General features: G+C 35.8%; 97 protein-coding genes and 1 other RNA gene. 54 read left to right on the forward strand and 44 right to left on the reverse strand.

Annotated features, from left to right (window positions below; all coding sequences use genetic code 11):
- Positions 1–141: 141 nt before the first annotated feature.
- A complete protein-coding gene (locus DNG35_RS09135) occupies positions 142–1074 on the reverse strand; it encodes a hypothetical protein (protein WP_111128290.1) in 933 nt (310 codons plus the stop codon).
- Positions 1075–1184: 110 nt separating this feature from the next.
- Here DNG35_RS09135 and DNG35_RS09140 point away from each other — a divergent pair, with 110 nt between their 5' ends.
- The gene (locus DNG35_RS09140; RefSeq protein WP_111128293.1) at positions 1185–2333 is read left to right on the forward strand and encodes a cysteine desulfurase family protein; all 1149 of its coding nucleotides are present in this window, start codon (positions 1185–1187) and stop codon (positions 2331–2333) included.
- Here the strand turns inward: DNG35_RS09140 and DNG35_RS09145 are convergent.
- Positions 2330–4798, reverse strand: coding sequence for a carboxypeptidase-like regulatory domain-containing protein (locus DNG35_RS09145; RefSeq protein ID WP_233494474.1), 2469 nt, complete (start codon positions 4796–4798; stop codon positions 2330–2332). The two genes, DNG35_RS09140 and DNG35_RS09145, sit on opposite strands and share 4 nt — an antisense overlap.
- Positions 4799–4802: 4 nt before the next feature.
- A complete protein-coding gene (locus DNG35_RS09150; protein ID WP_111128296.1) occupies positions 4803–6506 on the reverse strand; it encodes a M23 family metallopeptidase in 1704 nt (567 codons plus the stop codon).
- Between the two features lie 837 nt (positions 6507–7343).
- Here DNG35_RS09150 and DNG35_RS09155 point away from each other — a divergent pair.
- From DNG35_RS09155 to DNG35_RS09195, 9 genes are all read left to right on the forward strand, one after another.
- The gene (locus DNG35_RS09155) at positions 7344–7634 is read left to right on the forward strand and encodes a hypothetical protein (RefSeq protein WP_111128300.1); all 291 of its coding nucleotides are present in this window, start codon (positions 7344–7346) and stop codon (positions 7632–7634) included.
- A 14-nt stretch (positions 7635–7648) separates the two neighbouring features.
- Positions 7649–7951 (forward strand): cell division protein ZapA, encoded by a 303-nt coding sequence (locus DNG35_RS09160; RefSeq protein ID WP_111128303.1) that lies wholly within the window; start codon positions 7649–7651, stop codon positions 7949–7951.
- A gap of 46 nt (positions 7952–7997) precedes the next feature.
- Positions 7998–8105, forward strand: a non-coding RNA gene (gene ssrS, locus DNG35_RS09165) — 6S RNA.
- 47 nt (positions 8106–8152) lie between these two features.
- Complete coding sequence (gene rny, locus DNG35_RS09170; RefSeq protein ID WP_111128306.1) at positions 8153–9718, forward strand: ribonuclease Y; 1566 nt, start codon at positions 8153–8155, stop codon at positions 9716–9718.
- A gap of 55 nt (positions 9719–9773) precedes the next feature.
- Complete coding sequence (locus DNG35_RS09175; RefSeq protein WP_111128309.1) at positions 9774–11045, forward strand: NAD(P)/FAD-dependent oxidoreductase; 1272 nt, start codon at positions 9774–9776, stop codon at positions 11043–11045.
- A 45-nt stretch (positions 11046–11090) separates the two neighbouring features.
- Positions 11091–11459 (forward strand): S24 family peptidase, encoded by a 369-nt coding sequence (locus tag DNG35_RS09180; RefSeq protein WP_111128311.1) that lies wholly within the window; start codon positions 11091–11093, stop codon positions 11457–11459.
- Entirely contained in the window at positions 11459–12724 is a 1266-nt protein-coding gene (locus DNG35_RS09185) for a Y-family DNA polymerase (protein WP_233494475.1), read from the forward strand. Before DNG35_RS09180 ends, DNG35_RS09185 begins: the two co-directional genes overlap by 1 nt.
- Before the next feature lie 74 nt (positions 12725–12798).
- Positions 12799–13209, forward strand: coding sequence for a hypothetical protein (locus DNG35_RS09190; RefSeq protein ID WP_111128316.1), 411 nt, complete (start codon positions 12799–12801; stop codon positions 13207–13209).
- Positions 13202–13882, forward strand: a complete 681-nt coding sequence (locus DNG35_RS09195) for a uracil-DNA glycosylase family protein (protein WP_233494476.1) — start codon at positions 13202–13204, stop codon at positions 13880–13882. The genes DNG35_RS09190 and DNG35_RS09195 overlap by 8 nt, the downstream gene beginning before the upstream one ends.
- 52 nt (positions 13883–13934) lie before the next feature.
- Here DNG35_RS09195 and DNG35_RS09200 read toward each other — a convergent pair whose 3' ends face one another.
- From DNG35_RS09200 to DNG35_RS09210, 3 genes are all read right to left on the reverse strand, one after another.
- Complete coding sequence (locus tag DNG35_RS09200) at positions 13935–14810, reverse strand: OmpA family protein (RefSeq protein ID WP_111128319.1); 876 nt, start codon at positions 14808–14810, stop codon at positions 13935–13937.
- An 89-nt stretch (positions 14811–14899) separates the two neighbouring features.
- Entirely contained in the window at positions 14900–15895 is a 996-nt protein-coding gene (locus DNG35_RS09205; protein ID WP_111128322.1) for a glycosyltransferase family 2 protein, read from the reverse strand.
- A 9-nt stretch (positions 15896–15904) separates the two neighbouring features.
- Complete coding sequence (locus DNG35_RS09210) at positions 15905–16351, reverse strand: type I restriction enzyme HsdR N-terminal domain-containing protein (RefSeq protein WP_111128325.1); 447 nt, start codon at positions 16349–16351, stop codon at positions 15905–15907.
- A gap of 54 nt (positions 16352–16405) precedes the next feature.
- Here DNG35_RS09210 and holA point away from each other — a divergent pair, with 54 nt between their 5' ends.
- Both holA and menA read left to right on the forward strand, forming a co-directional pair.
- Positions 16406–17413, forward strand: a complete 1008-nt coding sequence (holA, locus tag DNG35_RS09215; RefSeq protein WP_111128328.1) for a DNA polymerase III subunit delta — start codon at positions 16406–16408, stop codon at positions 17411–17413.
- A complete protein-coding gene (gene menA, locus DNG35_RS09220) occupies positions 17414–18316 on the forward strand; it encodes a 1,4-dihydroxy-2-naphthoate octaprenyltransferase (protein ID WP_111128332.1) in 903 nt (300 codons plus the stop codon). It begins immediately after the preceding gene.
- 63 nt (positions 18317–18379) lie between these two features.
- Here menA and DNG35_RS09225 read toward each other — a convergent pair whose 3' ends face one another.
- The 4 genes from DNG35_RS09225 to DNG35_RS09240 form a co-directional block, all read right to left on the reverse strand.
- Positions 18380–18865: a YfaP family protein gene (locus DNG35_RS09225; protein WP_111128335.1), complete on the reverse strand. Its 486-nt coding sequence runs from the start codon at positions 18863–18865 to the stop codon at positions 18380–18382.
- Between the two features lie 100 nt (positions 18866–18965).
- Entirely contained in the window at positions 18966–20273 is a 1308-nt protein-coding gene (locus DNG35_RS09230) for an Omp28-related outer membrane protein (RefSeq protein WP_111128338.1), read from the reverse strand.
- A complete protein-coding gene (locus tag DNG35_RS09235; RefSeq protein WP_111128340.1) occupies positions 20274–21005 on the reverse strand; it encodes a T9SS type A sorting domain-containing protein in 732 nt (243 codons plus the stop codon).
- A gap of 73 nt (positions 21006–21078) precedes the next feature.
- Positions 21079–22965 (reverse strand): T9SS type A sorting domain-containing protein, encoded by a 1887-nt coding sequence (locus tag DNG35_RS09240; RefSeq protein ID WP_146228854.1) that lies wholly within the window; start codon positions 22963–22965, stop codon positions 21079–21081.
- Between the two features lie 132 nt (positions 22966–23097).
- Between DNG35_RS09240 and DNG35_RS09245 the strand changes: the two genes are divergently transcribed.
- The 6 genes from DNG35_RS09245 to DNG35_RS09270 all read left to right on the forward strand — a co-directional run bounded on the left by DNG35_RS09245 (position 23098) and on the right by DNG35_RS09270 (position 29370).
- On the forward strand, positions 23098–23574 hold the full coding sequence (locus tag DNG35_RS09245) for a TlpA disulfide reductase family protein (RefSeq protein ID WP_111128345.1): 477 nt from the start codon (positions 23098–23100) through the stop codon (positions 23572–23574).
- Between the two features lie 31 nt (positions 23575–23605).
- Positions 23606–25258: a DUF6029 family protein gene (locus DNG35_RS09250; RefSeq protein WP_111128348.1), complete on the forward strand. Its 1653-nt coding sequence runs from the start codon at positions 23606–23608 to the stop codon at positions 25256–25258.
- Positions 25259–25544: 286 nt separating this feature from the next.
- On the forward strand, positions 25545–26225 hold the full coding sequence (locus DNG35_RS09255; RefSeq protein WP_111128351.1) for a metal-dependent hydrolase: 681 nt from the start codon (positions 25545–25547) through the stop codon (positions 26223–26225).
- Entirely contained in the window at positions 26222–27271 is a 1050-nt protein-coding gene (locus tag DNG35_RS09260) for an o-succinylbenzoate synthase (RefSeq protein ID WP_111128353.1), read from the forward strand. The genes DNG35_RS09255 and DNG35_RS09260 overlap by 4 nt, the downstream gene beginning before the upstream one ends.
- 2 nt (positions 27272–27273) lie before the next feature.
- Positions 27274–28209, forward strand: coding sequence for a CPBP family intramembrane glutamic endopeptidase (locus DNG35_RS09265; RefSeq protein ID WP_111128355.1), 936 nt, complete (start codon positions 27274–27276; stop codon positions 28207–28209).
- A gap of 57 nt (positions 28210–28266) precedes the next feature.
- Positions 28267–29370 (forward strand): AMP-binding protein, encoded by a 1104-nt coding sequence (locus tag DNG35_RS09270; RefSeq protein ID WP_111128358.1) that lies wholly within the window; start codon positions 28267–28269, stop codon positions 29368–29370.
- Here the strand turns inward: DNG35_RS09270 and DNG35_RS09275 are convergent.
- The 5 genes from DNG35_RS09275 to DNG35_RS09295 are packed head-to-tail and all read right to left on the reverse strand — an operon-like array spanning position 29362 to position 34721.
- On the reverse strand, positions 29362–29826 hold the full coding sequence (locus tag DNG35_RS09275; protein ID WP_111128360.1) for a hypothetical protein: 465 nt from the start codon (positions 29824–29826) through the stop codon (positions 29362–29364). The two genes, DNG35_RS09270 and DNG35_RS09275, sit on opposite strands and share 9 nt — an antisense overlap.
- A complete protein-coding gene (locus tag DNG35_RS09280; protein ID WP_111128362.1) occupies positions 29826–31475 on the reverse strand; it encodes a M1 family metallopeptidase in 1650 nt (549 codons plus the stop codon). The genes DNG35_RS09275 and DNG35_RS09280 overlap by 1 nt, the downstream gene beginning before the upstream one ends.
- Positions 31476–31499: 24 nt before the next feature.
- Entirely contained in the window at positions 31500–31904 is a 405-nt protein-coding gene (locus tag DNG35_RS09285; RefSeq protein WP_111128365.1) for a response regulator, read from the reverse strand.
- A complete protein-coding gene (locus DNG35_RS09290; protein WP_111128369.1) occupies positions 31897–33036 on the reverse strand; it encodes a PAS domain S-box protein in 1140 nt (379 codons plus the stop codon). Before DNG35_RS09290 ends, DNG35_RS09285 begins: the two co-directional genes overlap by 8 nt.
- A 41-nt stretch (positions 33037–33077) precedes the next feature.
- On the reverse strand, positions 33078–34721 hold the full coding sequence (locus tag DNG35_RS09295) for an acyl-CoA carboxylase subunit beta (RefSeq protein WP_111128371.1): 1644 nt from the start codon (positions 34719–34721) through the stop codon (positions 33078–33080).
- 168 nt (positions 34722–34889) lie between these two features.
- Here DNG35_RS09295 and DNG35_RS09300 point away from each other — a divergent pair, with 168 nt between their 5' ends.
- On the forward strand, positions 34890–35072 hold the full coding sequence (locus tag DNG35_RS09300) for a CAL67264 family membrane protein (protein ID WP_111128374.1): 183 nt from the start codon (positions 34890–34892) through the stop codon (positions 35070–35072).
- A 23-nt stretch (positions 35073–35095) separates the two neighbouring features.
- Positions 35096–36787: an energy-dependent translational throttle protein EttA gene (gene ettA / locus DNG35_RS09305; RefSeq protein ID WP_111128377.1), complete on the forward strand. Its 1692-nt coding sequence runs from the start codon at positions 35096–35098 to the stop codon at positions 36785–36787.
- 151 nt (positions 36788–36938) lie between these two features.
- Here ettA and DNG35_RS09310 read toward each other — a convergent pair whose 3' ends face one another.
- Both DNG35_RS09310 and DNG35_RS09315 read right to left on the reverse strand, forming a co-directional pair.
- Complete coding sequence (locus tag DNG35_RS09310) at positions 36939–37892, reverse strand: transketolase family protein (RefSeq protein WP_111128382.1); 954 nt, start codon at positions 37890–37892, stop codon at positions 36939–36941.
- Between the two features lie 17 nt (positions 37893–37909).
- Positions 37910–38755, reverse strand: coding sequence for a transketolase (locus tag DNG35_RS09315; protein WP_111128383.1), 846 nt, complete (start codon positions 38753–38755; stop codon positions 37910–37912).
- Between the two features lie 159 nt (positions 38756–38914).
- Here DNG35_RS09315 and tgt point away from each other — a divergent pair, with 159 nt between their 5' ends.
- The 5 genes from tgt to DNG35_RS09340 all read left to right on the forward strand — a co-directional run bounded on the left by tgt (position 38915) and on the right by DNG35_RS09340 (position 45169).
- Positions 38915–40045, forward strand: a complete 1131-nt coding sequence (gene tgt / locus DNG35_RS09320) for a tRNA guanosine(34) transglycosylase Tgt (RefSeq protein WP_111128384.1) — start codon at positions 38915–38917, stop codon at positions 40043–40045.
- A gap of 2 nt (positions 40046–40047) precedes the next feature.
- A complete protein-coding gene (locus tag DNG35_RS09325) occupies positions 40048–41127 on the forward strand; it encodes an LptF/LptG family permease (protein ID WP_111128385.1) in 1080 nt (359 codons plus the stop codon).
- 64 nt (positions 41128–41191) lie between these two features.
- On the forward strand, positions 41192–42145 hold the full coding sequence (locus DNG35_RS09330) for an acetyl-CoA carboxylase carboxyltransferase subunit alpha (protein ID WP_111128386.1): 954 nt from the start codon (positions 41192–41194) through the stop codon (positions 42143–42145).
- A 174-nt stretch (positions 42146–42319) separates the two neighbouring features.
- On the forward strand, positions 42320–43867 hold the full coding sequence (gene dnaB, locus DNG35_RS09335; protein ID WP_111128388.1) for a replicative DNA helicase: 1548 nt from the start codon (positions 42320–42322) through the stop codon (positions 43865–43867).
- Between the two features lie 42 nt (positions 43868–43909).
- Complete coding sequence (locus DNG35_RS09340; RefSeq protein ID WP_199489112.1) at positions 43910–45169, forward strand: asparagine synthetase B; 1260 nt, start codon at positions 43910–43912, stop codon at positions 45167–45169.
- Between the two features lie 6 nt (positions 45170–45175).
- Here DNG35_RS09340 and DNG35_RS09345 read toward each other — a convergent pair whose 3' ends face one another.
- The 6 genes from DNG35_RS09345 to htpG all read right to left on the reverse strand — a co-directional run bounded on the left by DNG35_RS09345 (position 45176) and on the right by htpG (position 51598).
- The gene (locus DNG35_RS09345; protein ID WP_111128391.1) at positions 45176–46201 is read right to left on the reverse strand and encodes an OmpA family protein; all 1026 of its coding nucleotides are present in this window, start codon (positions 46199–46201) and stop codon (positions 45176–45178) included.
- Positions 46202–46274: 73 nt separating this feature from the next.
- Positions 46275–46619, reverse strand: coding sequence for a 50S ribosomal protein L20 (rplT, locus tag DNG35_RS09350; RefSeq protein WP_111128393.1), 345 nt, complete (start codon positions 46617–46619; stop codon positions 46275–46277).
- A gap of 113 nt (positions 46620–46732) precedes the next feature.
- Complete coding sequence (rpmI, locus tag DNG35_RS09355) at positions 46733–46930, reverse strand: 50S ribosomal protein L35 (RefSeq protein WP_111128395.1); 198 nt, start codon at positions 46928–46930, stop codon at positions 46733–46735.
- A 35-nt stretch (positions 46931–46965) separates the two neighbouring features.
- Positions 46966–47517, reverse strand: a complete 552-nt coding sequence (gene infC, locus DNG35_RS09360) for a translation initiation factor IF-3 (protein WP_255419917.1) — start codon at positions 47515–47517, stop codon at positions 46966–46968.
- A gap of 23 nt (positions 47518–47540) precedes the next feature.
- Positions 47541–49487: a threonine--tRNA ligase gene (thrS, locus tag DNG35_RS09365; protein ID WP_111128399.1), complete on the reverse strand. Its 1947-nt coding sequence runs from the start codon at positions 49485–49487 to the stop codon at positions 47541–47543.
- A gap of 227 nt (positions 49488–49714) precedes the next feature.
- Entirely contained in the window at positions 49715–51598 is a 1884-nt protein-coding gene (gene htpG, locus DNG35_RS09370) for a molecular chaperone HtpG (protein WP_111128401.1), read from the reverse strand.
- A 182-nt stretch (positions 51599–51780) separates the two neighbouring features.
- Here htpG and DNG35_RS09375 point away from each other — a divergent pair, with 182 nt between their 5' ends.
- The 3 genes from DNG35_RS09375 (at position 51781) to DNG35_RS09380 (ending at position 53567) form a co-directional block, all read left to right on the forward strand.
- A complete protein-coding gene (locus DNG35_RS09375) occupies positions 51781–52788 on the forward strand; it encodes a 3-oxoacyl-ACP synthase III family protein (RefSeq protein WP_111128518.1) in 1008 nt (335 codons plus the stop codon).
- Between the two features lie 40 nt (positions 52789–52828).
- On the forward strand, positions 52829–52996 hold the full coding sequence (locus DNG35_RS12190) for a hypothetical protein (protein ID WP_158524887.1): 168 nt from the start codon (positions 52829–52831) through the stop codon (positions 52994–52996).
- A 208-nt stretch (positions 52997–53204) separates the two neighbouring features.
- Positions 53205–53567 (forward strand): CoA-binding protein, encoded by a 363-nt coding sequence (locus DNG35_RS09380; RefSeq protein ID WP_111128403.1) that lies wholly within the window; start codon positions 53205–53207, stop codon positions 53565–53567.
- Here DNG35_RS09380 and DNG35_RS09385 read toward each other — a convergent pair.
- A complete protein-coding gene (locus DNG35_RS09385; RefSeq protein WP_111128405.1) occupies positions 53544–55001 on the reverse strand; it encodes a sodium:solute symporter in 1458 nt (485 codons plus the stop codon). The two genes, DNG35_RS09380 and DNG35_RS09385, sit on opposite strands and share 24 nt — an antisense overlap.
- A gap of 74 nt (positions 55002–55075) precedes the next feature.
- Here DNG35_RS09385 and recR point away from each other — a divergent pair, with 74 nt between their 5' ends.
- From recR to DNG35_RS09400, 3 genes are all read left to right on the forward strand, one after another.
- Positions 55076–55699 (forward strand): recombination mediator RecR, encoded by a 624-nt coding sequence (gene recR, locus DNG35_RS09390; RefSeq protein WP_111128407.1) that lies wholly within the window; start codon positions 55076–55078, stop codon positions 55697–55699.
- Position 55700: 1 nt separating this feature from the next.
- A complete protein-coding gene (locus tag DNG35_RS09395) occupies positions 55701–56825 on the forward strand; it encodes a glycosyltransferase family 2 protein (protein WP_111128409.1) in 1125 nt (374 codons plus the stop codon).
- Between the two features lie 66 nt (positions 56826–56891).
- Entirely contained in the window at positions 56892–58205 is a 1314-nt protein-coding gene (locus DNG35_RS09400) for a dihydrolipoamide acetyltransferase family protein (RefSeq protein WP_111128411.1), read from the forward strand.
- On the opposite strand, the gene DNG35_RS09405 is transcribed toward DNG35_RS09400, so the two are convergent.
- Positions 58202–58633: a BLUF domain-containing protein gene (locus DNG35_RS09405; RefSeq protein ID WP_111128413.1), complete on the reverse strand. Its 432-nt coding sequence runs from the start codon at positions 58631–58633 to the stop codon at positions 58202–58204. The genes DNG35_RS09400 and DNG35_RS09405 overlap by 4 nt on opposite strands.
- 123 nt (positions 58634–58756) lie before the next feature.
- On the opposite strand from DNG35_RS09405, the gene DNG35_RS09410 reads away from it, so the two are divergent.
- The 10 genes from DNG35_RS09410 to bshC all read left to right on the forward strand — a co-directional run bounded on the left by DNG35_RS09410 (position 58757) and on the right by bshC (position 66546).
- Positions 58757–59533: a 3'-5' exonuclease gene (locus DNG35_RS09410; protein ID WP_111128415.1), complete on the forward strand. Its 777-nt coding sequence runs from the start codon at positions 58757–58759 to the stop codon at positions 59531–59533.
- Positions 59534–59536: 3 nt separating this feature from the next.
- Complete coding sequence (locus tag DNG35_RS09415) at positions 59537–60151, forward strand: fumarylacetoacetate hydrolase family protein (protein ID WP_111128417.1); 615 nt, start codon at positions 59537–59539, stop codon at positions 60149–60151.
- A complete protein-coding gene (locus tag DNG35_RS09420; RefSeq protein ID WP_111128420.1) occupies positions 60151–60489 on the forward strand; it encodes an Hpt domain-containing protein in 339 nt (112 codons plus the stop codon). Before DNG35_RS09415 ends, DNG35_RS09420 begins: the two co-directional genes overlap by 1 nt.
- Entirely contained in the window at positions 60489–61736 is a 1248-nt protein-coding gene (locus tag DNG35_RS09425) for a competence/damage-inducible protein A (RefSeq protein ID WP_111128423.1), read from the forward strand. Before DNG35_RS09420 ends, DNG35_RS09425 begins: the two co-directional genes overlap by 1 nt.
- A gap of 88 nt (positions 61737–61824) precedes the next feature.
- Positions 61825–62064, forward strand: a complete 240-nt coding sequence (rpmB, locus tag DNG35_RS09430; protein WP_111128426.1) for a 50S ribosomal protein L28 — start codon at positions 61825–61827, stop codon at positions 62062–62064.
- 27 nt (positions 62065–62091) lie between these two features.
- Complete coding sequence (gene rpmG / locus DNG35_RS09435) at positions 62092–62274, forward strand: 50S ribosomal protein L33 (protein WP_111128429.1); 183 nt, start codon at positions 62092–62094, stop codon at positions 62272–62274.
- A gap of 47 nt (positions 62275–62321) precedes the next feature.
- Positions 62322–62474 carry a DUF4295 domain-containing protein gene (locus tag DNG35_RS09440; RefSeq protein ID WP_111128432.1) on the forward strand — a complete coding sequence of 51 codons (153 nt, stop codon included), beginning with the start codon at positions 62322–62324 and terminating at the stop codon, positions 62472–62474.
- 112 nt (positions 62475–62586) lie between these two features.
- A complete protein-coding gene (gene ftsY, locus DNG35_RS09445; protein WP_111128435.1) occupies positions 62587–63543 on the forward strand; it encodes a signal recognition particle-docking protein FtsY in 957 nt (318 codons plus the stop codon).
- A gap of 57 nt (positions 63544–63600) precedes the next feature.
- Positions 63601–64902 (forward strand): 30S ribosomal protein S12 methylthiotransferase RimO, encoded by a 1302-nt coding sequence (gene rimO / locus DNG35_RS09450; protein ID WP_111128438.1) that lies wholly within the window; start codon positions 63601–63603, stop codon positions 64900–64902.
- Between the two features lie 45 nt (positions 64903–64947).
- Positions 64948–66546 (forward strand): bacillithiol biosynthesis cysteine-adding enzyme BshC, encoded by a 1599-nt coding sequence (gene bshC, locus DNG35_RS09455; RefSeq protein WP_111128440.1) that lies wholly within the window; start codon positions 64948–64950, stop codon positions 66544–66546.
- On the opposite strand, the gene DNG35_RS09460 is transcribed toward bshC, so the two are convergent.
- Positions 66543–67268, reverse strand: coding sequence for an SIMPL domain-containing protein (locus tag DNG35_RS09460; RefSeq protein WP_111128444.1), 726 nt, complete (start codon positions 67266–67268; stop codon positions 66543–66545). The genes bshC and DNG35_RS09460 overlap by 4 nt on opposite strands.
- Positions 67269–67353: 85 nt before the next feature.
- On the opposite strand from DNG35_RS09460, the gene guaA reads away from it, so the two are divergent.
- Genes guaA through DNG35_RS09480 form a run of 4 tightly spaced genes read left to right on the forward strand, consistent with a single transcriptional unit; the run spans position 67354 to position 71598 of the window.
- Positions 67354–68883, forward strand: a complete 1530-nt coding sequence (gene guaA, locus DNG35_RS09465) for a glutamine-hydrolyzing GMP synthase (protein ID WP_111128446.1) — start codon at positions 67354–67356, stop codon at positions 68881–68883.
- Positions 68884–68939: 56 nt separating this feature from the next.
- On the forward strand, positions 68940–70835 hold the full coding sequence (locus DNG35_RS09470) for a LysM peptidoglycan-binding domain-containing protein (protein WP_111128449.1): 1896 nt from the start codon (positions 68940–68942) through the stop codon (positions 70833–70835).
- 4 nt (positions 70836–70839) lie between these two features.
- Positions 70840–71241 (forward strand): OsmC family protein, encoded by a 402-nt coding sequence (locus DNG35_RS09475; protein WP_111128451.1) that lies wholly within the window; start codon positions 70840–70842, stop codon positions 71239–71241.
- 6 nt (positions 71242–71247) lie between these two features.
- On the forward strand, positions 71248–71598 hold the full coding sequence (locus tag DNG35_RS09480) for a DUF2200 domain-containing protein (protein WP_111128453.1): 351 nt from the start codon (positions 71248–71250) through the stop codon (positions 71596–71598).
- 52 nt (positions 71599–71650) lie between these two features.
- On the opposite strand, the gene DNG35_RS09485 is transcribed toward DNG35_RS09480, so the two are convergent.
- Together DNG35_RS09485 and DNG35_RS09490 are read right to left on the reverse strand one after the other, a co-directional pair.
- Complete coding sequence (locus DNG35_RS09485; protein ID WP_111128455.1) at positions 71651–73255, reverse strand: PspC domain-containing protein; 1605 nt, start codon at positions 73253–73255, stop codon at positions 71651–71653.
- Positions 73248–73592, reverse strand: coding sequence for a PadR family transcriptional regulator (locus DNG35_RS09490; protein ID WP_111128457.1), 345 nt, complete (start codon positions 73590–73592; stop codon positions 73248–73250). Before DNG35_RS09490 ends, DNG35_RS09485 begins: the two co-directional genes overlap by 8 nt.
- 140 nt (positions 73593–73732) lie before the next feature.
- Between DNG35_RS09490 and DNG35_RS09495 the strand changes: the two genes are divergently transcribed.
- The 3 genes from DNG35_RS09495 (at position 73733) to DNG35_RS09505 (ending at position 75133) form a co-directional block, all read left to right on the forward strand.
- Positions 73733–74182, forward strand: coding sequence for a DUF4442 domain-containing protein (locus DNG35_RS09495; RefSeq protein ID WP_111128459.1), 450 nt, complete (start codon positions 73733–73735; stop codon positions 74180–74182).
- Positions 74183–74312: 130 nt separating this feature from the next.
- A complete protein-coding gene (locus tag DNG35_RS09500; protein ID WP_111128461.1) occupies positions 74313–74510 on the forward strand; it encodes a hypothetical protein in 198 nt (65 codons plus the stop codon).
- Between the two features lie 77 nt (positions 74511–74587).
- Complete coding sequence (locus DNG35_RS09505; protein WP_111128463.1) at positions 74588–75133, forward strand: hypothetical protein; 546 nt, start codon at positions 74588–74590, stop codon at positions 75131–75133.
- Here the strand turns inward: DNG35_RS09505 and DNG35_RS09510 are convergent, their stop codons facing one another.
- From DNG35_RS09510 to DNG35_RS09545, 8 genes are all read right to left on the reverse strand, one after another.
- Positions 75134–76075, reverse strand: a complete 942-nt coding sequence (locus DNG35_RS09510; protein WP_111128465.1) for a LysR family transcriptional regulator — start codon at positions 76073–76075, stop codon at positions 75134–75136.
- Positions 76076–76152: 77 nt separating this feature from the next.
- The gene (locus tag DNG35_RS09515) at positions 76153–76563 is read right to left on the reverse strand and encodes a DUF2141 domain-containing protein (RefSeq protein ID WP_111128467.1); all 411 of its coding nucleotides are present in this window, start codon (positions 76561–76563) and stop codon (positions 76153–76155) included.
- Positions 76564–76717: 154 nt separating this feature from the next.
- Complete coding sequence (locus tag DNG35_RS09520) at positions 76718–78049, reverse strand: DUF58 domain-containing protein (protein ID WP_111128469.1); 1332 nt, start codon at positions 78047–78049, stop codon at positions 76718–76720.
- Position 78050: 1 nt separating this feature from the next.
- The gene (locus tag DNG35_RS09525) at positions 78051–79055 is read right to left on the reverse strand and encodes a MoxR family ATPase (protein WP_111128471.1); all 1005 of its coding nucleotides are present in this window, start codon (positions 79053–79055) and stop codon (positions 78051–78053) included.
- Positions 79055–80260, reverse strand: coding sequence for a DUF4350 domain-containing protein (locus DNG35_RS09530; protein ID WP_111128473.1), 1206 nt, complete (start codon positions 80258–80260; stop codon positions 79055–79057). The genes DNG35_RS09525 and DNG35_RS09530 overlap by 1 nt, the downstream gene beginning before the upstream one ends.
- The gene (locus DNG35_RS09535) at positions 80257–81003 is read right to left on the reverse strand and encodes a hypothetical protein (RefSeq protein ID WP_146228855.1); all 747 of its coding nucleotides are present in this window, start codon (positions 81001–81003) and stop codon (positions 80257–80259) included. The genes DNG35_RS09530 and DNG35_RS09535 overlap by 4 nt, the downstream gene beginning before the upstream one ends.
- Entirely contained in the window at positions 81004–81879 is an 876-nt protein-coding gene (locus DNG35_RS09540) for a hypothetical protein (protein WP_111128479.1), read from the reverse strand. It abuts the gene before it with no gap.
- Complete coding sequence (locus DNG35_RS09545) at positions 81851–82828, reverse strand: stage II sporulation protein M (RefSeq protein WP_111128482.1); 978 nt, start codon at positions 82826–82828, stop codon at positions 81851–81853. Before DNG35_RS09545 ends, DNG35_RS09540 begins: the two co-directional genes overlap by 29 nt.
- A 35-nt stretch (positions 82829–82863) precedes the next feature.
- Between DNG35_RS09545 and DNG35_RS09550 the strand changes: the two genes are divergently transcribed.
- Positions 82864–83577 (forward strand): RDD family protein, encoded by a 714-nt coding sequence (locus DNG35_RS09550; RefSeq protein WP_111128485.1) that lies wholly within the window; start codon positions 82864–82866, stop codon positions 83575–83577.
- 2 nt (positions 83578–83579) lie between these two features.
- Positions 83580–84188: a trimeric intracellular cation channel family protein gene (locus DNG35_RS09555; RefSeq protein ID WP_111128488.1), complete on the forward strand. Its 609-nt coding sequence runs from the start codon at positions 83580–83582 to the stop codon at positions 84186–84188.
- Positions 84189–84324: 136 nt separating this feature from the next.
- On the opposite strand, the gene DNG35_RS09560 is transcribed toward DNG35_RS09555, so the two are convergent.
- Positions 84325–85074: a peptidylprolyl isomerase gene (locus tag DNG35_RS09560; RefSeq protein ID WP_233494477.1), complete on the reverse strand. Its 750-nt coding sequence runs from the start codon at positions 85072–85074 to the stop codon at positions 84325–84327.
- Here DNG35_RS09560 and DNG35_RS09565 point away from each other — a divergent pair.
- From DNG35_RS09565 to DNG35_RS09580, 4 genes are all read left to right on the forward strand, one after another.
- Complete coding sequence (locus DNG35_RS09565) at positions 85068–85715, forward strand: CoA pyrophosphatase (protein WP_111128491.1); 648 nt, start codon at positions 85068–85070, stop codon at positions 85713–85715. The genes DNG35_RS09560 and DNG35_RS09565 overlap by 7 nt on opposite strands.
- A 43-nt stretch (positions 85716–85758) precedes the next feature.
- A complete protein-coding gene (locus tag DNG35_RS09570) occupies positions 85759–86565 on the forward strand; it encodes a 1-acyl-sn-glycerol-3-phosphate acyltransferase (protein WP_111128494.1) in 807 nt (268 codons plus the stop codon).
- A gap of 138 nt (positions 86566–86703) precedes the next feature.
- Positions 86704–87627 carry a serine hydrolase gene (locus tag DNG35_RS09575; protein ID WP_111128522.1) on the forward strand — a complete coding sequence of 308 codons (924 nt, stop codon included), beginning with the start codon at positions 86704–86706 and terminating at the stop codon, positions 87625–87627.
- A gap of 9 nt (positions 87628–87636) precedes the next feature.
- Complete coding sequence (locus tag DNG35_RS09580; RefSeq protein WP_111128496.1) at positions 87637–90459, forward strand: Npt1/Npt2 family nucleotide transporter; 2823 nt, start codon at positions 87637–87639, stop codon at positions 90457–90459.
- Here DNG35_RS09580 and DNG35_RS09585 read toward each other — a convergent pair.
- From DNG35_RS09585 to DNG35_RS09615, 7 genes are all read right to left on the reverse strand, one after another.
- Entirely contained in the window at positions 90456–91724 is a 1269-nt protein-coding gene (locus DNG35_RS09585; RefSeq protein WP_111128499.1) for a serine hydrolase, read from the reverse strand. The two genes, DNG35_RS09580 and DNG35_RS09585, sit on opposite strands and share 4 nt — an antisense overlap.
- Positions 91725–91728: 4 nt before the next feature.
- A complete protein-coding gene (locus DNG35_RS09590) occupies positions 91729–94641 on the reverse strand; it encodes a PEP/pyruvate-binding domain-containing protein (RefSeq protein ID WP_111128501.1) in 2913 nt (970 codons plus the stop codon).
- A 96-nt stretch (positions 94642–94737) separates the two neighbouring features.
- Positions 94738–95349, reverse strand: a complete 612-nt coding sequence (locus DNG35_RS09595; protein WP_111128503.1) for a hypothetical protein — start codon at positions 95347–95349, stop codon at positions 94738–94740.
- Between the two features lie 3 nt (positions 95350–95352).
- Complete coding sequence (locus DNG35_RS09600; RefSeq protein ID WP_111128504.1) at positions 95353–95847, reverse strand: RNA polymerase sigma factor; 495 nt, start codon at positions 95845–95847, stop codon at positions 95353–95355.
- Between the two features lie 58 nt (positions 95848–95905).
- Positions 95906–96310 (reverse strand): hypothetical protein, encoded by a 405-nt coding sequence (locus DNG35_RS09605; RefSeq protein WP_111128506.1) that lies wholly within the window; start codon positions 96308–96310, stop codon positions 95906–95908.
- Positions 96301–96825: a hypothetical protein gene (locus DNG35_RS09610; RefSeq protein ID WP_111128508.1), complete on the reverse strand. Its 525-nt coding sequence runs from the start codon at positions 96823–96825 to the stop codon at positions 96301–96303. Before DNG35_RS09610 ends, DNG35_RS09605 begins: the two co-directional genes overlap by 10 nt.
- Before the next feature lie 139 nt (positions 96826–96964).
- Positions 96965–99292, reverse strand: coding sequence for a choice-of-anchor I family protein (locus DNG35_RS09615; protein WP_255419918.1), 2328 nt, complete (start codon positions 99290–99292; stop codon positions 96965–96967).
- Between the last annotated feature and the right edge of the window lie 30 nt (positions 99293–99322).

The raw sequence follows: 99322 nt of genomic DNA on the forward strand, positions 1-99322 counted from the left end.
AAATGCTTCGGAAAACTTACGTTGTTTCTTGATTAATTTTAAATTAGCTTTCATATAAATTGACTTTAGTGGTCAACCTATATCAGGGACGTACATCCACTAACCGCTAACCGCTAACCGCTAACCGCTAACCACTAATCACTAATTATTACTAATCACCACCGAAGCGCTGACCGTAAAACTCCCCAGAATTAAGGTCTCAATTTTTATTTCTTCACCATTCGCCGAATTCTTAAGCGTTACATTTTCCGCGACAGCGATATTTTTAAAGCTTCGGTTAAGAATATTCAAGCGGTTAGAAACAATGCTTACACTAGCAGAATCATCGGTATCGAGATAATTAGGAATTCCGTCGTTGTCGGTATCGTCATTTGCAGGGTTAACATTTTCTGGTGTATCATTATCTTCTGCGTTTAGATCTTCGTTTCGGGTTGGGGTTCCGTCATTATCATCATCGGTATCAAGATAATTCGGAATTCCGTCACCATCAGTATCAGGATATTCGTCTTCTGGATTTTCGATAGCCAGGTTGATCTCATTTGAAGTAAGCACGTTGTCGTTATCATCATCGGTGTCTAAATAATCTGCAATGCCATCACCATCTGAATCTTGCTCGGTAGCTCTACCTTCATCAACATCAGGAATACCATCTTGGTCGGCATCATCTTCGTTGGTTGGCGTAGAAGTTCTCACAAAAGTAACTTGACCACCATTGGTGGAAACATATTCTTCGGTCACATCGATATTTGCAGGAGGAACAGCGTTACAAAAATATTCGGCATCTATATTCGATCTAAAACTACGGTAAGTAAGCTTATTGTTAGTATTGATCTGAACAATGGTGTCGTTTTGCTCTAAGTCAGGATATGCTCCTGAAAAATCTGGATCATTAAATTCTAAAAAAATACTTTCAGAAGGATCGGTATTAATGGCGAAAACAATCGTTTTTTCGTTGTTGTTGCAAAGCTGTAGCTGACTTTCTTCATCAAAATCAAAATCGGTTACAATTATATCACCATCATCACAACTGGCTATAACAAGCGTCAGAGCTATAAAAAGAACTAAGTTTTTCATCATGCTATAATTATTACACAAATCTACAAGAAAATCTTGTAACCCTTTATGATGTTAAAAATAATTTAAAATTGTTACTTTTGCTCGACAATTTTTACAATCGTTTACTCATGAAAAATGTATATTTAGATAGCGCAGCCACGACACAACTTCGACCAGAAGTGGTAGAAAAGATGACCGAAGTCCTACACATGACCTTTGGGAACCCTTCTTCTACGCATGCGTTTGGTCGTGCGGCAAAATCATACATCGAGAATGCGAGAAAAACAATTGCAAAATACCTAAACGTAACTACGAGCGAAATTGTTTTTACTTCTGGCGGAACGGAAGCCGATAATTTAGCTTTGAACAGTGCGGTAAGAGATTTGGGGGTAAAACGTATCATTACTTCAAAAATAGAACACCATGCGGTTTTATATACCGTTAATCAGTTGCAGAGTTGCCACGGAATAGAAGTAGAGTACGTCAATTTAAAAGACTGTGGAAGTATCGATCTAGATGATTTAGAAAAGCGTTTAAAAAGCTCAGAGGCGAAAACCCTTGTAAGCCTCATGCATGTCAATAACGAAATAGGAAACATCTTAGATATCAAAAGGGTAGGAGACTTGTGTAAGGAAAACCAAGCCATGTTTCATAGTGATACGGTGCAATCTATCGGCCATTACCAAATCGATTTACAAGAAGTAAACGTAGATTTTTGTGCCGTAAGTGCACATAAGTTTCACGGACCAAAAGGAGTAGGTTTTGCTTATATAAGAAAGAACAGTGGCTTAAAACCGCTTATTTTTGGAGGCGAACAAGAGCGTGGCTTTAGAGCCGGAACCGAAGGTGTTCATAATATCGTAGGATTAGAAGAAGCTTTTAAAATTTCATACGAAAACTTAAAAGAAGAGAAACCTTATGTAGAAGGTCTGAAAACATATTTTGTTGAACAATTAAAAAAGGAAATCCCTGAAGTGAAATTTAACGGGGGTTGTTTAGATAAAGTAAAAAGTACTTATACATTGGTGAATGTAGGTCTACCAATTCCACCAGAAAAAAGCGCGATGTTGTTATTTCAGTTAGATTTAAAAGGAATTGCTTGTTCTAAAGGTAGTGCTTGCCAAAGCGGCAGCCAATTGGGTTCTCACGTGTTAAATGCTTTTCTTTCGGAAGAAGACCTCAAAAGACCAGCACTTCGTTTTTCATTTTCAAAATTCAATACCAAAGAAGAATTAGACTACGTGATTGAGGTGTTAAAAGAGCAAGTAAACAGCTAGAATCGCATACTTAACTTCAAGTTGAAAAGTCTTGGTGTTAAATAATTGGGTGTGCCAAAAATTCTTTTCGAGTAAACGTCGCGTACAAAAGTTCTCGTGATAGAGTTTTGCCTGTCAAATACATTAAAGATTTCAAAGCCAACTGCTAAACCTTTGAAGGTTTTGAGCCAATTGGTACGTGTATTTTCTTTGGCTTCGTCTACAATCACATAAGAAAAACCAGCATCTACACGGTGGTAATTGGGTAATCTACTCTGGTAATCGTACGGATCTGCATAAGTAGGCGATCCACCAGGAAGTCCGGTGTTATAAACCATATTGAGGTACAACCTAATCGAAGGTATATTTGGGATATAATCTTGAAAAAGTACCGCAAATTTCAAACGCTGATCGGTAGGTCGGGAAATATAACCTCTGTCGTTGATGTTCTCTTGTGTCTTTAAATAACCAAAACTCAACCAACTTTCTGCGCCAGGAACCAATTCGCCACTCAAACGCGCATCAAAACCATAGGCGTATGCTTTGGCGTTGTTTTCAGCAGCGTAACGAACCCTTACATTTTCTATCGTATACGGGTTGACATCGGTTAAATCTTTATAGTAAACTTCAGTAATCAAGGTCATGGGTTTATCTTTTTCTTTTCCCCATTTAAAACTGTACTCGTTTCCGGCGATGATGTGATACGATTTTTGGGCTTTTAAATCGGGGTTCACTTCACCGTTTCTATTTCTAAGTTCTCTGTAAAATGGCGGTTGGTAATACAAACCTCCCGACAGCCTAAAGATTATATCGTTTTTCCAGTCAGGTTTTAAAGCCACTTGTGCTCTTGGGCTAATGACGGTTTGAGTAATTTTCTCAGATTTTTGGTCGTCGACAGTCCAAGTATGACTTCTTGCTCCTGCATTCAGCCATAGTTGTGAATTATTGAGTTTGGTTTTATAACTCCATTGTGCGTAGGCTTGTAAACGATTGATCACTTTTTCGTTATAGGCTCTGACAGAAATATAGGGCTCAAGCGGAGCATCGTAAGGTTCGTAAGGTTGGTTGTTTTCGATATCATCAAAAGGAGGACGGATAGTAAATCCAGCAGAATCGATTACTTCATATTCGCGTAAGCGATCTCTTATGTCTTCATGGGTATATTTGATTCCGTAATCGATTTGATGATTGTTTTTGCTATAGTTTCCTTTGTGTTCGATATTAAAAATAAGGGCATCAAGGTCATTTCTGGCATGATTGAGTTGCGAACCCAAACCTTCTAAATATTCACTTTCACCTAAATCATCACCGCCAATGTTGGTGTTGACGTCCTCACTTAAAAAATATTGTCCTAATATATCAAAATGTTCTTGTTCTTGGGTATTGAAGGCAGAAGCGATAAGTTTTGCCGTAAAATTTTCCGAGACATCGTAAGAACCTTTGATAGCCGAAAAATAGGTTTGGTAGCGGTCTTCTTCTTGACCTTCGTAGAAGATAACCAATTTTTTAGGTTCTTGTAAGGTTCCGAAATTGGTCTCTTTGGCAACGGGTTCATAATCGTATTTATTGGAAGAAAAATTTCCTAAAAAACCTAATTCAAACTTTTTGTTGACTTGATAAGTGATGTACGTTTGAGCATCGATAAACGAAGGGTTGTAGTCTACTTCGATATCTCGTGAATTTACAAAAAGGCTGTTGTTACGGTAACGAACGCCCAAAATGGCTGAAAGTTTTTGGTTTTTGGTGGTTCCTTCGATAGACGAATTTACGCCCAACAAACTCATATCTAGCGAAGCACCAAATTCGGTTGGTCTTCGGTATTCGATGTCTAAAACAGAGGATAGTTTGTCGCCATATTTTGCCTGAAACCCTCCTGCAGAAAAATTGACATCCCTTACCATATCGGTGTTTACAAAGCTTAAACCTTCTTGCTGTCCAGAGCGAATGAGAAAAGGCCGGTACACTTCAATTTCGTTCACATAGACTAAGTTTTCGTCATAATTTCCGCCACGTACCGAATATTGGGTGCTCAACTCATTGTTCGACGAAACGCCAGGAAGTGTTTTCAGTAAATTTTCAACACCTGCATTTGCTCCAGGTATTTTTCTGATCGTTTCGGGTGATATGGTGGTTAAGCCTTCTACGACATTTCTTTCCTTACCCGTAATCACAACTGTTGTGATTTGTTCGACATCGGTTTTTAAAACGGGGTTGAACTCTATCGATTCTCCTTCTGAAAGATAAACGGGAAACGTAACACTTTTTAAACCAACGTAGCTTATCTTGATAGTGATTTCTTGGTTTGCCGGAATTTCCAATTGGTAAAAACCATTTTCGTTGGTCAGTGTTCCCAAATTGTTATAGGTAACATTGGCAGCAGGAACAGGAGTATTATTTTCGTCGAGGACTATCCCTTTTACTTCTGCAGTTTGTGCAAAACCTATCGAAGCAATGATAAAAAAGAGGAGGAGAAACTGTTTTTTCAAGGTCTTAGTTTAAGTTCTTTCGGTAAAAAGTGCCTTCAAATGTACTACTATTTCCTACATTATCAAGCACGATGATTTTTAAATTGTTTTCGGTATCAGAAATCACATTGTCACTAAAATAATGAACCAATCGGTTGGTTTTATAATCGTATTCCATCAAAATAAACTTACCGTTGATGGTGGCTCGGTAGTTTTTAATCCCGGTTTCTTTATCATCGATCTCAAAAACTAAACTTGAGTGATTAGACATCCATTGCTTTTCTCTAAAATTTACAGGCTTTATCGTCGGTTTTGTTGTATCTGAATGCAACTCATACTTACCAAAAGTTCTGGTTTTGGTAGTAAACCTGTTTTTGAGCTTATAAGTGTCAGTATAATAAGGAGTTCCCCAATCAGACATACGTGCAATATAAAGTCGCTCTTTGTCTTCTTCGCTATACATGCTTACGTCAAAACCAATAGTGATATTGGTGTGTAAAGGGGTTTCATCGTTGTGCACAACGATGCCATTTCCTTCTTTTCTAATGTCTAAGTAAGTGTCTTCGTATAGTGCGTTTTGCGGAATATAAATATCGTAACCTGCTTCGTCAAAAACGGCGGCTTGACCGGCTTGTACAAAATAAGGAGTAGTTTTCGTTTCCACGGAAGTGATTTCGGAATCATTTAATTTTTCAGAAATTATTGGGATAATAATCTTGCTTTGATTGCCTTTAAAGTCTTTCACTACAATTTCATAATCATAATTTAAGCTGTCTTGAATAACCATAAACCCCATTTCGCTTGACGCGGAAAGTAAACTTAGCGGATTGTTGGGTTTTTTATAAAGTTTTTGGATCCTACGTTTGTGTTTCTGAAAATAGCCGTAATCGATATATTGATTGAGGTGTCTTGTTTCGGCAAAACTAAAACGGGTAAAACTGGCGTGAAATAGGCTCTTCCCGTTTAAAAAAGTCTCGATGTCATAAACCCCGTTTCGATTTACAGCGTTGTCCAATCGGTCTGAGGTAGCGATGCCAAAACCTATTTTTCCGTAAGCTTTTAGCGGTTCAGCTTTATACACGTGGTCGCCTAGATGCCTTAAGTTCACCGATTGAAAGCCACTATTTTTATTGACGTGTGAACCACCATCTTGTGGATAAACATAAACGCCTAAAATATCTGGGTGTCGACTGTCAGAAACATCAATTCCAAACTCAAACGGATTTATTGGTCGGGCCGAACTGTCCCTGATTTCAAAGTGTAAATGTGGTCCGCCGCTTCCGCCACTATTTCCGCTGTAAGCGATCAACTCTCCTTGTTTTACGTTAAGTTCGCCAGCGGTAGGGAAAACTTCTACTTCGTAGCTTTCTTTTTCGTACTGTACTTTTTTGATATAGGCTTCTATTGTGGGAGAAAATTTTTCTAAATGCGCGTAAACCGTGCTATAACCATTTGGATGTTGTATGTATAAAGCTTTTCCGTATCCATAATGACTTATTTTGATGCGGTTGACATAACCTTCCGCAGAAGCGAGCACGTTTAAGCCAGTTCGCTGATGGGTCTTGATGTCTAGTCCACTGTGAAAATGATTAGAACGCAATTCACCAAAAGTGCCTGATAATATAAGTGGTATCTCTAGCGGACTATCAAAATAGTCTTGTGGTAAAGGTGCTTGACCATAAGAAATACTTGATAAGAGTAAAAATAAGCTGAGGATGTATAACTTCATATTCAAAAATAACTACAATTGCCAAGAATTATTATAAAAATAGGATTTTTTCTTTTTAAAAATTGAAATTGAAAAGGGAGCTGAACTTGAAGCTTTTAAATCTGAAACTTTTGAACACGTCATTGCGAATCCCGATCCCGAGCCTTCGGGACGGAATGAAGCAGTCCCAATAATGAGAATACTTTGTCATTCTTTTAAAAGAGTTTCTTGTATTGTCATCACAACCGACCTAAGTTTCGCATTGGGGCACCCATAGCTGAAGTGGACGTTAAAAATTAAAAGCTGTTTGAAGTTCACCATGTGAACAAGTTCTTTTAATTTAGTCTACAAAGCGTGGTGGGTCAAGAAGAAACTTGAGTCTTGATTTTTTGCTTCGTTTTGCATCAAGGCAAAATGAAGAGATAAAATTTAAGTTATGGCAAACTTTATAAATATACTTTTTCCATTGATGAAAAAGTATACAAAAAATCTAGGCTTATTTTAATTTCTCCGAATTGTTACAAAACCATTCTTATCTTCCGCAAGGGAAACCGTTTCACTCGTCCCTTGCTTCAATACCTTTCTGCGAATATTTTTGACAATTCTTACAGAAATTAAAAATAAGCCGTTTTTAGGGTTACTAATTCCAAAAATTAAAAACTGTTTGAAGTTCATACGCTCAAGCCATAAACTAAAAACCGAAAAATGTAAACTTACTAACAGCAAACCCCTAATTCATAATTCAAAATTTATAATCCGCTGATAGCTCAAAGCTGCATTAAAAATAAAAATGTTAAAAAACAGTTGGTATATTACGATAAGTATGTTTAAATTTGTAGTAATAATTGCATTGGCAAAATGAGTAATTTGATTGATTTAGTAGACTCGTTAGAAAACAAACTCAGTAAATTACTTCACAAATATGAGCAGTTAAAGGCTCAACAAGAAGATTTAAAACGTGATTTAGATCAAAAAGATGAAGTGATTGCTGGGTTAGAGTATCAATTAACAACACTACATCAAGATCATGAAAGTTTAAAATCTGCCAACGCTTTATTAGGCAGTAACGAATATAAACGAGTTACCAAACTCAAGATAAATAGCTTAATAAAAGAGATTGATAATTGCATCACTCAGTTTTCAGAATAAAATAAATACTAAAAATGGGTGATAAATTAAAAATAAAAATTTCTATAGCCGATAGGGTTTACCCGCTTAATATCGACCCAAGTCAAGAAGAAGGTTTGCGCAAAGCGGCAAAAAATATAGAAAAAGTTATTAAGCAATTTGAACAAAATTATGCTGTACGAGACAAGCAAGATGTATTGGCGATGTGTGCCTTACAATTTGCTGCTCAAACAGAACAACATACAATAAATAACAGTGGTGAAGTAGAAGAAGCGACAAAAAAATTAGAAGATTTAACAGCTTTACTAGACGATCACTTAAAAAACAACGTTCATTAAAATAAACTAAGGTTTACTGCCTGTATTAGTTACATATATTTGATAAACTCAACAATTACACATTTGAGAAGGGTGAGTTTAAGCTGTAAAAGCAAGCCGTCTTAGAACGGATCCTTGATCAGTTTGTTAACCCTAAACCTGTCATTAGGGGTTTATACAAAATTTTCAACTAGTACAGGCTTTTTTTATATATACACATTTATGGAACTAACAATCACAGCAATCGCAGGTGTTATCATAGGCTTTGCACTTGCATATATTTTAGGAAGATTTTTTCAGAAAAAAAGAGCCAGTTCGATTATCAATCAGGCAAAAAAAGAGGCCAAATCAATCTTAAAGGAAGCACATTCTGAGGGCGAATCGAAAAAGAAGGACAAAATTCTACAGGCAAAAGAAAAGTTTATAGAGCTGAAAGCTGAACACGAAAAAGTAATTCTTTCGCGAGATAAAAAAATAGCTGACGCAGAAAAACGCACACGTGATAAAGAATCGCATGTGTCTAGCGAACTTTCAAAAAATAAAAAACTCAATAGCGAACTTGAAGCAAAGCTTAAAGAAATCGATTATAAATCGGAGTATATAGAGAAAAAACAAGAGGAAGTAGATAAAGCTCACGAGAGTATTGTCAAACAACTGGAAGTGATTAGTGGTATCAGTGCCGAAGAAGCCAAAACACAATTGATAGAATCACTAAAAGAAACAGCAAAAACCGACGCGATGGCGATTATTCAAGATACCATCGAAGAAGCAAAACTCACGGCACAACAAGAGGCAAAGAAAATTGTGATCAATACCATCCAGCGTATTGGTACTGAAGAAGCCGTAGACAATTGTGTGTCGGTGTTTAATTTAGAAAGCGACGATGTCAAAGGTAGAATTATTGGTCGTGAAGGCCGTAACATCAGAGCCCTAGAAGCAGCAACAGGTGTAGAAATTATCGTCGACGATACACCAGAAGCGATTATTCTTTCTTGTTTCGATTCCGTAAGAAGAGAAGTGGCGAGACTTTCGTTGCACAAGTTAGTGACCGATGGTAGAATTCACCCAGCGCGTATCGAAGAAGTGGTCAAGAAAACCCGCAAGCAGATCGACGAAGAAATCATAGAAATAGGAAAACGTACGGTAATTGACCTCGGAATTCACGGTTTACATCCAGAATTGATAAAAACGGTAGGTAGAATGAAATACCGTTCTTCTTACGGTCAAAACTTATTACAACACTCACGCGAAGTAGCAAAACTTTGTGGAGTGATGGCAGCCGAATTGGGACTTAACCCAAAACTGGCCAAAAGAGCAGGACTATTGCACGATATCGGAAAAGTGCCTGATACCGAAACCGAAGTACCTCACGCAATTCTTGGGATGCAATGGGCAGAAAAATACGGCGAGAAACCAGAAGTTTGTAACGCCATAGGAGCACACCATGATGAGATCGAGATGACTTCGTTGCTTTCACCCATCATTCAGGTTTGTGATGCGATAAGCGGCGCAAGGCCAGGTGCAAGACGTCAAGTTTTAGACTCGTATATCCAGCGTTTAAAAGACCTTGAAGATATTGCTTTTGGATTTGGTGGCGTTAAAAAAGCTTATGCAATTCAGGCAGGTAGAGAACTGCGGGTAATTGTAGAAAGCGAAAAGGTAAACGATGACAAGGCTTCAAGTCTTTCGTTTGATATCTCCCAAAAAATCCAAACCGATATGACTTATCCTGGGCAGGTAAAAGTCACGGTAATCAGAGAAACTAGAGCGGTAAATATTGCTAAATAAGCTTTCGCGAAATTGATTCGTGGTATGATTCCGCTGTAACGAAAATAATTTTTTCATGAAAAAGAAAATCGTAATCGTTGGCGGTGGTTTTGCAGGAACTGAGTTTGTAAAAACTTTGGGTAATTCCGATATGTACGACATTATTTTAGTAGATGTCAATAACTATAACTTTTTTCCACCACTTATTTATCAGGTTTCAACAGGCTTTATGGAACCTTCGGCAATCAGTTATCCTTTTCGAAAAATACTTCGAGATAAAAAAAGTGTTCGATTTCGTTTAGGCGAACTTCAAAAAGTAGTTCCTTCCGAAAACAAAATCATCTTAAATAACGGGGGGTTTGCCTATGATATTTTGGTGATGGCAACAGGTACCGAAAGTAACTTTTTCGGCAATAAAAACATCGAAGAAAACAGTCTTCCGATGAAGACCATTAGTGATGCATTGGCATTGCGTAATGTGATCCTTACCCGATTAGACCGAGCTACCCGATTAAGAACCAATGAAGAACGTAAAAAACTACTCACTTTTGTAATTGCTGGTGCCGGACCAACAGGCGTAGAACTTTCAGGGATTCTTTCAGAAATGAAGGCGTCGGCCATCAAAAAAGACTATCCAGAACTGAGCGAAGAAGATTTAGGTGAAATTTATTTGATAGATGGTTTGGATGCCGTTTTAGCGCCGATGTCCAAAAAATCCCAAGACTATACGTATCAGAAATTAAAAGAGTTTGGAGTAAAAATCAAACTTAATACCTTAGTTAAGGATTTTGATGGAGAAACGGTTTTTCTTTCCGACGGAACAAAGATAGCAACCGAGAACCTCATTTGGGCGGCTGGTGTAAAAGCCAAAACTTTCGAGGGTTTTACTGAGGAAAGCTTCGGAGCAGGAAAACGTTTAAAAACGAATGCCTATAATCTCGTTGAGGGTTACGACAATATTTATGCACTGGGTGATTGCGCTTTGGTGGCAGGAGATAAAAATTACCCAAACGGTCATCCGCAATTGGCACAACCGGCTTTACAACAAGCTAAAAACTTGGCGAAAAATTTAAGTCTAAATAAAAATGAATGGAAGCCTTTTACCTATTTCGATAAAGGTTCTTTGGCAATCATTGGTAGAAATAAAGCCGTGATGGATTTTCCGAAGCAAAAAGGAGCGCTAAAGGGTTTTATAGCTTGGTTTATCTGGATTTTTGTGCACATCATGGGCTTGGTAAATTTCAAAAATAGGCTGCGTACGTTTATCGATTGGATTGGTTACTACATCTACAAAGACCAATATTTTAGGATGATCATCAAACCTACACCGAGAAAAGAAGAAAAATAAGATTTGCAACTCCATAATATTGGAAATATTCCATAATTTTGCAGTATGGATATCAACGATTTTGGAAAATTAGATAAAACAGCTGTAAAACATCAGCAAGAATTTATTGCGCATACCGGATTTCCTAGTGCGGCAACACATTACGCCGAACCTTCTATCGATTTAAACGAAGTGCTCATCCGTAATAAAGACGCCACTTTTTTTGTACGGATAGAAGGTAATAAACTTTCTGAAGTGCAGATTTTCCACAACGATGTGTTGATTATCGATCGGTCCATTTCCCCAAAAAACAACCAATTGGTTTTAGTGATTGAAGATGGAGTGTTTAAAGTAAAGCGAATGGCCTCCCAATTACAGCAAGAGGAAATGTTGGTTTGGGGTGTGATTACGTATGTGATTCACGCGGTAAAATGATGGCTTTAGTCGATTGCAATAGTTTTTACGCTTCGTGTGAGCAAGTGTTTAGAGCCGATTTACAAGGCAAACCTGTGGTGGTTTTAAGCAATAACGATGGCTGTATCATTGCCGCAAATAAAGAAGCGAAACAGATTGCCGATATTCCGATGTTTCAACCGGTTTTTAAAATCAAGGACTTACTGAAAGCCCACCAAGTAACCATGTTTAGCTCTAACTACACGCTCTACGGCGAAATGTCACAGCGGGTGATTAATGTTTTACGAAATTTTTCTCCTCATTTAGAAGCTTACAGCATCGACGAGTCTTTTCTAGACTTATCGGGTTTATCGCATAAAGATTTATCCGCTTACGGAAAAGAAATCAAAGAGAAGGTTTTAAAACACACGGGTTTACCCGTTGGGGTGGGGATTGCTTCCACGAAAGTGTTGTCTAAAGTAGCCAACAAGCTCGCCAAAAAAATTCCTGAAAATGAAGGTGTTTTTGTCATCGATTCGGAAGCAAAAAGAATAGAAGCACTCCAAAAAACCTTAATCGCCGATGTTTGGGGAATTGGAAGAAAACATGTGAAACGTCTCCAAAACATTGGCATTTATACAGCTAATCACTTTACCGAACTTCCGCTAAACTGGGTGCGAAAGAACATGACCGTTGTTGGCGAACGTATGTGGCGAGAATTACGTGGCGAAAAAATGATGGAAGTAACGAACCACAGTCAACCGAGAAAAGCAGTGGCTACGGCAAAATCTTTTGGGAAAAAGCTCGAAAAACTCGATATCATTGAGGAAGCTTGTGCATATTACATCAGCGAAGTGAGCGAAATACTGCGAAAGCAAAACTCTACCGCGAGCTATTTACAGGTTTTTTTAAACACCAATTACCATAGTGACTTCGATAAGCAGTATCACCCGAGTATCACCGTAAAATTAGAAATGCCCACCAACAATACTTTTGTACTCATAAAAGAAGCCAACAAAATTCTTCGAAAGATTTATAAACCTGGTTTTCGCTACAAAAAAGTAGGGGTTTGTTTGAGTGGACTGCGTTCAGAAAACTACGTGCAAACCAATTTGTTTTGCCAAGAATTTTCAGGCAAACAACAAAACTTAATGCAAATGATGGACGATATGAATGCCAAGTATGGCAAGTCCACCATTTTTTCAAGTAGTTTGGGTATCCGTAAAAAAGAATGGGAGCTCATTAAAGAAGAACGAAGTCCACGATATACCACACAGTGGAAGGAGTTGCTAAAAGTGCAGGGTTAAATATATTTATTTGAAATAAAAGATTTTTTCAAACAAGTATTTCTTACTTTAGTCATTCAATCAAAAATAAACTTATGAAAACCACTATTTTAAAAAACCTTGTCTTACTTTTTATTCCAATAACCATAGTAGGCTGTAACGACGGAAATAAATCTACTGAGAAAAAAACACTTTGTTTTGAAAGTGAATATCCGCACCAAACCAATCCCGATATGAAAGACGCTTATACGTTAGAAATAAATGTAGAAGGCGATAAAGTAACCGGAACTTACAATTGGTTCCCTGCAGAAAAAGACCAACGAAAAGGAACTTTCTCAGGTACGGTAGAGGAGCATATTGTAGATGCGGTCTATACTTTTGAACAAGAAGGGCAGAAGCAAACTACAAATATCAAAATTTATTACGACAAAGAAAAAGCTACGGTTTTGGGAGAAAGCCCAGAATTAGGCCTAGGGGCGAAAATAAAAAAGGTAGCATGTGAATAAAACAAGCACTTTGTTCATTCACCAACATCCATATCCGCCATTTATTCCTAAAGACGCCAATAAGCTTATTGTGGGTACTTTACCGCCGCCAAGATTTACGACGGGAGATTTAAAACCAAACGACGTCGATTTTTGTTATGGCAGTAGCGATGGGCAATTATGGCAAATTCTTGGAAAGATTTTTAAGATTGATTTTTTACATGAAAATACAGAAGCAGCCATTTTGCAACGTAAAAATTTCCTCGAAAGAGAAAAGATAGGCATTTGTGATATGGTAGAAGTCGCTTACCGCGATAAAATAGATGCTTCTGACTTGGGTATTCTAAAACCAAAACTTAGACCGATGATCGAAATTCTAAGAGAAAACCCAAGTATAGAAACTTTATTGTTTACCGGAGGAAATTCCAGAAACGGACCCGAATATCTTTTCAGGCGATTGCTCAAGTCCTATAGGGATATTCAGTTGAAGAAAGTGAGCTTAGAAACTCCTAAAATTCACCAGTTTCTGTTAGAAGGCAGGTCAATCAAAACCGTTTCGCTCACTGCTCCGTCTGGCTCGGCAAATCGTGCGGTAGGAAGTATGTCATTGTACAAATTTTTGAAATCTAAAAATAAAGATTTTACCACTATAGATTTTCGGGTGTTGCAGTACGAACCTTATTTTACGACATAAAAAAACCTCTGTTTTACCAGAGGTTTTTCATTCCATAAAAGTGAAATTAATATTAGTTTCCTGATTTGGAAGCTTCGGTAGCTTCTTTCATTCCTTCTTCTATCATCGTGTAGAATTGATCTAGTTTTGGTAAAACCACAATACGTGTTCTGCGGTTAGCTGCTTTTCCTGAGGTAGTAGTATTTTCGGCAACAGGAACATATTCACCACGACCTGCAGCAGTCATTCTTGCTGGATTAACACCAAAATCTTTTTGTAAAATACGAACGATGGCAGTGGCACGTTTGGTACTCAAATCCCAGTTGTCTACGATACAATTATTGCTGATCGGCACATTGTCGGTATGGCCTTCAACCATAAATTCAAAATCAGGCTTGTTTTTTACCACAGTAGCTACTTTGCCAAGAACTTCTTTTGCACGATCAGAAACTTGGTAGCTTCCGCTTCTAAATAAAAGTTTGTCTGAAATAGAAACAAAAACAACTCCTTTTTCTACGTTGATCTCGATATCTTCATCATTAAGATTTCCTAAGGCACCTTTTAGGCTCGTCACTAACGCGAGCGTCACCGAATCTTTCTTGTTCATCGCATCACGCAATGTCTTGATTTGCATGTCTTTTTCTTTGATGCTCTCGAGTGATTTTTCTAAGTTTTCGGCTCCTTTTTTAGATAAGGTTGCCAAATCTCCTTGATTGCTTAATAAAGCAGCATTGGTATTTTTTAAGGTGCTCACTTGATCTTGTAAGCTTTCTACCTTAGTCGTAGCAACTCTTTGCTCTTCTAGACAAGAGTTGAGCTTTACAGTTGCTGTGTTTAGCAAATCTTGTGTTTCTTTCTGTTTGGTTTCTAGTTCTTTGTATTTCTTTTGTGATACACAAGAACATAAAACGATGGCTGCCGATGCGCCAAATAATAAAATACGTTTCATTTTGATATGATTTAGTAGTCCCAAAGCTATAAAATTAGGTGAGTAGTAAATCGAATATTAACAATATTTTTTGTTTTATCTGAAAAGAATTACAACTCATTAAACCTTTTTTTGTTTTCGACAAAATAATGCCAAACAATAGCATTTACTTTAGCATAAGTAGTGGTATTACATCCTGAAGTTTTTGCCTTTCGGCGGATTTTTGTAAAATTCTGATAAAAGCTAACATGTGCATTGATAATCGCCCAACAGTGCTTTGGTTTTCCTTGCGCTAAAAACTGAATACCTGCAAGCCCATCAAGACAAAACCGTGTAAAGATCAAAAAATATTTACGGCTCTCTGGAGCATTCTTGAGTAGGTTGTATAGGGAGTTTCTAAAGTTATAAAAGGTTTTTTTGGGATTGAGTGTATTTAAGGTTGCTCCGCCTACGTGATAAACTTTACTTTTTGGCGTATAAAAAATTTGATACCCCAAATTGTGAATTCGCCAACACAAATCGATCTCTTCTTGGTGGGCGAAATAATCTTCATCAAAACCATTTAACTTTTCAAAAACTTCACGACGAACTGCCAGACAAGCGCCGCTTGCCCAAAAAATAGGAATTTCTGTATCGTATTGCCCTTGATCTTCTTCAATCGTATCAAAGATTCGACCACGGCAAAAAGGATAACCCATCTTATCGATAAAACCACCAGCCGCTCCAGCATATTCAAAATAGTTTTTTCGTTTGTAATCTAAAATTTTGGGCTGTGCAGCAACCACATGCGGATGGCTTTCAAAAAGAGTCTTTATTGGGAGTAACCAACCTTTGGTCACTTCGATATCGCTATTCAGTAAAATGTAAATGTCTTCTTTTACTTGCTTTAGCGCATCGTTATAACCTTTGGCATAACCACCGTTTACTTTATTGATGATGATTTTTACATCGGGATAATTTTCTTTGACAAAAGCCACCGAATTGTCTGTAGAAGCATTGTCAGCCACATAAATTGTTGCTTCTGGAGAAAATTGTGTTACCGAAGGTAAAAACTTTTCCAGCAAGTCTTTTCCATTCCAATTTAAGATGACGATGGCAATACTCATAAATGCAAATTAAAGAGAAAACTCAGGAATATCTGTCAAGAAATGGTATTTTTTATTTTCGTAGTCAAGTTGACAGAAATAGTGTTCTAATCCGTTGGTGACCATCAAAAAATCTGCTTGTAACGAGAGGTTATACCTGGCGATTTGATCAAAAGTAGTTTGTGTAATTTTTACCGAAGGAGCTTTGCATTCGACGACCAAATTGATGCGGCCATCAGGATAAAACCCAACCACATCATACCTTTTGCTAAGGTCGTTTACTTTTAGTTGCTTTTCGACATTGATGAGCTGTAGCGGATATTTTTTTTGTTCCCGTAAAAAACAAACCACGTGTTGTCGAACCCATTCTTCGGGGGTGAGCATCACAAATTTTTTACGAACAATATCAAATACAGCCATTTTATTTTCTGTATTTTTGAAACGAAATTGATATGTAGGGAAGTTGAGTTTTTCCATCAGTTTTCAAAGAAAATGCTTTTTCCGCTTTAAGCGAAATTTAGACATCATTTTATGAACGAAGTAAACACGATTCTAAAAGATATTACTAACAAAAACCTAAAGCCTATCTATTTTTTGATGGGCGAAGAACCGTTTTATATCGATAAGATTTCCAATTTTATTGCCGATAAGGTGCTTACTGAAGACGAAAAGGCTTTTAATCAGGTGACGCTTTACGGAAAAGACATTACAATAGAAGATATCGAGAGCAACGCCAAACGTTATCCGATGATGGCAGATTACCAAGTGGTGATCGTAAAAGAGGCGCAAGAACTTATCAAAACAATAGAAAACCTTACCTCTTATGCAGAAAATCCTCAACCAAGTACTATTTTGGTGATTTGTTATCGTTATAAAACTTTAGATAAACGAAAAAAATTAGCGAAAGCAATTGCTAAAACTGGTGGAGTACTTTTTGAAAGTAAAAAACTGTATGAAAATCAAGTTCCGAACTGGATTTCTAACGAGTTGAAGCACCGTGGTTTTAAGGCATCTCCAAAAGTAGTGCATTTATTGGCTGAATTTTTGGGTAGCGATTTAGGAAAAATCAATAATGAGCTCGACAAATTAGAGGTGATTTTTGAAGAAGGAACCACTATAACACCGGAACACATTGAGCAAAATATAGGAGTGAGCAAAGATTTCAATAACTTTGAGCTACAAAAAGCAATAGCCCATAGAGATTATAAAAAAGCTTACCAGATTGTAAACTACTTTTCGCAAAACACCAAAGAAAATTCCATTCTCAAAACAGTTCCTATTTTATACAGCTATTTTTCAAAAGTTTTGATGTATCACGGTTTGAAAGATAAAAGCAACAAAAATGCTGCTTCGGTTTTGGGTGTTCATCCTTTTTTTATGGAAGATTATGTGACAGCGGCAAAAAATTACCCCATGAAGAAAATAAGTCAAAATATTGAAGCTTTACGAGAGATTGATGGAAAAAGCAAGGGCGTAAACTCAGTCTCTGCTTCCGAAGGAGATTTGTATAAAGAGTTGTTGGTCAAAATCATGTTGTAAATGAGCAAGTTTAAAAATTGGGTTTCTGCAGCACGCTTGCGTACTTTGCCACTTTCGGTATCCGGTATTATTATGGGGACTGCTTTAGCGGATTTAGCGGGTTTTTTTGATATTGGTATCTTCATTTTAGCTCTGCTAACAACACTTTCGCTACAGGTTTTATCAAATTTTGCCAACGATTATGGTGACGGGATAAAGGGGACAGATAATGAGCATAGAGTAGGACCCAAACGAGCATTGCAAAGCGGGGCTATTTCTAACAAACAAATGAAAAAAGGGATCGTCATCAATAGTATTATTTGTTTATGTTTAGCAGCTTTACTCATTTACTTTTCCTTTACCAAAGAACAACTTGTGTTTGTGTTCTTTTTTCTGGTTTTAGGGGTTTTAGCGGTTGTGGCGGCTATAAAATATACCGTAGGGAAGTCAGCATATGGTTATGCTGGTCTTGGTGATGTGTTTGTTTTTATTTTCTTTGGCTTGGTAAGTGTTTTGGGGGTAAAATTTTTATACCATCAGGATTTTAGTTGGTTTGCTGTTTTGCCGGCAACAACAATTGGTTTGCTTTCTACAGCGGTTTTAAACCTCAACAACATACGTGATATTGAGAACGATCGTTTTTCAAATAAAAACACCTTAGTGGTAAAAATAGGAGCTGAGAAAGCTTTAAAATACCATTTCGGAATCATTATCACCGCATTTATCAGTTTTTTAATTTATTTGTTTCTACTAAAACACCCAATACTCTTTAGTTCTCTAATCGCTTTTGTGCCTGTATTTTTTCATATTAAAAAAGTAGTGAATTTTACAAACCCAAAGCAATTTGATGCGGAATTGAAAGTAATTGCGCTTTCTACTTTCTTACTTTCATTGCTCTTTATGATACTGGTTTTTATAAAATAAAAAAACTACCTATAAAAATAGGTAGTTTAAAATATAAACATTAAAATTTAGTGAATGAAAACGTTATTGTTGTTCGTGTGTCCAAACATCAGACATTCCGCTAGAAAGTGACCCTGTTCTTGTTGCAATTATTTGATTATTTTTTACGACACGTAAAGTAAAACTAGAACTAGCACTATTGCCATTACAATCTCCATAGTATTCTACCCAATATTTATATGTTCCTGTAGGTGCAGTTCCATCTTCCCAATAAATATTTTCGTTAGGTCCTTGCGAACAACTTGAACAATAGCAATCAACATCTAATTCGCCACCATCAGCATTTGCATTGGCGTAATAAACTTCAATTCCATTTGGTGTTTCTACATGAAGGTCTAAATCTACGTTTTCTTCATTGGTAAATTGTAAGTTAAATCTTGGGTTTCCGGGTTGTCCCACTAAACTTCCGCCTCCATCGTCATTATTATCCTCGTCATCATTTGAACAAGAAGTAGTTGTCATGGTTATGCTTAATAAAAATGCCGTAATTAATAGATAATTTCTTTTCATAATATTATAAGTTTTGGTTATGATGTAAAAATAGTTTTATAATGGCATAAAAAAAATACCCAATAAAGGGTATTTTCTTACTTGTATCTTATTTGAAATATTATTCAAAACCAATATTCTCACCGGCTTTAACCGATTGAGCATTGACAGCATTATTGTTTTCATCGACTAAAAATACAGCGATGCCAAAATTAGAAACATCAAATGAGTTTCCATTATCGGTATGTGCATAATTATTTAGATCTATTGTACCGATCACTTCATTATGCGTTTTAAAAGGCTCAACAGAATTAGAGAGTTCCCTTCCTAAAACATTATCGGTAAGTGAAGCCTCTAACACGTGGTTATGTTCATAATTAGGAATAGGGTTTCCTAATTCAGATAATGGGTGACCACTTACTTCTACATAATAGTTGGTTTGATCATAAATCAATTTATCTTGATAGAGATAAACTGCTAGTTTATGATTTGATGGTATATTAATACTCGAGAGTAAATCTACTTCTACTCTCAAATCAGTTCCGTTTAATTTTGTCTGTATAGCAATACTTTGTTCGACTTCTGTTCCAGCTAAGCTGCTAATATAGTCAACCGCAGGCTGAATATCTACGTCTTGGCTCACAACTATATTTTGAGTGCGGTTTACAAATAATTTTGGTAAAGAATTACCTACATTAAATGCATCTCTTATAGCTTCTTCTTGTTCAAACTGCATTTCATCATTGTTGTGAATTGCTAGTACCACAAGGTCATCGCTTACTTCTTCAGCCTTATCAATTACAAGTAATACTCTTGGGCACCAACCACACCAAGTTCCTGTATAATCTTCAATGGCTACTTTTCTTTTAGGTGTAAAAACAGTAAAAGACTCAGAATTTACGTTAGAATCTCCTACACTAACACTATAAGTGTCATCAATTTCTGACGAGAAAATATTTCCAGAAATAGCATTTCCATTTACAATAAATGAGCTTGAATTGGTTAAATCTTCTCCGTTTTCACTAAAAAGCTGAAAAGTTACTTCTTGATTCTTCAATACTTTTGATTCTGAAATAACGATATAATTTTTATCTACAACTTCTATTGATATAGGATTTGAATTTATATTATTGACTGATCCATAAATGGTATAAGTACCAATTTCTTGAAAACTATATTCGTTACCAAAAATCGCTTCGTCGTTTACATAAAAAGTAGAGGCTTCAGTTAAATCGATATTGTTTTCATCTTCAAAAAGTGATAAAACTATGTTTTGATTGAGACCAATTTTTGTTCCTTGAATATTAGTTCTTAGCGTTATGAATTTTGCATTACTCGGGTCTGTGTTTATACTGTAATCATACTCAGAACTACAGCTTGTTACAAATAATATAAGTGTTGCAAAAAGATATGTAAATGAAGTTTTCATTTATTGTTTAACAATTTTTATCGTGGCTTTCTTATTATTACTGTTTGTAAACTCTAGCAAGTAAACTCCAGAATTTAAGTTGTTAATATTAACTTGTTGGTTACCTGCAGCTAGTCTTGAAGTCTTAACAGTTTTTCCTGTTATATCGTAAGTTTTAACAGAAATAGGATATTGTAATTTTAAATGGATAAAGTCCTTTGTATAGGTGTTCAAAACGTTGATTCCCATATTTGATAAATCAGCATTTTTGGTATTTGTGGTGCTATCATAGGTATAGGTAAAAGCAATAGATTCACCTGTAGGAATACCATTAGAAATGGTATAAACTGTAAAGGTATAAGAAACATTTTGAGACGTATCTATACCACTTTCTTTATTCCAGAAATAATCAAATTGACTATTCACGCTATTGGGCGCTATATTCATTGGTCCAGTTTCAGGTAAAAGGTCACCTTCGTTGATAGCAACAATACAGGTTGGATTAATGCAGATATCAACATTATCCCCGTTTGCATTCGTGATATCAGTTACCTCAAGATATGCCTCAATGCTATTTGTGCTGCTTGTGTTTTCAATATAAAATTTTAGCTTAGCATTGGCTTCGTCTAATTGTGTGAAAGTTAGAACGTCTCCATCATTTATTGGAGTCCCATCATGTTTGCTTAATGCTAATTGTGCATTTGAAAATAATGTAAATGCAAAAGCAATGAATAATAAGGAAATCTTTTTCATTTTTTCATTTTTTTAAACACCAATGAAGAGTAAAAACTCTTCATTGGATAAAATTTATTTTAGAGTCTATTTGCTATTCTACAATAAGCTTAGCCGTATACGATTTATTGTTACTTGTAACTCTAGCCATATACAAACCTTGAGTTAAATTCTCTACAGAAATTTGATTTTTTCCTATTTCTAAATTAGCTGAACTTAACACTAACTTACCTAAAGTGTCATAAATTTCTATGGTACCAACTTCTTTAGTATCTACAAAAACTAAACCATTATTGGTTGGATTTGGATAAATACTAAAAACATCTTGTGCAACTTGCTCTGTTCTTAAGGTAGTATCTTGTTTAGCAGACTGTAATACTGTTTGAGTTCTGTTGTCTTGAATAAATACTACTATTTGAAGATCATTCCATTCTTCTATAAAAGTGCCTGCTAAGCTTGCGGTTAGTTGTTTTTGAACAGCAGTTCCAGCGGTAAATGTTTCAGTTGTGCCATTTGCATCTGGAATCATTTTCATCATCACACTTTCAAACTCTGTTTCACCGTTTGGTTGAGTTGGAGAAATATTATTTACCGTTTCATGCTCAACCAAAACCGCATGTATAGTATAATCTCCCGTTAAGTAAGGTGTGATATCAACATCTACAGTAACTGTACTGTTTTCAACATGCGCATTGGTGATCGATAATTGAAAGTAAGCATCTGTTGCTAAAGCATCATTTACAGTTTGGTTTAATAATGGGGTATTAGCACTAAATGGATTACTGATAATATCATACTCTTCCCCGTCAACAAATAATGAAGGTACACTATTTACACCATAATAACCTCTTCTATTGCCCGCTTCCGCTTGATAGTATGGATCTCCATCTCCTGGCCAATCTACATGATAGGCTATATATGCATATTCATTCATTCTTTGTTGGTGAAAAGCATTGAAAGAGCCAAAGTTAAATCCTGCGCAAGGTCCACAAGTTGAGCTAGTAAAACGTTCAAGTAATGGAAATTTTGTAGTTACTTGCGATGCCACTTGTGCAACTTTGGTTTGTGTAGCATAAAAAGTGTTGAAGTTTGATTGACCATTTACTTGAGATACCCATAGACTAACATTTTTTTCACCAACGGTAGTTGTCCAATCATCCTGATGCGTTACATTTAAGGTAGAACCAGAAGCAACGTTCAATCCACTTAAGGTTTGTGTGTAAATAGTACCATTATCTACTTGCCAGTTTAACTCTATTGAAGTAATATTGTTTGTTCCTTCGTTTTTGATTTCTCCGGCCATTGTTACGACGTCACCTTGCAAATAAAAATCGTCTAAAACAAAATCTGTCATTCTTACATCATCAGCAAAAACTTCTTTTACTAAAACATCATCTAAAGTACTATAACCAATACCATCTGCTGCTGTTAAAGCTGTAAATCTAATTTTAGTTTGATTAGTTACGTTATAAGGTGCTAGGTTAATGCTTTCTAAAGTGTTTACAGCATTTTGATCTAAAGTCAACATATTAACCCAAGTGGTACCATTGTCGGTAGAAATATCTACAATGATATCGTTGTTAAATTGAGTACCTGATTGGTTTTGGAGAATAAGCAAGGTGTAATAGAAGCTCAACTCATAATTCGTGCCAGGTGTTAAAGCAAGCGTTGGGGTTTCGAGATATGCCTCTTCTGCACCATTTGCTCCAGAGTTTTGAAAAACCGAAACAAATTCTGCTGCGTTTTCACCATTAATACCACATCTGGCAGTAGAACTAAAGACACCTGCATATCCAGTACAGTTTGTCCAACCATAATTTCCATTGACTTGAACATGTGTAAAACTGCCAGGCGTTCCATTTTCAAAATCTTCAAAAAAGATTTGAGCCTCAGCTACAAATGCAAAAAGTATTGCAAATAAGCTTGTTAGGAGTAATTGTTTTTTCATTTTTATTAAGTTTTTGTTAAAAAATAAAGCCAAATGTAAACATTACATATTTAAAATCAAAAAAATGTTAAATAAAAAAAGTACAATGTTTGATTTTTAAAAATAACTTATGGATTATTTCACAAATTATAGTATAATTGCCATAATTTTCTCAAAAACAATATTATGAAAAAGATTATCCCTTTCTTATTTACGATTTGCTTTTTAACGGTTAACGCACAAGATATTCCTAATATATCACTTGAAAACTTAGAAGGCTCTACCGTTCATCTGCAAAATGTGTCGAAAAACGACAAACTTACCGTTATTACGTTTTGGGCTACTTGGTGTGTACCTTGTTTAAAAGAACTTGATGCCATTAATGATGTTTATAGCGACTGGCAAGAAGAAACAGGTGTAGAACTTTATGCGGTATCTGTTGATGATGCTAGAACTGTAAAAAGAGTAAGGCCATTAGTAAACGGTAAAGCTTGGGATTATCATATTCTATTGGACACCAATCATGAGTTTAAAAGAGCACTTGGGGTGAGTTTTCCTCCTTTTACCATGGTCGTAAAAAACAATAAAGTGGTTTATAGTCATTCTGGGTATGTGCCTGGAGCAGAAGACGAATTATATGAAGCTCTATTAGAAAACAAATAATAATTTTTCTCATTTATAAAACAACTAACCAATGAAAAAAGCAATCCTGTTTGTTTTTTTAAGCATTACTTTTTTTAATATAAAAGCACAAGATATAGGCACATTTTACGGAGGTTTCGAATCGAACTCCCAATGGTTACAAAACGATGATGAGTTAGGATTTCTAGCTCCAGATGATCAGTTTAGAAGTAATAATTACCTCCTTTTAAATTATAATTTAGGAAACTTCACTGCTGGTGTGCAGTATGAATCTTATTTGCCTGCACCTTTGTTGGGGTATGATCCTGCGATGCAAGGCAACGGAATTTCTAACTATTACCTCAACTATAAAGACGAAAAATTAGACATTACTGCAGGTTACTTTTACGAACAGTTTGGTAGCGGACTTATTTTTCGCGCTTGGGAAGAAAGACAATTGGGTATCAATACCGCTGTAAAAGGAGTAAAAGTAAATTTCAGACCAACCGACTTTGTGGATGTTACCGGAATATATGGACAGCAGCGTTACGGTTTTGAGATTTCAGAAGGCGTAGTACAAGGTGTAGATGCCAATTTCGATTTAGGCCATTTTATCGATAATGATGATTTGTTTGTTGATTTAGGAGGAAGTTATGTAGGTCGTTACCAAGATAACGGAGGAAACGTGAGAATTCCTACAACGGTTAATGCTTACAGTGGAAGAGTTGATGTGACTTTTAAAAATTTGTATGCCAATTTTGAAGCTATCCATAAAGATGAAGATGTCTTAGTAAATGAAGGGGTGATAACGAACAATGCCAACTTATACAAAGGCTCAGCACTATTGTTGAGTTTAGGCTACGCTCAGAGCGGATTGGGAGTTAATGCCACTTTTAGACGATTGGAAAACTTTAGTTTCTTTTCAGATCGTTATGTCGAAGGAAATCAGTTTAATCAATTGCGTATCAACTATGTACCTGCTTTAACCAAACAACATGATTATTTGCTTTCCAATATTTATGTGTACAATCCGCAATCAAGATTATTGCTGTTAGATTTTCAACAACAAGCAGGAGAAATGGGAGGACAGTTTGATATTTACTATACCTTTAAAAAAGAAACCGCTCTTGGTGGAAAATATGGTACTAAGCTTTCAGGAAACTTTTCGTATTGGGGTGGATTGGATGCAGATTTTGATGTTCCTACCAATAGCTATTCTTCCGAATTTATTGGTGCTGGTGGTGATCGCTATTTTAGGGAAATGACCTTAGAATTAAAAAAGCGTTGGACAGAGAAATTTAGCGGAATCTATTATTATACCAATACAAGAATAGATAAAGGAATTACCGATGGTTCGCCTCTTGGTTTTAAAGAAATTAAAGCAAATATTGGTGTAGCAGAACACACTTTACGCTTAGGTTCGGGCCAGTCTATTCGTTTAGAATTACAGCATTTATGGACAGAGCAAGATCGTAAAAATTGGATGGGTTCACTTTTAGAGTATAATTTCTCACCACGATTTGGGGTTTATACAGCAGATATATGGAACTATGAGGGTGAAGGTAAGCTTCATTATTACAATGTTGGAGGAAGCTATACCAAGGGAAGAACACGTGTGGCTCTAAATTACGGAAGACAAAGAGGAGGTCTAATCTGTGTTGGTGGGGTTTGCCGTTTTGTACCCGAGAACTCAGGTTTATCCCTTAATATTTCGACTTCGTTTTAAAACGAAACAATTTAAAATTCAAAAGCACTCTTTTTAGGGTGCTTTTTTTGTTAATTAAAGTTTAATTCGTTCATATTTCATTTTAGAAAAGAGATTTTTCCTAAATTTAAAATCAAAAGAAAAAATTATGAAATGAGCATAAACAAATTTCATCATTGCATGCCAACCTTTATGATTAAATTTTTTATGCGAAACTTGCCTGACGGCAGTCAGGTTCCTGAATGTGTAGTCCCGAAATGTCGGGATTAGTATCTTCACTTTCAGTAAACTATAAAATTTTAAACAGATGAAAATTACATTTTTTGGACAAAATTCCTTTCATATAGAAATTGCAGGTAAAAACATTATTGTCGATCCGTTTATCTCGGGTAACGAACTTTCTAAAGATAAAGTAGATATCCATTCGCTAAAAGCGGATTATATTTTGGTAACACACGCACATCAAGACCATACTTTAGACGTAGAAAGCATTGCGAAAAATACAGGAGCTACGATTGTCAGCAATTTTGAAATTACCAATTATTATGAGGAAAAAGGGTTTACGGTTCACCCAATGAACCACGGTGGAAGTTGGAAGTTTGATTTCGGAAAAGTAAAATACGTCCATGCCATTCATACCAGTACTTTTGCAGACGGAACCCATGGCGGACAACCAGGAGGCTTTGTGATTTCTGCCGAAGAAAAAAACATTTATATCGCTGGCGATACAGCGCTAACCATGGATATGAAGCTTATTCCGATGCAATTCCCGCTAGACTTGGCTATTTTGCCAATTGGCGATAATTTTACGATGGGGGTTGACGATGCGGTGATTGCAAGTGATTTTTTAGACTGCAATCGAATTTTAGGATGTCATTACGACACGTTTGGATTTATTAAAATCGACCACGGATTAGCGAAGGAAAAGTTTACTATGAAGAAAAAAGAGCTCATTTTATTGCCGATTAACGGAAGTCTGGAAGTATGATCAAAGCCAAATATCAACGGTATTTACTGGACTTTAAGAAACCCAGCGGAACCTCACGTGGTGTACTTACCCAAAAAGAAACATGGTTCATCAAGCTTGAAAGCGAAAACAAAATAGGAATTGGCGAATGTGCTGTTTTTCGAGGTCTGAGTTATGATGATGTGCCCAATTATGAAGAAAAACTTCAATGGGTTTGTGAAAACATCAACTTATCAAAAGAAAAATTATTTGCACAATTAAAAGAATATCCTTCCCTACTTTTTGGCTTAGAAACTGCTTATTTGTCTCTAGAAAACGAAAGTCCGTTTGAGGTTTTTCCTTCAGCATTTTCTCAAGGACAAGCAAAAATTCCAATTAATGGGTTGATTTGGATGGGTGATTTACGTTTTATGAAAGCTCAAATCAAAGAGAAAATCGACCAAGGTTTTAGTTGTATCAAACTAAAGATAGGCGCAATTGATTTTGATTCGGAAATCAGTTTACTTCAACATATCCGTAAAGAATTCTCTGCCAAAGAAATTGAATTGCGTGTCGATGCCAACGGCGCTTTTTCTGTAAAAGATGCTTTAGAGAAAATCAAAAGGCTTGCAGAACTCGATTTGCATAGTATCGAGCAACCCATCAAACCAAAAAAAATGGAAGCAATGGCAGCGCTTTGTGAGAAAACACCTTTGCCCATTGCACTAGACGAAGAATTAATTGGTGTGCTGGATGTAACAGAAAAGCAGAAAATGCTACAAATGATTAAGCCGCAATATATTATTTTAAAACCAAGTTTGGTAGGTGGTTTTCAGTCTTGCGACGAATGGATCAATTCCGCCGAAAGGCAAGATATAGGTTGGTGGATGACGAGTGCTTTAGAAAGCAATATCGGGCTCAATGCGATTGCACAATATACGTATAGCAAGCCAGCAAATATGCCTCAAGGTTTAGGAACAGGTAGTTTGTTTACCAACAATATTGAAAGTCCGTTGTTTATCGACGGCGAGTTTTTAAAATACGACCCAACTAATAATTGGGAGATCAAATCACTTTTTAATAAATAAAAATGTTTATACAGCAAGCTTTTAGAGGAGAAACTGGTTTTTGGCGTTACCTCATTGGTAGTTTGATTATTGCAGGATGTTCTGTGATGGGGCAAATGATTTTATATGTATTGGTCACGGTAGAGCTAGAAGGTAATATCTATGCCATAAATGAAGAAACCTTAATGTCAACTTTAGACTCTAATTTAACTTTAGGAGTCCTGTTGTTTTCTTTTGTTTTAGGATTTTTGGGGTTACTCTTTTCAATTAAGTTTTTGCATCAGATTTCTTTGAAAGCCATTACCACGACAAGGTCTAAATTCGATTTCAAACGTTTCTTTTTTGGTTTTGGATTGATTGCTTTTGCAGTCATTGTTTCTACAGTAGTCGATTACCAAAGCAACCCAGAAGATTATGTATGGAACTTTAAAGCCGAACGTTTTCTCATTTTAGCTGTAATAGCGATACTTCTGGTTCCGGTACAAACCAGTTTAGAGGAGTTTATTTTTAGAGGTTATTTGATGCAAGGTTTTGGTGTTTTAGCAAAAAACAAGGGTTTTGCACTGATGATGACCTCACTTATTTTTGGGCTGCTTCATATTGCGAATCCTGAAGTTGGCAAATTGGGCTACATCATTATGTTTTATTATATCGGGACAGGTTTATTTTTCGGAATTATGACTTTAATGGACGAAGGTTTAGAACTGGCACTTGGTTTTCATGCAGGTAACAATCTCATCGGCGCTTTGTTGGTCACCGCAGATTGGACCGTTTTTAAAACCGATTCTATTCTTAAAGATATTTCAGAACCAACAGCAGGCTTCGATATTTTCCTTCCTTTATTAATTTTTTATCCGCTATGCTTGTTAATCATGGCAAAGGTTTATAAATGGAACAATTGGAAAGAAAAGCTATTGGGTAAGGTTGAAAAACCTAATGAAGCACTATTGGAAAATTAAATTAAAATTAGTAATTTAATAACGTTGTTTTCGCAATAAAATTCCAATTTTGAATGTATGGCAGAGAACCCAGAAAAATTTTATCCTAGACTTCACGAAGATTTTCAGTTTAACAAAAATATACTGAACGAAGCGGGCTTGATACAGTTGGCCACTTTATATACCGAAGAAGGAGAACCGCATGAAGAAGAAATCGGGCAATTTATATTAGACTGGTTAGACCCAAACGATGAGATCGAAGTAAAAACATCGGGTTCTACAGGTGAACCAAAACTCATCAAAGTCAAAAAACTGTGGATGGTGAACAGTGCTTTGGCTACAGGTAAATTTTTTAAACTGCCTGAAAAAACCACTGCTTTACTTTGTTTACCTGTTTCTTATATCGCCGGAAAGATGATGTTGGTAAGAGCGATGGTTTTGGGCTGGCATCTCGATAGTGTTCCTCCAAAATCAAATCCGTTAGATCAAGTTTACAAACGCTATGACTTTTGCGCCTTAACGCCTTTTCAATTAGATAATTCTTTGTCGAGGTTACATCTGATCAAAAAACTGATTGTAGGCGGAGCACCAGTTTCGACACCGCTTAAAAATTTGGTACAAGGTTGCCCCACCAAAATTTACGAAACCTACGGAATGACCGAAACGGTTTCGCACATTGCAGCCCGTAGAATCAATTCTAAAAAAAGCAAGAAAAAAGAACTTCCGTTTAAAGTTTTACCAAATGTAACTGTAAGTCAGGACGAGCGAAATTGTTTAGTGATCAAAGCCCCTGGCGTTAATAAAAATAGTTTGGTGACCAATGATGTGGTAGAATTGGTAACTTATAAAAAGTTTTTTTGGTGTGGGCGTTACGATCATATCATCAATTCTGGCGGAGTGAAAATTTTTCCGGAGCAAGTAGAAAAAAAGTTGGAGAGTTTTATTTTGCATCGTTTTTTTATTACTTCTTTACCAGATGACGCACTTGGAGAAAAAGTGATTTTGTTTATTGAAGCTCCTTTTTCAGAGGAAAACTTATCCTTCTTTGCGGAAGAGCTTAAAAATTGCTGTGATTTGGAAAAGTTTGAAAAACCAAAAAAGATTTACTTCATCGAAAAATTTGAAGAAACGCATACTGGTAAAGTCAATAAAATAGCTACGGTAAAAGCGAGGTTAGCTTAAATCTGACTTTCTGAGCTCTTTGATCATCAAATCTTTGATGTGTTCGGCTTCGTCGCTGCCTACAAAAAAGGTTTTGTCGGGAGTTTCAATTCTTATCGCTTTCCCAAACTTTACATTAAAAAGCTTTCCTTTTGGGGTTAAGCGTAAACCTATTCCGTACCAAGAAGAAGGCTTAAAAACTTCGATATTTTCGGGTTTAATGCTTTCTAAATCCATCTGCTGCTTGAAGATGCGCAATCCAAAAGTAGCTTCAATTTTCTTGTTGGTCAAAGTGATGGTAAGTCTTGAAAAGATAAGGTTGACTACTATTAAAAAACCAAGAAACACCAGGTTAAAAATAGATAATGATAGGTCATTCGCTTTCAACGAGAGAAAAACTAAAACGACACAAACAGGTACAGAAATCACCCATATTAATATATTGAACTGTGTTTTTTTATAAAGGATGGTTTCCATTAGAACGGGTGATTGATGTAAAACTCTCTTTCGTTTACTTTGATATTTTTCTTATCGATTCCGTTGTCAAAAGATTTCCAATCTGGTGTCGGGAAAATACGGGTTTCCTTTCCGTTGATCAATACATTTAACGGCATGTTGAAATTTTCTGCATTAGCTTTCCAACGGTAATATACCACGTTGTCTTCTTTTTTGATTTCTAACTCAGGAAGTTTAGAAAAGTATAGGTACTGCTTAAAAATAGGAGTGAGGTTTTCTTTGGTGTTTTCTTCAAAAAAAGCAATTACTTCTTCTGAGGTAGTGATTTGGTGTTTAAATGTCAAACTAAAATCTTTCAGTAATTTCCACCATTTTTCATCATCGTTAATTACGCTTCTTATGGTATTGATCATATTAGCACCTTTGTGATACATGTCAGCAGAACCCTCACTGTTTACACCGTAATCACCAATAATTGGCTCTTGGTTTCCAATACTGTTTCTGAGTCCGTAAAGGTAGGTGAGCGCGTCTTCTTTTCCCCAACGGCATTCAATATAAACCGCTTCGGCATAAGAAGTAAAACCTTCGTGAATCCACATGTCGGCAATATCGCTTGCTGTAATGCTATTGCCAAACCATTCGTGTGCACTTTCGTGAATAGTGATAAAATCCCAACGTAGACCCACACCAGTTTTCGACAAATCGTTGCCAAGATAACCATTTACATATTGATTTCCATAAGCAACTGCACTTTGGTGTTCCATACCGAGATACGGTGTTTCTACCAGTTTAAAGGAATCCTCTTCAAAAGGATAAGTGCCAAATTTTTCGTAGAAACAATCCATCATGGGTTTGACTTCTGCAAAATGTTTGATGGCTTTTTCTTTGTTGTAGGAAAGCACATAATAATCGAGGTCTAAATCTTTATACTCATCTTCAATATGTACATAGTCACCAATATTTATAATAATGTTGTAATTGTTGATGGTGTTGGTTACTTTCCAACTCCATTGTGTGAATCCGTTTTTTAAATCTTTTTTTCCTGTAAGTCTTCCGTTAGAAACATTCATCAAACCATTTGGGGCAGCGATGTGTATTTCTGCTTCTTCGGGTTCGTCGCTTTGGTGATCTTTGTTAGGATACCATAAACTCGCTCCGGTACCTTGTACAGCAACACTTACCCAATCTTTGTTGTTTTTGTCTTTGGTAAAAATAAAGCCTCCATCCCAAGGTGGCGTTCTAGCTATGGTTGGGTTTCCGGAATAATAAAAGGTAAGGCTTTCTTTTTTTCCTTTTTTCAATTCTTTCGGAAAATGGATAAAAACAGCGTTTGCTTCACGTGTATATTTTAGCGCATCGTTTTTATAAATAATGGAGTCTATTTGCATATTCTCAAACAAGTCGAGCTGCATTTTCTTACCGCTTTCCAAGACTTCAAAAGTGATTTTGTTATAACCTGAAATATACTTTTTGTCAGGTTCAACCTTTAGGTTGAGGTTGTATTTAAGCATGTCGAAATTCGTTCGTTCAGGTCTCAGCGAACCCCGAAGTGTATCGGCTTTGGTATACTTTTGTCTCTTTCCGTCAAGAAGTTGTGCGTTTCCGCAAAGGGAAATGAGAAGACAGGTTAAAATAAAAAAAGCATTTCTTTGAAAAGTGGTTGACTTCATAAGAAATTATTTAGAATTTTTGTTTTACATATTCTGATTAAACTCAACAGCAATCTTACCCAAGTCTTCTGGTTTTATAGGTTTTACGATATAGCTTTTGACTTCGTTTATACGCATTGCTCTTTCGTAATCAGAAGGATCGATGGAACTGGAAATGATGTAAATAATAGTACTTTTATTGATATCTAATTTTCCGAATTCTTCTATAAATTCCCAACCGTCCATAATCGGCATGTTGATGTCGAGCAAAATCAAATCGGGTAGTGGTTTATTTTCTGTTTGGAGTTCTTTAATCTTGGTAATGGCTTCGAGGCCGTTATTGAAAACATCTGCACTATCACAAAAATCGGTTTGATTGATAATTCTTTTCAACCCAAAAATATAGATAGGATCATCGTCGATGATATATGTTTTTTTAATTTTATTCATGTTTGAGGTAAATTTTAAATGTTGTCCCTTTATCCACTTCGCTTTTTACTTTTACACGTCCTTTCATCGCCATAATCTGGTTTTTGGACATAAACAAACCTAAGCCTTTTGCATCTTTATGCTCGTGGAAAGTTTTGTACATACCAAAAAGTTTCTTACCGTGTTTTTTCAAGTCAATACCTAAGCCATTATCTTTAATCTTGATCATAGTAAAATCACTATTTCGCTTAGAGCTTATCTCTACAAAACTTTTTCTGTCTGGTGAACTGTATTTGATAGCGTTGGTGATAAAGTTAAGCAAAATACTCTCTAAGTAGGCTTCTATAGCCAATACTTTGTGAGTTTTATCAACTTTATTGATGATTTCAACATTTTGTTGCTGTGCATAAGTTGGTAAGTGAGGTAAAATATTAACCAGTGTCTTGTGAATAGAAACAGGTTTTAACTCATTAGCCGTTATGGTGTTTATAGATACAACTTCATTTAGATGTGTAATGGTTTCTTTTAAGCTATCGGAAGCAGAAACTAACATTGTAATGATTTCGTTTTCATCACCATAATCATTTTGATAAATATCTAAGAGCATCGATATGTTACCTGAATGTGATCGTAAATTGTGAGAGACAATTTGGGCAAAATTTTTAAGTCTTTCGTTTTGCTCTTTAGCTGTAGAGAGTACTTTTTTTATACGTTCTTCCGCTCTTTTTCGGTGGGTTATATCTACGATTTCTGCTGTAAAATAAAGTGGTTTGTTTTTTGAATCTCTAATGAGGGAAACCGCCAAGATGGCATAAATAACTCTACCAGCTTTATGTAGGTATCTTTTTTCCATCTCGTAAGTGCTTATTTTCCCGTCGAGGCATTTTTGAACCAATGCCAAATCTTTATCTAAGTCATCTTTATGAGTGATGTCTTGAAAGGTAAGTTTTTTAAACTCTTCTTCTTTATAACCCAATAATCTTGAAAGTACTAAATTGGTTTCTAACCATTGGCCTGTCGTAGAAACCAAGGCTTTACCAATTGCAGAGTTATTGAAAAAGTTTTTAAAAGTAGTTTCGGTAATTTGTAATTGTTCTTGTAGCTGATATTTTTTTGTAAGATTTTCTGTGGGAGATAGATCGTTGGTTTCCACGTGTTACTTATTAAGTGTTAGTTTTAGTTGGTTCTGATTTTTTAAACTTGTAAAACGCCAAGATTAAACTTTTTCTCGATGGGAGCGTGATTTGCTACTTCAATTCCTGTCGAAATCCAATTTCTGGTTTCTAAAGGATCAATAATCGCATCAGTCCAAATTCGAGCTGCGGCATAATACGGACTGATTTGTTTGTCGTAATCTGCTTTTATTTTGTCAAACAATTCTTTTTCCTTTTCAGGGGAAATTTCCTCGCCTTTTTTCTTGAGTGCAGCAGTTTCTATTTGCAACAATACTTTTGCTGCAGAATTACCACTCATCACGGCCAATTCTGCACTCGGCCATGCAGCAATCAATCTTGGGTCGTATGCTTTTCCGCACATCGCGTAATTTCCTGCTCCGTATGAATTTCCGATGACAATCGTAAACTTAGGAACCACAGAATTACTGACGGCATTCACCATTTTTGCCCCATCTTTGATGATGCCACCGTGTTCGCTTTTACTGCCCACCATAAAACCAGTGACATCTTGTAAAAATACCAACGGAATCTTTTTCTGGTTGCAATTGGCAATAAATCGGGTGGCTTTATCTGCAGAGTCAGAATAAATCACACCGCCAAATTGCATTTCGGTAGGTTTGGTTTTGGCACCAGTAGTTTTTACAATCTTACGCTGGTTGGCCACAATACCAACTGCCCAACCATCGATACGTGCATAACCTGTAATTAAGGTTTGCCCGTAACCTGCTTTATACTCGTCAAACTCAGAATTGTCTACCAAACGCTTGATGATTTCATACATGTCGTATTGTTCGGCACGGGATTTAGGTAAGATTCCGTAAATTTCTTCTTCTTTTTCTTTTGGTTTTTGAGCTTCAATTCGGTTGTATCCTGCTTTTTCGAAATCACCAATTTTCCCCATCACATTTTTAATACGATCGAGCGCATCTTTATCATCTTTGGCTTTAAAATCGGTCACTCCAGAGATTTCACAATGTGTGGTTGCTCCGCCAAGCGTTTCGTTATCGATGCTTTCGCCAATCGCGGCTTTTACGAGATAACTTCCAGCTAGAAAAATACTTCCGGTTTTATCTACAATCAATGCTTCGTCACTCATAATAGGGAGGTAAGCTCCACCAGCCACACAACTTCCCATAACCGCAGCGATTTGGGTGATTCCCATACTGCTCATCACGGCATTGTTTCTAAAAATGCGTCCAAAATGTTCTTTGTCAGGAAAAATTTCGTCTTGCATCGGTAAATAAACTCCAGCTGAGTCCACCAAATAGATGATAGGTAATTTGTTTTCGATAGAAATTTCTTGTGCTCTCAGGTTTTTCTTTCCCGTAATGGGAAACCAAGCTCCTGCTTTTACGGTTGCGTCATTAGCGACTACAATGACTTGTTTTCCTGATATTTTCCCTATTTTTACCACAACGCCACCACTTGGGCAACCCCCGTGTTCGGCATACATGTCTTCTCCGGCAAAGGCTCCAATTTCTATAGCCGATTTTGGGTTATCCAAAAGATAGTCTATACGCTCGCGGGCCGTCATTTTTCCTTTCTCGTGGTGTTTGGCAATTCGTTTTTCGCCACCACCGAGATAGGTTTTTTGTAATCTTCTTTTTAAATCAGAAACTAATAATTTATTGTGATCTTCGTTTTTGTTAAATTCTATATCCATCTTATAATTTGAAAGCCTAAGTTTTTATTTTTTTTGAGTAAAATAAAAATTTTACTCGAAGTTTACGAAAATACAAATTTTGAACTCTTTTTCTTTAAAGAAATTTTAAATTCATCGTTTTTTGAGATTATTGATATTATTTTTGTGTGGTTATAAAAAAAATAGAATATGGGAATGAATAAAAATACAGTTCTGGCTTGGGCAACATTCATCATGATATTTATAGGGATAGGAATGATTGCTTTAGGAATTTTTAAGTATGGTGATATTGCCGCTTGGGGGTTTGTTTCTGTAGGTATTGGCTTTTTTGCTAATGCTTGGGTGTTCAATGCTTTAAAAGGAAGAGTTTAATTTAAAATTTCATTTAGAAAAATATGTCAGACGATAAGAAAGTGATTTTTTCGATGTCGGGAGTTACCAAAACGTATAAAAATGCGAATACTCCTGTTTTAAAAAATATCTATTTAAGTTTCTTTTACGGAGCCAAAATCGGGATTCTTGGTTTAAACGGTTCAGGTAAATCAACCCTTCTAAAAATCATTGCAGGAGAAGATAAAAATTATCAGGGCGATGTGGTTTTTTCTCCAGGCTATTCTGTTGGTTACTTAGAGCAAGAACCGCAGTTAGACCCAGAGAAGACAGTGTTGGAAGTGGTAAAAGAAGGGGTTGCAGAAACGATAGCTATTCTTGATGAATACAACGCCATCAACGATCAGTTTGCTTTACCGGAAGTCTATGAAGATGCTGATAAGATGCAGAAACTGATGGATAAACAAGCTGAACTGCAAGATAAAATAGACGCCTCAAATGCTTGGGAAATCGATACCAAACTCGAAATAGCGATGGATGCACTTCGTACGCCAGAAGCCGATAAAAAGATTTCGGTGCTTTCGGGTGGTGAAAAACGTCGTGTAGCTTTGTGTCGATTGTTATTACAAGAGCCCGATGTGTTATTATTAGATGAACCTACCAACCATTTAGACGCCGAGTCGGTACATTGGTTAGAGCATCATTTACAGCAATATAAGGGAACCGTGATTGCCGTAACCCACGACCGTTATTTTCTAGACAATGTTGCGGGTTGGATTCTCGAGTTAGATAGAGGAGAAGGTATTCCTTGGAAGGGGAATTATTCATCTTGGTTAGATCAAAAGGCGAAGCGTTTGGCACAAGAGCAAAAACAAGCCAGCAAGCGTCAGAAAACATTAGAGCGAGAATTAGAATGGGTAAAAATGGCACCAAAGGGAAGACAAGCCAAACAAAAAGCCCGTTTGAACAATTATGATAAATTGATGAGCCAAGACCAAAAACAGGTCGATGAAAAGCTAGAGATCTATATTCCGAATGGACCTCGTTTAGGAACCAATGTGATTGAAGCAAAAAGCGTAAGCAAAGCTTTTGGTGATAAATTGTTGTACGAAGATTTAAATTTTAAATTGCCGCAAGCGGGAATTGTAGGAATTATTGGTCCAAACGGAGCAGGTAAAACCACAATCTTTAAAATGATTATGGGAGAAGAAACACCTGATGCTGGTAATTTTGAAGTAGGAGAAACGGCAAAAATCGCTTATGTAGATCAAGCGCACAGTAATATCGATCCTGAAAAAACCATTTGGCAAAACTTTAGCGACGAACAAGAATTGGTCATGATGGGTGGAAGACAGGTGAACTCTAGAGCTTACCTAAGCCGATTTAATTTCAGCGGAAGCGAACAAAACAAAAAAGTAAGTATGCTTTCTGGTGGTGAGCGTAACCGTTTGCATTTGGCAATGACTCTAAAAGAAGAAGGAAACGTGCTATTGCTCGATGAGCCTACCAACGATTTAGATGTAAACACGCTTCGTGCATTAGAAGAAGGTCTCGAGAACTTCGCAGGTTGTGCTGTGATTATTTCTCACGACCGTTGGTTTTTAGATCGTGTTTGTACGCATATTTTATCTTTTGAAGGTGACTCGCAAGTTTATTTCTTTGAAGGTAGTTTCTCTGACTACGAAGAAAACAAGAAAAAACGTTTGGGAGCAGATATTATGCCTACTCGAATTAAGTATAAAAAGCTCACACGATAAGAATAAAAAATCCGCTTTAAGCGGATTTTTTTGTTTTGATAGCATTCCGAGTTTGTCTATTGTCATGCTGAACCTGTCTGCCGACAGGCAGGCTTGTTTCAGCATCCCATCAGAAAAATATGTTTGCTGATAAGTAGATGCGAAATGACAATTACTTTCTACCAATCACTTTCTTAGCTTTCGTAATAATAGCTTCAGCATTCAATCCATATTTATCCATCAGTTCATCTGGGGTTCCGCTTTCGCCAAAAGTATCTTGTGTAGCGACAAACGCTTGTGGTGTAGGGTGATTTTCGGCTAGTACTCTAGCAACACTTTCTCCTAAGCCGCCCAAGTAATTATGTTCTTCACAGGTTACTACACAACCCGTTTTCTTTACCGATTTTAAGATGGCTTCCTCATCTAAGGGTTTAATGGTGTGTATGTTGATCACTTCTGCAGAAATGCCTTTTTCTTCTAGTTTTTCTGCGGCCTGTAATGCTTCCCAAACCAAATGTCCTGTGGCAACAATCGTCACATCAGCACCTTCGTTAAGCAATACTGCTTTTCCTATTTCAAAAGTTTGATCTTCTGGAGTGAAGTTTGCTACTTTTGGTCTTCCAAAACGTAAATACACAGGTCCGTCGTGTTCCGCGACAGCAATCGTTGCTGCTTTGGTCTGGTTGTAATCACAAGTATTGATAACGGTCATTCCTGGTAACATTTTCATCAAACCAATATCTTCTAAGATTTGATGTGTTGCTCCGTCTTCACCAAGCGTAACTCCAGCATGCGAAGCACAGATTTTTACGTTTTTACCAGAATATGCTACACTTTGGCGAATTTGGTCGTACACACGTCCTGTTGAAAAGTTGGCAAAAGTTCCTGTAAAAGGAATTTTTCCGCCAATGGTCATACCTGCCGCTATACCAATCATATTAGCTTCGGCAATACCTACCTGAAAGAAACGCTCCGGATGATTTTTTTTGAAATCGTCCATTTTTAAAGAACCCGTTAAATCAGCACAAAGCGCGACTACATTTTCGTTGGTTTTTCCTAATTCGGTCAATCCAGCACCAAAACCAGATCGTGTATCCTTTTTACCTGTATCTGTATATTTTTTCATTGTTGTTGTGTTATGTTTTAGTAATCACCTAAGGTTTCTGGGTTTTGAGCTAATGCAACTTCTAATTGCTCATCATTTGGTGCTTTTCCGTGCCATTCGTGCGTATGCATCATAAAATCGACGCCGTTGCCCATAACCGTGTACATCAAAATACAAACCGGTTTTCCTTTGCCTGTTTCCGCTTTAGCGTTTGTTAATCCTTTTTTGATGGCTTCTAGATTATTACCTTCTTTGATTTCAAGTACTGTCCAACCAAAAGCTTCAAATTTGGCTTTAAGATTACCCATATCCAAAACTTGATCGGTAGAACCATCTATTTGTTGACCGTTTAAGTCTACTGTAGCGATGAGGTTATCTACTTTATTGGCAGCAGCATACATGATTGCTTCCCAATTTTGTCCTTCTTGTAATTCGCCATCACCGTGTAAACTGTAAACTAAGTGATTATCCTTATTTAATTTTTTGGCTTCGGCAGCACCGATTGCCACAGACATTCCTTGCCCAAGTGAACCTGAAGCGACGCGCACACCAGGCAAACCTTCATGGGTTGTCGGATGCCCTTGTAGACGTGAATCGATTTTCCTAAAGGTATTTAACTCATCTACGTCAAAATAACCCGATCGCGCCAAAACGCTATAAAAAACAGGAGAAATATGCCCGTTGGATAAGAAAAACAAGTCTTCGTTAGTTCCGTTCATATTAAAAGACGGATTGTGCTTCATGATTTCGTTATAGAGCACGACGAAAAATTCTGCACAACCAAGTGAACCTCCAGGATGACCAGAGTTGACATTGTGTACCATTCTAAGAATATCTCGCCTTACTTGTATGACAAGATCATTTAAATTTTGGGAATTTGACATATGGTGTTGTTTTTGTTTTGCAAAAATAGGTTTTTATAAGCCCAAACCAAAACAAGAGATGATCCTTTTTTTAACGAAAAAATGAACTTGTAAACAATTTTATGGGATGTCTAAAGTTTGGGTTGAGTTAGTTATCTTTGCCCATAGAAAATTCGATCCATGTTTTTTGATTTAAAAGCGAAAGACCAACATTCTAAGGCAAGAGCAGGAGTAATCACTACCGATCATGGCATAATAGAAACGCCTATTTTTATGCCAGTAGGAACGGTAGGAACTGTAAAAGGGGTTCATCAGCGAGAACTCGAAGAAGAGGTCAATCCAGATATAATTTTAGGAAATACTTATCACTTATACTTACGACCTCAGACCGATATTTTAGAACAAGCAGGAGGTCTGCACAAGTTTATGAATTGGGATAGAAATATCTTGACCGATTCGGGCGGCTATCAAGTATATTCGCTTTCAGCAAATCGAAAAATAAAGGAAGAAGGGGTCAAGTTTAAGTCCCATATCGATGGAAGCTACCATACCTTTACTCCTGAAAATGTGATGGAAATCCAACGAACCATAGGAGCCGACATCATTATGGCTTTTGATGAATGTACCCCTTATCCTTGCGATTATAAATATGCTAAAAAATCGATGCATATGACGCACCGTTGGTTAGATAGGTGTATTCATCATTTAGAGAAAACACCTTTAAAGTACGATTATAACCAATATTTTTTCCCGATCGTTCAAGGAAGCACTTATAAAGATTTACGTCAGCAATCGGCAGAATACATTGCCAATGCAGGCGCTGTTGGAAATGCTATTGGTGGGCTCTCGGTAGGTGAGCCAGCAGAAGAGATGTATGCGATGACCGATGTAGTCTGTAGCATTTTGCCAGAAGAAAAACCACGTTACTTAATGGGTGTCGGTACGCCAATTAATATTTTAGAAAATATTGCTCTTGGCGTAGATATGTTTGATTGTGTGATGCCAACTAGAAATGCGCGTAATGGGATGTTGTTTACCGCTCACGGAACGATCAACATCAAGAATAAAAAATGGGAAAATGATTTTTCTCCTATTGATGAAATGGGAATTACTTGGGTTGATACTGCTTACTCCAAAGCTTATGTGCGTCATCTATTTTCGGTAAACGAATTGCTTGGCAAGCAAATTGCTACCATACACAATTTAGGATTTTATCTTTGGTTGGTGCGAGAAGCTAGAAAGCAAATTTTAGAAGGTACTTTTAGAACTTGGAAAGATAAAATGGTCAAACAAATGGATAAAAGGTTGTAGACTTGAAAATATTAGATTGGTATATATTAAAAAGGTATCTCGGCTCATTTTTAATGCTGCTATTATTGTTTATTCCTATTGGAATTACAGTGAACTTAGCAGAGAAAATCGACAAGATTTTAGAAAACGAAGTGCCTTTAGTGGAAGTCGTTAATTACTATATCGATTTTACGGTCTATTTTGCCAACTTTCTATTTCCTTTCTTTTTATTTTTATCGATTATTTTCTTTACCTCAAAATTGGCAAGCAACACAGAAGTTATTGCTTTTTTGAGTTCCGGTGTTTCTTTTTCCCGTTTTCTTAGACCTTATCTTATTGGAGCAACGATTGTCTGTTTGGCAGCACTAGTTTTAAGTATGTATTTGGCGCCAAGAGCAAGCGAGGGTTTCAACGACTTTAAATATAAATACCTAAAAAGAGGTAGTGAAGTTCAAGAAACAGAAAATGTTTTCCGCCAGATTAATGAAAATGAAGTGATTTACGCGACCAATTTTCAGGCAAAAAACAAAACTGCTCGTAACTTTACCTTAGAACATTTTGAAGGAAATCGTTTAAAATTTAAAATTAGCGCAAGAGACATCAAGTACAATGATGAAGAAAAAACCTATAGACTTAACGGTTACGAAAAACGAATTGTAGGTGAAAATAAAGAAGATATTCTCATTTCAGAAAATAAAAAAGATACGATTCTTCCTTTCGAATTTGATGCTCTTACGCCAGTAATATACATTGCAGAAACTCTAAACTACACAGAGCTTAGAGATTTTATTGAACAAGAACAGCGAAGAGGCTCGGGTAACATCAACCGCTATAAGGTGGTTGCCTATAAAAGACTTAGTGTGCCGGTTTCTGCTTTTATTCTTACCATTATTGCCGTATCGGTTTCTTCGGTAAAACGAAGAGGAGGAATGGGTGTAAATTTGGCGATAGGTATTGCTATTGCTTCTATTTTTGTATTTCTCGATAAAGTTTTTGGTACCATCGCAGAACAATCTACCTTTTCACCTTTGATTGCAGTTTGGTTTCCCAATATTGTGTTTGGAGTTTTAGCATTTTTCTTGTTGAGAAATGCGAAACGATAATTTAATCATAAATTAAATTAATGTTTATCTTTGTAAGCTACAATTTATAAAACCTGTATTTCGTATGGAATATTTAGATTTTGAAATTCCGATTAAGGATTTACAAGAACAATATGAAAAAGCCTGTAAAATAGGAGAAGACAGTGATGTAGATGTGTCTGAAACCTGTAAGCAAATCGAAAAAAAGCTTGCTGCAGCCAAAAAAGAAATTTATAAAAATCTTACCGCTTGGCAGAGAGTTCAGTTGTCAAGACATCCAGATAGACCTTATACCTTAGATTACGTAAAAGCACTGTGTGGCGATACTTTCCTAGAACTTCACGGTGATAGGAATGTAAAAGACGACAAAGCCATGATTGGCGGATTAGGAAAAATTGGTGACCAAACCTATATGATTGTCGGTCAACAAAAAGGCTTTAATACCAAAATGCGTCAATACCGTAATTTCGGAATGGCAAACCCAGAAGGATATCGCAAAGCTTTACGTTTGATGAAATCTGCAGAAAAGTTTGGTATCCCTGTCTTATCTTTTATCGATACACCAGGAGCTTACCCAGGATTGGAAGCAGAAGAAAGAGGTCAAGGTGAAGCGATTGCTCGTAATATTTTTGAAATGACGAGCCTCAAAGTGCCCATTTTTGTGGTCGTAATAGGAGAAGGAGCAAGTGGTGGAGCTTTAGGAATAGGCGTTGGAGATAAAGTAATGATGTTGGAAAACTCTTGGTACTCGGTAATTTCTCCAGAAAACTGCTCGTCGATACTTTGGAGAAGTTGGGATCAAAAAGAAAGAGCCGCTGAAGCTTTAAAACTTACCGCAGAAGATGCCAAAAAGCTTAAAGTGATCGATGCCATTATCAAAGAACCTTTGGGTGGAGCGCACAGCAATCGCCCGGAAATGTTTAAAACCTTAAAAGACGTCATTATCAAATCTTATGAAGAACTCAAGGAAACACCTATCGAAGAACTTATCAATACCCGAATGGATAAATATGCCAATATGGGTGTTTTTAAAGGCTAAGTTTTATAATAAAATTTAAAAAAAGCCGAAAGCGTTTGTTTTCGGCTTTTTTCATGCTTATCAACAAAATAAAAAAGTTATCACCAAGTTATTCATTAAAAGTGTTTACAAAAAGTCATTCAATTTTTAGAGAAAATCACGGCGCTCCAAACACATTTTTTATACTTTCGTGATATGGAAAAAGTAAAGGAAAATTTATACTATAACGAATCTAAGGGCAGTGTGATTGCTTTGCAAAAAGGCAAATTGCCGCCACAGGCCGTTGAGATAGAAGAGGTAATTCTCGGGGCAATGATGATCGATAAAAAGGGAGTAGATGAGGTTATAGATATTTTACATCCGGAGGCTTTTTACAAAGAAACGCACCAACATATTTTTAGAACCATTATCACGCTTTTTGAGAATAGTGAACCTATCGATTTGATGACGGTATCCAATCAGCTCAAAAAAGACGGAAAACTGGAAGTTTGTGGTGGGGATTATTATTTGATTCAGTTAACACAGAAAGTTTCCTCTTCTGCCCATATTGAGTTCCATGCCAGAATTATCTTACAGAAATTCATTCAGCGAAGCTTGATTAAAATTTCTAACGAAATTATAGAAGATTCTTATGACGAAAGCACCGACGTGTTTGATTTGCTTGACAAGGCAGAATCTAAACTTTATGAAGTCACGCAAGGCAATATCAAGCGTTCTTCAGAGACGGCGCAAAGTTTGGTGATTCAGGCAAAAAAGAAAATAGAAGAAATTTCCAATAAAGAAGGTTTAAGTGGTATTCCTTCGGGTTTTGAAAGGTTAGACAAACTTACTTCGGGTTGGCAGCCTAGTGATTTGATTATCGTTGCGGCAAGACCTGGTATGGGTAAAACCGCGCTCACGCTTTCGATGGCTCGAAACATCTCCGTCGATCAAAATATTCCGGTAGCATTTTTCTCTTTAGAAATGTCGTCGGTACAATTAATTACACGTTTAATTTCCAGTGAAACAGGCTTATCCTCTGAAAAGTTAAGAACTGGAAACCTCGAAAAACACGAGTGGGAACAACTAAACGTAAAAGTAAAAGGACTCGAAAAAGCACCTTTGTTTATCGATGATACACCATCGTTATCGATTTTTGATTTAAGGGCAAAAGCAAGAAGGCTGGCTTCACAACACGGCATCAAATTGATTGTGATTGATTACCTACAATTAATGACGGCCGGAGGAACACAGAAAGGAGGAAACCGTGAACAAGAGATTTCTACGATTTCCAGAAACCTAAAAGCCTTGGCAAAAGAACTGAATGTGCCTGTGATTGCACTTTCGCAGTTATCGCGTGCGGTAGAAACCCGCGGAGGAAGTAAAAGACCTTTGCTTTCTGACCTTCGTGAATCGGGTGCGATCGAGCAAGATGCCGATATTGTATCGTTTATTTACCGCCCTGAATATTATAAAATTGACGAATGGGATGATGAAGAAAGAACACCTACAGAAGGTCAGGCGGAATTTATTGTCGCCAAGCACAGAAATGGTGGTTTGGAGAATATCCGTCTGAAATTTATCGGTAAACTTGGTAAGTTCGAAAACTTGGAAACTTTTGATTTTTTATCGTCAGAAATTCCATCAAAAATGAATCAAGATGACGATGATTTTGCAGCGCCAAAACATTTTCCATCTCCAGATGATGCTTTTGGTAGTAACGAAGATTTCTCTGAAGACGACGAAAATAGCGTTCCTTTCTAATTTGGCAAGGTATTCGTAGAATATTTTCTATATTTAAGGACGATGAAAAAATTTATTCTACTACTTCTATTTTTATTTTCGATTTTCAAAGTTCAGGCTTCTTATATTCTCATCCCAATGGATGCCGAATCACAGGGCAATCACCTAAAAGCCTACGGAATTACCTATTGGGTTTTGGCACAACAGCAAAAGGTAAAATGGTTGCTTAATTATCGTGGCGGATCTTTTTTGATTCCCGATTTTGAAGCGGCAAGAAAAGAGTGTCAAATACGTGGTGTAGATTTTGAATTGTTGAGCGATGCTAAAGCGGAAGCAATTTTATCCGAAATCGAGAGTCCGTCGCAAAATATGAATGCTGTTATTCTCGAAAAAGCACCTAAAATTGCAGTTTATACACCAGATAGCAAAGCACCATGGGACGATGCGGTCACCATGGTTTTAACTTATGCAGAAATTCCTTACGAAACCATTTACGATAAAGAAGTTTTAGGTGATGAACTTTTACTGTATGATTGGTTACACTTACACCATGAAGACTTTACTGGGCAATACGGAAAATTTTACCGTAGATACCGAGCAACACCATGGTATATTGAGGAAAAAAGAGCAGCAGAAGAACTGGCAGCCTCTTTGGGTTACCAGAAAGTCTCACAAGAAAAATTGGCGGTCGCTAAAAAAATACGTGATTATGTTGTTGGTGGCGGTTTTATGTTTGCGATGTGCAGTGCGACAGATTCATTTGATATTGCTTTAAGTGCTGATGGTGTAGATATTTGTGAAGCCATGTTTGATGGTGACCCCAGTGAAGCTGGTTACCAAAGTAAAATAGATTTCAGTAAAACTTTTGCATTTACAGATTATACCCTGGAAAGAAGCCCGTTGGTGTATGAATTTTCATCTATAGATATGACGACTAAACGTAGAATTCCGAAGGAATTGGACTATTTTACTTTGATGAATTATTCGGCAAAATGGGATCCGATTCCTACAATGTTGTGCCAGAACCACACGGCTTTGGTGAAGGGTTTTATGGGGCAAACCACTTCATTTGATAGAAATACAGTTAAATCTACGGTGTTAGTGATGGGAGAAAACAAATCGAATGGAGAGGCGCGATACATTCACGGTATCAAAGGGAAAGGTTTTTTTACATTTTATGGAGGTCACGATCCAGAAGATTATCAGCATAAAGTTGGTGACCCAAAAACAGAGTTATCGCTGCATCCAACCTCACCTGGTTATCGTCTCATATTGAATAATGTTTTATTTCCAGCAGCTAAAAAGAAAAAACAAAAAACCTAATCGAATTTAATCGTCGTCTTCTTTTTGTTCTTTAATTTGATCTTCTTTTTCTTCTGAATCTTTTTTTCGAGCAGTAGGAGCTTTGTAAAAACTTTCGTCTGGTTTAACGATAATTTCTACACGTCTGTTCTTTTGCTTATTAGCATCGGTATTGTTTTCAGCCACAGGTTTTGTTTCTCCGTAGGTTTCGATTTGGTATGTGTACTCTCCAAATTCTTCTAGTCTCTTTCTCAGGAAACTTTCTACGGAAACAGCTCTGTTTTTTCCCAAAATAATATTGTATTCATGGCTGGCATCACTATCGGTATGACCACTGATAACAATCTCTGCTTTTGGAATTTTACTAATCGCTTTGATGAATTTTTCCAATCGGCTGGTTGCTCTTGGTTTTAAATCGTATTTGTCGGTATCAAACAGAAGATGAGCCTCTACATTAAGCCTTAAAACACCACCAACGGTTGCAATGGCGTCGATGTCTGAACCTGCTGTTGGCCCTGTGCAAAAACTTCCTAAATCAGTTAACCTTACATAGAAATAGATTTCTTTTTCGTTATCAGGAATTTTAGCTTTGGCAATATCGATACTCGATTTTCCACCATTTACTACGCCTAAATCTATCCAACGCTTATTGTCGGCAGAAATTTCTACTCTAAATTCTTCTACAGAAGGACCAATTTCAAAAAAATATAAATCCGGTCCATCGATGTCGATAAAGCCGTTATCGGTAAATTGGGCTACAATTTGTCCGTAGCAACCCACAGAAACATAGGAGTTGTCTAAATATTTTCCGAAATCGGGTTCGCCAGTTGCGGCTTGCGGATTGGTATAAATATCTTCGGCTTCGGGTTTACCTTCTCTAAATTTGATAATCGTATCTGCGAAAGCGACATTACCTAACGGAATAAATATTTCGGTTTTATCTTTTAGGGTGTAAAACTTTTTAAACTTGATTTTATCGACATCAAAAATTTGTGCTGTAGAAATAAGGTTTACAGCAAAAATAAGGGTTATGGTAAAGAGTAGGTTTTTCATGCTACCGTAAAAATAAAAAAAAACCTGCTCATTTAAGCAGGTTTTTCTATATAAGAGAGATATTGTTTGCAAATTATTTTACTTTCTCAACAATTGCTTTAAAAGCTTCTGGGTGGTTCATCGCTAAATCGGCAAGTACCTTACGGTTCAATTCGATATTGTTAGCTTTAAGCTGACCCATTAATTGAGAGTATGACATTCCGTGTAAACGAGCACCCGCATTGATACGAGTGATCCATAACGAACGGAAGTTTCTTTTCTTTGCTTTACGGTCTCTATAAGCATATAACATTGCTTTTTCCACCGCATTTTTTGCTACTGTCCAAACATTTTTACGACGTCCGAAGTAACCTTTTGCGTGCTTCATTACCTTTTTTCTTCTGGCTCTTGAAGCTACTGAATTTACTGATCTTGGCATAATTTTACATTTTTTGTAGTAGGCGATTCAACGTTTTATTTTAGTTTTCGTTGAATACTTTAATTGAGCCTAACTCCAGGGTTATTAAATTGTTTTAACCGGTTAAACTTGTATTACTTTAAGCGTAACTGAAGTTTAACATTGTTTTCGTCTGCCTCATGTACCAAAGTACTGTGAGTTAGCGCAAGCTTACGTTTTTTAGACTTCTTTGTTAAGATATGACTCTTAAACGCGTGCTTTCTTTTGATTTTTCCAGTAGCAGTAAGCTTAAAACGCTTTTTTGCACTAGATTTCGTTTTCATTTTAGGCATAATATCCTTTTTTAGTTATCTCTCTATATAAATTTTTACTTTGTCTTCTTTGGTGCGATAAACATATTCATACGTTTACCTTCTAATTTTGGCATTTGTTCGACTTTACCATATTCTTCTAGGTCTTGAGCCAATCTTAGTAATAAAATTTCTCCTTGATCTTTAAAAACGATAGAACGTCCTTTAAAAAACACATAGGCTTTTAGTTTTGCACCGTCTTTTAGAAACTTTATGGCATGGTTTTTCTTAAACTCATAATCGTGATCATCTGTATTTGGGCCAAATCTGATCTCTTTGATGATGACTTTAGTTGCTTTTGCCTTTAAAGCTTTATCTCTTTTTTTCTGTTCGTAAAGGAATTTTTTATAATCCATTACTTTTACAACAGGCGGATTAGCATTTGGTGATATTTCTACCAAATCTAATTCTTGCTCTTTAGCAATAGCCAATGCTTCTTTTACGGGGTAAATACCCATTTCTACGTTATCACCGACAAGACGAACTTCTTTTGCTCTAATTTTGTCGTTGATGTTGTGTTCATCTTTTTTTGGCTCTCTAAATGAACCTCTTGATCTTCTTTTGTGTATAGCTATGACTTTATAATTTTAAATTAAACTTCAAATGTTTTCAACGTCGATTTGATCTCTTTTTGCAATAATTCCGCGAAAGCGTTTACACGCATAGCACCCAAATCTTCGCCACCGTGTTTACGTACAGAAACCGTGCCGTCTTTTTCTTCTTGCTCTCCAACAATCAGCATATACGGCAGTTTATTGACTTCTGCTTCACGTATTTTCTTGCCCATAGTTTCACTACGGTTGTCAACTAGGGCGCGAATTTCGTGATTTTCTAGCAATTTTAAAACTTTTTGCGTGTAATTTTCATATTTCTCACTCAAAGACAGTACAATAGCCTGTTCTGGCATGAGCCAAAGTGGGAAATTTCCACCGGTATGTTCCAGCAAAATCGCCACAAAACGTTCCATACTTCCGAAAGGAGCACGGTGAATCATCACCGGTCTGTGTAGTTCGTTATCACTGCCTTTGTAGGTTAAATCGAAACGTTCTGGTAAGTTATAATCTACTTGAATTGTACCTAACTGCCAACTTCTGCCCAAGGCATCTTTGACCATAAAATCGAGTTTTGGTCCGTAGAAAGCAGCTTCACCAGTTTCAATCACATAGTTTAAGCCTTTTTCTTTAGCAGCATTGATGATGGCGTTTTCTGCTTTTTCCCAATTTTCATCAGCCCCGATATATTTTTCTTTGTTTTCTGGGTCTCTCAAAGATACTTGAGCCGTGAAGTTTTCAAACCCTAAGGAACCAAAAACATACAAGACCAAATCGATTACTTTTTTAAATTCATCGTCTAATTGGTCTGGCGTACAGAAAATATGGGCATCGTCTTGGGTAAACCCGCGAACACGTGTTAAGCCGTGTAGCTCACCACTTTGCTCGTAACGGTAAACGGTACCAAATTCTGCAAAACGTTTCGGTAAATCACGGTAGCTCCATGCATTAGCGTTATACATTTCACAGTGATGTGGACAGTTCATAGGTTTTAACAAAAACTCTTCGTCTTCGTTAGGTGTTTTGATAGGTTGAAAACTGTCTTCACCGTATTTAGCATAGTGACCCGAAGTTACATATAATTCTTTCTGACCAATATGTGGCGAAACCACCATCTCGTAACCTGCTTTTTTCTGTGCTTTTTTTAGGAAATTTTCTAATCTTTCGCGTAAAGCAGCTCCTTTGGGTAACCATAAGGGTAAACCTTGACCTACTTTTTGTGAAAAAGTAAAGAGTTGTAGTTCTTTACCTAATTTCCTGTGATCGCGTTTTTTGGCTTCTTCCAGTAGTTCTAAATATTCCTTTAAGTCTTTTTGCTTGGGAAAACTAATACCGTAAACTCTTGTTAGCTGCGGATTGTTTTCGTTACCACGCCAATATGCTCCAGCAACGCTCATGAGTTTTACCGCTTTAACAATTCCCGTATTTGGGATGTGCCCGCCACGGCATAAATCGGTAAAAGAATCGTGGTCACAGAAAGTAATATCACCGTCTTCAAGGTTTTCAATCAATTCTACTTTAAACGGATTATTTTCTTGTTTATAGAAATCTAAAGCCTCTGATTTGGAAACTTCACGTAAAGAAAACTCATGTTTTCCACGAGCAATTTCCAGCATTTTATCTTCGATTTTCTTGAAATCGTTGTCAGAAATTTTCTGATCGCCAAAATCGATGTCGTAATAAAAACCATTTTCGATGGCCGGACCAATCGTTAATTTGACGCCAGGATAAAGCTCTTGAATGGCTTGCGCCATAATATGCGAGCTACTGTGCCAAAAGGCTTTTTTACCTTGCTCGTCATTCCAGGTATAAAGTACCAAAGAACCATCGGTGGTGAGTTGGGTTTTCGTCTCTACGGTTTTTCCGTTGAAACTTGCAGAAAGTACATTTCTGGCTAATCCTTCACTAATGCTTTTGGCAACGTCTAATACCGAGACGCCGCTTTCAAATTCTTTGATACTGCCGTCAGGCAAGGTAATTTTAATCATGATTTTTTATTAAAAGAGCAAAGATAAGTAGTGCATGTTTTTATGCAATACTTATTTTTTAAAATTTTGAATAAAAAACTGTCTGGGTATTAATAACAGTTTATATCATTTCGCCTTGATGTAGGATCTCATCAATTTGATTTATAAATTAGGATGAGAACCTGAAACAAGTTCAGGTTAACGAAACGTTTTCCCAGACAGTTTTATATCCGCTTTAAACGAAAAAATTACTTGATCATCTCAAAGCTACGCTTTACAAAATTAGTAAGTTCTTCACCTTTGAGCAGGTTTTGTGATAGTCTCGCCAAGTCTAAAGCTTGTTTGATGAGCTTTTCCTGAGTTTCTTTTTCGCTGTTTAAAATAGTAGAAGTCAGTTCGTGGTTGGTATTAACTACCAAATTGTACATTTCTGGCATGTTGCCCATACCAAACATTCCGCCGCCACCGGTTTGCTGCATTTCTTTCATACGACGCATAAACTCAGGTTGTGTGATGATAATTGGTGCAGCATCACTACTCATGGCTTCTAGTTGTACGGTATATTTTTCCTTCGGTACTACCGTTTCAAAATCGGTTTTGAGTTTTTCTTTTTCTTCGTCAGAAAGTTTAGAAATTTGCTCTTCTTCTTTTTTGATAAGATTATCTACGTGATCGCTATCAACCCGTACAAAGCTTACTTTTTCTTTGGTAGATTCTAACTTTTGGATAAGGTGCGAAACAATAGGCGAATCCAACAACAATACCTCATAACCTTTTTCTTCTGCCGCTTTGATGTAGCTGTGTTGCTCGTCTTTATTAGAAGTGTATAAGAAGACCAAATTTCCGTCTTTATCGGTTTGGTTTTCCTTGATCGCTTCTTCTAATTCCGTGTAGGTATAATACTTGTTATTTACCGTAGGATAAAGAGCAAACTTGTCGGCTTTTTCAAAGAATTTTTCTTCTGAAAGCATACCGTATTCGATGACTACTTTAATATCGTTCCATTTCTTTTCGAAATCTTCACGGTTTTCGTTGAAAAGCGATTTGAGTTTATCGGCTACTTTTCTGGTGATGTAACTCGAAATTTTCTTTACCGCTCCGTCAGCTTGTAAATAAGAACGAGAAACATTCAACGGAATATCTGGTGAATCGATTACCCCGCGAAGCATGGTTAAAAATTCAGGTACAATACCTTCTACGTTATCGGTTACAAAAACTTGATTTTGATAGAGTTGTATTTTGTCACGTTGCATGCTCATGTCATTGGTGAGCTTCGGGAAATACAAAATTCCTGTAAGGTTAAACGGATAATCTACATTTAAATGTATATGGAATAACGGCTCCTCAAACTGCATCGGGTATAGCTCACGGTAGAAGTTTTTGTAATCGTCTTCTTCGAGATCTGTTGGTTGTTTTGTCCAAGCTGGTTCTGGGTTATTGATGATGTTATCAACGGTGACCGTTTTTGGTTTTTCATCTTCAGGAGCATCTTCTGCCTTAGGAAGTGTTTTTTCCTTGGTTCCGAATTTTATCGGAATTGGCATAAACTTGTTGTACTTGGTCAGTAAAGTTTCAATGCGGTTTTCTTCCAAAAACTCTTTTTCATCTTCATTGATGTGTAAGATAATTTCGGTACCTCTTTCGGTTTTATTAGCATCTTCGATGGTAAAATCGGTGGTTCCTTCACAAATCCAATGTGCCGCAGGCTCATCTTTATAGGATTTGGTAATGATTTCTACTTTATCTGCGACCATAAAAGCAGAATAAAAACCAAGCCCAAAATGACCGATAATTCCGCTGTCCTTGGCAGAATCTTTATATTTTTCAAGAAATTCTTCTGCTCCCGAAAAAGCCACTTGATTGATGTATTTTTCAACCTCTTCTTTGGTCATCCCAATCCCTTGATCGATTATGTGAAGGGTTTTGTTGTTTTCGTCAATTTTTACCTCGATAACGGGTTTTCCGTATTCTACTTCTGCCTCACCAATACTTGTTAAATGTTTTAATTTTAAAGTTGCATCGGTTGCGTTAGAGATTAATTCACGTAAGAAAATCTCGTGATCGCTGTATAAAAATTTCTTTATTAAAGGAAAGATGTTTTCTACAGACACATTTATTTTTCCTGTTGCCATATCTAAAAAAGTTTATGTTTTGATTTTGCAGGATGATTGACAATAAAAATACCATTTTAAGTTTTCTGTCAATCTGGCAGAAATTCTTATGCTTGCCTATTTAATTCAGAAATTAAAATATATTAGCAGTATAATTATTGCGTATATTGCTTTCACGAAAGCATTTAAAAATAAAATATATGTTGTACCAATCTAAAATAGCAGGCTTAGGAAGTTATGTGCCCGAAAATGTGGTGACCAATAATGATTTATCAAAATTAATGGAGACCAACGACGAATGGATTCAAGAACGAACGGGTATTAAAGAGCGTCGTCACATCAAAAAGGGAGACGGAAACTCGACCGCCATTATGGGTGTAAAAGCAGCCAAAATTGCCTTGGAAAGAGCCAAAATAAATAAAGATGACATCGACCTCATCATTTTTGCGACGTTAAGTCCAGACTATTATTTTCCAGGTTGTGGCGTGCAAGTGCAAGAAATGTTGGATATTCATACGTGTCCGGCTCTTGATGTACGTAACCAATGCAGCGGTTTTGTATACGGACTTTCGGTAGCCGATCAATTTATCAAAACTGGAATGTATAAAAATATTTTGCTGATTGGTAGCGAAAACCATTCTGGAGGTTTAGATATGACCACGCGTGGTCGTGGCGTTTCGGTTATCTTTGGTGATGGAGCAGGAGCAGCAGTTTTAACACAAAGTGACCATAACGGACAAGGGATTTTGTCTACACATTTACACAGTGAAGGAAAACATGCTTTAGAGCTTTCGCTAAAAGGACCAAGTACCATGCATTGGGTTCCGGAGTTGATTGAGAAAAACCCACAAGAAGATATTCCGTATTATCCTTATATGAATGGGCAATATGTGTTTAAACATGCAATACAGCGTTTTAGTGAAGTCATCAAAGAAGGGTTGAAAGAAAACGGATTAGAAGTAAAAGACATCGATTTGTTGATTCCGCATCAAGCGAATTTGAGGATAGCACAATTTATTCAGCAAAAGTTTAAGCTTTCTGATGACCAAGTGTTTAATAACATTCAGAAATACGGAAATACTACGGCAGCTTCGATACCAATTGCGCTAACCGAAGCTTGGGAACAAGGCAAAATAAAAGAAGGGGATAACATTGTTTTGGCGGCTTTTGGTAGTGGATTTACTTGGGGAAGTGCTGTGATAAGTTGGTAAACTTGAAATAAATTTGTATTTTTTCTGAAATTATGATTTTATGAAGAAACAAAACTTTACCCTAATTTTTATAAGTCTAACTTCCTTGATTTTTATTGCTTTGTACAGTTTTATAGAGATCAATAAATATGCTGGTTTTATTCTAATTCCTATACTTATTGCCTATTATGTTGGGCAATATGCCGAAAGAAATTATAGTGATCGCTAAAAAAGAAAAACCCTCAAAAAATTTTGAGGGTTTTATGTTCTGGTAGTTTGATTTTAGGCTAATTCAAATAAATTACCAACATACTCTATTATTATAGACGTAATTCGTTTTAAAAAGTTGCATCAAAATTTCATTTTAACATTTTGATAACTAAGAATTAAAGAAAATCTAACTTAGTTATTGGCATTCAAAGAGTTATTTTCAGGTTATGAATAAAAAAACACTTGTATTGGGAGCTTCGCTCAAACCCAACCGATATTCTTATATTGCCATCAAAAGATTGTCTTTACACAACATAGAAACCCGTGCAATTGGTTTAAGAAAGGGGTTTATAGATGAGGTAGAGATTATTGATTTTCCTAAAAATTTTGAGGCCATTCATACGGTTGCGTTATACCTTAATCCTAAACGTCAAAAAATTTATTATGATTATTTGGTGAGCTTAAAGCCCAAACGTGTCATTTTTAACCCAGGAACTGAAAATCCGGAGTTATACAAAATCCTTGAAAGGGAAAATATTGAAGTGGAAATTGCTTGTACGTTAGTTTTACTTTCGACGAATCAGTACTAAACCTAAAAAAGTAATCAATCCGTTAATGACCAATAACTCATAATTAAATTGATACCCACCAATCCATTCCGTTGGGATTTTCCCCAACATAAAAGTAATCGCCACTGAAAGTACCGCAATAAGCCAAACCCATTTGTCTTTGATTTGGTATTTGGTAAAAATACCAAAAGCAAACAAGCCCAACAAAGGCCCATAAGTGTAAGAAGCGGCTTTGAGCAATAAATCAATAACGCTGCTATCCATCAGGTATTTAAAGGCGATGATTACCACAATAAGTAAAATGCTAATGCCAATATGAACCCGTTTTCTAATTTGTTTCTGTTTTTCTTCTGCGTGTTTTTTAATATTGATAAAATCGACGCAATAGCTTGTAGTTAATGAAGTTAAAGCACTGTCGGCACTTGAATATGCGGCTGCAATCAATCCGAGAATAAAAATAATACCTAAACCAATACCCATATTTCCGTTTAAGGCAATTTCAGGAAAAAGTAAATCGGTTTTTTCTTTGCCGTCGAGCATCGGTATTGCAACTCCGCTTTGTTCCGCATAGATAAATAGTAAGGCTCCTAAAAACAAAAACAAAATATTTACCGGGATAAACACCAAACTATATGACATCACATTTTTTTGTGCTTCCTTCAAGTTTTTACAAGTAAGGTTTTTTTGCATCATATCTTGATCGAGACCTGTCATACAAATGGTGATGAACATTCCGCCGAAAAATGATTTCCAGAAATAATTACCTGCTAAAAAATCATCAAAAAAGAAAGTTTTGTTGTATTGATCAAGTTTAGGAGAAGTAAAGACTTCGTTAAAACTCCAACCCATCGAATCACTGATAAAGTATATGGCGATCGCTACTGAACTCAGCATAAATAAGGTTTGTAAGGTATCGGTCCAAACAATGGTTTTGATTCCGCCTCGAGCGGTATAAATCCATATCAAAGCAATAGAAATAATAACCGTCACAAAAAATGGAACACCCCAATTTTCGAAGACAAAATATTGTAAAACGGTTGCTACCAAAAATAAACGAAACGAAGCGCCCAAAACTCTTGAAAGAAAGAAGAAAAAGGCACCGGTTTTGTAGGAAACTTCGCCAAAACGTTGTTGTAAATACTCGTAAATAGAAGTAACATTAAGGCGATAATATAAAGGCAACAACACAAAAGTAATCACAAAATAGCCAAACAAATACCCGATTACCACTTGCATATAGCTAAATTGTGAATCGCGAACCCAACCTGGTACAGAAATAAAAGTCACGCCAGAAAGTGAAGCGCCAACCATTCCGAAGGCGACCACATACCAAGGCGACTTACTTTCGGCTTTAAAGAAAGCCTCATTGCTATCATTTTTCCCTGTAAAGTAGGAGATAAGCATTAAAATCAGAAAATAAACCGCAATGAGAATAATGATATGAATGGGTTGCATTTACTAAAGTATTTTCACAAACTTACTATTAAAATTGAATATATACTTTAAATGAAATATGTATTTTTGTCGTTATGGATTTTTCATCAAAACTCTTACAGCAAGCGGTTGAAGAAATGGCGCAATTGCCAGGAATTGGGAAGCGAACAGCCTTACGATTGGTTTTACATTTACTCAAGCAACCTGTCGAGCAAACCCATTTTCTTGCCGAAGCTTTGGTCAATCTAAAGACACAAGTAAAATTCTGTGAAAACTGTCATAACATTAGCGATGTAGAGGTTTGCGAGATTTGTGCCAACCCTAATCGTGACCAATCGTTGGTTTGTGTGGTCGAGGATGTAAAAGATGTAATGGCTATAGAAAACACAAGTCAATATAAAGGTATTTATCATGTTTTGGACGGAAAAATAAGTCCGATGGAAGGAATTGGACCAACCCAGCTCAACATTTCTACTTTGGTTGAAAAAGTAGCTCAAGGTGAAATCAAAGAAATTATTTTTGCATTGAGCAGCACGATGGAGGGTGATACCACTAATTTTTATATCTACAAACAACTGGAAGGTAAAAATATAAAGACATCAACCATCGCTCGCGGAATTGGCGTTGGCGACGAACTCGAATACGCCGACGAAGTTACCCTTGGGCGAAGTATCTTGCACCGCATTCCGTTTGAAGAATCCCTAAAAAACACCATTTAGCGTGCGGCTTTCGGTCATCATACTCAACTACAAAGTGCCGTATTATCTGATGCACTGTTTGGCAAGTGTGAGCAGAGCAATACAAAATATAGATGCCGAAATTATTGTGGTTGATAACCACTCACAAGACGAAAGTGTAAGTTTGGTGAATCGTTATTTTCCTGAAGTAAGAATTATTGAAAACCCTACAAACTCAGGATTTAGCAGGGGTAATAATTTGGGTGTAAAAGAAGCTCAAGGCGCATATATTTGTCTGGTCAATCCCGATGTTTTTGTAAGTGAAAATTGCTTTGCAGAAGCATTAGCTTTTGCAGATGCTCACACAGACTTAGGAATTTTAGGAGTAAAAATGATAGATGGTTCGGGAAGTTTTCTACCTGAATCAAAACGAAATATTCCGACTCCTAAAGTTTCTTTTTCCAAAATCTTAGGAAATACTAAAAACTATTATTCCGCTTTAAGCGAAAACGAAATCGGAAAAGTAGAAATCCTTTCAGGTGCTTTTATGCTGATGAAAAAAGAGAAGTATCTGGAAGTTGGCGGATTGGATGAAGACTATTTTATGTACGGTGAAGATATCGATCTGAGTTATAAATTCCTTAAAAAAGGCTATCAAAATTATTACCTCGGAACTACAAAAATCATTCATTATAAAGGCGAAAGCACGGTAAAAGATGCTAGTTATCGTAAGCGTTTTTACGGAGCGATGAAAATTTTCTACCGTAAGCATTTTTACAAAAATCAGTTTTTTTATCAGTTGGTAAGTTTAGGAGCCAAACTTCTACAATCCAACTTTTTTAATACCACCAAGAAAAAGCAAGTTGAAGTATCAGAAGTTTATCACAACTACTTTATAGCTTCAATAGATGAAAGCATTCAGCGAAAGCTAGAAAAAAAATACAATACCAATTTCGAGACGGTAGCTACCCATAATGATGGGTTTCCCTCCACCCAAAACTCCCTTTTGGTTTTAGATAACGAAACTGTTTCCGCGCAAGCAATCATCAATTTTATAGAAGCTTCACAAAGCACTTCATTAAAATACAGAATAAGGCCGCGAGGTTTTGATTTTATCATTGGGAGCGACCAAAGTATAAGCAGAGGAGAAGTGGTAAAACTCGATTAAACCAAAATTTTATTACCAAAAAAGTGATTTTTTGCTTAATTTCGCAGTCTGTTATTTTAAAAATTTATGGCAAAGTTTGAATTGAAACTCCCGAAAATGGGAGAGAGTGTTGCAGAAGCAACCATCACAAATTGGTTAAAAGAAGTAGGCGAAAGCATAGACGAAGATGAAGCAGTACTTGAAATTGCTACCGACAAAGTAGACAGCGAAGTACCAAGCGAAGTAGAAGGTGTTTTGGTCGAAAAACTTTTTGAAGCAGATGATGTGGTAAAAGTAGGTCAGACTATTGCGATTATAGAAACCGATGGTGATGCTCCAGTAGCTCAAGAAACAGAAACACCAGAAAAAGTTGAAGAAAAAGCTCCTGCTAGTACAGCCCAAGTGGAAGATATGGTTACGCAAGCAAGGGAATCGGTTACTTCACAAGATTTTTCTGATAGCGATCGTTTTTATTCTCCTTTGGTAAAGAGTATTGCACAAGAAGAAGGTATTTCGGTTTCAGAATTGGAAACCATTTCGGGCACAGGTAAAGATAATCGTGTGACTAAAAACGATATTTTAGATTACGTAAAAAATAGAGGTTCACAACCAACACAAACAGCTCAACCAACAGCAAAACAAGAACCAGCCAAGTCTACAGAAGTAGCAAAGGTTCCGGTGAGTGTAAATGGTGAAGATGAAATTATCGAGATGTCGAGAATGGGTAAACTCATTTCGCATCATATGGTGCAAAGTGTACAAACTTCGGCACACGTACAATCGTTTATCGAGGTAGATGTAACCAATATCTGGAACTGGAGAAGTAAAATTAAAAACGAATTTGAAAAGCGAGAAGGTGAGAAAATTACATTCACACCTATCTTTATGGAAGCTGTCGCGAAAGCGATTAAAGACTTCCCGATGATTAATATTTCGGTAGACGGTAATAAAATTATCAAGAAAAAAGCCATTAATCTTGGTATGGCAGCAGCTTTACCAGACGGGAATCTTATTGTTCCTGTAATAAAAAATGCAGATCAACTTAATCTTGTTGGCATGTCAAAAGCCGTAAATGACTTGGCAAACCGAGCAAGACAAGGGAAGCTAAAGCCAGATGACACTCAAGGTGGAACCTATACCGTAACCAACGTTGGTACTTTTGGAAGTATTATGGGAACACCAATTATCAATCAGCCACAAGTAGGTATTTTAGCATTGGGAGCCATTAGAAAAGTGCCTGCAGTTATCGAAACTGCCGATGGTGATTTTATAGGAATCCGTTACAAAATGTTCTTATCGCATAGCTACGATCACAGAGTAGTAAACGGAGCTTTAGGCGGACAGTTTGTACAGCGTGTAGCTCAATATTTAGAAGCTTTTGATGTGAATAGAAGCTTTTAAGAAGCTAAATCGTTAATATAATTTTGAATTAAGGTCAATGCCGGTAAAGCTTGACCTTTTTCTTTTATAGGAAACTCAAAAAGTGCATCAGGTTTAAATTCAATAAAGCCAGGCATGTTGTCAGAAAGTTTATGGTTTAGCTTTTTAAAAGCCATACTCCAGTTTTCAAAACGTCTCTCATCGAGGTTACCTTCAGCAATAGTCAATACATCTGTATGTCTTTTGTCTGTGCTAATGCAGTTATAAACTTCATTTAAAAAGCTATCAGGGCCTTCAATAAATTGTACAAAATTACCTTTTAGGTGGATTAGCACACCTGTAATTCCGAGAGATTCATTTTTGGATCTTGCAGCATCCAACAAATCTAACATTTGTTGGTCACTAAGGATATAGGATTGTTTACTTACGTAGGCAATGTATTTGAGCATTTTAAAAAATATGAAAAGTAAATTTAGAAAAATTTAAGATATGAAAGTGTTTTTTTGGGATAATCTGTAAAATAATGGTTTTTGAATTTAATAATATTACTTTTGCAAAAAATATCATTTCTGATGAATTTACAATTAACCAAACCCATTTGCTTTTTTGACCTCGAAACCACAGGTGTAAACATTGCAAAAGATAGAATCGTAGAAATTGCCATTCTCAAAATTTTCCCTAACGGAAATCGTGAAAGCGTTGTATGGCGCGTTAACCCAGAAATGCCAATCCCTAAAGAAGTTACGGCTGTTCACGGAATTTCTAATGAAGATGTGGCAAACGAACCTACATTTAAACAGCTTTCGGCGAAAGTTTATGAGATGATCAAAGGTTGTGATTTGGGAGGTTATAATAGCAATCGGTTTGATATTCCGCTTCTTGCGGAAGAATTTTTACGTGTAGGCGTAGATTTTGATATTAGAAATGCTATGGCAGTAGATGTGCAGACTATTTTCCATAAAAAAGAAAAACGCACACTCGAAGCCGCTTATAAATTTTACTGTGATAAAACCTTAGAAAATGCACACAGTGCAGAAGCAGATACTTTGGCAACTTATGAGGTATTAGAGGCGCAATTAGAAAAATATCCCGATTTGGAAACCAATACCAAATGGCTTTCAGAATACAGTTCACACAAAAAATTTGTTGATTTTGCAGGTTTTATAGCTTACAACAAAGATGGCAAAGAAGTACTCACTTTTGGAAAGCACAAAGGCAAGTTAGTAGAGGTAGTTTTAGACGAAGAGCCTGGTTATTATGGTTGGATTCAAAATGCAGACTTCCCCTTATATACCAAAAAAGTCTTGACGATGATTAAGTTGAGAAAGTTAGAAGAAAAGCTTAATTAGTAGATGAAGATTATCTGTGTAGGAAGAAATTACGCCAAACACATAGAAGAGTTGGCGAACGAAAAACCAGAAAACCCGGTGTTGTTTATGAAGCCAGACACTTCGGTTTTACTAAAAAAGCAACCTTTTTTTATCCCAGATTTTTCTAACGACGTGCATTATGAAGTTGAGGTTTTGGTGCGCATTCATAAAATAGGAAAGTATATTCAACCTAAATTTGCACATAAATATTACAACCAAATAGGTCTGGGTATCGATTTTACAGCGAGAGATTTGCAAAATGAGCTTAAAGCGAAAGGTTTACCTTGGGAAAAAGCCAAAGGTTTTGATGGTTCTGCCGTCATTAGCGAAAAATGGATTGATAAAGATAATTTTGAAGATATTCAACAACTCGATTTTTCATTGCAAAAAAATGGAGAAGTTGTGCAAAATGCTAATACATCGTTGATGTTATGGAAAATAGATGAATTAATTTCGTATATTTCCCAGTTTTTTATGCTTAAGATTGGCGATATTATTTTTACAGGAACGCCAAGCGGAGTAGGAAAAATACAAGAAAACGATATCTTAGAAGGATATATAGAAAACCAAAAAATGTTTCAGATTAAAGTAAAATAATGAAGTTATACGATTTAAAATCATTAGAGATCATGGCCGATGGTGACCAAGAATTTATGGTCGAAATCATCGAAGCTTTTATAGAAGAATTACCACCAGATATTCAGCTTATGGTAGAAGCTGTAGATAGCGACAACGCTGAACTTTCTTATAGTATTGTTCATAAAATGAAGCCTAACTTTTTGCTTTTTGGTTTAGGTTTAGAAAATAATGTAGCCAATTTAGAATTGTGGTCAAAGCATGAGCTCGCTAGAAAAGATGTTCTGAAAGATGTCGAAAAAATACAAACCCGGGTAGAAAAAGTAATTGAGCAACTTAAAGAAGACTATAACTTATAATGCAATCAGAAATTATCACAATTGGTGATGAAATCCTTATAGGTCAGATTGTAGATACCAATTCTGCGTTTATCGCAAAAGAATTCAACGCCATTGGTATCGAAATTAACCAAATAACTTCCATACAAGACGATCAAGAAGTTATTTACAATGCCTTGAAAGAAGCCTCAGAGCGCTCAAAAATTGTTGTGATTACAGGAGGATTAGGCCCAACGAATGATGATGTTACCAAAAAAACCCTATGTGATTATTTTGATGATAAATTGGTTCTAAACCAAGAAGTCCTCGATCATATCGAAGATTTATTCGAAAATCATTTACATAAAAAAACAAGTCAGCTTAACCGTGACCAGGCACTTTTACCCTCAAAGGCAAAAATTTTTAAAAATAAATTTGGTACCGCTTCCGGAATGAGCTTCGAAAAAGAAGGCCTGATTTGTATTTCACTGCCAGGAGTTCCTTTTGAGATGAAAAATCTGCTCAAAAATGAAGTGATTCCATACTTAGAGGAGCTTACTGACAGAAGTGCAATTTATCACAAAACGCTGTTAACCTACGGAATTGGTGAAAGTGATTTGGCTTTGATGATAAAAGATTGGGAAGAAAATTTACCAAAAGATATCAAGTTGGCCTATTTGCCCAATTTTGGTCGTGTGCGTTTACGACTTTCTACCAAAGGAAAACAAAAAGATGTTTTAGAAAAAAATGTCAATGAGCAAATTAGAAAAGTACTTCCTTTAATCCAAGATTATTTTAAAGGGTACGAAGATGATCTAAGTGTTGAAGAGCAAATCGCTAACTTTTTCCTTAAAAACAAACTCACTTTAGCGACTGCAGAAAGTTGCACAGGTGGTAAATTAGCTTCAGAATTGGTGAAAATACCTGGGGTTTCGCAGTACTTTTTGGGTGGTTTGGTCACTTACGCCACCAAAGCCAAAAGAAATGTTTTGCAAATTCCTGACGAGATAATTACAGAACATTCAGTGGTGAGCAAAGAAGTTACCAAGGAGATGGCAATACGCTGTCGTGAAATGTTTCAAGCGGATGTTGCAATTGCTACCACAGGCAACGCTGGGCCAACAAAGGGAGATAGTGATGCCAAGATAGGAACCGTATATATTTCTGTTTCCACGAAAGTAAAAACAGAAACCTTCCATTTTCAGTTAGGGAATGAGCGCGAAAAGGTGATTTCTAAGGCGGTTACCAAAGCGCAAGAATTACTCTTGGATTTAAAAACACAACTCTAAAATTTTTTTCTGTTTTTTTTGTTGTGTAATCAATAAAAATATTGTTAATTTGCAACCTGTTTTGAAATAACGAGAAAAGCTAAGAAAAATGTCAAGAGTTTGTGAACTTACTGGAAAAAAAGCAATGGTAGGAAACAATGTTTCTCACGCGATGAATAAAACTAAACGTAAATTTAACGCCAATTTGGTGAAAAAACGTTTCTACCTTCCAGAAGAAGATAAATGGGTAACTTTAAAAGTATCTACTTCTGCTTTAAAAAATATTAACAAGAAAGGTATTTCTGCTGTAATTAAAGAGGCGAGAGCAAAAGGTTTTTTAACCAAATAATTCTTACTTCTGTAAAAACTTATAACGATGGCAAAAAAAGGAAATAGAATACAAGTAATTTTAGAGTGTACAGAGCATAAAGAGTCTGGTAAACCAGGAACTTCTAGATACATCACTACAAAGAACAAAAAAAATACACCTGATAGAATTGAGTTAAAGAAATTTAACCCGATTTTAAATAAAATGACGGTGCATAAAGAAATTAAATAGTAATTAGGCTTTTCAGCGAAAGCTAAAACGTCAAATAATTTAGAGTTATGGCAAAGAAATCAGTAGCATCTTTACAAACAGGATCAAAAAGACTTACAAAGGCTATCAAAATGGTAAAGTCTCCAAAAACAGGAGCGTATGTTTTTGAAGAAGCAATCATGGCACCAGAAGCAGTAAACGATTATTTAAACAAAAAATAATTCGGATATCATATAATATAAAGCCGCTTCGTTTTTCGGGGCGGCTTTTTCTTTTTATGTATATTTGCCAAACTATTTTTAAAATAGTTGGTGACGCAAATTATATAGAATTATGAGCTTATTCAAAAAAATATTTTCTAAAGAAAAAAAAGAGACCTTAGACAAAGGTTTAGAAAAATCCAAAGACAGTTTTTTCGGAAAACTTAGTAAAGCTGTTGCCGGAAAAAGCAAAGTAGATGATGAGGTTTTAGATGATTTAGAAGATGTTTTGATTTCGAGTGATGTTGGGGTAACTACAACCATTAAAATCATTAACCGTATCGAAGAGCGTGTGGCTCGTGATAAATACTTAGGCACAGCAGAATTAGACCAAATTCTAAAAGAAGAAATTGCGGGTTTATTGAGCGAAACGGGTTCTGGCGAAGAAAACAATTTTGAATTACCTCTTAAAAAGCCTTATGTGATAATGGTGGTAGGCGTAAATGGTGTCGGAAAAACTACGACCATTGGCAAATTGGCACATCAGTTTAAGAAACAAGGCAAAAAAGTAGTGCTTGGAGCAGCAGATACATTTAGAGCTGCAGCTATCGATCAATTACAAATTTGGGCAGATCGAGTAGATGTTCCTATTGTCAAACAAAGTATGGGAAGCGACCCTGCTTCAGTAGCTTTCGATACGGTGCAAAGTGCTATTAAACAAGACGCTGATGTGGTGATTATTGATACTGCCGGAAGGTTGCACAACAAAGTTAATTTAATGAATGAATTGACGAAAATCAAACGCGTGATGCAAAAACTTACTGAAAATGTACCTGATGAAGTATTATTAGTGCTCGATGGTTCAACAGGACAAAACGCTTTTGAGCAAGCCAAGCAGTTTACTGCGGCAACAGAAGTGACTGCTTTGGCGGTCACTAAACTTGACGGAACCGCAAAAGGTGGTGTAGTCATTGGTATATCCGATCAGTTTCAGATTCCTGTAAAGTACATTGGCGTTGGTGAAGGTATCGAAGATTTACAGTCTTTCCATAAAATGGAATTTGTGGATTCATTTTTTAAGAAAGCGTAAGAAAATAGACACAAGAAATAAGAATTTAATCTTCCTAACTCCTAATTCCATAAACTCATGCGTACAAAATCTCTTAAAAAGAATAAGATCAATGTAGTAACCTTGGGTTGTAGCAAAAATGTTTACGATTCGGAGGTTTTGATGGGGCAATTACGTGCCAATAATAAAGAAGTTGTGCATGAGCAGGAAGGTAATGTCGTAGTGATTAATACTTGTGGATTTATCGATAATGCTAAAGAACAATCCATCAATACCATTTTAGATTTTGCCCAAAAGAAAGAAGAAGGATTAATCGACAAAGTTTTTGTGACAGGATGCTTATCCGAAAGGTATAAACCAGATTTAGAAAAGGAAATTCCAAATGTTGACCAATATTTTGGAACCACAGAATTACCTAGTTTATTAAAAGCACTTGGGGCAGATTATAAGCACGAATTGATCGGTGAACGACTCACGACGACCCCTAAAAATTATGCTTATTTAAAAATAGCCGAAGGTTGTGACAGACCTTGTTCGTTTTGTGCCATTCCCTTGATGCGTGGTAAACACAAGTCTACACCGATAGAAAACCTAGTAAAAGAAGCTCAGAACCTAGCAAAAGATGGAGTCAAAGAACTCATTTTGATTGCGCAAGATTTAACGTATTACGGTTTAGATTTATATAAAAAAAGAGCATTAGCAGATTTACTGAAAGAACTTGTAAAAGTAGAGGGCATCGAGTGGATTCGCTTGCATTATGCTTTCCCGACAGGTTTCCCTTTAGACGTTTTAGACGTGATGAAAGCTGAGCCTAAAATCTGTAATTACTTAGATATTCCGTTACAACATATTTCGGATGATTTGCTCAAATCGATGCGACGCGGAACTACACATCAAAAAACAACGGATTTGATTTATAAATTTAGGGAAATTGTTCCTGAAATGGCAATTCGTACAACTCTAATTGTGGGTTACCCTGGTGAAACTGAAGCTCATTTTGAAGAACTCAAACAATGGGTAAAAGAAATGCGTTTTGAGCGTTTAGGTTGTTTTACCTATTCTCACGAAGAAAATACGCACGCCTATAATTTAGAAGACGATGTGCCACAAGAAGTGAAGCAAGAACGAGCCAACCAAATTATGGAAATTCAATCTCAAATTTCTTGGGAGCTCAACCAGCAAAAAATAGATAAGGTTTTTAAATGTGTCATCGACCGTAAAGAAGGCAACTTTTTTATAGGACGTACTGAGTTTGATTCACCCGATGTAGATAACGAAGTTCTGATTGACGCCACCCAATTTTACCTAAAAACGGGTGACTTTGTGGATATCAAAATTACGGCTGCCGAAGATTTCGATTTATACGGTATTCCTGTTTAAAAATTTCCATAAAATTCTTTTTATATTTGTAGGAACGCTATGCATATGAACAAAAGCTTATCCTACCAACAAACGGGTTATTTTTCACCGCTTATTCTCGATTATTTAGCTCAAAAGCCATATTTACAAAACTTATATCAGTATTTTCCTACCCTAGAAAATTTTAAAAAGCAAATTGAGTTAAAGCAAAATTCCTATTTAGAATCAACTAGAAATAGGTTGGTAAAAAGCTTAAATAATCAATACCAAAATACAGCGATAAGTCCAAAAACGAAGAATAACTTAGAGCTTTTAACCAAGGAAAATACGTTCACTATAACTACGGGTCATCAGCTCAATTTATTTACCGGACCACTTTATTTTTTCTATAAAATTATTTCGGTAATTAATCTTACCGAGCAGCTCAATAACGCTTACGCGGAATATAATTTCGTGCCGGTTTATTGGATGGCAACCGAAGACCATGATTTCGACGAAATCAATTTCTTTAATTTCAAGCAACAAAAGCTAGAGTGGAAAGTAAACGCATCAGGACCTGTTGGCGAACTCAAAACAGAACAATTGGATGAGGTTTTTAAACAGTTTGAGTCCTTGCTAAATCAATCTACAAACGCAAAAAAACTAAAAGAGCTTTTTATAAACTCATATTTTAATCAAGAAAATTTAGCAGAAGCTACACAATATTTAGTGAACGAGCTTTTTGGAGAGTATGGTTTGGTAATAGTAGATTCTAACAAAAAAGAGTTGAAAAAAGAGTTTATACCATTCATAAAAAGCGATATTTTTCAAAATACAGCCTATAAAAAAGTTTCTAAAACCAAGTCATATTTAGAAAAAAGTGATTATAAAGTTCAAGTAAACCCTAGGGAAATCAACTTTTTCTATCAAGACAAAAATTTGCGTGAACGTATTATTTTCCAGAAAAATAGTTTTTATGTCAATAACACAGATTTAGTTTTTAGTCCTAAAGAGATTGAAGACGAAATCGACAAAAATCCTCAAAAATTTTCCCCAAATGTAATTTTAAGACCATTGTATCAAGAAACCATTTTACCGAACTTGGCTTATATTGGAGGAGGAGGTGAAATAGCGTATTGGCTTGAATTGAAATCTTTTTTTGACGCAGAAAAAACACCATTTCCTATTTTGTTTCTTAGAAACTCTGCGTTACTTGTGTTAAGTAAACAGTTTGAAAAATTAGAAAAATTGGAGGTTTCAATCGAAGATTTATTTTTAAAAACGAATGAGTTAAAGACGGTTTACACAGAAAAAGTTTCTCAACTTGATATCGATTTTTCTAAGCAGAAACAGTTTTTAGAACAACAATTCCAAGATTTGTATCAGTTAGCGAAAAAGACAGACCAATCGTTTTTAGGAGCTGTTGCAGCACAAGAGAAGAAGCAAAAAAACGGGCTAGACCATTTAGAAAAACGCTTACTCAAAGCACAAAAACGTAAGTTTGAAAGTGAAATAAATCGTGTTTTAAAACTTCAGGAAGAGTTGTTTCCAAATCAAAATTTGCAAGAGAGAGTTTTAAACTTTAGTGAGTTTTACGAAGCTTTTGGCGATCAACTTATTGAAAAACTAAAAGAAAATTTAAACCCATTAAATTTTAAATTTTCAATCATACAATTAGATAATTAATCTATTTCGTATTGTAGTCGCATTGTAATTGATGCAGTTTTCTTTTTACTTGAGGTATTGTAAGCTCCGCCCCAACTGTAATCTTCACCACTATTTTGACCCGTAATCTGAAAAACACCCATATCAGCTTTCTTTAAAGAACCTAATTTTCCTCCAGAATTTTCAGCAATTTTTTCAGCTCTTAACTTAGCATCTTCAGTAGCTTTTGAAATCATTTCAATTTTCAGATCAGATAGTTTGGTGTAGTAATATCTTGGTGGTATAGAATTAAATTGTACACCTTGATTAAGAAGTTCTGTTATCTCTCTAGATACTTTTTCAATCAATTCTACGTCATTCGATTCTATTTTTATCGATTGTCTTAAGTCGTAGCCTAAAAATTCCTGTCCTACAAAATTCCCGTTGTCATATTTACTTTCGCTTCTCTCTGTAGTATTCACCGAATTAAAAATGATATTATCTGGCTTAATTCCTTTTCCGATAAGGTAGTCGTTTACCGTTTTTTTATCGGCAGCAATTTGCTCATAAGCTTGTTGTAAATTTTTGCTAAAACGAGAAAAAGTTCCTTCCCAAACAATCAAATCTGACGTAAAATTAGAAGTACCAGACCCTGTGACTGCAATTACATCATTAGTATTTGCTCTTTTGACGTAGGCATTCCCTAAAAAGTAAGCCGCTAAAACAATAGCGATAGAAAAAACAATAGCTCCGACGAAACGCATAGCGGTAAAATTTAGATTGATTATAAAAATATAAATTTATGAAACGCCGCTTATAAATTTTAACGCAAAGTTATTACTTTTGCCTATGCAAAATAACGTACTCATTTTAGATTTCGGTTCGCAATACACACAGTTAATTGCTAGACGAGTTAGAGAATTAAATATTTATTGCGAAATCCATCCGTACCACAAAATTCCAGAAGATTTATCAACTTTTAAAGCCGTGATTTTATCGGGCTCTCCGTTTTCGGTAAGAAGTGAAGATGCTCCACATCCAGACTTATCAAATATCAAAGGAAAGTTACCTTTACTGGCGGTTTGTTATGGTGCGCAATACTTAGCACATTTCAATGGTGGTAAAGTAGAACCTTCAGAAACACGCGAATATGGTCGTGCTAATTTAACAATCATCAAAGACAAAGAAACGCTTTTTGATGCTATTTCTGAAAATTCACAAGTATGGATGTCACATAGCGATACCATCAAAGAATTACCGGAAAATGCCGTTCGTCTTGCCAGTACCCATGACGTGTTGAATGCAGCTTATCGCATCGATGGTGAAGAAACCTTTGCGATTCAGTTTCACCCAGAAGTATACCATTCTAAGGATGGAAAACAATTGTTGGAAAACTTTTTAGTGAAAATTGCTAAAGTCGAACAAAGCTGGACGCCTGGTGCTTTCGCCGAAATGACTATAGGCGAACTCAAAGAAAAAATAGGTGAGGACAAAGTTGTTTTAGGTTTAAGTGGAGGTGTAGATTCTACTGTCGCTGCTGTTTTACTGAACAAAGCGATTGGTGATAACCTCTATTGTATTTTTGTAAACAATGGTTTACTCCGTAAAAACGAATTTGAAAGTGTTCTGCATCAGTACAAGGATATGGGATTAAATGTAAAAGGTGTCGATGCTTCCGATAGATTTTTAGAAGCCTTAGCGGGAAAAAGTGATCCAGAGGAAAAGCGTAAGGCCATCGGTAAAACCTTTATTGAGGTTTTTGATGACGAAGCACACCAAATTCAGAATGTAACTTATCTCGCCCAAGGAACTATTTATCCCGATGTGATTGAATCGGTTTCGGTAAACGGACCTTCGGTCACTATCAAATCACACCATAATGTAGGTGGTTTACCCGATTTTATGAAATTAAAAATTGTTGAGCCGCTTCGTATGTTATTCAAAGATGAAGTGAGAAGGGTAGGAAAAGAACTGGGTATTGATAAAAATTTGTTGGGAAGGCATCCTTTTCCAGGCCCAGGTTTAGCCATAAGAATTTTAGGAGATATCACTGCAGAGAAAGTAAGAATCTTACAAGAAGTAGATCATATATTTATTCAAGGCTTACGCGATTGGGATTTGTATGATAAGGTATGGCAAGCAGGAGCAATTTTATTACCTGTAAACTCTGTTGGTGTTATGGGAGACGAAAGAACATACGAACAAGTTGTGGCTTTAAGAGCTGTAGAATCTACCGACGGAATGACCGCAGATTGGGTAAATCTTCCTTACGAGTTTCTTCAAAAAACCTCAAATGCTATAATAAATAGAGTAAAAGGCGTTAATAGAGTGGTGTACGACATTAGTTCTAAACCACCTGCAACGATAGAATGGGAATAATTTTTGTATTTTAGAAAATCAAAAATTTTCCAATAAGGTTAACATAAATAAAACAGATGAAAAAACTTCTTTTAGTATTTGCCTTGCTGACTTTTTATTCGGCTCCTGCTCAAGAATATACAACTCACATTGTAAAAGATGGCGAAACTTTACAAAGTATTTCTGCTTCATATAAAGTTTCTGAGTCGACGATTTTAAAGCTCAATCCCGAAGTTAGAAACGAAAAAATAGAAGGCAAAGTTTTGGTGATTCCGAAAGAGGAAATTCTCCCCAAAGTTGCGGCAAATACTTCTGTAAATTATAAAGAATATACGGTTAAACCTAAAGAAACGCTCTATAGTATTGCGAAAAGCAACAACACTTCTGTGGAAGAATTAAAGCAATACAACCCAAAATTAAAGACCGAAATTCTAGGAGATGGCGATGTGATTAAAATCCCTTTGTTTCAACGAAAAGATAATGTTGACGTAAATACTACAGTACAACAATCTACTTTTAAAAATTTGTTACATATCGTGATGCCTAAGGAAACCAAATATGGTATATCTAGGCTATATGGCTTGACAATAAGTGAATTGGAAGCCTTAAATCCGCATATTGTTTTACAACTAAGAGAAGGTCAAATCCTGTCTATTGTCAATAAGAATAGAGCAGAAGAAAACCAAAATCAGTTAGAAAAAGGTTTTGAGTTTTACGAAATTAAAAAAGGAGACACTTATTATAGTCTAACTAAGAAGTATAAAATTACCAAAGATAACCTCATTGCTTGGAACCCGATTTTGGAAGAACGCGGTTTAGATGTTGGTTTAAAAATACAAGTACCTAGTGATGAAATAGCAGAGCAGTATGATACTTCTTCGCCGCTTTCAGAAGATAGAGTAGATTTGTCTAAAAAAATACAGCGAGGAAGCACCCAAAATATAGCTTTTTTTATCCCTTTTGGAATAGATAACCTTGATGAATCAAATAAAAAAAGTATTGCAAAAGACAAGGTTTTACGCATTGCTTTAGACTTTTATAGTGGAGCTTTATTAGCTATCGAGAAAGCAGAAAGTTTAGGTGTAAAAGTAGATTACAAAGTTTTCGATACTCAAAAAAGCAAGTCTAAGGTAGGAGAGATCATTCGCCAAAATAATTTTGATAATACAGATATGGTAATTGGTCCATTTCTGAGTAGCACGGTAGAGGAAGCTGCAAAATTGCTCCAAACTCAAAATATACCAGTTTTATCACCACTTACTAGTGGGAATGTCGATGCCAATACCAACTTGGTTCAGACACGACCAACCAATGAGATGCAACAAGAAGCACTTATTCAATACATCGATAGTTTACAAGCGGGTAAAAATGTACTTATTTTAACAGATAATAAACACAAAGATATAGAAGCTAGATTTTTATCAAATATCCCAGGTTCGAAAGCGATTTCTCAAGGTTCATTTTTAAAACAAGGTGATTTGGGTAGTGCTTTACAAAAAGGAGTAGAAAACTGGGTGATTATTGAAGCCGAGGACCGCGGCTTGATTACCAATGCGATTACTTATTTAAATGCGTACGCTGGTAGTTATAAAATAAAAGTATTTTCTTCACATCAAACCGATGCTTTTGAAGAAGAAGTACCCGCAGAATATTTAGCAAATCTTGATTTTACTTTTGTTTCTATCGCTAAAGAAATAGATCCTGAAAACGATTTTTATAGAGATTATCACAAAAAACACGGCATTTCACCAAACAAGTATGCTTCGAGGGGTTATGACGTTACTTTAGATGCGATATTAAGATTGGCTATTAACTCAGATTTATATAAGTCATTAGAAGAAATACATCAGATTACAGAATATGCCGAAAACAAGTTTTATTACCATAAAAAAGTAAAAGGAGGCTATTATAATGATGCAGTATATATCTTAAAATACCAGAAAGATTTAAACTTAGAAATCATACAAAAATAACAAGATGAGTACTGCAACTTCTGTTTATCTTGGCGAACTAAGAGTAGAAAATACGCATCATAAAAGTGGTAACAAATACATTACCGATGCACCAAGCGACAACAACGGAAAAGGAGAAGCTTTTTCCCCAACCGATACCGTTGCAACTGCACTGGCAAGTTGTATGCTTACCATTATGGGAATTTATGCCGAACGTGAAGGCATCGATTTAAAAAATACCAAAGCCGAAGTCATCAAAGAAATGGCTGCCAATCCAAGACGAATCAGTAAGATTAAAATCGATTTGACTTTTCCTAAAGATTATGGAGTAGAGGTTAGGAAGAAACTGGAACAAATTGCTTATTCTTGCCCCGTATTTTTAAGCCTTCATCCCGATATTGAAAAAGAAATTTCTTTTAATTACTAAGAAGAAATGCAAAACACAAAAATCTATAAAATGGCCTTTGCGAGTGTTTATCCGCATTATGTGACAAAGGCAGAGAAAAAGGGAAAATCAAAAGCCGATGTCGATACTATTATTTCTTGGTTAACGGGTTATGACCAAAAAGCACTGCAAAAGCAAATCGATAACAAGGTAGATTTTGAAACTTTTTTTGCTGAAGCACCTCAAATCAATCCGAATGTCTCAAAAATTACAGGTGTGATTTGTGGTTATCGGGTAGAAGATATCGAAGAAGACTTGATGCAGAAAATACGTTACCTCGATAAACTTATCGACGAGTTGGCTAGAGGTAAAAAAATGGAAAGTATTTTGAGGAAGTAAAATAAAAATACCTGCTAATGATAGCAGGTATTTCTCTTTTTAAACTAACTAATTATAAAATAGAATCTCCTTCAATTTCTATCAAAAGGGTATCTTTATTTTTTTCAGAAGTAACTTTAGCTTTATCCTCAATTTTTATCACTTCTCCGTAGGTTGAATCTGATAATAGATTATTGCAACAATAGGCAAAATAAGAAGTGTCTTCGTGCAGATATACATAGCTGTTAATCGGTAGGTAAACTTCTAAAATTAGATTTTCTTCATAAATGTCACCTTTTCCTGGTGAACTCATAATTCCATTAAAGTTGAGAAGGTTTCCGTTAAGCGCATATTCATGATCAATTTCTTCTGCGTTTTCTTGTGCTTTCAGGCTGCTTTTCCCTGAAGCTTTTTTTCTAGTGACAATTTTACCAATAGAGTCGTGGGTGGGTAAAACTTTAAGCCTAATTTTCTTTTGGAATACATTTTCACCTCCTTTTTTATAAGTGTACCTATAACTTTCGTTTAAACTAAAGCCAGAACTTTTGTCGTAATAGGGTTTGATCGTTAAAGTATCGTTTGTCATAATCGGCAATACTTCCGTGGAAACGATTTCTTCTTCGTAGGCATTGTGAGCCACTCTATTCATCACCACGTAAGACAAGATACCCAACGAAACCAACCAAAGCGCTAACAGCGTAATCTTTGCGGTTTTCCCAATAGAATTAAGATTGGTAATGAGTAATTTTAAGCCTAAATAGAAGATTATAAAAACCGGAATCACCATAAAAAGTGTAAGGGCAATTCCTGTGACGAGATTAGGGATAATGGTGTCATTCCCGATAAAAATTTCTGTAAAACCGTAATTTCTAAACAGAAACGGATTTTCGTAAATCCCTGAAAAGGAAACAAATAAAAAACCTAGAATTAACGAAAGTAACGTTAGACCACTAACTACGACGAGGAAAAAACCCAAGCATTTTCCTAAAAAAGTTAAAATGGCAACCAATCCGTTTCCCACATTTCTAAAAAAATTTGTAGAGCTGTTGGTAAATTGATCTTTGTACTTTTCGTAATCTACATCTTTCATTCTATCACTTACATGCTGAAAACCCTCTTTCACTTTTTTTTCAATATTACTGATATTAATGGGCTCGCCAGTCATTTCTAACTTTTCGGCAGTAGTTTTTGCTTCTGGAATCACCAGCCATAAAATAAGGTAGATCAAGATAAAAGTACCTGAAGTGGCAATGGCAAGAATGATAAATATTATACGTAACCAAATCACGGAAAAATCAAAATAATGACCAAAACCTGCACAAATACCTGCAATATTTCCTGTTAAGGTATCGCGATAAAGCTTTTTACTTTTTGCAGAAGTATAAGCTTGTTCTTTATCTTCAAAAAAGTCTTCATCTACTTGGTAATCTTCTGGTTGACCCATAATCGAGATGACTTCATTTACTTCATTGATCCCAATCACTTGTTTTTCGTGAGCCATTTTTTGCGTAAAAAGTTCGGCGATACGAGCTTCTATATCTTGTAAAATCTCCTGACCTTCTTGTCCGTTTTTAAAAGAATTTCTGATGGTGTCGAGATATGCTTTGAGTTTTAGGTATGCATCTTCGTCTATGTGAAAAAAGATACCTGCTAAATTTATGTTTACAGTTTTATTCATGGTTGTTGGTTTTGCTTTGTGTAACAATGTTTACAGCTTCCTGAAGTTCTTGCCACGTCATGGTAAGTTCTTCTAAAAATTGCTTGCCAGTTTCGGTAAGTCCGTAATATTTTCTCGGAGGTCCGCTTGTAGATTCTTCCCAACGATAACTTAAAAGCGAAGCATTTTTTAACCTTGTGAGCAACGGATAAATCGTGCCTTCCACTACAATAAGTTTTGCTTCTTTAAGTGCATCAAGAATTTCTGCTACATAAGCCTCATTTTCGCGGAGAACAGAAAGTATGCAATACTCTAAGACTCCTTTCCGCATCTGTGCTTTGGTGTTCTCAATTTTCATTCAATTTTATTTTTGTTATTGCAAATATATATCTAAAAGAAAGTAGTATGCAATACAAAGTAATGAGTTTAACAAAATTTTAAGAAATTTTTCAAGCTCTTTTTTAGTAATTTTCTGTTTTAAACGAAAGGAAAAAACCAATGAATATTAGGAAAGTGAACATATATATTGCTTTTAAATTACCAGCAGCTTGGTTATGTGGCGTTAGGTTAAAAGAAATTACCCAAAAACATGCCTTGACTACGGTTAGTTACAAATGGATCAATCAAAATCCGTTTCAATCGATGTATTTTGCGGTACAGTCTATGGCTGCAGAACTTTCTACGGGAAGTCTGGTGATGCAAGCAATAAGAGAAAGTAAAAAAGAAATATCGATGTTGGTTTTGAACCACAAAGGAAGCTTCTATAAAAAAGCTGTAGGTAGAATAACTTTTACTTGTGAGGATGGTTTAAAATTAGAAGAAGTGATTCAAAAAACTTTCAATGACAACGAACCTAAAACTTGTTGGATGAAATCTATAGGGAGAAATGAAAGAGGCGAGATTGTTTCTGAATTTGATTTTGAATGGACGTTAAAATCAAAAATTTAACATAAATTAACATTTATAATGTTAACTTTTCCTGAAAAATATTCATTTATTTTTGTAAATTTGAGTGATTCTAAATAAAATATACAGCCTATTGATGCAACACTACCCAATCTTTTAAAACTTCAAATTTATGTCTAGAGCTATGTTTGAATACACCAAAGTGATTCTAAAAAAAGTGAGTTTCGACGTGAGTTTATTTTGTAAAGAAGTAGAAAAAGCTGTAAAAAGGCTTTTGCCTCACGAAATAGAAGAACTCAAAAAGTTTATTATCCTTTTGGTAAATCAAAACCCCGACTTAAAAGTTTCATTGCTTTATATAAAAAACTAAGACACTGGAAACAGTGTCTTTTTTTTGAATATGTAACATCTTAAGGATTTTTTTTGTCTTTAGTAAAAGAGGAAATAATGTTTCAAAAAATTACTTATTTAATTGTTTTGCTGCTTTTTTGTCAAAATATACTGGCACAACAAATTACAGCAAAAGTGTTTATAGAAAATTGTTCTCCAGAAGGTTTTACTGAGGGTAAATTATGGATAAAAGAACTCGATACGATATTTGTTATCCATAAAAGTGAGTCCAAAATACAATTACCAAAAGAAGGAAGCTACCATTTTCGATTTTCAGTTGCTAATTTTTATACGGTTCTAAAGTATCCAGACGTTTTCACAGAAGAAGATAACCAAATACACATTCAGTTACACAAAAAACAAAAGTTTGATAATCTGCTGTTGAATAACCAACCAACTTTTATCCTACACGGATTTGACAGCTCAATTCCTAAAGAATTTGTTGACTTTCAGGAAAAATATGGTGTTGGTGTGATAAAAAAAAGCTGCCCAGTAGATCCTTCAACGCTTGCTAACAACAAAGCTGTCGCGAAATACCTTACCGAAACTTATGGTGAAACCTGGAAAAATGATTTACCGTTTAAACCTATGGTAGCTCCATAATTATTTCTGTTGCAACGGACTAATGATCTGTACATTTTGAAAAGTTATCGCGCCTTTGACAACTCCAGAAATTACCGTATGTAAAGCTTCGATAATTTGCATTTTAAGTTCACTTTTATGGTATATTAAACTCACAGCTCTTGCTGGAACAGGTTCTTCAAACATTTTTAGGTTACTTTTTTCGCTGTCTTTAATTTCTAACGAATGTAAATAGGGCAGAAGGGTCATTCCCAAACCTTCGTTGGCGAGCTTTATAATGGTTTCAAAACTTCCTGTTTCGAGCATAAAAGATTTTTCCGAAAGTGTATTTTGTGCTTTACACAAATTGAGAATTCCTTCTTTAAAACAATGTCCGTCTTCGAGTAATAAAACTTCATCGATATCTAAATCGTCTGCCACAAGCTGAGCTTTATCTTGCAATCGGTGATTTTTTGGGATGTAAGCCACAAAAGGCTCATAATATAACACGCGTTCTTTAATTTTTTCTTGCTCGAGCGGTGTTGCCGCAATCGCCGCATCTAAATGACCGTCTTTTAGTCTTTCGATAATGGTTTCGGTAGGTAATTCTTCAATGATGAGTTTTACTTTGCTGTACTTTTTACTAAAGTTTTTCAAGAACATCGGTAATAAGGTAGGCATAATCGTAGGGATAATTCCCAGACGAAATTCGCCACCTATAAACCCTTTTTGCTGATCGACAATATCTTTGATGCGATCACTTTCGTTTACAATGTTACGGGCTTGCTGTACTATCTTTTCGCCAACTTTAGTAAGTTCAATTGGTTTTTTGCTACGGTCAAAAATCTGCACATCCAGTTCTTCTTCCAGTTTCTGAATTTGCATACTCAAGGTAGGTTGTGTTACAAAAACCTTTTCGGCAGCTTTGGTAAAATTCTGATGTTCGGCAACAGCCAAAACATAATGCAATTGGGTAATGGTCATAAGTGAAATCTTCTACTCACAAAGGTAGAAATAACAATTAATAAAATCTATCAAAATTTTATTAAAATAGTAAAAAACTATTTTAGTTCAATTAGAACTTCGGTAGTTTGAAGTTCAACCAGAAAGCTTACATCTTCAAAAACAGGTTCTCGCATCAAGAATTTGTTGTTAGAATAACCGTATTGTTCTTTTGGAATTCCGATCAGATTAAAATCCATTTCTTGGTTGTTATTTTCATCTAGTAATAACATAAAACCATAATTTCCAACAGGAATATCTTTAAACTCAAAGGAAACACTTTCGTCACTCTCTTTGACCTCTAGCTTTCTTTCGTAGGTGGCTTTCTTAAGAAAATTATCTTTCTGGTAAACGCCTAGGTAAAGTGTTCCTGTGTTTTTGATGTTTTCTACTTTTACTTCGAAGTTCGCTGTTTGCGCATAGAAAAGACTTGAGAAAAGCAGGAAAGGAATAGCGAGTATGATTTTCATGGGTATATTTTTAAAATCCGTCAATTTGAGTGAAATTTCTTTAGGAATTTTGTATCTAAAATAAGGATTTTAACCTTTATTCTCGATACAATTTTTCTTCATTTCATTCTGAAAAACCACTCGAATTGACAGGTTAAACAAAAACTATTCCCAATTAAATTAATCCTCGGGCTTTTATTTCTAAGTATTTGTTGATGGAATTGACCGTGAGTTCTTCAGGTTTGGTTAAAATGGTTTGAATGCCATGTTTTTGCAGTTCTTTTACCATCAGTTGTTTGTCGGTCACAAAATCTGTCGCAACGGTTTGCTCATAGATATCACCTAATTGGTCTGAATGCTGTTCTGTGATTTTGGAAACTTCGGTATTTTCGAAAAATACAACGACCAACAAATGACTGCGATTGATCATTTTTAGATAAGGCAATTGTCTTTTAAGGCCGGAAATATGCTCAAAATTGGTGTAGAGCAATATCAAACTTCGTTGGTTGATTCTGCGTTTGATTTGCGCATATAACATCCCAAAGTCGGCATCTAAAAATTTGGTGTTGATGTTATACAAATACTCTAATATTTGCTGTAATTGTGCTTTTCTGCTACTCGCAGACATAAAATTGATGAGCTTATGCGAAAAAGTAAGTAAGCCAATTTTATCGTGCTTTTTCAGCACAATATTGCTGATGGCAAGTGAGCTGTTGATGGCGTAATCCAATAACTTTAACCCGTTAAACGGCATTTTCATCACTCGACTCGCATCGATGATATTATAAATAGGTTGTGATTTTTCGTCTTGGTATTGGTTCACCATCAAGTGGTTGTTTTTGGCGGTTGCTTTCCAGTTGATAGTTCTGATGTCGTCACCCAAAACATAATTTTTAATTTGTTCAAACTCCATCGTATGTCCAATCCGTCTTATTTTTTTTAAGCCAATTTGTGAGATTTTATTATCGATGGCTAAAAAATCATATTTTTTCATTTGTATAAATGAAGGATACACTTTGACATCTTGATTTTTGCAAAAAGTAAAACGCCGTTTTACCAATCCCAATTTAGAAATCGCATATACATTTAGTTTTCCAAAAGTGTAAACTCCTCGTTCTTTCGGAATTAAGAAATAATTTATTTTTTTTCTTTCTCTAGATTTGATTTCAGTTTCCTTTAAAAAATCCCTTTTTTGAAATTGTACGGGCATTTCGTCGATCAATTCCAACGACAGCGGAACACTGTATTTGTTGTGCAATTTTATTTTTACCTCGTTTGGATCTGAATTGGAGAATTTTTCAGGTAAAATTCTTTCTGCTTGAAGCGAATTCTCTTTAAAAAGTAATACCGTGTCAGCTAAAATTAAAAATAAAAAGACCAATACCGCTAACCAAGCGTAAGGATAAATAGCTGTAAAATAGTGACTTGCTAAAAACGAAAGCGCAAAAATAGCGATAAGGTAAAAAAACCTTTGGGTAAAATATAAAGACCTGAAAATCTTTAGCATGCTATCTCGGTATTTCTACAGATTGAATAATCATATCGATGATGCTTTCTGGAGTTTGGCCTTCCATTTCGCGGTCTGGCGAAATAATAATACGATGCCTCATCACCGAGGGAATGACTTTTTTGACATCTTCGGGAATCACAAAATCACGACCTGAAATTGCTGCCAAGGCTTTCGCCGAATTTAAAATAGCAATCGAAGCTCTTGGCGAAGCACCTAAATAAATATGCGAATGGTTTCGGGTTTTATTGACGATCTCTGCGATGTATTTGATGATTTTTTCTTCGATGAGCACTTCTTTCACTTGTGTTTTGTAGTGTGCAATTTTATCGGGGCTCAATACACTTACAATTTCATCTAAAGGCAGATTTTGTTTACGGTTGTGGTGGGACTCGATAATTCTTATCTCGTCTTCGAGTGATGGATAACCTACTTTTATTTTAAATAGAAAACGGTCTAATTGCGCTTCGGGCAAGGCGTAAGTACCTTCTTGTTCAACAGGGTTTTGCGTGGCAAGAACCATAAAAGGTTTTTCCATCGGGTAAAGTTTTCCATCGATGGTGATTTGCTTTTCTTCCATCACTTCAAAAAGTGCTGCTTGGGTTTTTGCCGGAGCACGGTTGATTTCGTCTATCAAGACCAAATTCGAAAAAATAGGACCAGATTTGAACTCAAATTCATTCTTTTGAGTGTTTAAAATAGAAGTTCCCAACACATCGCTAGGCATGAGATCAGGCGTAAACTGTATCCTACTAAAATCGGTTTTTAGGGTTTTTGCAAATAATTTCGCCGTGAGCGTTTTGGCAATTCCCGGAACACCTTCTATCAAAACGTGACCATCGGCAAGTAGTGCCACGATGAGCATTTCTACAAAATCTTTTTGGCCAATAATAATTTTTGAAAGTTCGGTTTTGATGGTTTCTACACCAGATTTTAGTTCGTCTAGCGAAAGTCTATTTTCGAAAGAAACTTCGTCTTGGTTTTGGTTTGCTTCTTGATTTTCCATCATATCTCTTTTTTAAAATCGTTTATTTTTTTGTTGAGTTCTACCAGCTCTTGTGCGTTGATAGGGTTTTGTTGTTGTAACAAAGTAAGGTAACGTAAGAAACTCGTTACTTCGTCTTTATTTTTGTTGGTTTTTTGGGCTATTTCGCTGCCAAGCCTATTTAATTCTTGTTGGGTATCTATACGCAAATGTGTTCGTACAAAATAGAAAAACTGTTCGATTTTCTTTTTGGCAATCTTGGTGTGGTTCTTTTTATCTAAATACAAATTAGAAATGGTTCGTACATATTCGTAGGTTTTGTTTTCTAATGGGTTGACAATCGGGATGCTTTTTTGTTTTCGTTTGCCTTCAAAAATCACATAAAACAATAACCCGATAAGTGTAAAATAGTATGCCCATTTGAGGTATTTGTTGTTGAGCAAAACATATAGCGGCGAAGTGTAAATAGTTCTTCCGCCAGAATAATACACATCCCAATAAAAATTATCATCTAAATCGAGGTAACTCATTAATTTATTAGTATATTCATACTGATTTTCTTCTCCCAGCAAAAAATAATTGCTAAAAACTTCGGGCGCGTTGTGCAAGAAGATTTTTCCTTTTTCAAAGGGAATCTCAATAAAATTGATATTTAGATTTTCCTCTTCTTTTTCGGCATCTTTGATAGAAACTTTTCCTAAAACTTTATGTTTTGTGGTATCTATTTTCTTGAAAGAATACATGTATTGGTCCCGATAAAACACATAGGGTTTTGCTGACTTTAAATGAGGGTTTACAAAATTATACTGGCTGTAATTGATTAAACTCCCTTGTTGAATTTCAGATTTTTGCTCGATTTCTAAGGTGTCTAAAACTACAGGGCTAAAGTTTCTTGCCGAAAGAAAAAGCTGATTTCCGTCTTTCACCCAATTGAGTAATTCGCTAAACTCCGATTTGTCAAAATTAATCGATTCACTTACAAAAAAATAAGTTCCCGATTTGATGTCGTCATTAAATTGTAAAGCTTCGTAGGGCGGAATTCCAATTTCTTGCAGTTGTGGCGTTTTTTTTGCCAATTCTTCAAAGAAAATGTAAGTCCCAAAAGGTATTTTATCGTTGTTGTGATAAGTAGGGTACCAATTGACGGGCTGTTTTTGGTTTGCTTCGAGAAACACCACAAAAGCAGTCATGATAAACACGATCAGAAAGACAAATTTGTTTTTCATGAAGCTTGCTTTTTAGTGATTTTGTTTTTTAAACTTTCCAGACGCACTTCCAGGTTTTGATACTGAAACTGGTTAAGCTCAAAATTACCGTACCAAATGTAATCGTACCAATTGGTAAGCACTTTAAAGTCGGTATAGAAATCGGTTTTAACGAGTTCGTCCAAATAATCGTGATTGGTTTTTTCTTGACGGTAATCGATGATGGACGAGTTTTTTAAATTTTTGATAATCAATAAGTAATAATACCGAAAAGCAAGTCTGTAATTTTTTTCGCTTAAAGCGGAATTGATCAACGCAGGAATATCTTCTTGCGTGATGATTTTGTCTTCTTCACTTAAAATCACTTCTGCAGCTTGCTGTCTATAACTTTTGTCTTTAGCAGGGTTGAGTTTGATAAAAAGCCAAATGACAAACAGGATAACAAACCCAAGAATGATGTAGGGCAAGTTAGCTATGAACCACTTAAAAATTCCGCCTACGTTTTCTAAATCACCAAAAAGAAATTCTAAAATAGAGTGGTAGATATCGTTGAGCCAACGTTTAAAATTTTGCCACCAAGAAATGTCTTGCTCTTCTTCGATATAGTTAAAATCTTTTTGGGAACGATATTCTTTTAATTGGTTTTCACCTACAATTTGTTTTTCTTCTTTTTGTGAAGTATCTATAATGAGTTTTTGCTCTTCTTGTGCCAGACAAAAAGAGAGCTTACAAACCATCACAAAGAAGAAAAATAATCGCTTCATTTAGTGACTTCCTAAATTTTCAATTTCTTCGAGTGCTCCTGTTTGGTGCTTTTTTTCATTGAGATTAAAATAGATAAACACCGTAGAAATAATACTTAGTCCCATCAAAATATATTGAATTAAAGTAGATAAAACATTCAAAACAATATAAACCCAATCGAATAAAAAAGTGGGGTCAGACATCGTACCTTCTTGAGCGATAGTCACACCTTTCACAATCATGTAAATAAGTGCTGGTATTTGAAATATAAAAGCAATGATATAAACCAAAATTGCCATGACCAATATCGTTGCAAAGCTTATCCACCAATTGTCTTTTATAAGTTGAAAAGTATAAGAAAACGAAGCAGAAACCCCTAATTTATCAAACACATAGATGCTATAAATTAAAGATAGCGGAACAAGCAAATAAATTCCCGGTAAAACGCAAAGCATCATTCCGAAAAAAATAACGATACCAATTAAAAATTGCATTCCGCAGAAGTTTAGCCAGTTTTTACTCACTTCTTGGTTGACTTCACTTGGGTTGATTATTCCATTATTGTTGATGTAAGATTTGATGCTGTAAAGCACACTTGCATACATAAAAGCTTGAAAGATAAAAACCCCAATGATCAAGATGAAAATACTTAGAAAATAATCAACAAAAAAACTGTTTGAATAACCATCAGGAACAGAAGTAAAGGCAAAAAGATCTGCGCCGTTATATAAATAGTAGGTTAGCGCAGCAAGCATTATAATTCCTGGTATCGCTACATTTTTTAATATCACTTGAAATAGAACCTTATAGTTTTCTCTTACAAACTTAAAGGTGTCGGTAATAATTTCGCCAAGTTCTCTTTCTTTTTTAAACTGTATGCTCGGTTGATTTTCCATGATTTTTATTTAAATAGATAGGGTAAAAAACGTAATAAAATAAGATAAGTGCCAATGATAAACCAATAATAAAAATAGCTAGGGCATCAGGCATTTCGGTATGTCGGGTAACAAAGCCTTCTAAAAATCCGGCCATGATAAAAAACGGAACGGTACTGATCACGACCTTTAAACCTTCTTTGATACCTTTTACAAAAGAATCCAATCGCGAGTACGTACCTGGCATCAAGATGCTTTTCCCGACAATAAAACCAGCAACTCCTGCAATAATAATGACCGATATTTCGATGGTTCCGTGTATCCAGATGGTTCTGGCAGATTCCCAAAGCAAACCTTTTTCATAAAAAAAGTATTGAAAAGAGCCTAGCATGATGGCGTTTTGCATAAAGACATATAAGGTTCCCAGGCCTAGAAAAATACCAAGTACATACGCCATCAAGGCAACTTTTGTATTGTTGATGGTAATCCCTAAAAACATATCCATTTCGCTGGCTTTTTTGTAAACCGCCATCGGATCGTTGTTTTCTATATTTTCCAAAGTCATGTTTACATAACCGTCGCCAAGAAAAGAACGTACAAAAGCAGGTTCGTAAGCGGCAGAATAAGCTCCGATAATCGAAAACAATAAAAAAACCAAAAAGCTAAAAAGCAATACTTTTTGGTGTTTGTAAAAACTCTTCGGAAATTCGTATAGAAAGAACGTAAAAATTCTATTTTTCGACTCTTTTTTAGAATAATAAATCTTTTGATGTGCTTTTACCGAAAGCTGATTGAGATAGGTTAAAGTGTTACTTTTTGGGTAAAAAGTCTTAGCATAACTCAAATGGTCGGTAATTTCTATGTAGAGGGCAGAAAGTTCATCAGGAGAAATTTTTGCATTATTGTTCATAACACTTTCAAACTTTTCCCATTTATCCTTATTTTGCCGAACAAAAACTGCTTCTCGCATCAAATCTTATTAAAGTTTCAAAAATAGCATTTTTAATGGATAATTATCAAATACAAACGGCTCAAAATATCGAGATTACTCAAAATGTTGCTTCTATTTGGGATAGAATTTTAGCTTATCTCATCGATGGACTTGTTTTGTTTGCGTACATTGTTATTTTAAGCTATTCGATTGAGGCTTTAGATCTTAATTTCAGCTCAGAGTGGACCTATGTTTTGATTGTGGGATTAGTTCCTTTTTTATACCATTTGTTGTTTGAGACTTTTAATAACGGACAATCTTTGGGTAAAATGGCTTTAAAAATTAGGGTGGTAAAACTTGACGGAACCAAGCCAGCTTTTTCTAATTTTCTCATTCGTTGGATGCTGCGTATGATTGATATTACTTTTACTTCTGGAGCGATGGCAGTTTTTGCGCTTTTACTCAATGGAAAAGGGCAACGTTTGGGTGATTTGGCAGCAAAAACGACGGTAATTTCAGAAAAAGAGCACATAGATTTAAAAGAAACGCTTTACAGCGAAATGCCTACCGATTATGTGCCAAGTTATTCGCAAGCTTCGTTGCTTTCTGATGAAGAAGTGCAACAAATCAAACGAATTTATAACCAAGCCAAAAGCAAACAGAACCATAAGATCATATTAGAGCTTTCGCGAAAAGTGGAGGAGATGCTACAAATCTCTGCCAAAGAAAGGCCCATGCAATTTATAGAAGTAGTCTTGTCAGATTACCAATATTATTCAGAAAAGTAAAAATGAATTACGTAGAAATTATCGATATTTTAGGAACGATTGCCTTTGCTATTTCAGGAGCTTTAGCATCCATGAAAAAGAAAATGGATGTTTTTGGTATTCTCATTATTGCTTTTGCTACTGCGGTTGGCGGCGGAACTTTACGGGATGTTTTGCTTGATGTGCCTATTACTTGGATGCGCAATACGACTTATGTCTATATTATCATCGCCTCCGTAATCTTTACACTTATTTTTAGAAGCAAATTAGGCTACTTACGGACTTCACTGTTTTTGTTTGACACGATAGGGATTGGTTTATACACGGTTATTGGGATTCAAAAAGGGATCGGTTTAGAGCTTCCTATTGTGATTTGCATCGCTATTGGAACAATGAGTGCTTGTTTTGGCGGTGTGATTAGAGATACTTTACTAAATGAAATTCCGGTGATTTTTAGAAAAGAAGTCTATGCAACCGCTTGTATTTTGGGCGGAGTTAGCTTTTTTGTGTTGCAGGCTTTAAATGTTTCCGATGGCATCAACTATATCGTGTCTGGGTTGGTCGTTATTGCTATTCGGTTAATCGCGGTGATTTTTAAAGTGCAATTGCCAAATATTTATAAGGAGGGGTAATTAGTAGTTAGTATTGACTAACGAGGGTCGAATAATTGGATGTTTATAGTTTCAAGTTCGAATTCAATTTCGATTTCTCAAATCGCAAATCTCATATCTCATATCTAAAAATCTAACCTTCTAATTTTCTAACAATCTATTCATCCAATATTCTAACTTTCATTTTTATATTTCGAAGTGGCCATTCGCTTTGGTCAACATCTACCTGTGAGATTTTATCCACGACATCCATTCCGCTGATGACTTCCCCAAAAACAGTGTGCTTTCCGTCAAGGTGATGTGCACCTTTAGGGTTTTGTACGATAAAAAACTCAAATGGGGAAGAAGCCTGACTCACATTTTGCTCGGCATATTTAGCAGCAGAAAAGGCTCCTCTTACATGAGTATGACTGCTTTTAGATTCGTTAGGGATGAGGTAATCACCTACTTTTTGTCGAAACTTACTCGTATTAACCAAGTCACTATTTCCGCCTTGTATAACAAAATTTTTCGCTGCTCTGTGAAAGAAAGTGGTATCAAAATAGCCTAGTTTTACCAAGCGTATAAAATTGGCTCGGTGTAAAGGTGTGTCGAGGTATAATCTTACTTTAATGTTCCCAAATGAAGTTTCGATTTCCACTAAAGTCTCTGTGTTTTTCTCCGCGTAAGCGTATAAAAAAGGTTTTAGTTCTTCTTGTTTTAAGGTTTTTACGCTGTCTAAATTTATCGTGAGTTGTAAACCATTCGTTGGAATTTTCACTGCTTTTTGTAAACTGTCACGTATCTTTTGAGCTTTAATTTCGGCAGCCGATTTTTCTTTTTCTAAATTGGTTTTAGTAGATTTACTTTCTTGACAATTGGTTAAGAAAATCAACATAAAAACGAAAAATAAAAGGCGTAATGACATTTGAAACGTTTAAAAAATCGATTTCAAAAATAAAGAATTTTGACTTGTTGGGCGAAGATGCCCACGTAAAAATGTCACCACTTTTTAGAAGAGAAGAACTCAAGAGATTAGATTTTTCTACAAAAAAAGGCAAAAATGCAGGTGTTTTGGTTTTGTTTTATCCCGATAAACAAAACCAAACCAAATTGGTTTTGATTTTGAGAAAAACCTATAAAGGAGTTCATTCGGCACAGGTAGGCTTTCCTGGCGGAAAAGAAGAGAATGAAGATGATAGTTTGCTTGATACTGCTTTGCGTGAAGCTTACGAAGAAGTAGGGGTTTTGCCGAGTGCGGTTGAAATCATTAAGCCTTTGTCAAAAATATATATTCCTCCGTCTAATTTTTGGGTCTATCCTTTTTTGGGAATAACCGATCATACTCCAAACTTTGTACGTCAAGAAACCGAAGTAGAAAAGATTCTGGAAATAGATGTCGACAATTTTCTGGATAGTAAAAGTTTGATCGAGAAAACCTTATCGACTTCGTATGCCGAAAATGTAAAAGTTCCAGCCTTTTTTTTAAACGAGTATGTGGTTTGGGGCGCGACAGCCATGATGTTAAGTGAAGTAAAGATATTTTTAGAAAGAGCTTTAAAAACATAGTATTTTGTATATTTGACCTCTTGTTTAGAACAGAAAAATTATAATGGGTTTATTTAAAAAAAATCCTTTCGGACATATCTTATTTCTTAAAAAATGGCTCATCAGAATTATGGGTTCGATGACGCATAGCCGTTACCGTGGTTTTAATGAATTGCAAATAGAAGGTTCTGAAATTTTACGAGAGCTACCAGATACCAACGTTCTTTTTGTGTCGAATCACCAAACTTATTTTGCTGATGTAGTCGCCATGTTTCATGTCTTTAATGCGAGTTTGAGTGGGCGAGAAGACAACATCAAAAATATTGGCTATTTATGGAATCCGAAACTTAATATTTATTACGTGGCTGCTAAAGAAACGATGAAATCTGGTATGTTGGCTAGAATTTTGGCTTACGCCGGTTCGGTTTCTGTAGAGCGAACCTGGCGTGATAAAGGAAAGGATGTCAACCGACAAGTAAAAATGAGCGATATCACCAATATTGGTATTGCGTTAAAAGATGGTTGGGTAATCACTTTCCCTCAAGGAACCACCAAGCCATGGAAGCCCATCAGAAAAGGAACAGCCCATATCATTAAAAAATTCAATCCGGTTGTGGTACCTATTGTAATTGACGGTTTTAGACGTTCTTTCGACAAAAAGGGAATTCGTATTAAAAAAAGAGGTATTCTACAATCCATGGTGATTAAAGAACCACTTGTTTTTGACGAAAACGAAAGTGTAGATAGCATGATCGAAAAAATTGAGTTTGCTATTGAACAACATCCGTCTTTCCTAAAAGTAATTTCAAAAGAAGAATTAGAAGCCGAAGAAGCACTTCATGAACAAAGACGTTGGAGCTATAAAGAATAAAATTCTTTTAAAGTTTAACATTTTTTTTGAAATATGGCATCAAGCTTGTAGTTATTAGTATGAATGTTAAAAGCTAACTCACAGTTGGTTATAAAAAACATTTCATTAAATTTGATAACCTATAAAAGCAAAATATTTATGTTAAAAAGAAAATTTGCCCCAATTTTACTTGCCCTATTAATGATTTCTGCTTTATCGCTATCTGCACAACAGAGTGCTTTACCTTTTACAGATTTCAAAAAACTCACCTCTTTTACCGAGGTTTCTGCGGCTCCTCTTCAGGTATTGTTAGAAGATGAGATTTTAAGCAATCCCCAATGGAAAAGGCTTATAAACAACAAAAAAATGTCTATTGGTGTAGTAGATTTAAACAACCTAGATGCGGTTCACTACGCAGGAATCAACAGTTCTGAAATGATGTACGCAGCGAGTTTACCAAAAATCGCTATTTTATTGGCTTCTATGGATGCTATAGAAAATTGCGAATTAAAAGAAACAGAAGCAGTAAAAAGAGATCTTAATCTTATGATCAATAGATCCGATAATCAGGCTTCTACAAGAATGATAGACCGTCTGGGCTATAAAAAGATTGCAGATGTTTTACAAAGCCCTGCTTATAAGTTGTATGATAAAGCTCAAGGCGGAGGACTTTGGGTAGGAAAACGCTATGCGGCTTCTGGTGCTCGAAACCCAGATCCCTTAAAAGGATTGAGCCACGCAGCGACTGTTAAACAAGTATGTAGATTTTACTACCAAATGGTGACAGGAAACTTGGTTTCTCCAGAAAGATCTAAGCAAATGTTGGATATTATGGAAGATTCTCATTTACACCACAAGTTTGTAAATACGCTAGATCGAATTGCTCCTGACGCAAGAGTATTTAGAAAATCAGGCTCTTGGAGAAATTACCACGCAGACTCTGTCCTGGTCTGGGGTAAAGATGGGAGAAAATATATTCTTGTAGCTCTCATAGAAGATGCTAACGGAGAGCAAATTATAAGAGATTTAGTAGAACCAATAGAAAAAGTTATAAAAAAATCACGTTCTTTGGAAACATCATAGTTTCCTTATATGATTAAACTCTTTTTACAGAAAAGTTTTGGCATTAGAAGCGGAGAAGTAAGGATTTCCCTTCTGATGCAACTTTACATATTTTTAATCATCACAACGCTATTAATCGTAAAACCAACGATTAATGCGTTGTTTTTATCTAAATTAACTTCCAACGCTCTACCAAACGCTTACTTATTGGTAGCTTTTGTAGCCGTTGGAAGCTCTTTTTTTTATAATAAAGCACTCAGAAGGTTTTCACTTTTAAAAATTATAACTGCTACCTTAGTGGTTTCTGCGGCTATATTTTTGTCGTTAAAGTTTCTTCTTAATTTTAATTACTATTCTACAGAGCTATTATACTTCTATTATGTTTGGGTAGCCATTTTTGCCTTACTCACCACTTCGCAGTTTTGGGTCTTGGCCAATTTGGTTTTTAATATTAGAGAAGCGAAAAGGTTGTTTGGTTTTATTGGTGCGGGAGCAATCACAGGAGGAATTTTTGGAGGTTATCTAACCAATATTTTAACTCCCATTCTTGGGAATGACAATCTGATGGTCATTGCATCGATGCTATTATTGGGATGTATCCCGTTATTACATTATATATGGCGCAAAAAAATAAAGTCGTTAGGCTATTTCAGACAAAAACAACGTTCATACACCAACAAAGATTCTTCTTTTAATCTTATTTACAAATCTAAGCACCTTACTTATATTGCCGGTATTGTCGGGATAAGTGTAATTAGTGCCAAACTCGTCGATTTTCAGTTTAGTGATTTGGCATCAAAACAAATTCAAGATTCTAATGACCTTGCCTCATTTTTTGGATTTTGGTTCTCTACTTTTAATCTAGCCTCATTAATTATCCAGCTTTTTTTAACTCGAAAAATAGTTGGTGTCTGGGGTGTTACTTCTACATTGGTTATATTACCCTTTGGTATATTGATTGCCGCTGGATTGTTTTTTATTTTTCCCGAACTATGGGTAGTGATTTTAATGAAATCTATCGACGGAAGTTTAAAGCAATCCATCAACAAAGCAGCTTCAGAAATGTTGGTGTTACCTATTCCTACAGATCTTAAAAATAAAACAAAATCTTTTATCGATGTGGTCGTAGATAGTGTCGCAACCGGCATTGCAGGTTGTTTATTGATTTTTGTGATAAAAGGATTGAATTTTGGAGAGCTTGAAGTATCTATTTTGATATTATTGTTTGTCATGGTTTGGTTTTTCTTTATTTATAAAGTTAGAAAAACCTATTTTCAGGCCTTTCGACAAAACTTAGTCAACTTTACGGAAAAACACCATTTAAACAAGAAAAAGAAGAAGAAGCGTACTTTTACAAACGCTACTATTCTTAAAGTTTTGGAAGAAGGAGAAGAGTCCGAAATTTTATACATGCTAGGGAAGATCGACGAAATTAAAGACAAACGTTTGAAAAATGCGGTCATTAACTTATTGGATTACCCTTCCGTAGGAGTCAAAGCATTGGCAATAAAAAACCTGTATTTTTTAGACAAAGGAACAGCTGTCGATAAAGTCGAGCAGCTTGTAAATGAAAAAGATGATGGTGTGGTTTTAGCCGCTATGCAGTATTTATTGACGCATACCGATATCAACGACTTAAAGATTTTTGATTCTTATCTTAACCATAACAACGAATATATTGCTTCAGCTGCATTGTTTTGCTTGGCGAAGGAATCTAGAGACAACAAAAAATTAGCTCAACGTTACAGCCTGGATAAAAGATTGGATGAAGGAATTACAGAAGTAAACCTGCCAAGTGATAACCATCGCATAGAAGAAACTATCGAGCTGATTAAAGCTATCGGGTTTGCAGGAATTCCTAAATATTATTCCTTTATTAAAGCTCACTTCAACAATAGAAATGAAGAAGTAGTAAAAGCTGCTATTGAAGCTGCAGGTTATAGTTCTGATCTACTTTTTGTAGATGATTTAATTAGCTTTTTAGAAACCAAAGAATTTAGGGAAGAGGCAGAAAACGCATTATTCCATTTTGGTTCGGGTATTAGTAAAATGTTATTGAACAGGCTTAAAAATGACTTGATTTCCGAAAAAGCAAAACGTTTTATTCCCGATATTTTATCGAGGTTTAATAATCAAGAAAGTGTAAATACACTTTTTATGTTGCTTCGCAATAAAGATATTATTATGCGAATAGAAGCTGCCAAATCTTTACAAAAGATGAAGGAAAACAACAGTTATCTAAAATTTAGTAAAAAAGATATTGTGCGTCTTATTTTAAATGAATGTAAACTCTATCACAATACATTAATTGCGATGGAACTTCAAAAACGAATCACAAGAGAATATAAAAAAGATCTTGTGGGCGATCGGGAAATGGAAGAGTATGCTGCAAGAAACAGTTTGATAGAAATTTTGGAAAAACGGTTAGATCACGGTTTATTGCAGATTTTTACTTTGTTGGAGCTGGAGTATAATTCAAAGGATGTTCTTATTGCCTATAATGGTATAAAAAGTGATAAGCAGGAAATTCGTGCCAACGCAATTGAGTTTTTAGATACACTTTTACAGCCGAACTTAAGGCATACTCTGTTGCCTTTGGTAGAAAACACTATTTTGAGTACGAATAATCAGGAATTGGATGCTGCTTTTCTGCAAGTACCAAGCGAATATGATTGTTTTCAGCAACTTCTTAAAGGCCAAGACGTGAGAATAAAATTGGCGATTTTATATCTTTTAAGGCATGTAGATGATAAAAGTTATATCAAACTAATCCTACACTTAAAGAGGGATAAGGACGTACGAATTAAGAATTTTGCTGAAATAGCTATACAGAATCTACAGCAGTTAGCTTAAATTTCTTCATTGCGAATTACTTTATCTATTCTACCGGCCAAAGCTTGGTGATCATAAGCAGAGTTTTTTCTTAACACGTTTGTCATAAGGCAAACCATATACTTTTTTCCGTTAGGGTGCTCAATGATAGCTACCGAATTCATATAATTATATACGTTTCCTGCATATTCTCCACAAGATTTTCCATTAGATCGGTCACAAGAATAAAAACTACCTGATTTAAAATAAACCGCTGCATTTTTTAAAGTAGGAGAATAAGCATACCTGATTCGTCGATCGGTCATATACATCAATCTTTTTATTTCTAAACTGGATTCTCTATCGATTAAGTTGCCTTGTTCTATACTTACTAAGTATTTCATCAATCCTAAAGGAGTTCCGGTACTCCCTCCTATATCTCCTACATATTTGTTGGCTCCAGACGTAAAGAAACTTCCTAAACGCCATTCATCCTTGGTAATACCTATTTTTCTGAGAGGTTCGTTTACAATCTTATTGGCAAGCAGGGTTAATTCTTTTTTAGGTGTTTCTTGAAAGTATTTATCGACTTGCTCTTGGGTTAAATATTCGTATTCATCTTTAAATGCTGCCATTAATAAAGCTTCTCGCCAAATCACACTTGCAGCTCCGTTATTGCTCACAGACATCATATGATCTACCCATTCGTAGAGCGTAAAAACATCATCGGGTTTTACTTGCCTTTTTATCAATTGATCATTTTCGATATCATAAATAGGCACGGTATGATGATCGTAAACCGCCCAATCACCAGCTCTTACTTTTTTGTTTTTTAGTAAAGAAGTTCGGGCATCCCAAGATTGCGGGCAAATATTTTTTAATTGAGTAAATAATGCGGTAGTAACCGTTAGTTTACCTACACTTCCAGGTTGGTAGCCTATAGATGCTTTGTGTTGTGCATATTTTAAGTCGTCTGGGTCTGACATGTCCAAAACCGTTAAAGAATAACTCCCAGAAGGGATAACTTTCTTAATTCTTTCCGCGAAAGCTGGGTCTTCTTTTAGAAGTACGTCAAGTGAGTCGTCTTTTCTTTGGGTAAGCTGTAATTCTATACAATTGAGCGGTAACAAAGCACCCTTAGGTAAATTAAGGGTTTTGGTACTGTCGCTGATTCTTTTTTCTAAATGTGCTAACCTAGAAATTTTGGTGGTTTTGTATCCATCTATAGGATAAATTATTTTGGAACTTGTATAAAAACCTATGGCTAAAATTAAGAAAGTAAGGTTTATTTTACTGAATATATTCATCGCTTTATATTTTGGTGGTTAAGGATAATTCTTTGTTTTCGTCTATTTCGGGATCAATAGATTGCAAGTAAGATGAGCTTAGTGCATTTTCGTTTTCAACAAAAGGTCTAATCTGAAAAAGCCATAACTTATTATCTTTAAAACCTAGTTCTACATCATAGGGTCCAGTATTGGAAGTCTTGGTTTTTTGCGGAATAGTATTGCGAATAATTTTAGCCAAGCTTCTAATCTGATTGATGTTATGCTGCGATAAAATAGGGTGATCTAGACTGGTACTGTTCTTTTCGAGTCCTCCATTTTCAGGAAGCCTATTGTAGGTTATTTCACGTGAAGGTGAAAGCAGCGTCAGTCCCTTTGGCATACCTATGAGCCAAGATTCTGCCGATTGTCCGTCTACTGCGCCTCCTGCACCTTTACTAAAAGCCACTGTCAAATTTTCGGGATTATCATTACTTATTCCTTTGGTGATCAAAACACCACTATAATCTACATCTACAGAAGGTATGATTAATATCGACGGGAATACATTTTCTGGATTAGTAAGGTATTTTTGTCTCCATTTAAAACTTCTATCGGTGTATGGAGAAGCCCAAACATCTCTAATACCTTGAAGGATTTTATCTCTTTGACGTACGTTAAAAACCGTAAGGTTTAGTCCTGCACCTGTAAAATTTCCCAAATCCTCCATATTGGTGTCGCTTCTTAAAAAAACAGGTACTTGCCCCAACGATCGATTAAAATTTAGTTGAAAACTATTCTCAAGTTTCTTTATAAAATCGGGTTGTAGATTTATTTTTTTAATGGCTTCACTTAACAAATAAAGTCTATCTAATTGGCATTGCTCAATCTCATCTTTATCTACCTTATCTTCTCGCATTTTTTCTGCTTCTGTAAAAGTTGCCTTTAAATAATCCCAATAGCTACCTTCTTGCAATGGCATTTTTTGATTCATATGGTTTTTAAAGACTCCAAAAGGAATAACAGTACCATTTACCACATTGTTAGGGAACATCGCCTTCAGCTGACCCAAGTTTGCTGCCTTCGGGCCGCAAAATATTCCCGAGCTTTTGGCGTCAATTTCTGTGAGGTTAAGCAAATCATTTTCTTGAAGATTTATTTTATCGATAGGTACAGCTATTTTCTCCTCTTTCTTTTCAGAAGCCTCATTGTCAAAAAGCTCTTCTTCCTCATTACTCATATCATCAGTTTCTTTTAAAACAATGGCACCTTTCGGTGAAACTGCATAGAAAACCTCTTTACCCTCAAATTTCTTTAGTTGTTCAAAATTTTCTGCGGAAATGAGACTGTTGGGTATGCCTAAATTACGGGCTAAAAGCTGAACATGGGAAACGAGATTTCCTTCGGCAACCGTAGCAATCCCTGCTACAGGTTTTAAATCTGAGGGTGGTTGACGGAAAATATAAATATGATCAGGGTTGACTTTTATGTTTCCATCTTCGACAATAATTAATTTTCCTTTTGCATAACCAGGGTTTAAACCTCGGGCATCATTGGGGTGTTTTACGCTCAATAATTTATTGGAAAGCTCGGTTTCTTCTTTTAGGAAATCACTTAATTCACTTACAGTTTCACCTAATTTAAGCACAATTGAAGAGCGTACGGCATTATCTAAAAAACCATTCACTTTGGGTTCAAAATCTCTATAAACAGCTATATCCTTTTCATAAATGGTATGTAAGCGAGAGCTGCTCCAGTCAACTATACTTCTTGCCGCTCTTTGTAGCTGTTCTAGTTCTTGTAGGCTTATCTTCTTGGTATTACTTATTTGTAGCTGATTTTCTACCTGATTCCATTCCCACCATTCGATATAACCTGCACTTGCTGCTGCTTGTGCCAATAAGTATATTTTATCTAATTGATCTAATAATGAAGCCGGTTCCCATTTAGAAGTGTTGGTGAACATAATCATTTCCAATTCATTTAAAACATCAAGCATTTGCAATCTGTCTGAAGAACTACTGACCGTTATAAGTTGACTTCTGATATCGCACATCAAGCTGGAAGTGTCTTCCAATAAAATCTTTGTTGGGAGAGAATCTATTCGCTGCGCTGCAAACTTTTCCAAAGCTAGCCTTAAGTAATGGTTTTGAGGTAAAGCAGCGGCTTTTTCTTTAAAACTTGCTAAGTTTACAGGAGCATAAAATTTAGTCATCGCTCGTTTAAGGGAATCTAAATCGTGTTTTAAGTCTGCTTCTAAATCTTTTTGGTGCTCCTCTGTAAATTTTTCGACAAGTTCTATATCAGATGCTGCAGGTTGCCCGTGAATCTTTGTTCTGATATCGATAAAATCAGGATACTCATCGGAGATGGTTTTGCTTAAAGTCCTAATGATTTGCGACTGCTGTTCTTCGGTATTATGCGGTATTTCTAGGGTCGATTGTTTAATCAGCAAAAAGTTTTCGTTTACTCTCTGGTCACTGGCAAGAAGCCAATTGTAGAAGTTTATTCCCCATTCTTTTTCATCTTCAGATTGTACAGACCCACGGTAAAATTGGGCTTTCCGCATAATCCAGCCATCATCAATCCTGTTTAAATACTTATTGAGTAAATACTGTTTGAGCCTAGAATGATTATTTATAGCATCCCAGAAATCATTTTTATCAGTATAAGCTAAAATATCCGCAAAAAAAAGGTGGTTTTTTTTATGGAGTTCTTCCACTTCAGCTTTGTAACTAGCGTGTTGGATACCTCCGATATGGTCAGGGCAAGGATCTTTTGGACCTCTTCTAGTACCGTCATCACAAAACCACTCTATTTTTTTATAAGGACCTCGAGGGTTATTTTTGTAAGATTCTATTCTAGCCTTAATTTCTTTATCAGAAACTTTTTGTGCTGATGTGTTTTGAGGTAGGAATACCACAATAAAAATTATGGAAAACAGTAAGTTTTTAAACATGCTTTAGAGAGTGATTTTTAAACAGTTGATTTTTTCAAATCTAACGATAAGTTCTGTTAAAATACTACTAAAGAAATGTTTGCAGCATCATAAATTTTAAAGTTCCAATCTTTTCAGCTCTTTATAATTTCGCTTTAGTTTCCTTAAAAGTAAACCGTAAACGAGCGTATATATGAGCCAAATCACACCAATAAAGATGATACAAGCCGCCAAACCAAACAAAATAACTGCCCACATATTGATGCTTTTTTGATTGATTTCTGCCAAATAAGTAGAGGTGAAAAGATAATATATCATAAAAGAAACTGCCATCGATAGGAGCATAAAGCCAATGTAATATTTTACCACCCGTCTGGTTTTTAGTATGTTTTGCATAAGTTCCCTAGCAGAATCTACAGCACTTATTTTTTGGTATCTTTTGTAAAATGCAATGATAAAAGCAAAAGTGATGATATACGAAATAGCATATAAAACATAAGTAAATGTGGTCAAATGCATTCCTTCGACAAGTTCCCAATACTCTTTGTCTGCCAAAAATAAGTTAAGCACAAATCCTAGCCCTAACTCTATGATACTGATGTAAAATATCCATTTTACAATCGAAGAGGATTTCTTCAAGAGCATTTTGTAGAGCTCATCGGCTTTGTATTTGGGCAGACTCTCGTCTTGTTTTTGCCACTCTTTTTTTAATAGATCTAATTCTTTCATATGTTAAACACTCAAAATTTCTCTGAGCTTCTTTTTTATCCTGTTCATTTTTACACGGGCATTTACTTCAGAAATACCCAATGTTTCTGCTATCTCTTGGTAATTTTTATCTTCTAAATATAGAAAAACCAATGCTTTGTCGATATCGTTTAGTTCCTTTATCGCAGCATACATGAGTTTTAGATTGTTTTCTGTGGTTGGGTCGTACGCTTCTGCTTTTATCTTAAAACTTACGTTTTCCAACGGAAAGGATTTGACGCTCTTCTTAGATTTTCGGTAAAGCGTAATGGCGGTATTTAATGCTACGCGATACATCCAAGTACTAAATTTTGCATCGCCTCTAAACTTAGGGAAAGCCTTCCATAGTTGTATGGTAATTTCCTGAAATAAATCGTTATGCTCATCCTGATTGTTGGTGTATAGCCGACAAATCTTATGGGCAATGTTCTGATTCTCTTCGAGTAGTTTTACAAACTGATGTTCTAAACTTTCTTTCACTTAGGCGGTTCTAACAATTGGTGTATAAAAAGTAAGAATTGTTACATTTAAAATGAAATTACTTGTCTTTATTTTTATTCGGAATTAGCTTTTTCAAACTCATCAAACCATAAATAGCAATAACCGAAATACAAGCAGCAGTTCCTAAGCCTCCGCCAAAACCGTTAAAAAACTTGCTGGAATTGAGGTAAACAAAAGTAAAGACAATACTGGCAAAAACAACTTGTAACCGTTTCGGAAATATTTTTTGATTTACCATTCCTACAAACGAAGCACCGTAAAAAACCAAAGGTACTTCTTGCAGGAGCTCACTTTCGTGAAATGGAAACAAATGCCAAAGTAAAGCGATGGTAAGTGAAGGTAAAGCCGAAGCGACCACGACATTCATTTCTTTTTTATGAACGAGCAAATAGGGTATAATTCCGCCGAGAATTCCTGATATGTAGAGCAAAATTATATCCATATCAAACCGAATAAATAAATGAGAAAAGTAATCATAGCTATTCCGCTAAAGGCTGTCGAACCTAATTTTCCTCCAAAACCTTGTAAAACATTAGGTGAAAGCACAAAGATAATTCCGCTGACAAGCGAAGCAAAAAAGATAAACAAGTAATGAAACGGGGTAAAAGGAAAACACATCCCAACGAAACAGCCGGTATAAGCTGCGGTCTGGATGATTTTTTGATTGATTTTTAACCATTTTCCGAAAGGCAACATACAAAACAATAAAGCCACCGATGCCGATGAAGTTACGGTATCAAAATTAAATTCTAACGTCAAAAAAGTGGTGGCTAAAGCCGCAACAACCACAAACGGAATATACTTTGAGGACAATCTTTCAAAAGGTATTTTCTTTCGCGAAAGCATAAAATAGGCAAGAAGTATCGCAACCGAAATTCCAATACATAAACCAAAATTGAATTTGGTTTTTGGGTATTTTTCAATAAGAATTGCAGCAATGAAGACGCTGTGTAGCAACAGAAAGAAACACAGGATGATAAGATTTGGTCGGTATTTGGTTGTTTTTCTGATGTTTTTATTGCAAAGATGTGGTTTTTCATGTAAATAAAAAAGCCACTGAAAAATCAGTGGCTTTAGACTTCATTGTTGAGGTTGGTTAGTTAACAATTAGCTTTTGTATAGCTCCGTTTTGGTTTCTTACAATATAAGTTCCTGCCGAGAGTATCGCTGTGGAAAAATGCGTTTGATTTTTGCCATTGAGCAATTTTCTGCCTTGTAAATCATACACTTCAAAAGTGGTAGGTTGATTAAAAAATACCTTTCCGTTAGTATTTGGATTTGGGTAAATCGTAAAATCATGGCCAACTTGGGTCAAGTTTTGTGTAGCTAAAACATTATTCATTTCGTAAACACTTATAGTAGCACTTACTTCGTTTGCAATCACGATAAGACCTTTGTTGAGAGCGTTGTCTTGTGGTTTTACATAAACAATACTTTCCGGCGCTAAATCTCCTAAATTTGCGATATCATCTTCACCAGGGGTTGTGCTTCTGTTGTTAAAATAACCTTCGAATACTGGGCTTGTAGGGTCTGTAATATCATAAACCATAAAACCGCCAACTCTTTCTAAGGCAATAAATGCGTAGAAATTACCATTGATTTCTTGAACAATTACAGCTTCGGGTTCTGGGCCTTTATTGTCGCTTCTGTTTTTTAGTTCGTTTTCATCATCAGTTGCATTAAAAATTGCACTGTAGGTTGGGTGCTCTTCTATAATTCTTTCAAAGTCAGAACCGCTATCATAAACTTGATTTCCTGTTGTTGCATCATAAATACTAAATGAACGGCCACCAAAAGCATAAAGTTCTTCGTATTCACCATCGTTGTCAGTATCTCCGTGCGTGTCTGTAAAAGTTAGTTTTCCTAAGTTTTCTTCAATTTCTAAAAAAGACTGATTTGAAAATACCGCTGGGTCTAACATTAAATCTTCTAAATCTACTTCTTCTTCATAAGTGTCATATTCTCTAGCGTCTCCTTCGTTTGCAGTAACAATATAAGTGGTACCATTTACTGTATAGCTAGCAATTGCATCTGGCATATACATTCCTTTTATAGGCCAATTTGCCATAAAGATAAAATCTTGTTCGTTTGATGTATCAAGCGCATTTTCTGGTAAGCTATGGTCTTTGTAACCTAATGGTAAAATTTCTGTGATTTGCATTGCTGCTAAATCTACAACAGCAATAGCATTGTTTTCCTGTAAAGTAACCCAAGCTTTTTGACTGTCTGCTGACACGGTAATATATTCTGGCTCTAAGTCTTGAGAAACAGTAGCTCCAGGGCCAAATATTCTTACACCATCGGTTTTTAGTTGAGCTTCTTGAGCGTCAAATGCATTAAAGTCTAAATGAGTTACATCTGCTTGTGTAAGGTTTGCAACTCCTGCCGTTAAATCTATAATAGAAATACTTCCTTCTGGGTCGATGGTATAATCACCGTTTGGCTCACCTTCGTTAGCGACCAAAAGCATTGTTCCATCAGGTGAAAATGTGATCATATCTGGTAAAGCTCCGACAGTTAGAGTGCTTTGAATTGTTCCATCTACATCCATAAAAACAACCATACCGTTTTGTGTTTTATCTGTAGGAACAGCTGTTGCAGCTAATATTCCGTTATGGTAAGCTACACTTGTTCCGCTTTCGCCGTGAGTTGATAAATCTGCGGTTGAGATTGTTGTAATGTTTTGTGGGTCTGAAAAATCTAAGATTTCTACACTTGCATTACCACTGTTCATTACAAAAAGTCTTTCGCTTACAGCGTCGTGAGCTAAAATTTCTGAACCAGGATTGGCACCTTCAATATTAAAGTTATTTAAGAATGCAATTCCTAATGTGTTTGCAGCTGTAGGAGCGTGCATCTCATCGTCTAAAATATATACTACATGAATATTGTCTTCTCCTATATCTAAACCGTTAGGATTAGAAAGTTCTATCGCTACCAAAACATCGCTGTTAGTATTGGTGTTGTCATTAATAGTAAGAGTCACCGATTGAGTTAATGCTCCTGTACTTGTAAATGTAAGTGTTTGCGTGGTATAAGTGTAATCTTGACTGTTTACAGCGGTACTTTCATTTGTTAAAACAGAAACATCTATACTTGCGGTATTTTGTGGTAAAGCCGAAATCTCAACATCTATAGCTACCATTGTTCCGTCTTCAGATACACTTTGGTAAGCGTCAGAAAATTTTACGTCTAGTAATGCTACAGCTTGGTAACTGCCTAAGGCAACATGTCCGCTTAAAGCCGAATCACCATTACAAAGCCCTTTTCCGTCTAAGAAATTTAATGTGCCGAAAGTCCAGTTGTTGGCATCAAAATTTCCAGCATTAGCGGTGGCACCATTGTTTCTTAAATAATAAGTGTCTTCGTGTTCTGTATTATACTGATATAGGTTGACTCTTTTTTGATAGCTATATTTTAATATTTAGATGTTGAGTTGGTGTAAATTTACATT

It is taken from the genome of Mesonia sp. K7, from assembly GCF_003233725.1.
Classification (GTDB): domain Bacteria; phylum Bacteroidota; class Bacteroidia; order Flavobacteriales; family Flavobacteriaceae; genus Mesonia.

Excerpts from the sequence above, each read along its gene's own strand:
- htpG (WP_111128401.1), bottom strand. The coding sequence starts at position 51,598 with ATGGCAACAGGAAAAATAAATGTGTCTGTAGAAAACATCTTTCCTTTA.
- DNG35_RS09500 (WP_111128461.1), top strand. The coding sequence starts at position 74,313 with ATGTCTAGAGCTATGTTTGAATACACCAAAGTGATTCTAAAAAAAGTG.
- DNG35_RS09200 (WP_111128319.1), bottom strand. The coding sequence starts at position 14,810 with ATGAAACGTATTTTATTATTTGGCGCATCGGCAGCCATCGTTTTATGT.
- DNG35_RS09485 (WP_111128455.1), bottom strand. The coding sequence starts at position 73,255 with ATGAATAAAACTGTAAACATAAATTTAGCAGGTATCTTTTTTCACATA.
- DNG35_RS09280 (WP_111128362.1), bottom strand. The coding sequence starts at position 31,475 with ATGAAGTCAACCACTTTTCAAAGAAATGCTTTTTTTATTTTAACCTGT.
- DNG35_RS09480 (WP_111128453.1), top strand. The coding sequence starts at position 71,248 with ATGCAAAACACAAAAATCTATAAAATGGCCTTTGCGAGTGTTTATCCG.
- DNG35_RS09385 (WP_111128405.1), bottom strand. The coding sequence starts at position 55,001 with ATGCAACCCATTCATATCATTATTCTCATTGCGGTTTATTTTCTGATT.
- DNG35_RS09505 (WP_111128463.1), top strand. The coding sequence starts at position 74,588 with ATGTTTCAAAAAATTACTTATTTAATTGTTTTGCTGCTTTTTTGTCAA.
- DNG35_RS09515 (WP_111128467.1), bottom strand. The coding sequence starts at position 76,563 with ATGAAAATCATACTCGCTATTCCTTTCCTGCTTTTCTCAAGTCTTTTC.
- DNG35_RS09525 (WP_111128471.1), bottom strand. The coding sequence starts at position 79,055 with ATGGAAAATCAAGAAGCAAACCAAAACCAAGACGAAGTTTCTTTCGAA.
- DNG35_RS09310 (WP_111128382.1), bottom strand. The coding sequence starts at position 37,892 with ATGAAAAAATATACAGATACAGGTAAAAAGGATACACGATCTGGTTTT.
- DNG35_RS09540 (WP_111128479.1), bottom strand. The coding sequence starts at position 81,879 with ATGGAAAATCAACCGAGCATACAGTTTAAAAAAGAAAGAGAACTTGGC.
- DNG35_RS09185 (WP_233494475.1), top strand. The coding sequence starts at position 11,459 with ATGGCTTTAGTCGATTGCAATAGTTTTTACGCTTCGTGTGAGCAAGTG.
- DNG35_RS09425 (WP_111128423.1), top strand. The coding sequence starts at position 60,489 with ATGCAATCAGAAATTATCACAATTGGTGATGAAATCCTTATAGGTCAG.
- DNG35_RS09520 (WP_111128469.1), bottom strand. The coding sequence starts at position 78,049 with ATGCTAAAGATTTTCAGGTCTTTATATTTTACCCAAAGGTTTTTTTAC.
- DNG35_RS09495 (WP_111128459.1), top strand. The coding sequence starts at position 73,733 with ATGAATATTAGGAAAGTGAACATATATATTGCTTTTAAATTACCAGCA.
- DNG35_RS09585 (WP_111128499.1), bottom strand. The coding sequence starts at position 91,724 with ATGAATATATTCAGTAAAATAAACCTTACTTTCTTAATTTTAGCCATA.
- DNG35_RS09560 (WP_233494477.1), bottom strand. The coding sequence starts at position 85,074 with ATGTCATTACGCCTTTTATTTTTCGTTTTTATGTTGATTTTCTTAACC.
- DNG35_RS09275 (WP_111128360.1), bottom strand. The coding sequence starts at position 29,826 with ATGGAAACCATCCTTTATAAAAAAACACAGTTCAATATATTAATATGG.
- DNG35_RS09295 (WP_111128371.1), bottom strand. The coding sequence starts at position 34,721 with ATGGATATAGAATTTAACAAAAACGAAGATCACAATAAATTATTAGTT.
- DNG35_RS09270 (WP_111128358.1), top strand. The coding sequence starts at position 28,267 with ATGGCAGAGAACCCAGAAAAATTTTATCCTAGACTTCACGAAGATTTT.
- rimO (WP_111128438.1), top strand. The coding sequence starts at position 63,601 with ATGCGTACAAAATCTCTTAAAAAGAATAAGATCAATGTAGTAACCTTG.
- holA (WP_111128328.1), top strand. The coding sequence starts at position 16,406 with ATGAACGAAGTAAACACGATTCTAAAAGATATTACTAACAAAAACCTA.
- DNG35_RS09300 (WP_111128374.1), top strand. The coding sequence starts at position 34,890 with ATGGGAATGAATAAAAATACAGTTCTGGCTTGGGCAACATTCATCATG.
- DNG35_RS09510 (WP_111128465.1), bottom strand. The coding sequence starts at position 76,075 with ATGACCATTACCCAATTGCATTATGTTTTGGCTGTTGCCGAACATCAG.
- DNG35_RS12190 (WP_158524887.1), top strand. The coding sequence starts at position 52,829 with ATGAAGAAACAAAACTTTACCCTAATTTTTATAAGTCTAACTTCCTTG.
- DNG35_RS09565 (WP_111128491.1), top strand. The coding sequence starts at position 85,068 with ATGACATTTGAAACGTTTAAAAAATCGATTTCAAAAATAAAGAATTTT.
- DNG35_RS09380 (WP_111128403.1), top strand. The coding sequence starts at position 53,205 with ATGAATAAAAAAACACTTGTATTGGGAGCTTCGCTCAAACCCAACCGA.
- DNG35_RS09440 (WP_111128432.1), top strand. The coding sequence starts at position 62,322 with ATGGCAAAGAAATCAGTAGCATCTTTACAAACAGGATCAAAAAGACTT.
- ftsY (WP_111128435.1), top strand. The coding sequence starts at position 62,587 with ATGAGCTTATTCAAAAAAATATTTTCTAAAGAAAAAAAAGAGACCTTA.
- DNG35_RS09150 (WP_111128296.1), bottom strand. The coding sequence starts at position 6,506 with ATGAAGTTATACATCCTCAGCTTATTTTTACTCTTATCAAGTATTTCT.
- DNG35_RS09175 (WP_111128309.1), top strand. The coding sequence starts at position 9,774 with ATGAAAAAGAAAATCGTAATCGTTGGCGGTGGTTTTGCAGGAACTGAG.
- ettA (WP_111128377.1), top strand. The coding sequence starts at position 35,096 with ATGTCAGACGATAAGAAAGTGATTTTTTCGATGTCGGGAGTTACCAAA.
- bshC (WP_111128440.1), top strand. The coding sequence starts at position 64,948 with ATGAACAAAAGCTTATCCTACCAACAAACGGGTTATTTTTCACCGCTT.
- rplT (WP_111128393.1), bottom strand. The coding sequence starts at position 46,619 with ATGCCAAGATCAGTAAATTCAGTAGCTTCAAGAGCCAGAAGAAAAAAG.
- dnaB (WP_111128388.1), top strand. The coding sequence starts at position 42,320 with ATGGAAAAAGTAAAGGAAAATTTATACTATAACGAATCTAAGGGCAGT.
- DNG35_RS09420 (WP_111128420.1), top strand. The coding sequence starts at position 60,151 with ATGAAGTTATACGATTTAAAATCATTAGAGATCATGGCCGATGGTGAC.
- DNG35_RS09135 (WP_111128290.1), bottom strand. The coding sequence starts at position 1,074 with ATGAAAAACTTAGTTCTTTTTATAGCTCTGACGCTTGTTATAGCCAGT.
- DNG35_RS09460 (WP_111128444.1), bottom strand. The coding sequence starts at position 67,268 with ATGCGTTTCGTCGGAGCTATTGTTTTTTCTATCGCTATTGTTTTAGCG.
- DNG35_RS09580 (WP_111128496.1), top strand. The coding sequence starts at position 87,637 with ATGATTAAACTCTTTTTACAGAAAAGTTTTGGCATTAGAAGCGGAGAA.
- rpmI (WP_111128395.1), bottom strand. The coding sequence starts at position 46,930 with ATGCCTAAAATGAAAACGAAATCTAGTGCAAAAAAGCGTTTTAAGCTT.
- DNG35_RS09160 (WP_111128303.1), top strand. The coding sequence starts at position 7,649 with ATGGGTGATAAATTAAAAATAAAAATTTCTATAGCCGATAGGGTTTAC.
- DNG35_RS09550 (WP_111128485.1), top strand. The coding sequence starts at position 82,864 with ATGGATAATTATCAAATACAAACGGCTCAAAATATCGAGATTACTCAA.
- DNG35_RS09490 (WP_111128457.1), bottom strand. The coding sequence starts at position 73,592 with ATGAAAATTGAGAACACCAAAGCACAGATGCGGAAAGGAGTCTTAGAG.
- DNG35_RS09545 (WP_111128482.1), bottom strand. The coding sequence starts at position 82,828 with ATGCGAGAAGCAGTTTTTGTTCGGCAAAATAAGGATAAATGGGAAAAG.
- DNG35_RS09180 (WP_111128311.1), top strand. The coding sequence starts at position 11,091 with ATGGATATCAACGATTTTGGAAAATTAGATAAAACAGCTGTAAAACAT.
- DNG35_RS09535 (WP_146228855.1), bottom strand. The coding sequence starts at position 81,003 with ATGAAGCGATTATTTTTCTTCTTTGTGATGGTTTGTAAGCTCTCTTTT.
- DNG35_RS09415 (WP_111128417.1), top strand. The coding sequence starts at position 59,537 with ATGAAGATTATCTGTGTAGGAAGAAATTACGCCAAACACATAGAAGAG.
- rpmB (WP_111128426.1), top strand. The coding sequence starts at position 61,825 with ATGTCAAGAGTTTGTGAACTTACTGGAAAAAAAGCAATGGTAGGAAAC.
- DNG35_RS09205 (WP_111128322.1), bottom strand. The coding sequence starts at position 15,895 with ATGAGTATTGCCATCGTCATCTTAAATTGGAATGGAAAAGACTTGCTG.
- DNG35_RS09570 (WP_111128494.1), top strand. The coding sequence starts at position 85,759 with ATGGGTTTATTTAAAAAAAATCCTTTCGGACATATCTTATTTCTTAAA.
- guaA (WP_111128446.1), top strand. The coding sequence starts at position 67,354 with ATGCAAAATAACGTACTCATTTTAGATTTCGGTTCGCAATACACACAG.
- tgt (WP_111128384.1), top strand. The coding sequence starts at position 38,915 with ATGTTTTTTGATTTAAAAGCGAAAGACCAACATTCTAAGGCAAGAGCA.
- DNG35_RS09260 (WP_111128353.1), top strand. The coding sequence starts at position 26,222 with ATGATCAAAGCCAAATATCAACGGTATTTACTGGACTTTAAGAAACCC.
- DNG35_RS09250 (WP_111128348.1), top strand. The coding sequence starts at position 23,606 with ATGAAAAAAGCAATCCTGTTTGTTTTTTTAAGCATTACTTTTTTTAAT.
- DNG35_RS09530 (WP_111128473.1), bottom strand. The coding sequence starts at position 80,260 with ATGAAAAACAAATTTGTCTTTCTGATCGTGTTTATCATGACTGCTTTT.
- DNG35_RS09345 (WP_111128391.1), bottom strand. The coding sequence starts at position 46,201 with ATGAAAAACCTACTCTTTACCATAACCCTTATTTTTGCTGTAAACCTT.
- DNG35_RS09210 (WP_111128325.1), bottom strand. The coding sequence starts at position 16,351 with ATGGAAAAACTCAACTTCCCTACATATCAATTTCGTTTCAAAAATACA.
- DNG35_RS09475 (WP_111128451.1), top strand. The coding sequence starts at position 70,840 with ATGAGTACTGCAACTTCTGTTTATCTTGGCGAACTAAGAGTAGAAAAT.
- DNG35_RS09245 (WP_111128345.1), top strand. The coding sequence starts at position 23,098 with ATGAAAAAGATTATCCCTTTCTTATTTACGATTTGCTTTTTAACGGTT.
- DNG35_RS09400 (WP_111128411.1), top strand. The coding sequence starts at position 56,892 with ATGGCAAAGTTTGAATTGAAACTCCCGAAAATGGGAGAGAGTGTTGCA.
- DNG35_RS09190 (WP_111128316.1), top strand. The coding sequence starts at position 12,799 with ATGAAAACCACTATTTTAAAAAACCTTGTCTTACTTTTTATTCCAATA.
- DNG35_RS09225 (WP_111128335.1), bottom strand. The coding sequence starts at position 18,865 with ATGAAAAGAAATTATCTATTAATTACGGCATTTTTATTAAGCATAACC.
- DNG35_RS09590 (WP_111128501.1), bottom strand. The coding sequence starts at position 94,641 with ATGTTTAAAAACTTACTGTTTTCCATAATTTTTATTGTGGTATTCCTA.
- menA (WP_111128332.1), top strand. The coding sequence starts at position 17,414 with ATGAGCAAGTTTAAAAATTGGGTTTCTGCAGCACGCTTGCGTACTTTG.
- DNG35_RS09410 (WP_111128415.1), top strand. The coding sequence starts at position 58,757 with ATGAATTTACAATTAACCAAACCCATTTGCTTTTTTGACCTCGAAACC.
- rny (WP_111128306.1), top strand. The coding sequence starts at position 8,153 with ATGGAACTAACAATCACAGCAATCGCAGGTGTTATCATAGGCTTTGCA.
- DNG35_RS09330 (WP_111128386.1), top strand. The coding sequence starts at position 41,192 with ATGGAATATTTAGATTTTGAAATTCCGATTAAGGATTTACAAGAACAA.
- DNG35_RS09140 (WP_111128293.1), top strand. The coding sequence starts at position 1,185 with ATGAAAAATGTATATTTAGATAGCGCAGCCACGACACAACTTCGACCA.
- DNG35_RS09265 (WP_111128355.1), top strand. The coding sequence starts at position 27,274 with ATGTTTATACAGCAAGCTTTTAGAGGAGAAACTGGTTTTTGGCGTTAC.
- DNG35_RS09340 (WP_199489112.1), top strand. The coding sequence starts at position 43,910 with ATGAAAAAATTTATTCTACTACTTCTATTTTTATTTTCGATTTTCAAA.
- thrS (WP_111128399.1), bottom strand. The coding sequence starts at position 49,487 with ATGATTAAAATTACCTTGCCTGACGGCAGTATCAAAGAATTTGAAAGC.
- DNG35_RS09285 (WP_111128365.1), bottom strand. The coding sequence starts at position 31,904 with ATGAATAAAATTAAAAAAACATATATCATCGACGATGATCCTATCTAT.
- DNG35_RS09555 (WP_111128488.1), top strand. The coding sequence starts at position 83,580 with ATGAATTACGTAGAAATTATCGATATTTTAGGAACGATTGCCTTTGCT.
- DNG35_RS09315 (WP_111128383.1), bottom strand. The coding sequence starts at position 38,755 with ATGTCAAATTCCCAAAATTTAAATGATCTTGTCATACAAGTAAGGCGA.
- rpmG (WP_111128429.1), top strand. The coding sequence starts at position 62,092 with ATGGCAAAAAAAGGAAATAGAATACAAGTAATTTTAGAGTGTACAGAG.
- DNG35_RS09470 (WP_111128449.1), top strand. The coding sequence starts at position 68,940 with ATGAAAAAACTTCTTTTAGTATTTGCCTTGCTGACTTTTTATTCGGCT.
- DNG35_RS09575 (WP_111128522.1), top strand. The coding sequence starts at position 86,704 with ATGTTAAAAAGAAAATTTGCCCCAATTTTACTTGCCCTATTAATGATT.
- DNG35_RS09230 (WP_111128338.1), bottom strand. The coding sequence starts at position 20,273 with ATGAAAACTTCATTTACATATCTTTTTGCAACACTTATATTATTTGTA.
- DNG35_RS09155 (WP_111128300.1), top strand. The coding sequence starts at position 7,344 with ATGAGTAATTTGATTGATTTAGTAGACTCGTTAGAAAACAAACTCAGT.
- DNG35_RS09605 (WP_111128506.1), bottom strand. The coding sequence starts at position 96,310 with ATGGATATAATTTTGCTCTACATATCAGGAATTCTCGGCGGAATTATA.
- recR (WP_111128407.1), top strand. The coding sequence starts at position 55,076 with ATGGATTTTTCATCAAAACTCTTACAGCAAGCGGTTGAAGAAATGGCG.
- DNG35_RS09405 (WP_111128413.1), bottom strand. The coding sequence starts at position 58,633 with ATGCTCAAATACATTGCCTACGTAAGTAAACAATCCTATATCCTTAGT.
- DNG35_RS09255 (WP_111128351.1), top strand. The coding sequence starts at position 25,545 with ATGAAAATTACATTTTTTGGACAAAATTCCTTTCATATAGAAATTGCA.
- DNG35_RS09235 (WP_111128340.1), bottom strand. The coding sequence starts at position 21,005 with ATGAAAAAGATTTCCTTATTATTCATTGCTTTTGCATTTACATTATTT.
- DNG35_RS09595 (WP_111128503.1), bottom strand. The coding sequence starts at position 95,349 with ATGAAAGAATTAGATCTATTAAAAAAAGAGTGGCAAAAACAAGACGAG.